A 115,343-nucleotide genomic window follows, 5' to 3' on the forward strand; every position below is an offset into this window, starting at 1 on the left:
TAGGCGCGGCTGGGCAGCTCGAAGTTGCCGATGCGCATAATGTCCTGACCACCGGAAACTTCTTCCCAGACGGTTTTGCTGTTGTCCATGTTGTCGCGGAACTGGTCGACGGAGGCCAACTGGACGGTTTCGCCCAAGCTGATTTCGCCGCTATCCGGCTGTTCCTGACTGGATAACATACGGAACAGCGTGGATTTACCCGCGCCGTTCGGGCCGATAATCCCCACAATCGCGCCTTTTGGCAGAGTGAAAGAGAGATTGTCGATCAGAACACGATCGCCGTAAGACTTGTGCAGGTTAGTCACTTCCAGGACTTTGTCGCCGAGGCGCTGACCGGCCGGGATAAACAGTTCGCTGGTTTCATTACGCTTCTGGTACTCAACGCTGTTGAGTTCTTCAAAGCGAGCCAGACGAGCCTTGCCTTTTGACTGACGGCCTTTAGCGCCTTGTCGCACCCACTCCAGCTCTTTCTCGATAGACTTGCGACGAGCCGCTTCGGCAGACGCTTCCTGCGCCAGACGCTGGTCTTTCTGCTCCAGCCAGGAAGAGTAGTTGCCTTCCCAGGGGATCCCTTCGCCACGGTCGAGTTCCAGAATCCAACCCGCCACGTTGTCGAGAAAGTAACGGTCATGGGTGATCGCCACGACTGTACCTTCATAATCGTGGAGGAAGCGCTCCAGCCACGCGACAGATTCGGCATCCAAGTGGTTGGTCGGTTCATCCAGCAGCAGCATGTCTGGTTTTTCCAGCAGCAGTCGACAAATGGCGACGCGGCGACGTTCCCCACCCGAGAGATTGCCCACTTTGGCATCCCACGGCGGCAGACGCAGCGCATCTGCCGCGCGCTCCAGCTGATTGTCGAGATTGTGGCCATCATGCGCCTGGATGATCGCCTCAAGCTCGCCCTGTTCTTTGGCGAGTTTATCGAAGTCCGCATCTGGCTCGGCATAGGCCGCGTAGACTTCGTCCAGACGAGTCAGCGCCTGTTTGACTTCACCGACCGCTTCTTCAATAGCTTCGCGTACGGTCTGCTCCAGATTTAACTGGGGTTCCTGCGGCAGATAGCCGATCTTGATGCCGGGCTGCGGGCGAGCCTCGCCTTCAATGTCTTTATCAATTCCGGCCATGATGCGCAGCAGCGTTGATTTACCGGCTCCGTTCAGACCAAGTACGCCGATCTTGGCGCCCGGGAAAAAGCTGAGGGAGATATCTTTCAGAATATGGCGTTTCGGCGGAACAATTTTGCCGACGCGGTGCATGGTATAAACGTATTGAGCCACGTTGCTCTGAGCCTCTCTCTATCAATGTTAGCGCGGCGGCAGACAGTTTCGCCGCACCGTAGGGGAATCGGTCGGATGCGGGCGTAGCACGCTAATCCGGCCGATGAGTTCACTGTGACGAAGTTTAGCTGTTTTCAGCCGGCGATCCCAGCCGTCAAGCGTTTTGGTCGTCTGCTTTGCGTAACGGATTCCAAGGGGATGCAACGACAGAGTAAAGTTTCATTGATAACTGGGAACCTGCTAGGAAATGGCATAAATACCGTTAATTTTCCGAGTGATGAATATTCCATGCTGGCGTATCGTTGTCTGACTGGATGTGCCACACTTAGCGGATGTGACAAGCATGACGGCGGTTAGGCAGGCTCATCGGTGCTGGGAGCATGGGCGCCTGCGGGCAGATAAACGATAACGAATGAGGTCAGCGTAGTATGTTCAAAGCGGTGTATTGGCGCTATGCCCTGGTGGCAGTCTCTCTGGCTGGAGTTTCGATTGCCGCGCAGGCTGATTCTCTTACCAGTCAACGTGAACGCTATCAGCAGGTGAAGACCGCCTGGGATGCGAACCAGATGGATACCGTGGCGCAATTAATGCCTACCCTGCGGGATTACCCGCTTTATCCTTATCTGGAATATCGTTCTCTGACGCAGGATTTAACCCAACTGACGAGCATTCAGGCGAAACAGTTTATCGCGTCGCATCCCACACTTCCCGTTACTCATAATTTGCAGACCAGCTTCATTAACGAGCTGGCGAGGCGTGAGGACTGGCGAGGACTGTTGGCGTTCAGCCCGTCAATGCCCAAGCCGATGGCCGCCCGCTGCAACTATCTCTATGCCAAGTGGGTCACAGGGCAGCGTCAGGGCTTATGGGAGCAGAACCGAGATATCTGGTTGAATGGTCGCTCGCTGCCTGCGAGCTGCGACAATTTGCTGACTTCCTGGCAGCAGTCGGGAATTTTGACGCCCTCGGTGGTTCTTGAGCGTATTCTCCTGGCGATGGAGTCGGGTAGCAGTAGTTTAGTGGCGCATCTGGCGCGGCAGTTGCCGCCGGACTATCAAACCATCGCCGATGCGTTAAGCGCGCTGCAGCGTGATCCTATGACGCTGGAACACTTCGCCCGTACCGTCGGGCCGACGGATTTCAGCCGTAAAGTTACGCTGACGGCGTTTACACGCGTTGCCCGTCAGGACCCTGATGAGGCGCGCTCCATGTTGCCCATTATCGTGCGTTTACAGGGGATGAGTAGCAGCGAGCGCAGCAAGATGGAAGAGGACGTGGTATGGCGTCTGATGGGGAAAGAGATCTCTGGCGAGCAGGCGGAATGGCGTGATGCGGTGATACAACGTAGTCAGTCAACCGCCTTGCTGGAACGTCGCGTGCGAATGGCGTTGGGAGAAGGCGACCAACGTGGACTGGCGGTGTGGTTGGCGCGCCTGCCTGCCGAGACATTGCAAAAGGACGAGTGGCGATACTGGCGAGCTCGGCTGGCAATCGAAAATGGGCAACGTGCAGAAGGCGAAGCGCAGCTGCGTGACCTGATGAAAGCCCGCGGTTTCTATCCGATGATCGCAGCGCAGCAGCTGAAAACCCAATATCCGCTGACGATCAAGGTGGCGGCCAAACCCGATCGCACGGTGGAGCAACTTGCTGAAGTCGCGCGTATTCGTGAGCTGATGTACTGGCACATGGATAATCTGGCGCGCTCCGAGTGGTCAGGGCTGGTGGCAAGTCGTGAGCGGTTACAGCAGGAGGCGCTGGCTCGTTTTTCCTTCGAGCAAGGCTGGTACGATCTTAGCGTTCAGGCTACGATTATCGCCAAAATGTGGGACAATCTGGAAGAGCGTTTCCCGCTTGCCTGGAATGATGAATTTCGTCGTGCGACGCAGGGCAAAGACATCTCTCAAAGCTATGCGATGGCGATAGCGCGACAGGAAAGCGCGTGGAATTCTCAGGCGAAATCCGCTGTGGGCGCGTCAGGTCTGATGCAGTTGATGCCGGCGACGGCGTTGCACACCGCCAAAAAATTTGATGTCGCGAGTTATTCCAACAGTACCCAGCTCATGGATCCCCAGACCAACATCGAACTGGGCACACTCTATTTAGAGTATGTCTACCAGTCGTTTGGTCAAAACCGCATTCTGGCGTCTGCCGCGTATAACGCCGGGCCCTCTCGGGTCAATACCTGGCTGAGAAACAGCAATGGGCGTATCGATGCTGTCGCGTTTGTGGAAAGTATCCCGTTTTCGGAAACGCGGAATTACGTCAAAAATGTGCTGGCTTATGACGCGTATTACCGCTATTTCTTAAAACATAACTCGCCCGTGTTAATGGACAGCGAGTGGCAGCGTCGCTACTAGACCGGCAGTGGGCCAGGTCGTCGGCAGTGGCGGCTTTGGCCTGATAACGCATGCAAAGGCGCTTTACGAGGTAAATTCGTTTCTTAAAACATGCTATGCTTGCGTACTAGTTTATTGGTATGGCAAAAGGCTATGACGACACCATCTCCTCACGATCCCGCACTGTCGGAAGAAGATAATGAAAACTGGTCTTATTTTCTGGATCTCTTACGACAGTCGGTGAAGGACGATCTGACGCTACCGCTGCTGCAGCTGCTGTTAACGGCGGATGAACGTACCGCGCTTGGAACACGGGTGCGTATTATTCAGGAATTGATGCGCGGTGATCTAAGTCAGCGAGAGCTGAAAAACGAATTAGGGGCTGGAATTGCAACCATCACGCGCGGGTCGAACAGTTTGAAAGCTGCGCCGCCCGACTTGAAGAATTGGCTTGAGACGCAGCTTCTGGGAAAAAAGTAGGGGAGTTCGATGAGAGACGGTTTACGCCTTGGAAACCGCTTGTTGAAACAACGTGTTTTGAAACGGTACCAGGGCCAGCAGTAAGGCCTGATGATAAACACTGGCTCGGGTCAGCTTACCGTTAGTGAACACGCCGATCGCGCCGCCTTTTTGTTTCACATTTTCAATACCGCTCAGGCGCGCCATTTCATCGCCTAGTTCTCGGCCTTCACGAATCCCTTGCAGGACCGCTTCAGGGAGCATCAGACTGGCAGAACGGGACTCTCCCCGAATTGTCGCGTTCTCGACAACCATCCAGGCGAAGGTCATGTTGTCTTCGATACCGGCCTCAACCCCGACCCAAAAATCGGCCTCGGGACGAACCTGACGGGCCATCATGACGCGGTTTCTCGCCCCCGTACGTGTTTCCGGGGAACCCAAGGGCTGATTTGGCACGCCGCTGTCTACGTCGACTCCCTCAATGCGGCAATTTTCCGCACCAAAAACATCAGCAAATGCTAAAGTTACGGCGTTAATTTTTGCCGGGTTAGTCGTAGACGCTACAACGTAATACATAATGTTCTCTACTCTAGTCGTTAATTTGACGCAGTATAACGGAAAACAATCATGTTACAGGTATATCTTGTTCGCCACGGAGAAACCGAATGGAACGTGGCGCGGCGCATCCAGGGTCAATCAGATAGCAAGCTGACGTCGGCGGGTGAGCAGCAGGCTCATCGCGTGGCGGAACGGGTAAAACATCTGGGAATTACCCACATCATCACCAGTGATCTGGGCCGAACGCGCCGTACGGCCGAAATCATTTCAGAGGGCTGCGGCGGTTGCCCCATTTTGCTCGAACCCAACCTGCGTGAGCTGAACATGGGGGTTCTGGAAGAGCGTCTGATCGACTCGCTTAATAGCGAAGAAGAAGGATGGCGCAAGCAAATTGTGGATGGCACACAGAATGGTCGTATTCCTGAAGGGGAGTCACTCTCCGAATTGGCCGAGCGGACGCACAAGGTGCTTGAGTTTTGCCTGACTCTGCCCCCCGGTAGCCGTCCTTTGCTGGTGAGCCACGGTATTGCATTGGGCTGTTTGCTCGGAACGCTACTGGGTTTACCTGCCTGGGCAGAGCGCCGACTTCGTTTGCGTAATTGTTCGCTGTCCCGTATCGACCATCAGCAGAGCCCGTGGCTGGCTTCTGGTTGGGTCGTTGAGACGGCCGGAGACGTATCCCATCTGGATGCCCCGGCACTGGACGAACTGCAGCGCTAGCGCCGCACCGGGATGAAGTATTCGCAGCAAATCACCGCAGGTGCTTCATCCGGTCTCACACCGCCGGACAGCTTGAAACGCTCGATGTCGGACCCTTTGCGCCGGGTCAGCTTGAAGGTCGGCAGGCAGGTGTCATACAGGCTGACAATAAAGTTCTGAAGATCATCTTTCGGGCCTTCATAGTCGAACTTCACATACTCGCCGCCCGGCAGGGTGATGGATTCTCCTGGGGCCGTGCCTTCCGGCACGTTATCGGGCTCCATCGCCGTGGTATAGAGCACTTCATGCTCGTCATCTTTTTCTTTGCTCGGCCGAGAGTGCGCCAATCCATATAACCGGTCTGGAATTTGCTTGGCCTCGCCGAGATACTGGCGCCAGTAATGTACCCTAAGCTCCATTCGGAAATGGCACAGCTGTTCCAAGGTGCCGCTGTAAATTTGCGTCAGGCCTACCAGTTTGAGTTCTGGCAGTGTGATGAACTCAGGCTGGGGCATAGTAAACGCGCCCAGTCGGATTGGGGCCTGAATGCCGTGAGTATTCCAGTCATCCGATCGACGGTATGACGCTGGCGTTTGGGAAAATTGTTTCTTAAACGCGCGGGTGAAGGTTTGCTGAGAATCAAAGCGATATTGTAGAGCAATATCCAGAATGGGCCGACTCGTCAGGCATAGCGCCACGGCGGCTTTGGTCAGGCGTCGGGCACGGATGTAAGAGCCGATGGCATGGCCCGTGACGTCCTTGAACATTCTCTGCAGATGCCATTTCGAATAACCCGCTTTTGCCGCAACTTTATCCAGCGACAAAGGCTGGTCCAGGTGACCTTCCAGCCAGTTAAGCAGGTCATGTATGATACTGGCTTGATCCATAGCTCGTCCTCATAGAACACTCAGAGCGATAAAGGTTATAAGACGTTGCATGATAGCAACTTTTTTCATCTACGACTGCCTGGAATTTCAGGTCAAGGCTGAAGGGTGCCCGTCGGCAAAGTGACTATTCGCAACAGGTGAAGAATAATGAGTTTTCTTCAGATACCTCTACACGCCATGAGTGATGGCCACATATCAGGAAAATTGCAGAATGTTTAAAAAGTCATTGTTGAGTCTCGGNCTCTTTCTAAGCGTTGCGGTTTCAGCGAGTGCTGAAGAAGTGGGTTCTGTAGATACGGTATTCAAGCTGTTCGGTCCCGACCATAAAATCGTGGTGGAGGCTTTTGACGACCCGGATGTCACCAACGTCACCTGCTATTTGAGCCGGGCGAAAACGGGGGGTATCAAGGGAGGATTGGGACTGGCCGAAGATACGGCTGACGCGGCAATTTCGTGTCAACAGGTGGGGCCGATCACGTTGAGTGAGAAAATCACGAAGAGCAAAGGGAAAGGCAACGTTGTTTTTCAACAGCGCACTTCGTTGATTTTCAAAAAATTGCAGGTAGTGAGATTTTACGATGAGAAACGCAATGCGTTGATCTATCTGACTTACTCTGACCGCGTTATCGACGGTTCGCCCAAAAATGCGCTCAGCGCGGTGCCAATTATGGCGTGGGGAAAAACGCAGTAATGCCGTAGAGAGGCAGACCGGAGGTTTTCGTTCCGGTCTGCCCATCCCATCACTCTTCGAGATCGCCACAGAAACGGTAACCTTCGCCATGAATGGTGGCGATGATTTCCGGCGTATCGGCGGTGGATTCAAAGTGTTTACGGATGCGGCGGATAGTGACGTCGACCGTGCGGTCGTGCGGCTTCAGCTCGCGGCCGGTCATTTTCTTCAACAGTTCCGCTCGGGACTGGATTTTTCCCGGGTTTTCGCAGAAGTGCAGCATGGCGCGGAATTCGCTGCGCGGCAGTTTGTACTGCTCGCCGTTCGGGCTGATCAGCGAGCGGCTGTTGATGTCCAGCTCCCAGCCGTTGAAGCGATAGCTTTCCACCAGACGGCGTTCTTCCGTGCCGCCGCCCAGATTCATGGTGCGAGACAGCAGGTTGCGCGCCCGGATGGTCAGTTCACGCGGGTTAAACGGCTTGGTGATGTAATCGTCAGCGCCAATTTCCAGGCCCAGAATCTTGTCGACTTCGTTGTCACGGCCTGTGAGGAACATCAGCGCCACGCTGGCTTGTTCACGCAGTTCGCGCGCCAGCAGCAGGCCATTTTTACCTGGCAGATTGATATCCATGATCACGAGGTTGATATCGTTCTCAGACAGGATCTGATGCATTTCAGCACCATCGGTGGCTTCGTGAACGATGTATCCCTCAGCCTCGAAAATGCTTTTGAGGGTATTGCGAGTGACTAACTCGTCTTCGACGATGAGAATGTGGGGGGTCTGCATGTTTGCTACCTAAAATTGCCAACTGATAATTTGAGAAGTACAAAAGTCTGGATTCTTCAGGCGCTCTAGAAATAATGTTCACCGTCTCACGCGCCAACTGACTCAAGTACGTAAATGCGTTTCGATGCACTTTTACTCACCCGCAAAGTGTTTTAATGGCTGGTGAGTGGAGGCGCTAAACCCGGCCTCAAGTTTTAAAAGTGGCGCACAGTTTAACCTTATTAACAGCAACATAACAGTAAGCACTGATTTCGCCAGCCAGCAAATTTACGGTTCTGTTGACATATATCAAATTTGATTGTAGCACGTTAAAAATTTTGTGAAAAACAGATATGAAAATGTCAATAGAAGTCACATTTTGGCGGCATGTTGAATCGTTTTGGCCTAAAAATCGTGTGGTTTTTCGGCCGAAAGAAGATAGAGAACGTTCGTAATAGGGTGATACCAATGGTTTTTTATTTTCGGCGCTTTATTTCAGTCAATTCATGGCGTCATCTTTGCGGTGGAAATTAATAAGCAAACTATTGTTGTTTTTGTGTTGCGTTAATGTTGAATCCCTAATTTTTGCCCTTTGTATTCCTTCGCTTCTGACGGCTTTTTTGTTGAGAGCACAATTTTCCCTACTTTTTACCGCGTTTGGCTGATGCCTTTCAGCGGGCCGTAAACCATGCCTTTGTCATCGCCATGCGGCTATCCGTGATAAATTGTGTCTCACCCTCGCGTTGCTCGCTTTAACGCGAAAGGGGAGAGCGTTTTGTTTTGGCGATGCAGTATCTGAAGAGGCAGTCATGCAGTTTTATATTATTTTAGTGGCGCCGGCGCGGGCTGAGAACGTAGGCGCGGCGGCAAGGGCAATGAAAACCATGGGGTTCACCCGGCTGCGCATTGTTGATAGCCGTGCGCATCTGGAACCCGCCGCCCGTTGGGTCGCTCATGGTTCAGGAGACATCCTGGATGGCGTCGAGACCTTCCCCTCGCTTTCGGCGGCATTGGCTGACGTCGATTTTACCGTCGCCACTACGGCGCGCAGCCGTGCGCGTTTTCACTACTACTGCACGCCAGCCGAATTGCAGGGCGTGATGGAAGAGAAGCGAAGCTGGGNTTCTTCCGCTGCGCTGGTGTTTGGTCGTGAAGATTCCGGACTGACCAACGAGGAGTTGGCGCTGGCCGATGTCCTGACCGGCGTGCCGATGCAGGCGGACTATCCTTCATTAAATCTGGGGCAGGCGGTCATGGTGTATTGCCACCAGCTCTCGTCGCTGATGAACGTGCAGTCGGAGAACGCGCCGATAGCGCAGTCGGGACAGCTGAACGCGCTGCGTCAGCGTATGGATCGCTTGCTGGTGGATATCGGGGCGGAACAGGATGCCAAACTCAAGGATTGGCTGCACCAGCGTTTAGGCATGCTCGAACAGCGGGATACCGCCATGCTGCATATGCTGCTTCACGACATTGAAAAAGCCCTCCCGAAAGAAAATCAGGGGAAATGAGTTTTTTGAAGTCAAATATAAGACTGGGTTATTTTTTATAAATCAATCTGTGGTCGTTGGATATTTTAGTGGTTTATCCGTCTGTCAGGTTATGTGCGCAGAATGGGCGAAAAATCAGAAATCCATTGACTTAGCGTTGTGATTGCCCTAACTAATAGGGCCAGCAAAAGTTGATTACGAACGAGATACGACTATTCCATGCGTCCATTTAGCCTGATTACCACGATTATTATTACTATCACCGATACGATGTATTGCGGTGCGGGCTGACGCGTAAAGAAGAATCCAAAAAGGCCCGCACTTCACAGTGCGGGTTTTTTTTTATGGCAGGCGAAATCCTGCCTGCCACAAGCGGCAATCAAGAATGCGGTGAGCGTTTTTGTTGACGGAAATTCAGGAGAACAGATAAAAATGCGAGTGTTGAAATTTGGCGGGACTTCGGTGGCAAATGCGGAACGGTTTGTTCGCGTTGCCGACATTATTGAAAGTAATGCACGGCAGGGACAGGTTGCCACCGTCTTGTCCGCCCCGGCAAAAATTACCAACCATCTGGTTGCGATGATCGAAAAAACCGTTGCCGGACACGACACTGAGACGCATTTTATCGAAGCACAGACAATTTTCTCTTCGCTGTTGTCCGGATTGGAAAAAGCGCAGCCGGGGTTTCCTTATGCACGTCTGAACACGCTGCTCGATCAGGAATTCGCGCTGATCAAACAGGTACTTCACGGAATTTCTCTGCTGGGCCAGTGCCCAGACAGCGTCAATGCCGCCATGATTTGTCGCGGCGAAAAATTGTCCATCGCTATCATGGAAGGCCTGTTCCAGGCGCGTGGCTATGAGGTCTCGGTCATTAATCCGGTCGAAAAGCTGCTGGCGCAGGGGCATTATCTGGAGTCCACCGTCGATATCGCCGAGTCGACCCGTCGCATCAACGAACAGGCGATACCCAAGGACAATGTGATCCTGATGGCGGGCTTTACCGCCGGTAACGAGAAGGGTGAACTGGTGGTGCTGGGCCGCAACGGCTCTGATTACTCCGCCGCGGTCCTGGCCGCCTGTCTGCGCGCAGAGTGTTGCGAAATCTGGACCGATGTCGACGGCGTATATACCTGTGACCCGCGACAGGTACCGGACGCGAGGTTACTGAAGTCCATGTCGTATCAGGAAGCCATGGAGCTCTCCTACTTCGGCGCCAAAGTTCTCCACCCTCGCACCATCGCCCCCATCGCTCAGTTCCAGATCCCCTGCCTCATCAAAAACACTGAAAACCCTAAAGCGCCCGGCACGTTGATCGGACTCGACAGTTCCGACAAACAGTATCCGGTGAAGGGCATCACCAACCTCAGCGATATGGCGATGATCAACGTCTCCGGCCCAGGAATGAAAGGCATGATCGGCATGGCGGCCCGCGTATTCGCCGCCATGTCCCGTTCAGGTATTTCCGTCGTGCTGATTACGCAATCCTCTTCTGAGTACAGCATCAGCTTCTGCGTTTCTCAGAATGAACTGCGCCATGCCTGCAAAACGCTGGAAAGTGAATTCTATCTGGAGTTGAAAGAGGGCGTGCTCGACCCGCTGGATGTGATCCAGCGTTTGGCTATTATCTCCGTCGTTGGCGACGGCATGCGCACGCTGCGCGGACTGTCGGCGCGTCTGTTCACCGCGCTGGCCAGCGCGAACATCAATATTGTCGCGATTGCGCAGGGGTCTTCCGAGCGCTCCATCTCTGTTGTGGTCAACAATGACGTCGCCACCACCGGCGTGCGCGTAGCCCATCAGATGTTGTTCAATACCGAGCAGGTCATTGATGTCTTCGTGATTGGCGTCGGCGGCGTCGGCGGGGCTCTGCTGGAGCAGATTCATCGCCAGCAGCCTTGGCTCAAGCAGAAACACATCGACCTGCGCGTGTGCGGCATCGCCAACTCGAAAGCGCTGCTGACGAATATCAACGGTATCTCGATGGACCACTGGCGCGACGATCTGGCGAAAGCTCGCGAGCCGTTCAATTTGGAAACGCTGAGCCGCCTGGTGAAAGAGTATCACCTGCTGAATCCTGTCATTGTGGACTGCACCTCCAACCAGGCCGTGGCCGATCAGTATGTGGATTTCCTGAAAGACGGTTTCCACGTCGTCACGCCTAACAAGAAAGCCAATACCGGCAGCCTGAACTATTACCACCAGCTGCGCGATGCGGCGGCCGCTTCTCGCCGTAAGTTCCTGTACGACACCAACGTGGGCGCCGGTCTGCCCGTCATCGAAAACATGCAGAACCTGCTTAACGCGGGTGACGAGCTGGTTCAATTCAACGGGATTCTGTCGGGTTCGCTATCCTTTATTTTCGGTAAGTTGGATGAAGGCATGACGCTGTCGCAGGCCACTCTGCTGGCGAAAGAAAAAGGGTATACCGAGCCGGACCCGCGCGACGACCTGTCCGGTATGGACGTCGCGCGTAAGTTGCTGATTTTGGCGCGCGAAGCGGGATACGAGCTGGAACTGGACGATATTCGGGTCGAATCCGTATTGCCGGACAGTTTCGATGCGTCTGGCGATGTAGCGACCTTTATGGCTCGCCTGCCGGAGCTGGACGGCGAGTTCGAACGCCGGGTGGAGAAGGCGCGCGACGAAGGGAAAGTACTGCGTTATATCGGTATGATTGAAGACGGGCAATGTAAAGTCGCCATCAGCGCGGTGGGTGGCAATGACCCGCTGTACAAAGTGAAAGACGGTGAAAACGCCCTGGCCTTCTACAGCCGCTACTATCAACCTCTGCCGCTGGTGCTGCGCGGCTACGGAGCAGGAAATGACGTGACGGCGGCGGGCGTGTTCGCCGACCTGTTACGTACCTTGTCATGGAAGGTGGGAGTCTAATCATGGTCAAAATTTATGCACCGGCCTCCATCGGGAATGTGAGCGTTGGGTTTGATGTGTTGGGCGCCGCTGTTTCGCCGGTAGACGGCTCTTTGCTGGGAGACTGCGTCTCCGTTAGCGCGGCTGATGAGTTCAGCCTGAAGAATGAAGGGCGCTTCGTCAGCAAACTGCCGACAGAGGCCCGCGAAAACATCGTTTATCAGTGCTGGGAGCGTTTCTGTCAGGAAATTGGCGAAACGGTGCCGGTCGCGATGACGCTGGAAAAAAATATGCCTATCGGCTCCGGTCTGGGTTCAAGCGCCTGTTCCGTGGTCGCCGGGCTGATGGCGATGAACGAGTTTTGCGGTAAACCGCTTGATGACAATCGCCTGCTGACGCTGATGGGCGAGCTGGAAGGCCGCATTTCGGGCAGCGTCCATTACGACAACGTCGCGCCGTGTTTTCTGGGCGGCATTCAGCTGATGGTGGAAGAGTGCGGGATTGTCAGTCAACCCGTCCCGGGATTCGACGACTGGTTGTGGGTGATGGCTTACCCTGGCATCAAAGTATCGACCGCCGAAGCGCGGGCGATTCTGCCGGATAGCTACAGCCGTCAGGACTGTATCCGACACGGTCGCTATCTGGCGGGCTTTATTCACGCGTGTCATACCGGTCAGTCTGAACTGGCGGCAACGCTGATACACGATGTGATTGCGGAACCTTACCGCACCCAGCTGCTGCCCGGTTTCGCCGAGGCACGGCAGGTTGCGAAGGAAATCGGCGCGCTCGCGACCGGGATTTCCGGTTCCGGTCCGACGCTTTTTTCCATCTGCAACGACATGGCGGTAGCGCAGCGTCTGGCGGACTGGCTGCGGGTAAACTATCTGCAAAATGACGAAGGTTTTGTTCATATTTGCCGTCTGGATACGTCCGGCGCGCGACAATTGGGATAACGCATGAAACTGTACAATCTAAAAGATCATAACGAACAGGTCGATTTTGCTCAGGCGATACGACAAGGATTGGGAAGCCAGCAAGGTCTGTTTTTCCCGCTGGATCTGCCGGAGTTTGATCTGACGGCGATCGACGAGCTGCTGGAGCAGGACTTCGTGACCCGCAGCAGCCGTATTCTGTCGGCCTTCATCGGCGACGAGCTGCCGCCTGAAACGGTTTACCAGCGGGTCAAGGCGGCGTTCGCTTTTCCTGCGCCGGTTGTACCGGTCAGCGAAGATATCGCGGCGCTGGAACTGTTCCACGGTCCGACGCTGGCCTTTAAGGACTTTGGCGGCCGCTTCATGGCGCAGATGCTGGCGGAAGTCGCCGGCGATCAGCAGATCACCATTCTGACCGCGACGTCCGGGGATACCGGCGCCGCGGTGGCGCATGCCTTCTACGGTCTGGAAAACGTGCGCGTCGTTATCCTGTATCCGCGCGGTAAAATCAGCCCGCTGCAGGAAAAACTGTTCTGTACGCTCGGCGGCAACATCCATACCGTTGCCATCGACAGTGACTTCGACGCCTGTCAGGCGTTGGTGAAACAGGCGTTCGACGATCAGGAACTGAAAGACACGATCGGTCTGAATTCGGCCAACNCCATCAACATCAGCCGCCTGCTGGCGCAGATTTGCTACTACTTCGAAGCCGTCGCGCAGCTGCCTCAGGAAGCGCGCAATCAGCTGGTGGTATCTGTCCCGAGCGGAAACTTCGGCGATCTGACCGCTGGCCTGCTCGCTAAATCGCTGGGCCTGCCGGTAAAACGTTTCATCGCCGCGACCAATGTGAACGACACCGTGCCGCGCTTCTTGCAGAACGGCGCGTGGCAACCGAAACAGACCATCGCCACCTTGTCGAACGCAATGGACGTCAGCCAGCCGAACAACTGGCCGCGCGTGGAAGAGCTATATCGCCGTAAAAACTGGCAGTTGAATACGCTGGGCTTCGGTGCGGTCAGCGACGACACCACCAAGGAGACGATGCACGAGCTGGAAGCGCTGGGCTACACCTCTGAGCCTCATGCGGCCATCGCCTATCGTCTGCTGCGCGATCAGCTGCAGCCGGGTGAGTACGGCCTGTTCCTGGGAACGGCGCATCCGGCGAAGTTCAAAGAGAGCGTGGAAGAGATTCTGGGCAAAACTCTGGAACTGCCTGCCGCGCTGGCTGAGCGCGCCGATCTGGAACTGTTGTCCCACCATTTCGCTCCCGACTTCGCCCAGCTGCGCAAGTTCCTGATGGAACTGCCGCGTTAAACCCTACCGCGATCCGTAAGGAGATCCTTCTCCTTACGAGGGTTGTGAAAGTCCGGCGGCGTTGCAGGCGTCAGGCCAGCAGGCCCGCGCCGTCGGATGGCTGACTGATATACAGCGTGGGTTGCAGGCCGGTCAGGCGCGGGTACTCCCGCTCAATCACTAAGCTGATATCGCGCGTCATTTCTGAAGGCACCAGCGCGACGACACACCCCCCGAAACCTCCTCCCGTCATCCTCGCGCCACCCTTATCGCCGACCTCGTCCTGAATCAATTTCGCCAACGTATCGACGGGCGGGACCGTGATTTCAAAATCATCCCGCATGGAATGATGCGACTGCATCATCAGCGAGGACAGACTCGGCATATCGCCTGCGGTCAGCGCTGTGGCGGCGGACAGCGTACGGGCGTTTTCCGTGATGACGTGGCGAGCGCGGCGCGCGGCGAGATCGTCCAGCCCCGTTTTTTCCTGCTCGAACTGATCGAGAGAAACATCTCGCAGCGCGGCGACGCCGAAGTGACGCGCGGCCGCTTCGCACTGCTGCCTGCGCAGGTTGTACTCGCTGTCCACCAGACCACGATGGACGTTGGAGTGCACAATCATGACGGCGATCCCAGCGGGCATTTTCACCGGCGAGTGATCCAGTGAACGGCAGTCGATCAACAGGGCATGACCGGCGCGTCCCTGAGCCGAAATATACTGGTCCATAATGCCGCAGCTGCAGCCGACGAATGCGTTCTCCGCCTGCTGGCCATTAAGCGCGAGCTCAAGCTGGCTGAGCGACAGCCCGTTCAACGCCTTAAAAGTCTGGCCGATGGCGACTTCCAGCGACGCCGAGGAGCTTAATCCTGCGCCTGTGGGAACGTTGCCGACGATCGCCATATCCATCCCGGTCAGGTTGACGCCGCGCATCAACAGGCATTTCACCGTACCGCGGACGTAATTAGCCCAGCCGAAGGTTGGATGCGGCACGATATCCTGCGTCAGTTCAAACTCATCCTGTTGTTGATCGTAATTGATGGCGACGACCCGGATGCGGCCATCATGGCGCGGGCGGGCGGCGATCACGGTCTGATAGTCAATTGCGCAAGGCAGGACAAAGCCCTCGTTGTAGTCGGTGTGTTCGCCGATAAGGTTGACGCGGCCCGGCGCCTGGACAAAGGCGGCCGGCGCAAACCCGAAGGTTTGTTGGAAAACCGCGTCTGCGGTCGTTTTCAAGTGGGTGATGCGAGTTGTCATCAGTCGGCCTCAGGCATGTTCGCGAAAGTGAATGTCGCTGACCGCGCGCAGGCGTTCCGCCGCCTGCTCTGCCGTCAGATCGCGCTGGGCTTCCGCCAGCATTTCATAGCCCACCATAAATTTTCGGATGCTGGCGGAGCGCAGTAGCGGCGGATAGAAATGCGCATGCAGCTGCCAGTGGTCGTGGCTTTCCGCGGTGAACGGCGCGCCGTGCCACCCCATCGAATAAGGGAATGAACACTGGAACAGATTATCGTAGCGGCTGGTCAGCTTTTTCAGGGCGAGCGCCAGATCGTCGCGCTGTCGCTCGTTCAACTGCGGCAATCGCCGAACGGCGAACTTCGGCAGCAGTAGCGTCTCAAACGGCCACGACGCCCAGTAAGGGACTACCGCCAGCCAGTACTCGGTTTCCACCACCGTGCGTGCGCCCGCCTGCTGTTCGCGTTGCATGTAGTCGAGCAACATCGGGGTGCCGTACCGCGTCAGATAGTCGCGTTGCTGCTGGTCTTCGATCAGCGCCTCGTTGGGCAGAAAATCATTGGCCCAGACCTGCCCATGCGGATGCGGGTTGGAACAGCCCATCATCGCGCCTTTATTTTCGAACACCTGCACCCACGGATACCGGGCTCCTAGTTCCGCGGTCTGATCGCTCCAGGTATCAATCACGGCCCGCAACGCGGGAAGGGGGAGCAGGGGGAGCGTCTTGCTGTGGTCGGGGGAGAAGCAGATCACGCGACTCAGCCCGCGCGCGTCACTCATCTGAAACAGTGGATCGTTGCCTGACGGGACATCCGGGGTATCCGGAAGCAGCGCCGAAAAATCATTGGCAAAGACAAACGTGCCGCTGTAGTTGGGGTTGGTCTCCCCGGAAATACGGGGGTTTCCGGCGCATAAATAGCAGCTCGGATCGTGCTCAGGCGGCGTCGTTAGATCGGGACTATCCTGCTGTCCTTGCCAGGGCCGTTTGGCCCGATGCGGCGAGACCAGCACCCAGTCGCCTCTGAGAGGATTGAAGCGTCTGTGTGGGTGTTCTGTAGGTTCAAACAACATCATGGACGACTCCTGTGTCATCACCGGGACCGACGCGCCGTAGCACAGTGCGTTGGGCCGCTTTTGGGCTGGATAAACCCATAAATTATGTAATCAGTTACACGTCGTTTTAAATAGGAAAAATCGAGCAATTTCGCGATTGTTAGGAATGATTTTTTGTTGTCTTTTTATCTTTAGTGTAACCGGTTACCCTATTTAAGCAGCGACGGGCCATTTTGTGAAGTGCTGTGAGAGAGAAGGACCGTGACGGCGATCGCGTAAACGCAGCGCTGCCGGTTGAGGTGCCCTAGAAGGTCGCAGGCTTAGGGCGAAAGCGGTATATTGAGCGGCATGGCGAGCGCTGTGTGCCGCCCCGTAATAGGCAATGACGTCAATGAGTGTGCCGCAGCACGCCGTTACGTATACAGGAATGTGATATGGCTACCATAAAGGATGTTGCCCGTTTGGCGGGTGTCTCAGTTGCGACAGTTTCCCGTGTGATTAATGACTCCCCCAAGGCCAGCGTGGCGTCGCGTGAGGCCGTGACTCAGGCGATGGTGGCGCTGCGGTATCATCCTAACGCCAACGCTCGCGCGCTGGCGCAGCAAAGCGCCGAGACGATGGGACTGGTGGTGGCGGATGTCTCCGACCCCTTTTTCGGCACGATGGTAAAAGCGGTTGAACAGGTGGCCCAGAGCGCCAGAAAGTTTCTGCTCATCGGCAATGGTTATCACAATGCCGAGCAGGAAAAACAGGCGATCGAACAGCTCATTCGCCACCGCTGCAGCGGTCTGGTGGTTCATGCGAAGATGATCGCTGACGATGAGCTGGCGATATTGATGGACCATATTCCGCATATGGTGCTGATCAATCGGGTGCTAAAAGGTTATGAACATCGTTGCATCGCGTTGGACGATCGTCAGGGCGCCTTTTTATCGACGCAGCATTTGATTCAGTCCGGCCATCGGCGCATCGGTTTTCTGTGTTCGAACCATCCTATTTCCGATTCCACCGACCGTTTGCAAGGGTACAAAGAGGCGTTGGCTAAACATCAAATTACCTACGATGAACGGCTGGTGGCGCGTTCCACGCCGGACGAAGCGGGCGGTGAGATGGCGATGACGATCCTGTTGAGCCGCGGCGGAGATATGACCGCGGTGGCGTGCTACAACGACTCTATGGCGGCTGGGGCGCTGTCGGTGCTGGACGATAACGGCATCGCGGTGCCGCAAGCGATGTCGCTGGTGGGATTCGACGACGTACTGATCGCCCGTTATTTGCGTCCGCGTCTGACGACAATCCACTACCCTGTATCGGCGATGGCGGTGCAGGCCGCGGAGCTGGCGTTAGCGCTGTTTGAGGGCAGGCAACCCACGGAGTCGACGCATCTGTTTCACCCTACGCTGGTGAGGCGTCAGTCGGTCACAGGGCCGTCCGAACCCCGATAATGCCGGGGTGGCAAACTCGCAACAACGGGGAGAGGGCTCTATCTCCCCGTCTATGAAAGGCGGCAGCAATGCGTCTTCATCCCACACGAGTCTTAATGCGCGGTATTTCTTATCGGATGTTTTGATCCAGGAATACCCGGATGGCGGGAATGATCTCTTGTCCGTGCGTTTCTAGTGCAAAATGGCCGGTATCGTAAAAACGGATATCGGCGTCCGGAATATCGCGCTTCCAGGCCTCCGCGCCCACAGGCAGAAAATAGGGATCGTGTTTACCCCACACGGCCAGCAGCGGCGGCTGCTTCTCACGGAAGTACGCCTGAAAACGTGGGTAGTTTTGTACGTTGGCGGCATAATCCAGCACCAGATCGAGCTGGATCTCGGCATTGCCCGGCCGTGATACGTGCAACCCTTCGAGCGTATATCCATCCGGCGATACAAGCTGGGTATCCGGCACGCCTTCCAGATACTGCCATTTGACGGAGGCGGGTGTTGGAAAATCGCTCAGCGCCGCGCGATTTTCTGGCGTCGGGGATGCCCAATACCTTTTGATGGCGTCCCAGCCCTGAGCCAGACCTTCTTCGTAAGCATTGCCGTTCTGAGAAACAATCGCCGTAATCCGCTCCGGATGGGCCGCTGCAAGGCGCCAGCCGACCGGTGCGCCATAGTCATGCACCATGATCGCGTAGCGTTCCAGCTTCAATTGCTCAGTGAACTGGTCGATCGTTTCCGCAATATTATCAAACGTATAAGCATATTCGCCGCGTGCCGGCGCTTCGGTGAAGCCGAAGGACGGTAGGTCCGGCGTGATCACATGATATTTATCCGCTAGCGCCGGGATCAGATCCCGGAACATGTATGACGATGCGGCGAATCCGTGCAGCAGGACCACGCAGGGTGATGACGGATTTCCCGCTTCGCGGTAGAACACATTGACCTGTCCCACTTGCTCGTAGCGGTAGTAGACCTGCGATAACGCTTTCTCGGTGCTGGCAGTGTTCATCATTTTTCCTCTGTAACCGTTAAAGGTGTTGTTTGAAGGTTACTGACATATCGTGTAACCTGTCAATTATTTTTTAAAGGTTACATCGATGACGACATCATCCACTTCGCAACCCCAATTTCTCGCGAACCACCTGGCCCTGGACTTCATTAACAGCGCCTATGGCGTCGGTGAGTCCTTTCAGGACTGCCTGACCGATGATGCCAGCGTTGTGTCCTGGCTTAAGGCCGCCGGACAACTCCCGGACGATTTTTCAGCTATTCCCGGAGGCCTTGCCGAAAGGGCCAAAGCACTAAGAGCGACGGCGGGTCAGATGATCGCGTCGAGCAGGACCGGTGTGGCCTGTTGTCCGGAGGGGGTGAATCAGGTATTGGATAAAGGGCAGCCGACAAGACGGTTGGAGTGGGACGAACAAACGGCGGCTTTTAAGCTGGTTGAGTGCCGCAAAGACGACCGTGTAGACAGCCTGCTTGAACCGATAGCGTCAGCGCTAGCGATGCTGCTGTCAGGTGATGAGTTGAAGTATGTTCGGCAGTGTGAAGCTCATGACTGTACGCTGCTGTTTTTGGATACCACCAAGTCGCACCGACGGCGCTGGTGCAGCATGGCGCTCTGTGGCAATAGAATGAAAGTCGCGGCGTTCCGTTCACGCAAGCAGGACGCAGGATAAGCCGCTTCAGAGCCGTCGGCCTAAACGCATTCAGGCGACGGCATCAAAGGCATTTCATATTGAAGGGGCTGAGTGAATCGGGAGGGAGCGCAAGACTGACATTCCTAATGCCTTCACTCGCGGCTAGGGGACGGCGAACCATGAGCTGCCGCTGTCCCCCTCCTGCCTATGCGCGCTCTGCGCGTTTGAAGACCAGCTCGTCCGCTGAAGACTCCTCGGCCGCAAAGCCGTATCCCTCAAGATCGAATCCTTTTAGCTGTTCCGGCGTCGTGAGCTGATTCTGAATGATGAAGCGGCTCATCAACCCGCGGGCTTTTTTGGCATAGAAACTGATCACTTTATATTTGCCGTTTTTCTCATCCAGAAAGACCGGTTTGATAATGCGTGCGTTGAGTTTCTTTGGCTTCACCGACTTGAAGTATTCGTCGGAGGCAAGGTTGACCAGAATGTCGTCGCCTTGCGCTTCCAGCGCCTGATTCAGCGTATCGGTAATGGTATCGCCCCAGAACTGATACAGATTATCTCCCGCCTGATTTTTGAGTTTGATACCCATTTCCAGCCGGTAAGGCTGCATTAAATCCAGCGGCCGCAGTACGCCGTACAGTCCTGAAAGGATACGCATGTGTTTTTGCGCGAATGAAAAATCACGATCGCTGAAGTCTTCAGCCGCCAGGCCGGTATAAACGTCGCCTTTGAACGCGAGCAGCGCCTGGCGTGCGTTATCCGGCGTGAAATGGGGCTGCCAGTCGTTGAAGCGCGCCGCGTTCAGTCCGGCCAGTTTGTCGCTGATGCCCATCAGCGAGGATATCTCCGTGGGAGTCAACGTCTTGCAGCGTTCGATGAGCTGGGAAGAGCGCTCCAGCAGTTCTGGCTGAGAATGACGCTTTGTCGGGAGCGGGCTGGTGTAGTCCAGCGTTTTAGCCGGAGAAATCGTGATAAGCATGAGCAGGTTCCCTGTGATGTCGATGCGCAATTTTAATAGCACTAATGTAGCAAAAAACGGGCTGACGCCGGGGAAGGAAAGGGCGATGGTTGCGACAGGGGAGGGTAATCGACACGTCTATCTGGGGACTTTTTTTCGCTTTTATATCCACATCAACGAAAATGTTATTCACTGTTATTTTCATTTTTCTTATTGATTTACAAGGTTAAAAATATAAAAAAACCTAAAAGAAAGCCGATTGTCGGGCCGTCTTGCGTGGGGTTTTGCGCATGCTATTATCAATTTCTGGCGACGGCACCCTGCCACCAGTTCATGTACTAACAATGAGAAAGGCCAACATGACGGATAAACTGACTTCCCTACGCCAATACACTACGGTGGTGGCTGATACCGGTGATATCGCGGCAATGAAACTGTACAAGCCGCAGGATGCCACCACGAATCCTTCTTTGATTCTGAATGCGGCCCAGATCCCTGAATATCGCAAACTGATTGATGACGCCGTGAACTGGGCGCGTCAGCAGAGCAACGACCCCGCTCAGCAGGTGACCGACGCCTCCGACAAACTGGCTGTAAACATCGGGCTGGAAATATTGAAGCTGGTTCCCGGCCGAGTTTCCACCGAAGTGGATGCTCGCCTGTCCTATGACACCGAAGCCAGCGTGGCGAAAGCGAAACGCCTGATCAAACTCTACAACGATGCTGGGATCGACAACGAACGTATCCTGATCAAACTGGCCTCTACTTGGCAGGGCATCCGAGCGGCGGCGCAGCTGGAAAAGGAAGGCATCAACTGTAACCTGACGCTGCTGTTCTCCTTCGCCCAGGCCCGCGCCTGTGCGGAAGCGGGCGTGTTCCTGATCTCACCGTTCGTGGGCCGTATTCTGGACTGGCACAAAGCCAACGGCGAACAGCAGACGTTTGAACCGCAGGAAGATCCGGGCGTTATCTCGGTGAGCGAAATCTATGATTACTATAAATCTCACGGCTATGAGACGGTGGTCATGGGCGCAAGCTTCCGTAACAGCGGTGAAATTCTGGCGCTGGCGGGCTGCGACCGCCTGACTATCGCGCCAGCCCTGCTGAAAGAGCTGACGGAAGCGGAAGGTAGCGTTGAACGTAAACTGGCTTATAGCGGCGAAATTCAGGCGCGTCCGACTCCGTTAACGGAATCCGAGTTCTATTGGGAACATAACCAGGACCCGATGGCCGTGGATAAATTGGCGGAGGGGATCCGCAAGTTTGCCGTTGACCAGGGCAAACTGGAAAAAATGATTGCCGATCTGCTGTAAGGGCGGCAAAGACAGGAAGCATCCCCTACGGCCAGCCATCGCTGGCCGTTTATTTTTCAACGCAGTTACGGTTGATTTTGGCGGTGTAGAGTTTGATGTCCGCCCGGTTGATCACCTGTTCCAACGTTTCTTCGCCGGCGGCGTATTCCACCAAACCAATGCTGACGGAAAGATGGCTTTTGGCGATCTTTCCGTAAGTCATCTCGTGAATTGCAAGGCGGATGCGTTCCGAGACTCTGTAGGCGTCATCCAACGTCGTATTCGGTAATATCACAGCGAATTCGTCGCCTCCCAAACGTCCTAAAATGTCGCCTCTGCGAAAGTAGTGTCGGGCTAGATCGGCAACATCTTTCAGCGTTTCATCCCCCGCTGCATGCCCCAGCGTATCATTAATTTTCTTGAAGTGATCGAGGTCGATCAGCAGGACGCACAGTGGTTGATGTTGTTGGGTAGCGTTGCGCATGACTTTGTTGGCGGCATGGTAAAAGGCGTCTCTACGCAGGCAACCGGTAAGATCGTCGTAACGGGCGATGGCAGGTAGCTCAATCAGATATTTTTTTATCAGCAGCGCTAGCAGGGTGCCAAGAAACGCGCCGAACAAGCTGATGCTCAGCAACGCCACCAACGAACTGAGAGAGGAAAATACGGAGCTGAAAACTGGCGGACCACTCAGTGTGGCGAACCGGATACGAATACCCATCAGGTCATCCGACGACGACAGAAGAGGAAGTACGGACGTTAACTGATCTTGCCTATTCAGCTCCCCTACGGTCGGGAGCTTGCTCTGGCAGACGCGGGCCATCGACTTTTCGCTCATCGTGATATCGAATGAAGAAAGTCGGTGCATACACTCTTTAACAACATCGTTGCTGTGGAAGGAAAGAATAATCACTCTAGAAAAAAGTGCTTCGCCGTTTTTATAGCTATGGTCGCTTTCAACGAGCGCATTACCATTATTGAATGATTCGTAGATCTGAATAATATTATCGAAATAACGCTTCTCTTCCCGCCAGTTATTCTGCTGTGTATTCAGTAGAATACAGGCAGTCACGACAAATGAGACTATACCAAACAGGACGAACGCGACCGGGGTATGGGATAGAGTTTTTAATACTTTGCGTTGGATTTTATTCATTCAGACATCTTATTCGAATTAAATCATTCACCTAGAATATTATGCAGGGCAATCATAAATAATATTGAAGAAAAACATTGTTTGCTATACCACTCGCCAGCGCAGTATAGCGAGACCGCTATTTTGGCGACTTTATTCTCAAGTGTCAGCAGTTGGGGATAATATATTATCGAATGCTTGAATTCATTTTTTGTTCGAGGGCGTTAACCCAAGCGCGCGCTCATTTATCGACAAAAAAATGAACAAGTAATGCAGTCCTGGCGGGTATTTTCATGATCGGCCACCAGGGGTATTTTCGAGGGTGCTATTGACGTCGGCCTGATAAAATAGGCCTTTCAAAGACAATAAAGTTAGGCACGAGGTCATTATGAACAGTCTGCGCATTGGGTTAGTGTCGATTTCCGACAGGGCGTCCAGCGGCGTTTATCAGGATAAAGGGATCCCGGCGTTGGAAACGTGGCTTTCAAAAGCGCTGACGACGCCGTTTGAAATACAGTCGCGCCTGGTGCCGGATGAACAAGCCCTGATCGAACAGACGCTGTGCGAGCTGGTGGATGAATCCGGCTGCCATCTGGTGCTGACCACCGGCGGGACGGGTCCGGCACGACGGGATGTGACTCCCGATGCCACGCTGGCGGTCGCTGACCGTGAGATGCCGGGATTTGGCGAACAGATGCGGCAGATCAGCCTGAAATTCGTGCCGACGGCCATATTGTCCCGTCAGGNGGGGGTGATTCGCAAACAGGCGTTGATTTTAAACCTGCCGGGCCAGCCTAAGTCGATTCAAGAGACGCTCACAGGCCTGAAGGATGATGCGGGTCATGTCATCGTCCCGGGGATTTTCGCGAGCGTTCCTTACTGTATTCAACTGCTGGAAGGTCCCTACGTTGAAACCGATCCTCAAGTCGTCGCCGCTTTCCGTCCTAAAAGCGCGCTTCGCGAGTGACCGTACTGAGGTTGGCGTTCATGCGTCATAAGATTTATATGGGGCTGGCTGGCAGGAATTTGTCGGTTATAGTCATGGTTTAGCAAGGAAACTACAGCGCCATTGACTCAATGGCGCATAGCGCGGTCATTATGGATAATGCATCTCATCAGCAGTTGAATCGACAAGACTACAAAACCCTTTCACTGGCGGCGCTGGGTGGCGCGCTGGAGTTCTACGATTTCATCGTGTTCGTCTTCTTCGCGCCGGTGATCAGCCAGCTTTTTTTCCCCACCGATATCCCGGAGTGGCTGCGCCAGCTGCAAACGTTCGGCATTTTCGCCGCAGGCTATCTGGCCCGGCCGCTGGGCGGCATCGTTATGGCCCACTTCGGCGATCTGGTGGGACGTAAAAAGATGTTCAGCCTGAGCATCCTGCTGATGGCGTTGCCGACGCTCGGCATGGGCCTGCTGCCGACCTACGCGACGATAGGCATTGCCGCTCCGGTGCTGCTGTTGCTGCTGCGTTTATTGCAGGGGGCGGCCATCGGCGGCGAGGTGCCCGGCGCCTGGGTCTTCGTTGCCGAACATGTGCCGGCCAAACGCCTCGGGATCGCCTGCGGTATTCTGACGTCGGGCCTTACGCTGGGCATTTTGGTGGGGTCGCTGCTGGCGTCAGTGCTGAATATGTGGATGTCTCAGGCGCAAATTCTGTCCGGCGGTTGGCGCATTCCGTTCTTTATCGGCGGCCTTTTCGGTTTCATTGCGATGTATCTGCGGCGTTGGCTCAAAGAAACCCCCGTGTTTGTCGCAATGCAGGCGCGCAAGCAGCTGGCGAAAGAGCTGCCGCTCAAATCGATCATGCAGGCGCACAAAAAGTCGGTCGTGTTATCGATGATGCTGACCTGGCTGTTGTCGGCGGGCGTGGTGGTCGTGGTGCTGATGTCGCCCTCCTATTTGCAGCAGGTTTACGGCATTGCCCCCGCGCTGACCCTGCAGGCCAACAGTCTTGCGACCGTGATGCTGATGTTGGGCTGTATTGTCGCAGGCGGTATTGCAGATCGGTTGGGCCTCGGCAAAACGTTCATCGGCGGCAGTCTACTGCTGGCCGCCTGCTGCGGGTTGTTTTATACCCATGCGGCGGATAGCACCGTCATCCTGTTCGCCAGCTATGCGCTGGCCGGATTCAGCGTCGGCGTGACGGGGTTGGTGCCGTGCGTGATGGTGCGCGCTTTTCCCCCTGCCGTGCGATTTTCCGGCATTTCATTGTCCTACAATATCGCCTACGCGATTTTTGGCGGGCTGACGCCGATTTTGGTGACGTCCTTAATGAAACTGACGCCGCTGGCGCCCGCGCTGTACGTCCTGTTCCTGTCGATGGGCGGGGTGCTGATGGGCGGCTATCTCCTGCGTTATCTGCGCGGAAAAGAACAGAGCGAAGATCTTTCCGCAAGCGAAGCGCCATCTTCTTTATCCGAGCGCGGGTAAATCGTCTCGCACGTCGTCACTCAACGCATCGGCGTTCACAGGTCCTATCTCTGACGGAGACATTGTTCTCCGTCGGCGACAAAACCGCGGGAGAAGCGCTTGGGCGCGGCGGCAGAGGGCGGCTTGGCGCCTTTCTTCTGTACACAGAAAAAGCAAAATAGCAAAAGAATGGTTTTTTTTACCAACTAGCCCTTGATGCTGGCATTGTCGTCCCCATCTATGAGTCATCGAGAACAGTTTGACCGAATACGGCATGGTATTGCGGGGAGTTGAAAACTCATCCGCGGCCCACATAGTAGGTTGAACTACCACAACCGAATATGACTTTTAGTGGAGATGTTTAGATGGGTAAGATCATTGGTATCGACTTGGGAACAACCAACTCTTGTGTTGCGATTATGGATGGTACGAAGGTTAAGGTACTGGAAAACAGCGAGGGCGATCGCACCACGCCTTCCATCATTGCTTATACGCAAGACGGTGAAACTCTGGTTGGCCAACCGGCTAAACGTCAGGCGGTGACCAACCCTAAAAACACGCTGTTTGCAATCAAGCGTCTGATTGGCCGTCGTTTCCAGGACGAAGAAGTCCAGCGTGACACCAACATCATGCCGTACAAAATTATCGGCGCTGACAACGGCGACGCCTGGCTGGAAGTGAAAGACCAGAAACTGGCTCCGCCGCAGATTTCCGCCGAAGTTCTGAAGAAAATGAAGAAGACGGCAGAAGATTACCTGGGCGAAGCCGTGACTGAAGCGGTTATCACCGTGCCAGCTTACTTCAACGATGCTCAGCGTCAGGCGACCAAAGACGCCGGCCGTATTGCAGGTCTGGAAGTAAAACGTATCATCAACGAACCGACCGCTGCCGCTCTGGCCTACGGTCTGGATAAAGAAGTTGGCAACCGTACTATCGCGGTTTACGACCTGGGTGGTGGTACGTTCGATATCTCCATCATCGAAATCGATGAAGTGGAAGGCGAAAAAACCTTCGAAGTACTGGCGACCAACGGTGACACCCACCTGGGTGGTGAAGACTTCGACAGCCGTCTGATCAACTACCTGGTTGACGAGTTCAAGAAAGAGCAGAACTTCGACCTGCGTAATGACCCGCTGGCCATGCAGCGTCTGAAAGAAGCGGCAGAAAAAGCGAAAATCGAACTGTCTTCCGCACAGCAGACCGACGTTAACCTGCCGTACATCACGGCTGATGCTTCTGGCCCGAAACACCTGAACATCAAAGTGACTCGCGCCAAACTGGAATCGCTGGTAGAAGATCTGGTCACGCGTTCTCTGGAGCCGCTGAAAGTGGCGCTGCAGGATGCCAAACTGTCTGTTTCTGAAATCAACGACGTGATCCTGGTCGGCGGTCAGACCCGTATGCCGATGGTACAGAAGAAAGTGGCTGACTTCTTCGGCAAAGAGCCGCGTAAAGATGTGAACCCGGATGAAGCCGTGGCTATCGGTGCTGCTGTACAGGGCGGCGTGCTGTCTGGTGATGTGAAAGACGTACTGCTGCTGGACGTTACCCCGTTGTCTCTGGGTATCGAAACCATGGGCGGCGTGATGACTTCGCTGATTGCCAAGAACACCACGATCCCGACCAAACACAGCCAGGTGTTCTCTACGGCGGAAGACAACCAGTCTGCTGTGACGATCCACGTACTGCAGGGTGAACGTAAACGCGCTCAGGACAACAAATCCCTGGGTCAGTTTAACCTGGACGGCATCCAGCCGGCGCAGCGCGGCATGCCGCAGATTGAAGTGACCTTCGACATCGATGCCGATGGTATCTTGCACGTGTCCGCGAAAGACAAAAACAGCGGTCGCGAACAGAACATCACCATCAAAGCGTCTTCCGGCCTGAACGAAGACGAAATCCAGAAGATGGTGAGTGAAGCTGAAGCCAACGCGGAATCCGACCGTAAGTTCGAAGAACTGGTTCAGACCCGCAACCAGGGCGACCACCTGCTGCACAGCACGCGTAAGCAGCTGGAAGAACTGGGCGACAAACTGGCTGCTAGCGACAAAACGGCTATCGAAGACGCGCTGAAAGCGCTGGAAGCCGCGCTGAAGTCTGAAGATAAAGCAGACATCGAAGCGAAAATCCAGGCGCTGGCCGAAGCCTCCACCAAACTGCTGGAAGCATCTCAGCAGCAGGCTCAGCCGGAAGCGGGTGCCGCTGGCGGCGAAAGCGCGGACCGTAAAGACGACGATGTCGTTGATGCGGAATTCGAAGAAGTCAAAGACAAAAAATAATCGCCCTTGAGCGGGCGCGGCAGCGGTAAATGTTACTGCTGTCGGCAAGGCAATCAGCACGGGCGTCGGGGAAACTCTGCGCCCGTGCACGCATGTTGAGGGCAGATAACAAACATGGCTAAGCAAGACTACTACGAAACGTTAGGCGTTGCGAAAAGCGCGGATGAACGTGAAATCAAGAAGGCGTATAAGCGCCTGGCGATGAAGTTTCACCCGGACCGTAACCCCGGTGACAGCAGTGCTGAAGCCAAATTTAAAGAAGTCAAAGAAGCCTACGAAGTGCTGAGCGATTCGCAGAAACGTGCTGCATACGATCAGTACGGCCATGCTGCGTTTGAACAAGGCGGCATGGGCGGTGGCGGCGGCGGTGGTTTTGGCGGCGGCGCAGACTTCAGCGATATCTTTGGCGACGTTTTCGGCGACATCTTCGGTGGCGGACGCCGTCAACGCGCGAGCCGTGGCTCAGACCTACGTTACAACATGGATCTGACTCTGGAAGAAGCCGTGCGTGGCGTCACCAAAGAGATCCGTATTCCAACGCTGGAAGAGTGTGATGTTTGTCATGGCAACGGCTCCCGTCCGGGCAGCTCGCCGGCGACCTGTCCAACCTGTCATGGTAATGGACAGGTGCAGATGCGTCAGGGCTTCTTCACCGTGCAGCAGGCGTGTCCGCACTGTCACGGTCGCGGCAAGATCATCAAAGACCCGTGCGTGAAATGTCACGGCCACGGTCGTATGGAAAAAAGCAAAACGCTGTCGGTTAAAATTCCGGCGGGCGTGGACACGGGCGACCGCATCCGTCTTTCCGGTGAAGGCGAAGCCGGTGAAATGGGCGCGCCAGCGGGCGATCTGTACGTCCAGGTCCAGGTGAAACAGCACCCGATTTTCCAGCGTGAAGAGAATAACCTGTACTGCGAAGTGCCGATCAACTTTGCCATGGCGGCGTTGGGCGGCGAAATCGAAGTGCCGACGCTGGATGGCCGCGTGAAGCTGAAAGTCCCCGCGGAAACGCAGACCGGCAAGCTGTTCAGAATGCGCGGCAGGGGTGTGAAGTCCGTCCGCGGCGGCGCTCAGGGCGACCTGCTGTGTCGCGTTGTGGTGGAAACACCGGTCAGCCTGAACGAGCGTCAGAAAGAGCTGCTGCAGGAGCTGGAGCAGAGCTTTGGCGGACCTTCCGGCGAGCGCAACAGTCCGCGTTCGAAAAGCTTCTTCGACGGTGTGAAGAAGTTCTTTGACGACTTGACCCGTTAAGTCCATTCTCGCGTCGATTCCATCAACGGCCCGCTTTGCGGGCCGTTTTTTATGGCGCCACGTTACGCCGCTTTCTTTACCCTCGCGGACGGTTCGCGTGATGGTGGCTTTCCTGAGCGCCTTGGCGCGTTGTGACAAAAACGTCATATCGCGACGATATGCTTAGGCACCTCCTCTTTTGCTCAAACGGGTGCTTATCATGCAACGATTTTTCCGCCGCTTCTGTGCGTTTCTGTATTTGGCGATGGCGTCTGCCGCGGCCTATCCCGCCACCGCGCCTCAGGTGATCGCTCATCGGGGTGGGACGAGCGACGCGCCGGAAAATACGAGGGTTGCGGTTGATTCCGCTTTAAAGAACGGCGCGGATGCAATCTGGGTCACGCTGCAGGAGGCGAAAGATGGCGTGATTGTGCTTTATCGCCCGACGGATCTTAAGGCGCTGACCGATAAACAGGGCCCGGTTTCTGCGTATACCAGCGCTGAATTGGCCAATGTGGATGCGGGATGGGCTTTCGGCGATACCACACATCACCCCTTCCGTGGCAAAGGTATCGGCATCCCCCGACTGGATGCGATTTTGCGCGCTTATCCTCAGGTGTCGTTCTATCTGGACATCAAATCGCCTGACGCCGATCCGGCGCGTTTCGGCCAGACTCTGTTGAAAACGCTGCAGGAAACCGGAAGTCTGGCGCGCACGCGCGTTTACTCCACGGATGCTCGTTATCTTGAGGCGTTGCCGCCGCAGATTGCTCGCTTCGAAACCCGAGACCGTACCCGAACCTTGCTGGCGAATGTTTCCATGGCACATCAATGTGACCCGCTTCCGGCCGCGCGCGTACCGCATTGGTATGGGTTGGAGTTGCGTCGCGAGGTCGAGGTCGTCGAGCGATTCNCCTTGGGAGAAGGGCGTTCCAAAGCTGTACTGACCTGGGATAAAGAAGCGATGGACTGCTTTCGGTCCGCCGGAGTGGCGCAGGTAATTCTGTTCGGCGTCAATACGGCCGCCGACTACCGGCGCGCGCGGGAGTTGGGGGCGGATGGCGTGCTGGTGGATTCTCCGCGCGGCGCACGGGCGTTTCGTCAGGAAAGCGCGAAATAGCGTTGTCGCTCGTCATGGGGAGTGGCTGTTGGTGCGTAGGTGACACGCTTTTGCCGTCCTGATAACGCTCATCATTTTGTTGTGATTCGTTTCTGCCGAAGGTTATCCGGTTTTTGTTGAATATTGAGGCATTTTCAACGAGTGTATGGGCTGATTTCCGACTTCCTGACATCACTAGAAGACGGTGTGCTGATTTCGTTTGAGAGAGAATGTCCTGATGATGAGGCTATTGCGCCGGTTTGCCCGGCTGGATGCGGCGGCGGGAATAACGCTGATTGCGGCAACGTTGTTGGCGTTGCTGATGGCGAATATTCCGCTGACGGCAATGGGATATGACAAGGTGCTGACTACGCCGCTCGACGTCACGGTGGGTGGGATGAATATTCATGCCTCGCTGCTGCACGCGATTAACGATGGCCTGATGACGCTGTTTTTTTTGATGGTGGGGCTTGAGGTAAAACGCGAGCTGATGGTTGGCGCATTGGCCAGCCGTCGTCAGGCGCTGTTACCCGTAGCGGCCGCTCTGGGAGGCATGGTGGTCCCCGCGCTGATCTATCTGGCGATCAATGCCACCGAGACGCATACCCGGGTGGGGTGGGCCATTCCGACGGCGACGGACATCGCCTTCGCCGTCGGGATTCTGGTATTGCTGGGCAAACGGGTGCCGCTGGGGCTGAAAGTGTTCCTGCTGGCGCTGGCGATCATTGACGATCTGGGGGCGATTCTGGTGATCGCGCTGTTCTACACACAGCAACTGCATGGGGTGGCGTTGTTGGGGGCGGCGTTATCGGCGACGATTCTGGCGTATATGAATTGGCGGCAGGTGATGAATACGCCTGCGTATTTACTGGTGGGCGCCGTTATGTGGCTTTGCGTTCTGCTGTCGGGCGTGCATGCCACGCTGGCGGGAGTTGTGGTTGGATTCCTGATCCCGCTGCGCGCGCCGGCCGGGCGGCCGTCGCCTGCGACCGCGCTGGAACACCGGCTGAGCGGCTGGGTCGCATTTCTGATTATCCCGCTATTCGCATTCGCCAACGCGGGTATCGCGCTACAAGGCGTTGATGCCGGACAGATGCTTTCGCCGCTCACGGTGGGCATCGCCGCCGGTTTGCTGATAGGAAAACCGCTGGGGATTATGTTGTTTAGCGGAGGGGTAATCGCTCTGCGGCTGGCGACGTTACCGGCGGGCGTGAACTTTCGTCAGCTCAGCGCGGTATCGGTGCTGTGCGGCATCGGCTTCACGATGTCCATTTTCATCACGCTGCTCTCTTTCGGCGGCAAAGCGGATGCGGCGACGGTACTGTATGCCAAGCTCGCGATCCTGATGAGCTCATTGGCGGCCGGCGCGTTTGGTTTTATCGCTTTGCGTATTGTGCTGCCTGCCGTGCCGGTTCATACGCCGGTGCCGAGAGAAGAGTGATGTGTCGCCAGGCGCTGTAGGCATCGGATGAGGGAAGACGATCGCGGTGATTAACGGCGCTGGCGAACCCTTAGGGGTTCATGTTAACTATCTGTAAAATAATATAAAAGTTTAAATTTTCAGGATTTTTAGACATAAAAAAACCGGCCTAAGCCGGTTTTTTCTAGCAATGTTCGCGAGAACGCGATTATTGCAAAGCGTTGATCTGTGCGATCAGGTTTGACTTATGACGTGCAGCCTTGTTCTTGTGAATCAGGCCTTTGCTAGCCTGACGATCCACGATCGGTTGCATTTCATTAAACGCTTTCAGTGCTGCTTCTTTATCGCCAGTGGCGATCGCCGCGTATACTTTCTTGATGAAAGTGCGCATCATGGAGCGACGGCTTGCGTTATGCTTGCGACGCTTTTCAGACTGTACGGCGCGTTTCTTAGCTGATTTGATATTAGCCAAGGTCCAACTCCCAAATATATTCTATCGAGGACAATTCAAAGGCCGAGGAATATGCCCGGTTAGCCTTCTTTTGTCAATGGATTTGTGCAAATAAGCGCCGTTTGTACGTCAGCGCTTGTTACGTTGTGATGGCGCAGGATTTTAACAGCTTCACGTCGGGGAATACAGCCTTTCACGCCATAAATCGGTATTAAAACGCGCAACTCGTGTTAACCGACTGATCTTGACAACCACATGCCTTATTGGCCGTGAGATGCCGTCATCCCAGGCGGCGTTTTTGCGCTTTTTTGACTCTCGACCAGCGCGAAAATCAGCAGGGCTGGCGATAAAAGGCACGCATCTCGGGTTAACCTTACTCGTTGTACAAGGTATAATCCGCCGATTTCCACTGTTTTGAGCCAGTTATGCAGCTAATACGCGGTATACACAATCTTCAGGCACACCATCATGGCTGTGTGCTTACTATTGGTAACTTTGACGGTGTCCACCGCGGGCATCATGTGCTGCTCGAACGCCTGAAACAGGAAGGGCAGAAGCGCGGACTGCCTGTGATGGTCATGATTTTTGAACCCCAGCCGCAAGAGCTGTTCGGCGGCGAAAACGCGCCCGCCCGACTGACCCGGTTGCGCGATAAGGTGAAATATCTGTCGCAGGCTGGCGTCGATTACCTGCTGTGCGTGAAGTTCGACGCGGCCTTCGCCGCCCACGATGCCCATGCCTTTATTTCCGATCTGCTGGTGAACAAGCTGGGCGTTAAATTCCTGGTGGTGGGGGATGACTTCCGCTTTGGCGCTGGTCGCAAAGGGGATTTCCTGTTATTACAGAAAGCGGGCGTTGAGCTGGACTTTGAGGTCATCAGCACCGATTCGTTCTGCAACGGTGGAAAGCGAGTGAGCAGCACCGCGGTGCGGGAAGCGCTCAGCCAAGACGATTTGGCACAGGCCGAAGCGCTATTAGGTCACCCGTTCAGTATTTCTGGGCGCGTGGTGCATGGTAATGCGCTCGGTCGCACGATAGGTTTCCCGACGGCGAATGTGCCGTTGAAACGCAAGGTATCGCCGGTCAGCGGCGTGTACGCCGTAAGCGTCTATGGGCTGGGCGATGAGCCTATTCCCGGCGTGGCCAACATCGGAACGCGCCCGACAATCACCGGCGACAAACGTCAGCAGTTGGAAGTGCATTTGTTTGACGTCACGCTGGATCTGTATGGCCGCCATATAGAAGTGGTCATGCGCAAAAAACTACGTAATGAACAGCGGTTTGCTTCGCTTGATGCGCTGAAGCAGCAGATCGCTAATGATGAGGTGGCAGCCCGTGAATTCTTTGGGCTAAAGGCACCGGTTTAATTTTTCTAGCCGAAAACGAAATCGAGAATCTAATGAGTGACTATAAAACTACCCTGAATTTGCCGGAAACAGGGTTCCCGATGCGTGGCGATCTCGCCAAGCGCGAACCCGATATGCTGAAACGTTGGTACGATCAGGATCTGTACGGGATTATTCGTAGCGCCAAGCAAGGTAAGAAAACCTTTATCCTGCACGATGGCCCCCCGTACGCCAACGGCAACATTCACATTGGTCACTCGGTTAACAAGATTCTTAAAGACATTATTATCAAGTCCAAAGGGCTTTCCGGCTACGACTCTCCCTATGTTCCGGGCTGGGATTGCCACGGCCTGCCTATCGAACTGAAAGTTGAGCAATTGGTCGGCAAGCCGGGCGAAAAAGTCAGCGCGGCAGAGTTCCGTCAGGAGTGCCGTAAGTACGCGGCAGAGCAGGTCGCCGGCCAGAAAAAAGACTTCATTCGACTGGGCGTGCTGGGCGAGTGGGATCATCCTTATCTGACGATGGACTTCGACACCGAAGCCAACATCATCCGCGCGCTGGGCAAGATCATCGCCAACGGGCACCTGCACAAGGGCGCCAAGCCGGTTCACTGGTGTGCCGACTGCGGTTCCGCACTGGCGGAAGCGGAAGTCGAATACTATGACAAAACCTCTCCTTCTATTGATGTCGCTTTCAGCGCGGTCGACCGTTCCGCCGTAGCGGCGAAGTTCGGCGTCTCTGCCGATGCGGTAGAGGGCGCCATCTCCCTGGTGATTTGGACCACGACCCCGTGGACCCTGCCGGCTAACCGCGCTATCTCTCTGAATGCGGAATTTATTTACCAACTGGTGCAGGTGGACGGTCAGGCGCTGATTTTGGCGGCGGATTTGGTCGAAAGCGTCATGCAGCGTCTGGGCGTTGCCGGATGGAAAGTGCTGGGCGAATGCCAGGGTAACGCGCTCGAACTGCTGCGCTTCAATCACCCGTTCATGGGCTTCGATGTCCCGGCTATTCTGGGCGAACACGTCACGCTGGATGCCGGTACGGGTGCCGTCCATACCGCGGGCGGACACGGTCCAGACGACTATGTCATCAGTCAGAAATATCAGTTGGAAATCGCCAACCCCGTGGGACCGGATGGCTGCTATCTGCCGGGCACGTTCCCGGGGCTGGACGGCCTGTTCGTCTTCAAAGCTAACGACACCGTCGTTGAGATGCTGCGCGAGCGCGGCGTGCTGCTGCACGTTGAAAAACTGCTGCACAGCTATCCTTGCTGCTGGCGTCACAAAACGCCGATTATCTTCCGCGCGACCCCGCAGTGGTTCATCAGCATGGATCAGAAAGGGCTGCGTCAGCAGTCGCTGTCAGAAATCAAAGACGTGCAGTGGATCCCAGACTGGGGCCAGGCGCGTATCGAAACCATGGTCGCGAATCGCCCAGATTGGTGTATTTCCCGTCAGCGCACCTGGGGTGTGCCGATGTCGCTGTTCGTGCACAAAGAGACCGAAGAGCTGCACCCGCGTACCGTGGAACTGATGGAAGCCGTCGCTAAACGCGTTGAGCAGGATGGCATTCAGGCATGGTGGGATCTGGACCCGGCGGAGCTGCTGGGCGAAGACGCCGCCAACTACGTCAAAGTGCCTGATACGCTGGACGTGTGGTTTGACTCCGGTTCCACCCATGCGTCAGTCGTCGACGTGCGCCCGGAATTTGGCGGCCACGCGGCAGACATGTATCTGGAAGGCTCCGACCAGCATCGCGGCTGGTTCATGTCTTCGCTGATGATCTCGACTGCCATCAAGGGTAAAGCGCCGTATCGTCAGGTACTGACGCACGGCTTCACCGTGGATGGACAGGGTCGCAAAATGTCCAAGTCCATCGGCAACACGGTCAGCCCGCAGGACGTGATGGACAAACTGGGCGCCGACATTCTGCGCCTGTGGATCGGCTCCACCGACTACTCCGGTGAAATCGCGGTGTCCGATGAAATCCTGAAACGTTCCGCCGACGCCTACCGCCGTATTCGTAACACCGCGCGCTTCCTGCTGGCCAACCTGAACGGTTTCGATCCGGCGCAGCACAGCGTGGCGCCTCAGGATATGGTCGTGCTCGATCGCTGGGCGGTCGGTTGCGCGAAAGCCGCGCAGGAAGAGATTCTGGACGCGTACGAAAACTACGACTTCCACCGCGTAGTTCAGCGTCTGATGCAGTTCTGCTCGATCGAAATGGGATCGTTCTATCTCGATATCATCAAAGATCGTCAGTACACCGCCAAGAGCGACAGCGTCGCGCGCCGCAGCTGTCAGACGGCCCTGTTCCACATCGCCGAAGCGCTGGTGCGCTGGATGGCGCCGATCCTCTCCTTTACGGCTGATGAGATCTGGGCTTACCTGCCAGGCGAACGCGCGCAGTACGTCTTTACCGAAGAGTGGTATGACGGCCTGTTCGGGCTTGACGGTGAAGAAAGCATGAATGAGGCTTTCTGGGCCGACATGCTGCAAATCCGCAGCGAAGTGAACAAGGTGATCGAGCAGGCGCGTAACGACAAACACATCCGTGGTTCTCTGGAAGCCGCCGTCACCCTGTATGCGGATAGCGCACTGACTGAGAAGCTGAATCAGCTGCAGCCGGAGCTGCATTTCGCGCTGCTGACCTCGAAGGCCACCATCGCGTCATACGACGATGCGCCTGCGGATGCGCAGCAGACGGAATTATCAGGGCTGAAAATTGTCCTTGATAAGGCTGACGGCGAGAAATGCCCGCGCTGCTGGCATTTTGAAACGGATATCGGCACGGACTCCGAGCATCCTGAAGTGTGCGGTCGCTGTGCTACCAACGTCGGTGGTGCGGGCGAAGTGCGTAAATTCGTCTAATGAGACACTCTATGAAATCAACGGGACTGCGCTGGCTTTGGCTGGCGCTGGTAGTGCTGGTAGTCGATCTGGGTAGCAAGCAGTGGGTCATGTCCCACTTTCAGTTGGGCGAGTCGCTGCCGCTGATCCCATTCTTTAATCTGACCTATGCCCATAATCCTGGCGCGGCGTTCAGCTTCCTGGCCGATAAAGATGGCTGGCAACGTTGGTTCTTTGCGGTGATCGCGCTGGCGATTACCGCAGCTCTGCTGGTCATGATGTACCGCTCCAGCGCCAGCCAGAAGCTGAACAACATCGCTTACGCCATGATTATCGGCGGCGCGGTGGGTAACCTGACCGATCGGTTGGTTCATGGCTATGTTATTGACTTTGTTGATTTCTATATCAATGACTGGCATTACCCCATCTTTAATATCGCCGATGCGGGCATCTGTATCGGAGCATTGCTGATTGTGTTGGAAGGCTTTTTCGTGTCCTCTGAGAAGAAAAAAGCCGAAGGTAAATAACGCATGTCTGACCGTGTTCAGAACCACAGTGCCGTATGGGTGCATTTCACGTTGACGCTGGAAGACGGCTCTGTGGCGGAAAGCACTCAGCGCAGCGGAAAACCGGCGCTGTTCCAGCTGGGTAACGGCAGTTTGTCACCCGAGCTGGAGCAGCATCTACTGGGGCTACAGGCGGGCGATAAACGTCGTTTCAGCCTGCCGCCCGAGTCTGCTTTCGGCGACGCCAATCCCGATTTGATACAGTTCTTCCTGCGACGCGACTTCGCCGAAACCGGCGTGCCCGACGTAGGAACGATCATGTTGTTCAGCGGCATTGGCGGTCAGGATATGCCGGGCATTATTCAGGAAGTGGCGGAAGAGTCCGTCACCGTCGATTTCAACCATCCGCTGGCCGGACATACCATCACGTTCGACATCGACGTGCAGGCTATCGATCCCCCGTTACAGGAGGAGAAGCATGAAAATCTTGCTGGCTAACCCCCGCGGGTTCTGCGCAGGCGTCGACCGCGCCATCAGCATCGTGGAACGGGCGCTGGAGATCTACGGCGCGCCGATTTACGTTCGTCACGAGGTGGTGCATAACCGTTTCGTCGTTAACGGCCTGCGTGAGCGCGGCGCTATTTTTATCGAGCAGATCGATGAAGTGCCGGACGGCGCGATCCTGATTTTCTCAGCGCACGGCGTTTCACAGGCGGTACGGGCAGAAGCCAAAAGCCGCGACTTGAGCGTGTTCGACGCCACCTGTCCGTTGGTCACCAAGGTGCATATGGAAGTCGCGCGCGCCAGCCGGAAAGGGATGGAGGCGATTCTGATCGGCCACGCGGGGCATCCCGAAGTGGAAGGCACCATGGGGCAGTACAACAACCCTGAGGGTGGGATGTATCTGGTCGAAAGCCCGGAAGACGTGTTCGCGCTGCAGGTGAAGCATGAAGACAAGCTATGCTTCATGACGCAAACCACCTTGTCCGTGGACGACACCTATGCGGTGATTGATGCCCTGAGGGAGCGTTTTCCGAAGATTATCGGGCCGCGTAAGGACGACATCTGCTATGCGACAACCAACCGACAGGAAGCCGTGCGACATTTGTCAGGCGAAGCGGACGTCGTGCTGGTGGTCGGCTCGAAAAACTCCTCCAACTCAAACCGTCTGGCGGAGCTGGCGCAGCGCGTCGGCAAACGCTCTTATCTTATTGACTCGGCGGACGATATTCAGGAAGCCTGGTTCAAGAATACGGCCTGCGTAGGCGTCACCGCCGGCGCATCGGCGCCCGACGTGCTGGTGCAGGAAGTCGTACAGCGTCTCCGGTCGCTGGGCGGCGAAGTGGCGCATGAGATGGTTGGACGCGAGGAAAACATCGTTTTCGAAGTGCCGAAAGAGCTGCGCGTTGAAGTTAAACAGGTCGACTAACGATCTGACAGAACGACAGCCCGTTCGGCGCTGTCGTTTCCTCCTTCCCAAAAATATTTCCCTGCGTTGAAACTGCATGTTTATGCGTTATAGTGATGAGCCTGCATGACACCTTTATCACCGCGAAAATGGCGTCTTAGTCCCCCCAGCGAGCGGTGGCGCGGGTCACAGAGACGGGATGCGTGCTTATTTTTACCGGTCGGCAAATCTATTCACTTTCTTCCGCCCGGTTTCGTTACCCTGAATGCATTTTTTATGCATGACATGAATAAGAGAGAGAAGACATGAAGGATTCATCAATCCGTATTGCGATTGCCGGTGCTGGCGGACGCATGGGGCGTCAGCTAATACAGGCGGTTGATCACGTCGACGGCGCGGAACTGGGTGCAGCGCTGGAGCGAGCAGGGTCTACGCTGGTCGGCAGCGATGCCGGAGAACTGGCTGGGCTGGGAAAACGGAATGTGGTTGTTTCTGACTCCCTCGATGCCGTGAAGGACGACTTCGACGTTTTAATCGATTTCACACGTCCCGAAGGCACATTGGCGCATCTGGCGTTCTGTCGCCAGCACGCTAAATCCATGATTATCGGCACGACGGGCTTCGATGATGCGGGCAAAGCCGCAATATCCGAGGCGTCCGATGAGATAGGGATCGTTTTCGCCGCCAACTTCAGCGTAGGCGTGAATGTGATGCTGAAGCTGCTGGAGAAGGCGGCGAAGGTCATGGGCGATTACACGGACATTGAAATTATCGAAGCGCATCATCGCCATAAAGTGGACGCGCCTTCGGGTACGGCGCTGGCTATGGGCGAGTCTATCGCTGGTGCTTTGGGGCGCGATCTCAAAAGCTGTGCGGTCTATGCGCGTGAAGGCTACACCGGCGAGCGAGACCCGAAAAGCATCGGTTTCGCGACCGTTCGAGCGGGCGATATCGTCGGTGAGCACACCGCCATGTTTGCAGATATCGGTGAGCGTGTAGAGATAACCCACAAGGCTTCAAGTCGGATGACCTTTGCAAATGGCGCAGTGAGAGCAGCAATATGGTTAAGTGCTCATAAATCTGGTCTTTATGATATGAAAGATGTGCTGGGTCTCGATGATTTATGATTTTTTTGAATTGAGTTATTTTGCAAGTGAATGATTTAAATGACACCTTTGGGTGTCATTTTTAATTTTAGTGTGAAAATAAAGGTTTTTTATCTGTTTTCGTTTTAGATTGATCTAATTTCTATTTTTTATTCCCCTTGAGGCCCTTTTTAGACTTTGGGTTGCCCCGTTTGACGCGATTGATGCTATCTCAATCACCTTTTCGGTCATCTCGATTGGCAACCGTTTTCTTATGCCATTTTATGTGTGTTTTTATGGCTGTCGACCAGGATTATTGACTGGATACGTATAAATACAAGAAAAAACCCTGTTTTGGATGGACAATTGACCGGGCCGTCATTAAAATGCGCCCAATTTGCCGAAAATTTACCTTACAGGTGGTTTTTGCATTGATTTAGATCGGCGAATCTGAATTAATATGCAAATAACGTGATTGTTTATTCCTTGGAGGGTGTTTTGATTAAGTCAGCGCTATTGGTTCTGGAAGACGGAACCCAATTCCACGGTCGGGCCATTGGGGCAGAGGGATCGGCCGTGGGGGAAGTGGTCTTCAATACGTCGATGACCGGTTATCAAGAAATCCTCACTGATCCTTCCTATTCCCGCCAGATTGTCACTCTTACGTATCCCCACATTGGTAATGTCGGCGTTAACGCCAGCGACGAAGAATCCTCATCCATTCAGGCACAAGGCCTGATTATTCGCGACCTCCCCCTCATTGCCAGTAACTACCGCAGCCAGGAAACTCTCTCAAACTACCTCCAGCGCAACAATATTGTGGCGATTGCGGATATCGATACCCGCAAGTTGACGCGTCTGCTGAGGGAGAAAGGCGCGCAGAACGGCTGCATTATTGTGGGCGATGCGCCGGATGGCGCGCTGGCGTTGGAAAAAGCGCAGTCATTCCCGGGCCTGAAAGGTATGGATTTGGCGAAAGAGGTGACGACCACCGCCAGCTACGAATGGCGTCAGGGGAGCTGGACGCTGCAGGGCGATCTGCCGACGGCGAAAGACGAAAGCGAGCTGCCTTATCACGTGGTGGCCTACGACTACGGCGCCAAGCGCAACATCCTGCGCATGCTGGTCGACCGCGGCTGCCGTCTGACCGTCGTGCCAGCTCAGACTTCGGCTGAAGACGTGTTGAAACTTCGTCCGGACGGCGTGTTTCTGTCCAACGGTCCCGGCGACCCGGCACCCTGCGACTATGCCATCGACGCCATCAAAACCCTGCTGGACACCGAGATCCCGATCTTCGGCATTTGCTTAGGCCACCAGCTGCTGGCCTTGGCCAGCGGCGCCGACACCATCAAAATGAAATTCGGCCACCACGGCGGCAACCATCCGGTGAAAGATCTGGACGCGGACCGCGTGATGATCACCGCTCAGAACCACGGCTTTGCGGTAGACGAAGCCACGCTGCCGGCGAATTTGCGCGTCACGCACAAATCGTTGTTCGACGGTTCCCTGCAAGGCATTCACCGAACCGATAAACCGGCTTTCAGCTTCCAGGGACACCCGGAAGCCAGCCCGGGTCCGCACGACGCCGCGCCGCTGTTTGACCACTTTATCGAGCTGATTGAGTCTTACCGTAATACCCAATAATCAGAAGACGCTTAGTCGCGCCGCGCCGGGGCATCTTCCTCGGACGGCGGCGAGTAAGCGGGTTCTCAGGAGCGAGAAATGCCAAAACGTACCGACATAAAAAGTATCCTCATTCTGGGCGCCGGCCCGATCGTCATCGGTCAGGCGTGCGAGTTCGACTACTCTGGCGCGCAGGCATGCAAGGCGCTGCGCGAAGAGGGCTACCGCGTCATTCTGGTGAACTCCAACCCGGCGACGATCATGACCGACCCGGAGATGGCGGACGCCACCTATATCGAGCCGATTCACTGGGAAGTCGTGCGCAAAATCATCGATAAGGAGCGGCCGGATGCGGTGCTGCCGACGATGGGCGGCCAGACGGCGCTGAACTGCGCGCTGGAGCTGGAGCGCCGTGGCGTGCTGGAAGAGTTCGGCGTCACGATGATCGGCGCGACCGCCGATGCCATCGACAAAGCCGAAGACCGCCGTCGTTTCGATATCGCCATGAAGAAAATCGGGCTGGATACCGCCCGTTCCGGCATTGCGCACTCGATGGAAGAAGCGCTGGCCGTCGCCGCCGATGTCGGCTTTCCCTGCATTATCCGCCCCTCCTTTACAATGGGCGGCACCGGCGGCGGCATTGCCTACAACCGTGAAGAGTTCGAAGAGATTTGTACCCGCGGTCTGGACCTCTCGCCGACCAACGAGCTGCTAATCGATGAGTCGCTGATTGGCTGGAAAGAGTATGAGATGGAAGTGGTGCGGGACAAAAACGATAACTGCATCATCGTCTGCTCTATCGAAAACCTGGACGCGATGGGGATCCATACCGGCGACTCCATCACCGTTGCCCCGGCGCAAACGCTGACGGACAAGGAGTACCAGATCATGCGTAACGCCTCGATGGCGGTGTTGCGTGAAATCGGCGTTGAGACCGGCGGTTCCAACGTCCAGTTCTCGGTAAACCCGAAAAACGGTCGTCTCATCGTCATCGAGATGAACCCGCGCGTCTCCCGTTCCTCGGCGCTGGCCTCCAAGGCAACCGGCTTCCCGATTGCGAAGATCGCCGCGAAGCTGGCGGTGGGCTACACGCTGGACGAACTGATGAACGATATCACCGGCGGACGCACGCCCGCGTCTTTCGAGCCGTCTATCGACTATGTCGTCACCAAGATCCCGCGCTTCAACTTTGAAAAATTCGCGGGCTCCAACGACCGCCTGACGACGCAGATGAAGTCGGTGGGCGAAGTGATGGCGATCGGCCGCACACAGCAGGAGTCGTTGCAGAAAGCGCTGCGCGGACTTGAAGTGGGCGCGACCGGTTTTGATCCGAAAGTGGATCTGGACGATCCCGAGGCGCTGACCACCATTCGCCGGGAGCTGAAAGACGCGGGCGGCGATCGCATCTGGTATCTGGCCGATGCTTTCCGCGCCGGAATGTCGGTAGACGGCGTTTTCAACCTGACGAATATCGACCGCTGGTTCCTGGTGCAGATTGAAGAGCTGGTGCGTCTGGAAGAGCAGGTGGCGGAAGAGGGCGCAAACAGCCTGACGCCGGACTTCTTACGCATGCTGAAGCGCAAAGGGTTTGCCGATGCGCGTCTGGCGACCTTGGCGGGCGTTTCCGAAGGGGAAATCCGCAAGCTGCGCGACAAGTACAACCTGCACCCGGTTTACAAACGCGTGGATACCTGCGCCGCCGAATTCTCGACCGATACTGCCTACCTCTACTCCACGTATGAAGACGAGTGCGAGGCCAACCCAAATGCCGACCGCGATAAAATCATGGTGCTGGGCGGCGGGCCGAACCGTATCGGCCAGGGTATCGAGTTCGACTACTGCTGCGTACATGCTTCGCTGGCGCTGCGGGAAGACGGCTACGAAACCATTATGGTCAACTGCAACCCGGAAACCGTCTCCACGGACTACGACACGTCCGACCGCCTCTATTTCGAGCCGGTTACGCTGGAAGACGTGCTGGAAATCGTCCGTATCGAAAAACCGAAAGGCGTGATCGTCCAGTACGGCGGTCAGACGCCGCTGAAACTGGCGCGGGAACTGGAAGCAGCCGGTGTACCGGTGATTGGTACCAGCCCGGATGCCATTGACCGCGCGGAAGACCGCGAACGTTTCCAGCAGGCGGTCGAACGTCTGGGTCTGAAACAGCCGGCGAACGCCACGGTCGTCGCCATCGAACAGGCGGTGGAAAAAGCCGCGGGCCTCGGCTATCCGCTGGTGGTGCGTCCTTCTTATGTTCTGGGCGGTCGTGCGATGGAAATCGTCTACGACGAAACGGACCTGCGCCGTTACTTTCAGACGGCGGTGAGCGTCTCCAACGACGCGCCGGTGCTGCTGGACCGCTTCCTGGATGATGCGGTGGAAGTGGACGTGGACGCCATCTGTGACGGTGAACAGGTGCTGATCGGCGGCATTATGGAACATATCGAACAGGCCGGCGTGCACTCCGGTGACTCCGCGTGTTCGCTGCCGGCTTACACCCTGAGCCAAGAGATTCAGAATGTGATGCGTCAGCAGGTGGAAAAACTGGCGTTCGAACTGGCGGTACGCGGACTGATGAACGTGCAGTTCGCGGTGAAGAACAACGAAGTGTACCTGATTGAGGTAAACCCGCGTGCGGCGCGTACCGTGCCGTTTGTCTCCAAGGCCACCGGTGTGCCGCTGGCAAAAGTGGCGGCCCGCGTGATGGCCGGCAAATCGCTGGCTGAGCAGGGCGTGACCAAAGAAGTGATCCCGCCGTACTACTCGGTGAAAGAAGTGGTGCTGCCGTTCAATAAATTCCCGGGCGTCGACCCTATTTTGGGGCCGGAAATGCGTTCGACCGGCGAAGTCATGGGCGTGGGCCGCACGTTTGCGGAGGCGTTCGCCAAAGCCATGCTGGGCAGTAGCTCCGCGATGAAGAAAAACGGCCGCGCGCTGCTGTCGGTCCGCGAGGGCGACAAAGGCCGCGTCGTGGACCTGGCGGCCAAGCTGCTGAAGCACGGGTTTGAGCTGGATGCGACTCACGGCACCGCGGTGGTGCTGGGCGAGGCGGGCATCAATCCGCGTCTGGTTAACAAGGTGCACGAAGGGCGTCCGCACATTCAGGATCGCATCAAGAACGGCGAGTACGCCTATATCGTGAATACCACGGCCGGTCGTCAGGCGATTGAGGACTCCAAGCTGATCCGCCGCAGCGCGCTGCAATACAAAGTGCACTACGACACTACCATGAACGGGGGATTCGCCACGGCGATGTCGCTGAATGCCGACCCGACCGAGCAGGTGACGTCGGTGCAGGAAATGCACGCTAAAATCAGCCAATAACTCCCTTTCATTTAGAAAGGCGATAAGCGGGCCGATCGGTTATGCCGATTGGCCCGTTTTTTATTGATATTTCATTGTGTTGAACCTGTATTCGGTAGCATAAACGACTACCTTTCCTGAAAAAGACGCATTTAGCGTCTACGCTTAAAGGGTGACCCCAACGTGTGCGGGTGAGTGTTTTTTATCCGTCCGAACATCCTTTATCAGGAGATAAGTATGGCTTCGCATGAGAAAGAAGGTCAGTCTTCACGTCCCGCTTTAACCGGCAAAAATCCGGTCGATGCCTACCCCAAGCCCCCGTTTCCCAGCCAGCCGCAAACCCCGCCGGGGCTAGCGAGTAAAATGCAGCCGCTGCCGGATCACGGTGAGAAAAGTTACCGCGGCTCGGGCCGACTTGAGGGTCGAAAAGCGCTGGTGACCGGCGGAGACTCCGGTATTGGCCGCGCGGTAGCGATCGCCTATGCGCGTGAAGGGGCGGATGTGGCGATCAACTATCTGCCCGAAGAAGAGTCTGATGCAAAAGAGGTCATTGACCTTATTCGCGCCGAAGGCCGCACGGCCGTGGCGATACCGGGCGATATTCGCGACGAAGCGTTCTGCCGCAAACTGGTGGACGAGGCGGTGCATAAGCTGGGCGGGCTGGACATTCTGGTTAATAACGCAGGGCGCCAGCAGTACGTGGAGTCTATTGCGCAGCTGACGACCGAAGCGTTCGACGCCACGTTCAAAACCAATGTCTACGCGCCGTTCTGGATCAGCAAAGCGGCGTTGCAGCATATGAAACCCGGCTCGGCGATTATCAATACGACCTCGGTACAGGCCTTCAACCCCAGCGCGATCCTGTTGGATTATGCGCAGACCAAGGCTTGCAATGTGGCGTTCACCAAGGCGCTGGCGAAACAGATCACCGGCAAAGGGATCCGTGTCAACGCGGTCGCGCCAGGACCCTACTGGACGGCGCTGCAGTCGAGCGGCGGTCAGCCGATGGAGATGGTGCAGCAGTTTGCCGCCAGTTCGCCGATGGGGCGTCCGGGGCAGCCGGTGGAAATTGCGCCGCTGTATGTCACGCTGGCTTCGGCGGAAGCCAGCTACACCTCTGGTCAGGTATGGTGTGCGGACGGCGGCACAGGCACATTGTAGTCATCGTCCTCTCTCATGGCGGGGAGCGGCGATGGCCGTTCCTCGCGGTTCTACGACCACGCCGCCCCTTTGTTTGTCTCGCGCTGTTTAAATCAATCCGGCTGTCATCTCGCCCCGTTTCATCTCCCTGATTAGCTGCCATAATCCCTATCGTCATCAAATTCATTGTGGAAAATTCGTGCATAATGTTTGCCAACAACGCTGTGGCTGGCCTTTTCGGGCCGTTCGCCATAAGCGACGGCGCGGCGGAGCTGCGACGGTCTGCATCAGCGTTAATTCTCGGGACTTTTGAGTCGGGGCGGAGCATCAAGATGATCAGTTCAGGTATCGCTCAACGGGACATCACCCGGTTGTGTATTCAATGTGCGCTGATGCTGCTACAGCACGGTGCGGAAAGTACGGTCGTGGAGCAGTTGTCCTCCCGCCTGGGGAAGGCGCTGGGCGCCGACAGCGTGGAGAGTTCCATTTCCGCGAACGCCGTGGTGCTGAGCACGATCGTCAACGGACATTGTCTGACCACCACGCGCAGGAATGAGGACCGCGGCATCAACATGCACGTGGTGACGGAGGTGCAGCATGTCGTGATTTTGGCCGAGCATGGCCTGTTAGGCGTTCATGAGGTCGCGAAGCGCTTCGACCACATCAAACCGCTGCGTTACCCGCGTTGGATTGTCGTGAGCATCGTCGCACTCTCTTGCGGCTGTTTCAGCCGGTTGAACGGCGGCGGCTGGGATGCATTTCTCATCGCGCTGCTCGCCAGCGGACTTGCGATGTATGTGCGCCAACTGCTGACGGTCCGCAGCTTTAATCCGCTGATCAATTTCTGCATTACCGCCTTCGTCGCTACTTCGGCCTCCGGACTGCTGATGCGGGTGCCGGGGCTGGAGAATTCCGCCACGGTGGCGATGGCGGCCAGCGTACTGTTGCTGGTTCCCGGTTTCCCGTTGATTAACGCGGTGGCTGATATGTTCAAAGGACACGTCAACACCGGGCTGGCGCGCTGGGCGATCGCCAGTCTGTTGACGCTCTCCACTTGTATTGGCGTGGTATCGGCAATGGCGATATGGGGGCTGCGTGGATGGGCCTAGAACTTCTCTGGATGTTATTGCAGGACATGGCGCTGGCCGCGGTGCCGGCGCTCGGTTTCGCTATCGTGTTCAATGTGCCGGTGAGGGCGCTGCACTATTGCGCCGCGCTCGGCGCGCTGGGACATGGTTCCCGCTTTCTGATGATCCATTTCGGCCTGCACATTGAATGGGCTTCCATGCTGGCCGCTATCCTGATCGGCGCGTTGGGGATTCACTGGTCGCGCTGGCTGCTGGCGCACCCCAAGGTGTTTACCGTCGCGGCGGTGATCCCGATGTTCCCCGGCATTTCCGCCTATACTGCGATGATCTCGGTCGTGGAGCTGTCGCACCAGGGTTACAGCGAAGCGTTGATGCAGCAGTTGATCACCCAATTCCTCAAGGCCAGCTTCATCGTCGGGGCGCTCTCCATCGGACTGTCGCTACCCGGATTGTGGGTTTATCACCGGCGTCCGGGAGTGTGACCCATCAGAGACCTCTGAGAACAAATTTGTATACCGTTCATTTATCGACGCCTGAACCGGCTTTCCGTATAGTGGCAACAATTTTTTTGCCTACAGGGTTCTACCATGGTTATTAGTTTGATTGCTGCGATGGCGGTGGATCGGGTTATTGGGATGGAAAATGCCATGCCCTGGCATCTCCCCGCTGACCTGGCGTGGTTCAAGCGTAATACGCTCGATAAGCCCATCGTGATGGGACGCAACACGTTCCGCTCTATCGGTCAGCCGCTGCCGGGGCGGCGCAATATCGTGATCAGCAGTCAGCCGGGCGACGATGACCGCGTGATTTGGGTGACGTCACCGGAGGCTGCGCTGGCGGAGGCCGGCGATGTCGAAGAGGTCATGGTCATCGGCGGCGGCAGTATCTACCGGCAGATGTTGCCCCTGGCGCAACGGCTTTATTTGACGCACATTGATGCCGAAGTTGAGGGCGACACCCACTTCCCTGATTATGAGCCGGACGAATGGCGCTCTACGTTCAGCGAGTTTCACGAAGCGGATGAACGTAATTCTCACCACTACTGCTTCGAAATATTGGAACGCCGCTAACCCTCTTTTCTCAAACCCGCCTATCGGCGGGTTTTCTTTATTCCGCTCAAATTACGCCCGTTGCGCTGTCGGGTGTCAGATTTCTTACACTCAGATGAATGTAACCTTTCGGTAATATTATTCCCCTATCATTAGCCGCTATCGCGAGTCTGTTTTCATGCCGTACGTTCGCCGTGCGGCTAGCCTATCCGAAATGAGGAAATAGAACGATGACGAGCAATGTGGATAACGTAAAAGCTGGCGATCAGGTCGATGCCAGCCGCCGTCGACTGGTGTTTGGCAGTGCAGGGGCATTGGGCATGGCCAGTTTTCTGGGCGGCGGCGTCTTGTCGTTCAGCGCCCGGGCGCAGAGCGCGGCACCGGGCAGTGCATTGCTGGGTTTTAAAGGCATAGCGGCGTCTGCCGCGGATGAGGTGATCGTACCGCCGGGGTATCGCGCCGAGGTGCTGATTTCGTGGGGCGATCCGCTGGTGGACGGCGCGGCGCCTTTCGACCCCAATGGGCGTAACAGCGCGGCGGAACAGGCCCTGCAATTCGGGGACAACAACGATGGCATGAGCTTTTTCCCGATAGACGAACGCCACGGCGTCATGGCGATCAATAACGAATACGTCAATGAACCCTACCTGTTCGCCCACGGCGGCAAGAAGGCGGCCAGCCTTGAGGATGTGCGCAAATCTCAGGCCGCGCACGGCGTGTCTATCGTCGCGGTGCAGCGCGTTGGCGACTCCGTGAGCTGGCAGGTGATGCGCCCGTCGCGTTACAACCGCCGGATTACCGCGACCACGCCCATGACTTTCAGCGGCCCGGCCGCGGGTCACGCCTTGCTGCAAACCGCAGCTGATCCGACCGGCACCCGGGTGTTGGGTACGTTCGGCAACTGTGCCAACGGCAAAACGCCGTGGGGCACCTACCTCACCTGCGAAGAAAACTTTGATACCTACTTCGGCACGCGCGACGCCGACTATCGCTCCACGCCCGATCAGGAGCGCTATACGCTGGATGTGAAAGAGCCGGAGCGCAATTGGGTCGATTTCGACGAGCGCTTCGATGTGAGTCGTCATCCGAATGAGTTCAACCGTCACGGCTGGATAGTGGAGATAGATCCGTTAGATCCGAATTCGACGCCCATTAAGCGTACGGCGCTGGGGCGTTTCAAACACGAAAATGCGGCGGTCACTGTCGCGCAGGATGGGCGTCTGGTGGTCTACATGGGTGACGATGAGCGCGGGGAATTCATCTACAAATATGTTTCTCACGCAAAGGTGGATCACGTCAATCCGGCGCACAACCACCGCCTGCTGGATGAAGGCACGCTGTATGTGGCCCAGTTTGACGGCGATGCGGCAGGCACGCCGCTGAAAGGCAAAGGACGCTGGATTGCGCTGACGTTCGGGGAAAATGGACTGACGCCGGAAAAGGGTTTTCACAGTCAGGCGGAAGTCGTGACCTTCGCCCGTAAGGCGGCGTCGCAGGTGGGCGCAACCCGTATGGATCGCCCCGAGTGGATCGCCGTGAATCCGCATGATGGCCGCGCCTACTGCACGCTAACCAACAACAGCAAGCGCGGTGAGACGGGCATGCCGTTGAACCCCGCCAATCCGCGCCCGAAAAACGTCTACGGCCAGATCATTCGCTGGGACGAGCATGGCGATGCCACCGCTCAAGCGTTTGCGTGGGATATGTATGCGCTGTGTGGCAACCCGATTGCGCACCCGGAAGGCGTCAACCGCGGTACGCCCAACATCACGGCGGAGAATACTTTTAACAGCCCGGATGGTTTGGGATTCGACCGGGAAGGGCGGCTGTGGATCCTAACGGACGGTAATTACAGCAACACCGGTGACTTCGTTGGGCAGGGCAATAACCAGATGTTGGCAGGCGATCCTGTCAGCGGCGAAATCAAACGTTTTATGGTAGGGCCGAAGTCCTGTGAATTGACCGGAATCACCTTCACCCAGGACTACCGGACGATGTTCGTCAACGTGCAGCATCCGGGTGAAGAGGGCGATTCGCACTTCCCGCACAGCAGCGTGCGCCCTCGTTCATCGGTGGTGATGGTGACGCGGCAGGACGGCGGCGTCATCGGCGCGTAGGTCAGTCATCCAAGCGTCGGGGTAAACGTCATTCCGCCTAGTCACTTGACGCTGTCTTCGGGAAGCGCTCAGGCACGAACAAAAAAGAGATGCCCTGCGGCATCTCTTTTTCACGTTCATATCTTCTCGCTTTCTTGCGAACGGGGCGGCGATGCCCGTCCGATTCCGATGCGGTTACCCGGCGTTTTGCGCACTGTCATCCTGCCGGACAAACTGAGACGGCTGGTGGTAATACCGCTGCGTTTCCCAGTGAAGCAACGTCAGCGAGCCTCCCCAGCAGCAGCCGGTATCCAACGCGAAAATGCCTTCCGGCGTGCCTTTGCCTTCCAGCGATGCCCAATGCCCGAAGGCGATGGCGTATTCGCTCGGCACCGGACCGGGTAAATTGAACCAGGGCTTCAGCATGGACGGCGCCTGCGCGGGCGGCGTTTTGCACATCATATCCAGCTGTCCGCCGCCAAAGCAGTAGCGCATGCGGGTGAAGACGTTGGTGCTGAAGCGCAGTCGCGGCAGGCCGCTCAGTTCCGGCAACCAGTTGTTCGGCATGTCGCCATACATCGCATCCAGAAATAGCGGATAGCTGTCGCTGCTCAAGATGGATTCGACTTCGCGGGCGCACATCTGCGCGGTGTCCAGATCCCACTGCGGCGTAATCCCCGCATGGGCCATCACCAGCTTAAGCTCTTCATCGACCTGCAGCACCGGCTGGCGACGCAGCCAGTTGATGAGATCGTCGATATCCGGCGCGGCGAGCAACGCGTCCAGCCGGTCTTTGCTTTTCTGACGGCTGATGCCGGCGTAGACCGCCAGCAGATGCAGGTCGTGGTTGCCGAGCACCATGCGTACCGACGAACCCAGCGAGCGCACGAAGCGCAGTACCTGCAATGAATCGGGACCGCGAGCGACGAGGTCGCCGGTCAGCCATAGCGTATCCCGCGCGGGATCGAAAGAAACTTGCGCCAATAGCGCTTCCAGTTCAACGAAACAACCGTGAACGTCGCCAACAAGATAGGTAGCCATAATTAGTGTATCAATGAAGGGATTGCCAGGCGGAATACCGGGATAGATTCCTGGAAAGTCTCACCCTGATGGTCGAGCATCTGGTAATGGCCTTCCATCGTGCCCAACGGCGTTTCAAGAATGGCGCCGCTGGTGTATTGGAATTCACTGCCGGGATGAATGACGGGCTGAACGCCGATGACGCCTTCGCCCTGAACTTCAGTCTGACGCCCGTTGCTGTTGGTGATGAGCCAGTAACGGCTCATCAGTTTGACGTCGTGGCGCCCCAGATTGCGGATAGTAATGGTGTAAGCAAAGACGTAGCGATCTTCTTCCGGCGCAGACTGTGCTTCTACGTAGAAACTCTGAACCTGTATGCAAACTCGGGGCGCGTTGATCATGACGACAACTCCAGTTTATTCCTGCGCCGTAGGGTGATTGCTAAGCCAGTCGGCGAGCTTGCAATACTGCTCTACGGTCACGTTTTCTGCGCGATCGTTGGCATTGATGCCCTGTTCCGCCAACTGCTCTTGCGTAAACAGGTTGCCCAGACTGTTGCGCAATGTTTTACGGCGCTGATTGAAAGCTTCAGTGGTGATTCTGCTCAGCACCCGGGTATCGACCTGTGGATAAGGCGACGTCGTGTGAGGCACCAGCCGCACGACCGCAGAGTCGACTTTTGGCGCCGGCCTAAATGCGGTGGGCGGAACTTCGAGTACCGGGATGACCTGGCAGTAATACTGCGCCATGACGCTCAAACGGCCGTAGGCTTTACTGTTCGGACCCGCAACCAGCCGATTGACCACCTCTTTCTGCAACATAAAGTGCATGTCGCGAATAGCCTGAGTATAGCTGAACAGATGGAACATCAGCGGTGTGGAAATATTATAGGGCAGGTTGCCGAAAACCCGCAGCGGCTGGCCGATTTGCTGCGCCAACTCGGCGAAGTCCACTTTCATGGCATCCTGCTGAATGATGGTGAGTTTATCCTTCAACGTGGGATGGACTTCCAGCCGTGCGGCCAGATCGCGGTCCAGCTCGACGACGGTAAAGTGGTTCAGTCGTTCTCCCACAGGCGCAGTCAAAGCNCCCAGACCAGGGCCGATTTCCACCAGCGCCTGATCCGGCAGCGGGTGAATGGCGGAGACAATGCTGTCGATCACAAAATGATCGTGTAAAAAGTTTTGCCCGAAACGTTTACGGGCGAAGTGGCCTTGGTGTACTCGATTATTCATTACGATTAGCAATCATTTTAATAGCAAGATTTAGGGCGGTACTGAAGCTGCCGGGATCGGCCTGGCCGGTGGCGGCCAGCTCCAGCGCCGTGCCGTGGTCGACCGATGTACGGATAAACGGCAGACCCAGCGTGATGTTGACTGCCCGGCCGAAGCCCTGATACTTCAGAACCGGCAATCCCTGGTCGTGATACATCGCCAGCACGGCATCCGCCGGCTGTAAATATTTAGGTTGGAACAAGGTGTCTGCCGGCAGCGGGCCGACCAGCTGAATGCCTTTCTCCCGCAGCTCATCAAGCGCCGGAATGATGACGTCCAGCTCTTCCCGCCCCATATGACCGCCTTCGCCCGCATGGGGATTCAGGCCGCAAACGTAGATCGACGGGTTTGCAATACCGAATTTGGTCCGCAAATCGTGATCGAGAATGGTGACGACTTCGTGCAAACACTGGCGGTCGACCGCGTCCGCCACGTCTCTCAGCGGCAGATGCGTCGTTGCCAGCGCGACGCGCAGCTCCTCGGTCGCCAGCATCATGACGACCCGCTCGCAATGGCTGCGTTCGGCAAAGAATTCGGTGTGCCCGGTAAACGGCACGCCAGCCTCGTTGATGATGCCTTTATGCACCGGGCCGGTAACCAGGGCGGCAAATTCGCCACGCAGGCAGCCGTCGCAGGCCTGAGCCAGCGTCTCGACGACGTAACGGCTGTTCTCCACGTTCAACTGGCTGGGAACGACGGTCCCCGCGAGTTCGACCGGCAGTACGGTCAGCGTACCGGATTGCTGAGGATGCGCGGGTTGCGCGGGAAGATACTCCCGCACCGACAGCGGGACATTCAGCGTCTGTGCCCGGCTAAACAGCAGCGCGGGATCGGCGCAGACCACCAGTTCGACCGGCCATGCCTGTTGGGCCAGCGAGACGATCAGATCAGGACCAATCCCGGCGGGGTCGCCGGGGGTGATCACGATGCGTGGCGTGCTGCGTTCAGTCGACATTAGTTGCTTTGTCCATCCAGCACTTTGACGTAGGCGGCAGCGCGTTTTTCCTGCATCCAGGTCTGGGCTTCTTCCGCAAACTTGCGGTTGAACAGCATGCGGTAGGCGCGCTCTTTTTGCGCCGCGTCGGTCTTATCGACCTGACGGGTGTCCATCAACTGAATGAGATGCCAGCCAAAGGACGAGTGGACCGGCGGGCTGATTTCGCCTTTGCGCAGTTTCAGCAGCGCGTCGCGGAATACCGGATCGTAAACGTCAGGTGAGGACCAGCCCAGATCGCCGCCCTGATTGGCGGAACCCGGATCTTGCGATAGCTGGCGCGCCTGCGCAGCGAAGGTGGTGCCGCCGCTCTTGATCTGCTGCGCGACTTCCAGCAGTTTGGCGCGGGCCTGATCGTCCGTCATGACGACGGAAGGCCTGAGCAGAATGTGTCGGGCGTGCATTTCCGTGACGGAGACGGTTTTGTCTTCGCCGCGGATGTCGTTGACGCGCAGAATGTGGAAGCCGACGCCGGAACGGATCGGGCCGACTATCTGGCCTTTCTGCGCCTGCACTAGGCTTTCGGCGAACAGCGTCGGCAGTTCTTGCAGTTTACCCCAGCCCATCTGTCCCCCTTTCAGCGCTTGCTGATCGGCGGAGTAGGTGATGGCGAGCTTGCCAAAGTCGGCGCCTTCGTTCGCTTCTTTCACCAGGCGCTTAGCCAGATCTTCGGCCTGATCGACTTCCTGCTGCGTCGGGTTTTCCGACAGCGGCAGCAGGATATGGCTCAGATTGACCTCGGTATCGCCGGTGTTCTGATTAGAGACCTGCTTGGCCAGCGCGTCGACTTCCTGCGGGAGGATGGTGATGCGGCGGCGCACTTCGTTATTGCGCACTTCGGCGATGGTCATGTCTTTGCGGATCTGGCTGCGGTAGGTATCGTAGCTGATGCCTTCCTGCGCCAGGCGGTCGCGCATCTGAGCGACCGTCATGCGGTTCTGAGCCGCAATGCCGCTGATGGCGCTATCCAACTGCTCGTCGGTGATCTGAACGCCCATCTTTTGGGCCATTTGCAGCACGATGCTGTCGACAATCAGGCGATCGAGGATCTGATGGCGCAGCGTGGCGTCATCGGGCAACTGCTGGCCGGCACCCTGTGCGTTCAGCTTGACCGACTGCAGTAAGCCATTGACATCACTTTCCAGCACGACGCCGTTATCCACCACCGCGGCAACCCTATCAACGACCTGTGGCGCGGCAAACGCTGTCGAGACGCTCAGCGTCAGTCCCAGAATCAGTGCTTTCCAGTTGTTCATACCTTTCCCATTAAATGTCATCCGCCCGGAGGCGGGTTAAATGTTGAATTGCTACCGGTATTAGACGCTTATTGCGGCCAGAGTTCCCGGCGGTACACCATTAGAAAGAGCGTTGGTACGGCAAAATGCCGTTCGCCAGCATTTTGTCTGTGCCCAAACTGTAGTTGCTGCTCAGACCGCGCAGTTCAAACGACACGCCCACTTTGTTGTCGTAGACGCTGCTGTTGGAGGCGGTATTCCAGGTGGTGATCTTCCTTTCGTAACCGACATTGACCGCCCAGCAACAGGTGGAATACTGCAGACCAATCAGCTGATCGGCCGGCTGGTTCATCTTGGTGTCGTAGTAATACGCGCCGACGACGGCCCAGCGCTCGGACAGCGGCCAGCTGCCGGTCATCCCCACCTGAGAAATGCCCTGCTGATAGGCCGGAAGAGTGCTGCTGTTCAGCATGGATTGAATGTATTCCGCGCTGGCGTAGCGGTAGTTCAACTGCAGCATGCGTTCGCCGCCACCGCGGTATTCCACCACGGCGTCGCCGACCGTGAAGTTATCCACGCGAGCATCGTACTGCGCGCCGCCGCGGACCGCCCAGTTATCGGCGATCTTCCAGTAGGTATCGCCCGCCCAGGTCAGGCTGCCGTTGTGGTAGTTATTGTCGAGCGACGAGTCGGTATTGCCGGTACGCGGACGTTCGAAGTAGTAAATCTGACCGAGCGAGGCGTTGAAACGTTCCACCAGCGCGTCGTCGTACAGGCGGGTGGTGACCCCGCTCGCGACCTGGTTGGCGGAAGCGATACGGTCCAGGCCGCCATAGGTGCGGTCGCGGAACAAGCCCGCATAGTCGCTCTGCAGCAGAGTTGAGTCATAGCTCTTGATACGACTTTGATCGCGGTACGGTACGTAGAGGTACATCGCGCGCGGTTCCAGCGTCTGGGTGTATCCCTTCGCCCAATCCATATCTCGTTCAAAGACCAGTTTGCCGTCGACTTTGTACTGCGGCATCACGCGATTGACCGACTCATCCAATGGGGTGTTCTCGGTGTTGCTATTGTAATTAGTCAGGTTGGTCTGCTGATAGTGGGTCGCCATCAGCTTGGCTTCGGTATTCAGGCTCGCCCAGCCATTGGACAGCGGCAGGTTGAAGGTCGGTTCGGCGTGCAGACGGGTCGCCGTCGGCATATCCGGGTTCACGTTGGTAAATTTCACCGCCTGCCCGTAAAGGTGCATGTCGACAGGACCCAGATCGTTAAGGTAGTAGTTCATATCGAGCTGCGGCTGTGCGCGATAGACATCCGAGGTATTGCTGAATATCTGATAGCTGCGCGTCGACAGCGTGGCGTCGAAGTTGCGGTCGGCGTAAGCGGCGCTGAACTTCTGGGTGGCATAGCCGTCGGTGGTGGAGCCGTATTTGGACTCCAGATCGGTAAAGTAGTACGGGTCGCTGACTTTGGTGTAGTCGATGTTAAAACGCCAGACCTGGTTCAGCACGCCGCTGTGTTGCCAGTAAGTCAGCCAGCGGGTGGTATTGCTGTCGGCCTCGTAGGTGCCAGCTTTGATCTCTTTATCGTACTGCTTATCGTTCGGCAGCCAGTCCAGCTCGAACACGCCGGCGCCCGCACGGGTCAGGTAGCGGAATTCGTTCTCCCACTGCAGTCCACGTTTTGTCTGTACGTGCGGCGTAATGGTAGCGTCGAAGTTCGGGGCGATGTTCCAGTAGTACGGCGTCATCAGCTCGAAGCCGTTGTTCTTGCCATATTTGGCGTTCGGGATCAAGAAACCGGAACGTCGGCGATCGCCCACGGGGAGCTGAAGATACGGGCTGTAGAAAATCGGGACACCGGCGATGCGGAATCGCGCGTTCCAGATTTCAGCCACTTCTTCTTCCCTGTCGTGGATGACTTCCGAACCCACGACGCTCCAGCTATCGTCACCTGGCAGGCAGGACGTAAAGGTGCCGTTTTCCAGAATGGTGTATCGGTTGTCGTCGCGCAGCTTCATCTTGTTGGCATCGCCGCGGCCCTGACGTCCGACCATCTGGTAGTCGCCTTGGTACACGTCAGTGTCTTTGGTATTCAGGTTCGACCAGGCTTTCGGCCCTTTCAGGATCACCTGATTGTCATCGTAATGAACATCGCCGGTGGCGGTGACCGTGCGGGTCGGGTCGGTTTTACCCGCCTGCTGAATCTGATTCAGCTCGACCTCCTTGGCGGTCATCACCCGGTTGCCTTGCTCAATATTCACATTTCCGGTGAATACGGCGTTGTCGGGATAGTTCGCCTGGGAGTGATCTGCCTGGATGTGGACGGGCAGCTGACCGGTGTCGCCGGTCACCAGCGGACGGTTATACGTCGGTACGCCGAGCATACACTGAGAGGCGAGGTCCGCCATGGCTTGCTGGCTGTAGAGCGCTGACCACACTAACGAGGCCAGCAGAGTTGGGAAACTTTTTTTCATACGCGGTATTAGGTGTTCCGTCATCAGGGGCATCATGCCGGCAAACCGTCAGAGACTATATCACGCGCTGGCGCAGTGCCAGTGCTAAATCCCCGCCGTTTTCTACGCGCTGCCGTTAGGAGCAAAGATAAATGACGGGTATGATAAAGCAATTTTTAGCCGACGGCATGAGGATTTGAGGAGTATATGCGCTATTGGGGAAAGTTGCTGGGGCTAGCGATGGGCGTAGCGTCCAGCGGTGGCGTCAGTGCGCTGATTATCGGGCTACTGGTGGGTCATTTATTTGACAAAGCCCGCTCGTCGCGTCGACGCAGCGCTTTTTCCGCACACTCCTCCCGCCAGGCGCTGTTCTACATCACCACGTTCCAGGCGATGGGTCATCTCACCAAGTCGAAAGGGCGAGTGACCGAGGCGGATATTCTCGCCGCGACCCATGTCATGGATCGGCTGGAGCTGCGTGGAGCAGCGCGCAATGCGGCCCAACAGGCGTTTCGTGAAGGCAAGTCTCGTCAGTTCCCGGTGCGTGGCAAGCTGCGTAAACTGCGTGATGTCTGCATCGGTCGTTTCGATATGGTTCGCCTGTTTCTGGAAATTCAGCTGCAGGTCGCCTTCATCGACGGCGCGCTGCATCCCAATGAACGCCGGCTGTTGTACGTTTTTGCCGATGAACTGGGGGTGACGCGGGCGCAGTTCGAGCTCTTCCTGCGCACCATGGAACGCGCGACGCAGCAATCACATACTCAGTCTCAGCATGGCAATGGTGGGTGGTCCCAGCAGGGCGGGAATGCGCATCAACGTCGGGGGCAGTCGCATAACGGACGCTCTCAGCATCAGCGGCCGCCAATACCTCCGCGTGGGCCGACCGTGGAAAGCGCCTGCCGGACGCTGGGCGTGCGTTCCAACGATGATGCGGTGACGGTGAAGCGCGCTTATCGCAAGCTGATGAGCGAACACCATCCGGACAAGGTGGTGGGGAAGGGGCTGTCGCCGCGTATGATCGAACTCTCCAAGCGCAAAGCGCAGGATATTCAGGCGGCCTACGAATTCCTCAAGATTCACAAGTTCTCGCGTTAACGATTCCTCGCGCTTTCGTCCTTATCGACGTCCCCTCTCTTCAGTTGTTACCTGGCGTTCCGTCAAAAATTAGGCTCACAGCGAAAATGCATCGGCTCATGGGTTGCCGGATGGGTGATAGACAGCTCCTGCGCGTGCAACTGCAGGCGAGGCGCCATCGCCCGTGCGGCGGGCGGCGCGTAGAAGCCATCTCCCAAAATCGGATGATCGATAGCTAGCATGTGCACCCTCAGCTGATGGGAGCGGCCGGTAATCGGCATCAGTTTCACCCGGGTTGTTCCGTCATCGTCGCGAGACAGCACTTCCCACAACGTTTGCGCGGATTTTCCCTCGGTGAAACAGACTTTCTGTTTAGGGCGGTTGGGCCAGTCGCAAATCAGCGGTAAGTCGACCAGCCCTTCGTCCTGCGCCATATGCCCCCAGACTCGGGCGATATAGGTCTTTTTCGGTTCGCGTTCGCGGAACTGGCGCTTAAGCTCACGTTCAGCCGCTTTGGTCAGCGCAACGGCAATGACGCCGCTGGTCGCCATATCCAACCGGTGAACGGACTCGGCGGATGGGTGTTCCGCCTGAATCCGGCTCATGATGCTATCGCGGTTTTCCGGCGCGCGGCCGGGAACGGACAACAGGCCGCTGGGTTTGTTGACCACCATGAGATGCGCATCCTGATAGAGCACCTGCAGCCAGGGATCTTGCGGCGGGTTATAGGGTTCCATGACCGACTCCGAGCGTGCGGCAAGGGGTTCTCCTCGCCGCGTGAGTGATAAGCGCCATCGTGCCGCTGTTATTGATGAGACACCACGACCAGACGGATGGCGTCCAGACGCCAGTTTGCCTGTTCGAGATTCAGCAGCACCTGTTCCCGCTGTGTTTCCAGTGCCTTTAACTCATCGTCGCGGATGTTCGGGTTTACCGCTTTGAGCGCCGTGAGGCGTTCCAGCTCGTGCCGCAGCGCTTTGTCGGCAAACTGTGTGGCCGTTGCAATCACCTTCTGCGCTTGTTCTGCGACCAGCGGCTCCGCTTTTTGCAGCATGTCATGCACATCAGGCTGCACAGCGTTCACCAGTTTGCTGGCGGTATGGCGGTTGACCGCGGCCAGCTGGCGGTTGAAGCTCTCGAACTCCACCTGCGCGGCCAGATCGGTCCCCTTGCGATCCAGTAAAATACGTACCGGCGTCGGCGGCAGGAAGCGGGTGAGCTGCAGTTTTTTCGGCGCCTGCGCCTCTACCACATACACCAGCTCCGCTAGCAGTGTGCCGACCGGGAGCGCTTTGTTTTTCAGCAGCGATACGGCGCAGCTGCCGGTATCGCCGGACAGGATCAGATCTAGTCCGTTGCGGATCAGCGGGTGCTCCCAACTGATGAACTGCGCATCCTCGCGAGACAACGCCTGCTCGCGATCGAAGGTGATCGTACAGCCGTCCTGGGACAGGCCGGGGAAGTCCGGCACCAGCATGTGTTCGGACGGACGCAGCACGATCAGGTTGTCGCTGCGATCTTCCTGATGGATGCCGATGATATCGAACAGGTTAAGCGCGAAGTTGACCAGCGTGACATCATCGTCCTGCGCGGCAATATCGGCAGACAATTTTTTCGCCTGTTCCCCGCCGTTCGAGTGCATTTCCAGCAGGCGGTCGCGACCCTGCTCCAACTGGGCTTTCAGCGCATCGTGCTGCGCGCGGCATTCACGAATAAAGTCGTCGACGCCGTCTTGCTCTTCCGGATGGGCAAGCAGGCCGATCAGGCGATCGTAGTGGCTGTCGTAGATGGAACGACCGGTCGGGCAGGTATGTTCGAACGCGTCCAGGCCTTCGTGATACCAGCGGACCAGCAGCGCCTGCGCGGTATTTTCCAGATAAGGCACCAGAATCTGGATGTCATTCTCCTGACCGATGCGGTCCAGACGCCCGATGCGCTGCTCCAGCAGGTCGGGGTTGAACGGCAGGTCGAACATCACCAAATGGCTGGCGAACTGGAAGTTGCGGCCTTCGGAGCCGATCTCGGAACAAATCAGCACCTGAGCGCCTTCCTCTTCCGAGGCAAAGTAGGCGGCGGCGCGGTCGCGTTCCAGAATCGACAGACCCTCGTGGAATACCGCGGCGCGGATGGCTTCACGCGTGCGCAGCGCCTGTTCCAACTGTAGCGCGGAGGCGGCTTTGGCGCAGATCACCAGCACTTTCTCGTCGCGATGGCTGGTCAGGTAGTCGAGTAGCCACTCTACTCGCGGGTCGAAGCTCCACCAGGTGGCGTTTTCATCTTCGAACTGCTGATAGATTTGCTCTGGATACAGCATATCCTGAGCACGCTTCTCGGAGGTCTTGGAGCCGGACATGATGCCGGACACCTTGATCGCGGTCTGATACTGGGAAGGCAGCGGCAGCGGGATCGTCTGTAGCTGACGTTCCGGGAAGCCCTGCACGCCCTGACGGGTGTTGCGGAACAGCACGCGGCTGGTGCCGTGGCGGTCCATCAGCATAGCGATCAGCTCTTCCCGCGCCGTGCGAGCGGCGTCCTCGTCGTCGGCGTTGACGCCCTTCAGCAGGCCGGTGATGTCCTGTCCGCCCAGCAGCGACGTCAGCGCCTGGAGATCGTCCGGGCTGGCCTCGTCGCCGGTCAATAACTGCGTCACGGCATCGGCTACCGGCTGATAGCGTTGCTGTTCGGCCACAAATTCGGCGTAGTCGTGGAAGCGATTCGGGTCCAGCAGACGCAGGCGGGCGAAGTGGCTTTCCTGCCCCAGTTGCTCTGGGGTCGCGGTCAACAGCAGCACCGCCGGGGTGACGCTCGCCAGTCGTTCGATAGCCTGATATTGCGGGCTGGGCTCGGCTTCGCTCCACGTCAAGTGATGCGCTTCGTCCACCACCAGCAGATCCCAGTCGGCGTTGGCCAGCTGTTCAAAACGTTTCGGGTTGCGCTGAACAAAGCTCAGCGAACAGATGATCAGCTGCTCGGTTTCAAACGGGTTGCTGCTATCCAGCAACGCTTCAGCGTAGCGTTCGTCGTCGAACAGAGAGAACAGCAGATTGAAGCGGCGCAGCATTTCCACCAGCCACTGGTGCTGCAGGGTTTCCGGCACCACGATCAACACACGCTCGGCGCGGCCTGACAGCAGCTGTTGATGGATGATCATCCCGGCTTCGATGGTTTTCCCGAGACCGACCTCGTCCGCCAGCAGAACGCGCGGCGCATGGCGCTGGCCGACTTCGTGCGCGACATAGAGCTGGTGAGGGATCAGGCTGGCGCGCATGCCGCGCAGACCGCTCCACGGCTGCTGGGCCTGAGCATGCAGGTGCTGGCGGGCGCGATAGCGCAGCGCAAAGCGATCCATCCGGTCGAGCTGGCCGGCGAACAGGCGATCCTGCGGCTTGTTGAAGGTCAGCTTGCTGTCGAGGAAGACTTCTCGCAGCAGGGCGGGCGTCTCATCGTCAAGCCGCTGGCCGATATAAGTGCGCAGACCGTTTTCGTCGCTGACCTCGTCGACCTGCATCTGCCAGCCTTCGTGGCTGGTGACGGTATCGCCCGGGTTAAACATGACTCGGGTGATGGGGGCATCATTGCGTGAATAGAGGCGATTCTCGCCGCTGGCGGGGAACAGCAGGGTAACCATTCTGGCATCAACCGCCACTACTGTTCCTAATCCCAATTCGCTTTCTGTGTCGCTGATCCAGCGTTGACCAAGTGTAAAAGGCATATGTGCTTAGCTCGATACTCGTCGTTGTCGAAAATTGTCTGAATGACAGTCATTGTCGGCCAACCTGCCGGGAAAAAGGCGTAAATGCTGCATTGCCCGTCGTGGTGTGGCAGGCGCCTGGTCGGCATGACCCGTGTTGTTATGTGTGAGTTAGCGATGTTCTGCCGTCATTTGCGAGCGCGCTGACGGCCTGTCGGCGCGATAGGCGAATGCCGCCCCGCTACGTGTGCGCCGTTCGCGCATACAAAGACGATGGTCTGAAAGACCCACGCTATGCGCCGTCCTGCGCGGATGCGGCCCGAATCTAAATGCATGGGCTGACGACAGCGCAAGGTCTTATCGAAAATACCGCCGGATTCGGAAAGGGCGTTATGGTACTGGATGGACGCGCGTTCGTCACCTGCCAAACCGCCGTCTGTGGATCAAAACAGCCCCATTTGTCCGGTGACCAGCATCGTGAAATCGTCTTGCAGGAAAGGCAGAATCGCATCCGCCACCGGCTGCAGCTGTTTTTCGACGTAGTGTTGATAATCCAGCGGCGAATGGCGAGTTTCCAGCGGTTCTGGGCCGTTGACGGTCATAACGTAGCTGATCCAGCCGCCGTTTTGATACTGGAGTGGACGCCCGTGCTCACGGTTGTATTCGTCAGCCATTCTGGCGGCCCGCACCTGCGGCGGGACATTGCGCTGGTACTCACTTAGCTTGTGGCGCAGCCGCTTACGGTAGACCAACTGGTCGTCCCACTCGCCGTTCTGGGTTTTGCGCACATAGTCGCGCACCCACTCCTGATAGGCCTCACGCCGGAAAATGCGCGCGTAGAGCTGCTGCTGAAACCGTTGCGCCAGCGGCGTCCAGTCGCTGCGTACGGTCTCCAGCCCTTTAAACACCATCTGCGGCTCGCCGCCGGCGTTCAACGTCAGCCCGGCGTAGCGCTTTTTACTGCCCTGTTCCGCGCCGCGGATCGTCGGCATCAGGAAGCGCTGATAATGGGTTTCGTACTCAAGTTCCAGGGCGCACTCCAGCCCCTGGGTCCGCGCCAGATGCTCGCGCCACCACGCGTTCACGTACTGCACCAGTTCCCGGCCGATGGCGTCTGCTTCCTGCTCGTTATGGGCGTGATTGAGCCAGACGAACGTCGAGTCGGTATCGCCGTAAATGACCTGATAGCCGCGGGCTTCAATCAGCGCCTGCGTTTGCTGCATGATGTCGTGCCCGCGCAGGGTGATGGAGGAGGCCAGTCGCGGATCGAAGAAGCGGCAGCCGCTTGAGCCCAGTACGCCGTAGAAGGCGTTCATGATGATTTTCAGCGCCTGCGACAGCGGTTTGTTGCCGCTGCGCTTCGCCGCCTCGCGCTCCTGCCAAATGCTGCCGACAATCGCGGGCAGACAGTGCTGCTCGCGGGAAAACCACGCGCCGCGATAGCCCTCAACCGAATGTTGTTCGTCCGGGTGCCGCATGCCGACGGTCAGTCCGACGGGGTCGATCAGAAAGGTGCGAATGATGGAGGGGTAGAGGCTTTTATAATCCAGGACCAACACGGAGTCATATAAACCCGGACGGGAGTTCATGACGAAGCCGCCGGGGCTGGCTTCCGGCGGTATTTCGCCAAGGTTGGGGGCGACGAAGCCCGCCCGGTGCATCCGGGGGAAATAAAGGTGGGTAAACGCCGCTACAGAGCCGCCGCTGCGGTCTGCCGCCAGACCGGTGAGGCTGGCGCGCTCCAGCAAAAACGGCAGCAGTTCGGTCTTGTCGAAGATGCGCGTCACCAGCTCGCAGTCTTTCAGGTTGTAGTGGGCGAGGGCCGGTTTGTCTTCGGCGAAGCGGCGGTCGATCTCGTCCATCCGCTGGTAAGGGTTATCCATCGCTTTCCCTTCTCCCAACAGCGTTTGCGAGACGAACTCCAGGCTAAAGGAGGCGAAGTTCCAGGTGGCGGACTTGAGCGCTTCAATGCCGTCGACAATCAGTCGGCCGGGGGCGCTGGCGAAAAAGTGCCCCTGCTTGTAGCCGTGTTCCCGCCACTCCAGCTCCGCCTGCTGACGCCCAAGACGCAGCGGGATGCCGTAACGTTCGGCGTGCTTTTGCAGCACGCGCAGGTCGAACTGGACCAGATTCCAGCCGACGATCAGGTCAGGATCGTACTGCTGGATCCAGTGATTAAGCTGTTCCAGCAGCTGCGGCCGGCTGGAGACATACTCGAGCGTGAGGTCGCCCGCGTCAGCCGGGTCGCCGTTGGGCGGACCCAGCATAAACACCTGCCGCTGGCCGCAGCCTTCCAGGCCGATGCAGTACAGCTCGCCGTGGCGGTTGGTTTCGATATCCAGCGACACCATGCTGAGCGGCGGACGATAGTGCGGCTCCGGTTTCATTCTGGCGTTGAGGATACGCGCTTCCGGTCCGGCGTCGCCGTCGAACCAGACCGGCGCGGTAATGAAACGCTCCATCAGAAAACGTTCAGGCGGGCGAATATCGGCTTCATAAATGGGGACGCCGGCTTCCTGCAACCGTTTTTCGATACGCTGCAACTGGCGATATTGCGGGCAGTAAAGGCCCAGCAGATCTTCGTGGTGAAAACTTTTCATTCCCAGCGGGCGGAGCTCGGCCTTTTTCTCGCCGTTCAGCGCGGCGCGGACTTCCGCTTCATGGCGGGCGGGAACAAAAGCCACGGCCTGTTGCAGAGGAAGACGCACCTGTTGCGGGCCGTCGTCGGTGGCGAGCCAGAACTCGACCTGTATGCCGGCCGGCGTATCTTGCCAATGGCGGGTGAGCACAAAGCCCTGACGCGGGGAGGAAGCAGTCATAACCTCAGGCCGTATGAAGAAGAAAGACGTCATTAAGTGTGGTTATCTATACAGTGGTTGTCCAGCCTTTTTCGCCTGCCACCTGGTGAGGCAGCGCTTGCAATCGCGGTGCGTCCGAAGTCCGAATGATTGATTTGTCTTATGAAAGACGCGGAAAAATCCGCACCATACGAACGCAACGCGGGGGGCTCATGGTGCAACAGACGCCCATCGCGGGCATTTAAGGCAATCACTTCCTGTTATGTCTGATTTATTAATTGATTAATAACGCGTTTATCCGCCCCGGCTAATTGGCATGGTAATTGCTGATTTTCCCATTGTGGTGCGGGTTATGCCCGTGCGCATTTTTGCTGGCGATAGCCCTATACACAGCTTCATTTCACGATGGGAACGTAAACCACTATTCATTGACGAGGCGGAACATGAAGAGAAGAGTTTTCAACACAACGATAGCGGCGGTCTGTGTGTCCTCAGCGCTGGCGGCCGCGAATGTCATGGCGGACGAAGTGAAAATCGGTGTTGTACTGCCCTTGAGCGGCGCGTTGAGCGGTTATGGCCAGCCGTCACAGAAAGGGGTGACGCTGATTAACGGCATGGAGCCGAAATTAGCCAATGGCGATACCGTCAAGCTGATCATCATCGACGACAAGAGCGACAAGGTTGAAGCCGCCAACGCCATGCAGCGTCTGGTTTCCAGCGACAAGGTGGATGCGGTGATCGGCGAGGTGACCTCGACCAATACGCTGGCGATGACCAAGATGGCGGAAGACACCAAAACGCCGCTGATTTCTCCCACGGCGACCAATGACCGCGTGACGCGCAACCGCGAGTACGTCAGCCGGGTGTGCTTCTCCGACAGCTTCCAGGGCGTGGTAGGCGCGAACCTGGCCAGCCGCGATTTGAAAGCCAAGAAAGCGGCCATCATGTTTGACAGCAGCAACGACTACTCGGTCGGTCTGGCGCGCGCCTTTCGCAATCAGTTTGTGAAAAACGGCGGCACCATCGCGGTGGAAGTGCAGGCCCCCGGCGGCAGCAAGGATTTCAAAGCGCAGCTCTCCACCGTTAAATCCCACAACGTCGATATGATTTACATGCCGATTTACTACACCGAGGGCGCGCTGATTGCCGTACAGGCCAAGCAATTGGGGCTGAAAGTGCCGGTCGTGGGCGGCGACGGTCTGGCGGCCGATCCGATCTTCTTCAAACTCGGTCAGGACGCGGTGGAAGGCTACATGACCACCGACTACTACTCGCCGAATGCAAAAGAGCAGACGCCGGACGGCGAGAAATTCATTCAGGCCTGGACCGCCAAATATAATGAGCCGACTCACACCTGGGGCGCAATGACGGCGGATGCTTACAAAATGATCGTCGCCGCCATGAATAAGTGCAGCGATCCGCACGATCGCGTTTGCGTGAACAAGAACCTGCGCGCAACCACCAACTTTACCGGTATTACAGGGACGTTGACCCTGAAAGGCGGCGACGCCATTCGTCCTGCGGTCATCAACGAAGTCAAGAACGGACAGCTGGCGTTTAAAACGGTGGTCAATCCTTAATCGGCGGGAAGTAGTAAGGAGCGCACAATGGATTTTGCCGTTTTTTTACAGCAGGTGGTCAATGGCATGAGCCTTGGCAGTATGTATGCGCTGATCGCGATTGGTTACACCATGGTGTATGGCGTACTACGGCTGATTAACTTCGCCCATGCGGATATCATGATGGTCGGCGCCTTTGTGGCGCTGATCAGCTTTACCTCCTTCGGGCTGCCTTTCGGGGCAGCTATTTTGTTTTCGGTACTGGTCTCGGCTTTGCTTGGGGTTGCTATCGATCGCATCGCCTATCGCCCCCTGCGGCAGGCGTCCAAAATCTCCATGCTGATCACCGCCATCGGCGTCAGCTTCTTTCTGGAGAACCTCTTTAACGTTGTGTTCGGCGGCAGCCCGCGTTTCTTCGAATCGCCGCCGTTTTTCAATCAGACGATGACGCTCGGTCAAATCGTGATTACCCAGGTGGCGTGGATGGTGCCGCTGATCACGCTGGTGCTGCTGGCGATCATTCTGTTCATTCTCTACCGCACCCGACAGGGGATGGCGATCCGCGCGGTGGCGTTCGACGTCAATACCGTTCGCCTGATGGGCATTGATGCTAACCACATCATTTCGCTGGTGTTTGCGCTGGGGAGCGCGCTGGCCTCGCTGGGCGGCGTGTTCTATGCCATCAGTTACCCAACCATCGATCCTCTGATGGGGGTCTTGATCGGCCTAAAAGCCTTCGCCGCGGCGGTGCTGGGCGGGATCGGCAGCGTGACCGGGGCGGTCATCGGCGGCTTTATCCTGGGCTTCACCGAAGTGGTGGCGGTCGCCGTATTTCCTGAGCTTGGGGGGTACAAAGATGCTTTCGCCTTCCTGTTTTTAATTTTGGTGCTGCTGTTCAGACCGGTGGGCATCATGGGTGATGAACGACTGGAAAGGAGCCGCTTCTGATGAGAATGCCGCAGACCTCCTCTTCGCTGCTGTTGTGCTATATCGTTCTGTTCGCACTGGCTTTTTTAGGGCTATTTACCCTGCAGAGCGCGTTCGATGATTATGTACTTCGGATTATCTGCAACATCTTTATCTTTATGATCCTGGCGGTCAGCTACAACCTGATCAATGGGGTCACCGGTCAGCTGTCGCTGGAGCCGAACGGCTTCGTCGCCATCGGCGCGTATGTCACGGCGCTATTACTGCTGACCGCAGACAACAAAACAGAGATGTTCGAAATGGCGTCGCCCAGCCCCTTCATTCTGGCTTTGCACACCACGTTCCTGCCCGCGCTGATCATCAGTGGTATCTGCGCGGCGGTGGTCGCCGTCTGTCTGTCGTTCCCGGTCTTTCGCGTACGCGGCGACTATTTGGCGATCGTCACTCTGGGATTCGGCTTCATTATCAAGATCCTGGCGATCAACAACCCGCAGATCACCAACGGCGCTATCGGACTGAATGAGATCCCGCAGGCGGAACACATTTTGTACTGGTGCGGGTTTATCGCGTTGATCGCCGTACTGTTCGTCCTGCAACTGGTGTATTCCAAATACGGGCGGGCGATGAAGGCGGTGCGCGATGATGAGGACGCCGCAATCGCCATGGGGATCAACACCTTCCGCATTAAAACCTGCGCGTTTGCGACCAGCGCCTTTTTCGAAGGCATCGGCGGCGGCCTGTTAGCCTCCCTGCTGACCATCATCTCGCCGGATCTGTTCGACTTTATGCTGACGTTCCAGCTGCTGATCATCATCGTGCTGGGCGGATTGGGCAGCACCACCGGCGCGATCCTGGGGACGATCATCGTGGTGGGCAGCGGCGAGTGGCTGCGCTTCCTCGACCAGCCATTGACGCTATTCGGCCAGGATTTGGGCGCGCACCCCGGCCTGCGGATGGTGGTGTTCTCGCTGGTGCTGTTGATCATCATGCTGTTCGCGCGCGAAGGGCTGCTGGGCAAACAGGAAATCTGGGAAATACGCAGGAGGCGCCAGAATGGCAAATGAGACATTACTTCGCGTGGCGGACGTCACCATGCAGTTTGGTGGGCTGCGCGCTATCGACGGCGTCAGTTTTCAGATAGCGCCCGCGGAGATCTTCGGTTTGATCGGGCCGAACGGCGCCGGAAAAACCACGCTGTTTAACGTGATTACGGCCAACTACAAGCCGACCGGCGGCACGGTGGAGCTGGAGTCTCAGGCGCTGACCGGGCTGAAACCGAATCAGGTGGTTAACCGGGGGATCGCCAGAACGTTCCAAAATATCCGGCTGTTTCCGTCCATGACGGTGCTCGACAATGTATTGATCGGACTCGATCGTTTTATTCATTACTCCTTCCTTGAAGCCGCTTTGCGCTGCGGGCGCTTCTTCACGGCGGAAAAACGCGCGCGGGAAAAAGCGATGCAGCTGCTCGAGTACATCGGCATCGCCGAACACGCGCATTCGCTGGCGACCAATCTGAGTTACGGCAATCAGCGTAAGGTGGAGATTGCGCGGGCGCTGGCGACATCGCCCAAACTGTTGTTGCTGGACGAGCCCGCGGCAGGGATGAACCCACGCGAGACGGCCGAACTGGCGCAGCTTATTTTTAAGATGCGGAAGGACTTCGGACTGACGGTGCTGTTGATCGAACATGATATGTCGTTTGTGAACTCCCTGTGCGAGCGGGTGATGGTGCTGGATTACGGCAAAGCGCTGTTCAGCGGCACGCCGAATGAGGCCATCAATCATCCTGACGTCATCGCCGCGTATCTGGGGGACATCGATTATGCTTAAAGCGACCGATCTACGGGTTTTTTACGGCCTGATTCAGGGGCTGAAGGGGATCGACATTGAGGTCAACAACAGCGAGATCGTGACGTTAATCGGCAGTAACGGGGCCGGGAAAACGTCGACGCTGAACGGCATCATCAATCTGGTGAAGTCGACGGGCGTGGTCAATTTTCTCAACGAGGATATCTCCCACCGACAAACGCACCAGATTGTTCGTCAGGGGCTGGCGCTGGTGCCGGAAGGGCGCAAGGTGTTCACCAACCTGACCATCGAAGAAAACTTACGGATGGGGGCGTACAACAACCCGGTCAGATTCAGCTATCTGCGCGACAAGATGTATGCCATGTTCCCTCGCCTGAAAGAGCGGCGCGCGCAGCTGGCGGGCACCATGAGCGGNGGCGAGCAGCAGATGCTGGCGATCGCCCGCGCGCTGATGAGCGAACCGGCCTTGTTGATGCTGGATGAGCCCAGCCTGGGACTGGCGCCGAAGGTGGTGGGCGAGCTGTTCAACATCATCCGCCAGCTGCGTGAGGAGAAGATCACGATCCTGCTGGTCGAGCAGAACGCGACGGCGGCGTTGAAAATCGCCGATCGGGCCTACGTGCTGGAGAACGGCAAAATTGTGCTGCAAGGGCCCGCGCAGGCGATTCTGGCCAATCCGGAGGTAAAGGCGATGTATCTCGGCGGTTGAGGCTTGGGGGGAGTTGCCGNCGCCGTCATCCTCCGTCTTAGGGGGGGCCTCTTGCGTCCGTGGCCTGCACGATGGGTTCATCCAGCAAGCCTACGGGCCAGCGGCGAGCGAGGGGCTGCCGTCCGGCGGTTTTCTGCTATTATCCCGAAGTCCTGATTTTTAGCGCAGATAAGTAGGGATTTATGCAAGCCTGGCTTGAGCACTTGGTTACTCAATCGTTGGCCTATTCACTGCTGGCCGTTTTGCTGGTGGCTTTTCTTGAGTCGCTGGCGTTGGTGGGGCTGCTGCTACCGGGCACCTTGATGATGGCGTCGCTGGGCACGTTGATCGGCAGCGGACACGTGGGACTGTATCCGGCCTGGGGGGTAGGCATTATCGGCTGCCTGCTGGGGGATTGGATTTCCTATTACATCGGCTGGCGCTTCAAGGATCGGCTACACGGCTGGTCGTTCGTACAGAAGCACAGCGCCTATCTTTACCGCATCGAAAAAATGCTCCATCAGCATCATCTCGCGACCATTCTGGTCGGGCGCTTTATCGGCCCGACACGGCCGCTGATCCCGATGGTTGCGGGGATGCTGGAACTGCCTCCGAAACGATTTTTGGTCCCGAACATCATCGGCTGCCTTACCTGGCCGCCGGTGTATCTGATGCCGGGCATTCTGGCGGGGGTGGCGATTGATATTCCCCACGCGGCGGACAGCGGCAGCTTCCGCTGGCTGTTGCTGATTGCCGCGGTGCTGAGCTGGAGTGCCGGATGGCTGCTGTGGCGCGCATGGCGTGCTCGTCGTGCGCCGTCGGAAGGGTGGCTGACGCCAGCGCGTTTACGCTGGCTGGCGCCGATAGCGATGATAGCCGCGGTGATCAGCCTGGTGCTGCTGTGGCGGCACCCGCTGATGTCGGTCTACCTGCACCTGTTGCTGCAAATCTTTCGCGGCTAATTAGCGATAAAATTCCGCCACCTGCTCGAAAATGCGGGTGTCGTCGCCATGGCGACGCACCTGCAGCACATCTTCCAGTTTTTCCACCTGACTGATCATCTGCGCCAGACGGTCGTCGTCGTTCACCAGCAGCCAGATGCGGCTTTGTTCACCGCCTGGCAGCGGCATACACATAATACCTTCCACGTTGAACGCCCGGCGGGCGAACAGCCCGCAGACATGAGACATGACGCCGGGATGGTTGCGTACGGATAGCTCAAGCGTGACCTGGGTTGAAGAGGATGCGGTCTGCATAGGGTTAATCTCCAATCATCTCAATGTTGGCGGCGCCTGGCGGCACCATCGGATAAACTTTTTCGTTCACATCGATCAGCGCATGAATCAGCGCCGGTCCCGGCTGGTTCAGGATGTTGCGCAGGGCCGCTTGCGGATCTTCCTCCGCATTTAAGTCACAGGTCGCCAGTCCGAACCCGGCGGCAATTGCCAGGAAATTGGCCTGATAGCTGTAGTCGGACGCCACGTAACGCTGCTGATAGAACAGCTCCTGCTGCTGGTGGACCATCCCCAGCGCCTGATTGTTCATCAGCACGATTTTGACGTTGAGGCGCTGTTCAGCCAGCGTCGCCAGCTCCTGAATATTCATCATCAGGCTGCCGTCGCCGGAGAAGCACACCACCGTGCGATCCGGTTCCGCCAGCGCGGCGCCGATGGCGGCCGGCACGCCGAAGCCCATCGTCCCTAAACCGCCAGAGGTCAGCCATTGACGCGTGCGACGCAGCGGATATGACTGGGCCACCCACATCTGATGCTGACCGACATCGGTCGAAATAATGGCGCTGTCGTCCAGCGATTCGGCCACGGCATGGATCAGACCGTAGTGGCTCAGCGGATCGTCCTGCTGCAGATTGGCAGGGAATTCCTGCTGCAGCGCACTTACCTGACGGCGCCACTCGGCGCGCGTCTGCGGCTCGATCAACGGCAGTAACTGCGTCAGCCCCTTGGCGACATCGGCATGCAGCGCTACGTGGGGCTGGCGGATTTTGCCCAGTTCGGCGGCGTCAATATCCATGTGGATAATGCTGGCGTTCGGGCAGAACTGTTCGGCTTTGCCAATTGCGCGATCGTCAAAGCGCGCGCCCAGAACGATCAACAGATCGGATTGTTGCAGGATCATGTTGGTGGATCGTGCGCCGTGCATCCCCAGCATCCCCAGCGACAGGGGATGATCGGCAGGCATGGCGCCGAGCGCCATCAATGTCATGGTGGTGGGAATACCGGCGGACTCCGCCAGTTGGATCGCCTGCGTGTGCGCTCCGGCGCTGACGATCCCGCCGCCAAGATACAGTACGGGACGGCTGGCGGCGTTGATCATCGCGGCTGCTTTCTCGAGGGCCTGGGGTTCGGCGGCGACCGGCGCGTCGTTCGGCGTGGGCGCAGGCAGGGCGTCCAGCTCAATGGTGGAGGTTTGGACATCTTTCGGCACGTCGATCCACACCGGTCCGGGGCGGCCGGATTGCGCGATGCGGAATGCCTCGTTCATGACGTGCGCCAGCTCGTTGATGTCACGCACCAGATAGTTGTGTTTGGTGACGGGGATGGAAATGCCGTAGGTGTCTACTTCCTGAAATGCATCGCTGCCGATCATGTTGGAGGAGACCTGTGCGGTGATACAGACCAGCGGGATGGAGTCGAGTTTCGCGTCCGCAATCGCGGTCAGCAGGTTGGTGGCGCCGGGACCGCTGGAGGCCATGCAGACCGCCGCTTTGCCGCTGGCGCGCGCCATGCCCTGCGCGATGAAGCCCGCGCCCTGCTCGTGTCGCGCCAGTACGTGGCGAATGGTTCGGCTTTGTCCCAACGCATCGTACAACGGCAGGGCGGCCCCGCCGGGAATGCCCGTAACGGTCGTGATGCCTTGCTGCTCCAGCATGTGGACGATCAGCTCAGCTCCGGTATAACGCATAGTCATATCCTTTATCAGAGCCGGTGCAGTTTGGGAGCGGGGGGCAGAAAGAACAAACCCCGCTCGGCTGGCGCCGGCGGGGTTTGAGAATCTCTTCTGGATTCGGACCCGTTACGGCGCGTTGCCGACCACGACGACGACCACTAGGCGCACGACGACGACCGCATCGACGAGTGCGGTGTTGGATAGTGCTAGCGTGGAGGACGTGTGTTTCACGGAGAATCCTGTAATTGGTTTTTTTAAACCATGTGCATGGACAGGCCATATTCACATGGGCTGTGGCAGACAATAACCCACAACCGTGAAAAGGTCAAAACCTGTTCGCCATCAGTTTTTATTTTGTTCAGCGGGGGCGATCCCGAGGATCTGAGCGGCGGCAACGCGCCCCTGTTGCAGGTCGCGGGTTGAGCCGTCGTAAGCCACGCGGCCATCGACCACCAGCGCGGTGCGATCGGCGATACGGGCGGCGTCCTCAAGGTGGTGCGAGACCATCAGCAGCGTCAGTTGGCGATCGCGGCATACGTCGTCGACCAGCGTCAGCATCTCTGCGCGCAACGCCGGGTCGAGCGCGGAGAACGGCTCATCCAGCAGCAAAATCGGCTGCTGGCGCAGCAGGCAACGCGCCAGCGCCGCCCGTTGCCGCTGGCCGCCCGACACCTGCGACGGGAGCCGATCCAACAGGGCGGTCAACCCGACACGTTCAGCGATGTGATTCAACGCTACGCGCTGCGGCTGTGTCAGCTTCAGACCGGGATGCAGTCCCAGCGCGATATTCTGCGACAGCGTCAGGTGGGGGAAGAGATTGTTTTCCTGAAACAGAATCGACACCGGCCTTTTGGCCGGCGGCGTCCGGCGGTGATCCGCGCCGTTCAGCAGAAGCTGGCCGCTATCCGCGAGAAGAAAACCGGCGATAAGGCTGAGCAGCGAGCTTTTGCCTGCGCCGCTTGGACCGAGCACGGCGACGCGTTCACCGGCTTCCACGCGCAGATCGAACTGCATCGGCTGGTGCTGGTAGAGATAAGTCAGTTTATCGAGAACGATCATAATCGCCTGCCCGTTTTTCAATCAGGGTGAACAGAACAAAACATAGCAGCAGCAAAAGCAGAGCGGTCACGGCGCCGTCGGCGCTGCGGTAAGCGCCGATTTGCTGGTACAGATAAAACGGCAGCGTCCGGAACTGTTCGTTGCCGAACAGCGCGATGATGCCGAAATCGCCAAGCGAGAGAATCGAGGAAAACGCCAGCGCCTGAGCGATCGGCGCCCGCAGCGCCCGGAGTTCGATGGTTTGCAGTCGCCGCCAGCCGCGGATATCCAGCGACTGACACAGCAGGTTGTAACGCTCGGCGATGTCATACATCGGATTTTCCAGCACTTTCAGCGCGTAGGGGATTGCCATCAGCGCGTTCGTCGCCGCCACCAGCCACAGGGGCGACGTCGGCAGCCCGATGGTGCCGTTCAGCAGCAGGAAAAAGCCGCTCGCCAGCACGATGCCGGGCATCGCCAAAATCAGCATGCCGCTGAGATCCAACAGCTGGGCGGAGAGCGGGCGGCGACGCAGTTTAAGTTCCCGGCTGCTCCACAGCAGCATCAGCGTTAGCAATACGCACAGCAGGCCGGAGATAAGCGCGACCTTTAGCGAGGTCCACAGCGCATCCCACAGTGCGGGCTGACGCAACACGACGGGCAGGGAGGCGTTCAGTCCGTCCGTCACCACGGCCAGCAGCGGCGGCAGAAGCAGCACGAGCGCGGCCACGATCAACAGCGCGTCCGTTATGCGGTTGAACCGGGTATCCTGAGGATTTCGCCAGCGCGTCTGCTGGCTGTACCCGACCGGCAGCAGTTTGGCCAGCCGCTGGCTGAGCAGAACCAGACCGAGGCAGCATCCCATCTGGATTAGCGCCAACAGCGAGGCGCGCGCCGGATCGTAGTCGAAGCTCAACGCCTGATAGATCGCCAGCTCGATGGTGGTGGCTTTGGGTCCGCCGCCTAGCGAGAGCACGACGGCGAAACTGGCGAAACAGAGCATAAAGATCAGCGCGGCTGCAGGCAGAAGCTGTCGGCGCAGCCACGGCCACTCCACGATGCGAAAATGTTGCCACTCCCCCATTCCGAGCTGCGCGGCCACCTGCCGCTGTTCGGTGGCGATGCCTTCCAGCGCCTGCAGCATCAGTCGCGTCGCCAGCGGCAGATTGAAGAAAACGTGCGCCAGCAGTATGCCGCCGAGTCCATAGGGGGAAAACGAGTAAGACATCCCGAACGCCGCCGTCAACTGCGAGAGCCATCCGTGCCGCCCGTAGACGCTCAGCAGGCCGAACACGGTCACCAGAACCGGTAGCACCAGCGTCATGGCGTATAGTCTAAGCAGCCAGCGATGCCCCGGAAAACGGCGGCGATAGAGCGCGCGCGCCAGAAAAATCGCCGGGATGGTCGACAGCAGCGTCGAGAGCGACGCCTGCCAAAACGTGAAGCGGATGACGTGCCACAGATAGTCGTCCTGCCATAGCGCGCGCCACGGATTCTGAGGCGCCTGAAGCCACAGCGCGCCGAAGGCCAGCGCGGCGACCACGACCAGCAGCAGCGCGGCGACGGCNCCGGGCCAGAGCCAGCCGGGGATTAGCGGCTGACGGCGCGTTGCCATGCCTGAATCCAGTCGTTACGCTGCGCGGCGACTTGCTGCGGCGTATATGACAGCGTCGTCGCCGGTTTGTCCAGTCGCTGGAAGCCCGCGGGCAGCGGCGTGTCGATGACCGGATACATCCAGTTGGTGGTCGGGATGAGCTGCTGGAAGGCCGGGCTGACCATGAACTTCAGGAAGCGCTCGGCCAGCTGTGGCTGTTGGCTGCTTGCCAGACGACCGGCGACCTCCACCTGGAGATAGTGTCCCTCGCTAAAGGGCGCCGCGACATAGTTCTCTTTCTTCTCTTCGATGATGTGATAGGCGGGCGAGGTGGTGTAGCTCAGCACCAGATCGGCTTCGCCCTTTAGAAACAGCCCATAGGCTTCGCTCCAGCCTTTGGTGACGGTGACCGTCTTGGCGGCCAGCTTCTGCCAGGCTTGCGGGGCGTCGTCGCCATAGACCTTCTGCATCCAGAGCAGCAGACCGAGGCCCGGCGTGCTGGTGCGCGGATCCTGATAAATGACTTTCCACGGCTCTGGGCTGTCGACGAGTTCATGCAGGCTGCGCGGTGGGTTTTTCAGTTTGTCGCGGTTATAGATAAAGGCGAAGTAGCCGTAGTCATAGGGCACGAAAGTGTCATTATGCCAGCCGCCCGGCAGAGAGAGCGCGTCGGTATCGACGGTCCGCTGGCTGAAGAGGCCGGTGTGTTCCGCGGCTTGAAGCAGGTTATTGTCCAGCCCCAGCACGATATCGGCCTGCGTGCGCTTTCCTTCCATCCGCAGACGGNTAAGCAACGCCACGCCGTCGGCCAGCGCCACAAATTTCAGCTCGCAGTCGCACTCTTTTTCGAATGCGGTTTTAACGCGAGGACCGGGGCCCCATTCCGAGGAGAACGAGTCGTAGGTATAAACGGTTAGCGTGGGTTTCGCCAACGCCGGGGCAGAAAGCATCAACAGGCAGGACAGTAATTTTTTTAACACTTTGCACTCCTGAGAAAAGGGTGGCAAAGGTCTTTGAGCAAGCGGCAAAGCACTCCCAAATCCCTTCGCCGGTATTAACCGGATCAGGTTCGACGGGTATTTTCTCAGCGTAAAGCGGACGGTATGACAGCGCCGGACTTTATCGCACCCCGTTGAGAACTCACGCATTGTAGAGACTTCGTGCCTGGAGTCAAAGCGCGCGTCAGTTTTCCGGCGGCGCGAACCAGGCGGATTTGAAATCAAACCACCCCAGCGTATTCATACGAATCCCGCGCATGCTGCGCTGCCCTTGCAACTGCAGCCAGTGGTGAAAAAGCGGGTGGATCTGCTGCTGAGTCACGAGCGCTTGGCTCCAGTCCGCCAGCGACCAGACGCCCCGACGCCACTGGCTGGCGTCTTCGGCCAGATCCCGATCCAGACAATGCTGCATCAGCGGCAGTTCGTAGAGCAGGGCGAACAGGGAGAACTCGAGCGGTAGATAGAAATTGGCGCTGCCGAGCCAGATATCGCTCGCTTCGGCGCCCTGATACCACTCAGCATAGTCGATGCGTTGGATCGACAGCGTCACGCCGTGGGCCGACAGCAGCCGACGGATGATGTCGCTGATGTCATGATATTCGGCGTGCTCATGATAGAAGGTGAGGTTCAGGTGCGTGAGATCGTCGGGTTTGTCCTGCGTCAGGCGAGGCTGGGCGTGGTGCCAGCGCGGCAGCAGGCCGTAGGCCGGGGACCAGTTGCACTGGNAAGTCTCGTCGGCGAGTCCGAGCAGGGCGACAGGACTCAGAACCTGACACAGCCAGTCTCTGATGTCCGGGCGCGAGGTCAGCGGCGAGCGCCGGTCGAATAGCAAAAAGTAACAGCCTTCCTCCAGTCGATTCTCCAGTTCATTGTTCGGCGAGTTGTCATTTTGTAGTTGAAGCGAGCAGGAGGGCGCGTCCGGCGCGTCCGGCAATACCCAGACGCTGACTTCGTCGATGAGCGCGCGATATCCGAAATAGTCGTCGAAGGCGTTAATTTTCAACTGCGTGTTGCTGTTACGCAGCACAGCGTAAGGGCCGGTGCCCACCGGGTGACGGATGAAGTCGGGAAGCGTTTTCCACTCCTGCGGCAAAATCATCGCGGACACGCTGCCGAGCAGCCAGGGAAACCAGACATCCGGCGTCGTCAGGTGCACGTCCAGCACGGACGGAATGGGCGACTCGATGGCGAAAATATGTGAAAACAGCGGCATGGCGGTGATGCGTTGCAAAGACGCGATCACATCTTCCATCGTCAGCTCCCGACCGTGATGAAAACGAACCGCCGGGCGCAGGTAAAAACGCCAGTGCTGGGGTGTGACCTGCTGCCAGTGATGGGCTAAATCCGGCAGGAGTTCCCCATTTTCCTCATTTATGGTGGTTAACCCGCTAAATATCTGGCGGGCCAGATGCGTCTCCGAACGTCGCAGCGCCGAGCCGGGCAGCAGATTACGCATCGGCCGATAGTAGGCGATGCGCAGCAGATGTTTACCTTGCCGGAAACTGCGCCCGATGTGGGAGAGCAGCATCTGCCGCACCTGTGATTTGTCCCCCACCAACTGCACCAGCTGGTCGATCCGATCCTGCTCCAGCAGGTCTTCCGCCCGCTGTTGCTGCAGCGTCAGACCGGTATAGAGGAAGCTAAGCCGTGAGCGTTTCCCTCGCCCCGCTTCTGCTTCCCAGGTCAGCCAACCCTCTTCCTGCATGGCTCGCAGGAGCGAGCGAATATGCCGCCGCGAGCAGTTGAGGACGCCGGTCAGCTCCTGCAACGTGGTGTCGGTAGGCTGTCCTTGCAGGTGTTGCCAGAGCCGGATGAACTGTTGTTGCAGTCGGGATGAGGACATAAAGGGGAACTCCGCAGCCAAAAGTCATCAATATATTTTCCCCTATCTTACGTTGATACTTTGTCACAACGAAAGCGCAAATAATGAACGGTCGGAGGGCATGACGATGGCACTATCACGATTGTATCGGAGTTATCGCAATATCCTGTCCCTGGGACACTCGGCGTGGGGGCGCTGGTTGTCGGCTTCTCAGCGGCTGGCGCTGCTGATGCAGGTGACGCAGTGGCAGACGGAGAATATGTCTGATGAGGAATACCGTCACTGGATTTGATGGTGACGACGTTTCGGTTTTCTGAGTGATGGTGAAGATTTCACCGGCCGGCGGTCATCCCGCCGGCTTTTTTTTGGACCGAAATAAGTGACAAGATCTTATGCTAATATGGGCTATAGAAGTGAGTAAAGGAACGTCAAAGTCGATATAAACATTCAACCTATGGTAACATGCTAGTAAATGAAACTGGGTTAATCGGTTATAGCGAAATAAAAAACTATCTTGATGTGACCATCCTTCAGTGAGACGTTTCAATTCAGTCTATTACATTAAAACAGGTAAAATAATTCACTATGAAGTTACGCAGAAAAAAGGCACGACCCATCGTTCTGGGCGATGTCACCATTATTGACGACACGCGTTTACGTAAAGCCATTACCGCCGCTGCGCTCGGCAATGCCATGGAATGGTTTGATTTCGGTGTGTACGGCTTCGTTGCCTATGCATTGGGCCAAGTCTTCTTCCCCGGCGCTAACCCCAGCGTCCAGATGATCGCCGCACTGGCGACCTTCTCCGTTCCCTTCCTGATTCGTCCGCTGGGCGGGCTGTTCTTCGGCTCCCTGGGCGACAAATACGGCCGTCAGAAAATATTGGCCATCACCATTATCATCATGTCGGTCAGTACCTTCTGTATCGGCTTGATACCGTCCTATAACTCCATTGGGATCTGGGCGCCGATACTGCTGCTGCTGGCTAAAATGGCCCAGGGCTTCTCCGTGGGCGGCGAATATACCGGCGCATCCATCTTCGTCGCCGAATACTCCCCAGACCGGAAGCGTGGCTTCATGGGTAGCTGGCTGGACTTTGGCTCCATTGCCGGGTTTGTGCTGGGCGCGGGCGTTGTGGTGCTGATCTCCGCCATCATCGGCGAAGCCGCGTTCCTGGAATGGGGCTGGCGTATCCCGTTCTTCCTGGCGTTGCCGCTCGGGATCATCGGTCTCTACCTGCGTCATGCGCTGGAAGAAACACCGGCGTTCCAGCAGCACGTTGAGAAGATGGAAAAAGACGACCGCGACGGTTTGAACACCGGACCTCGTGTCTCTTTCAAAGAGATCGCCACCAAACACTGGAAAAGTCTGCTGTCTTGTACGGGGCTGGTCATTGCCACCAACGTCACTTACTACATGCTGCTGACTTACATGCCGAGCTACCTGTCGCATAACCTGCACTACTCCGAGAACCACGGTGTGCTGATTATCATCGCCATCATGATCGGGATGCTGTTTGTCCAGCCGGTGATGGGGCTGCTCAGCGACCGCTTCGGACGTAAACCGTTCGTCGTGATCGGTAGTGTGGCGATGTTCCTGCTGGCTATCCCTTGCTTCATGATGATCAACAGCGGCGCAATCGGCTTGATCTTCCTGGGTCTGCTGATATTGGCGGTGATTCTGAACGCCTTTACCGGTGTCATGGCCTCTTCGTTGCCGGCGATGTTCCCGACTCACATTCGCTACAGTGCGTTGGCCAGCGCCTTTAACATCTCTATCCTGATTGCAGGTCTGACGCCGACGGCGACAGCGTGGCTGGTTGAAGCCAGCAACAATCTGTTTATGCCCGCCTACTACCTGATGGTGATTGCCGTCATCGGTCTGATTACCGGTATCTTCATGAAGGAAACGGCCAACAAGCCGCTGAAAGGCGCGACGCCTGCGGCTTCTGACCTGAGTGAGGCCAAAGAGCTGCTGCGCGAGCATCACGATAATATCGAGCATAAAATCGACGATATTAACGGGCAGATCACCGAGCTGGAGAAGAAACGCCAGTCGCTGATCGATCAGCATCCTCGCATCAACGAGTAATCGTTAGCCGCTTTCAGTGAGGCACTCCGCCTTCCTGACGCTAAAACAGGCAGAAGCCCGCTGGGCCTCTGCCTGTTTTTTTCTGGTCGCTTTCCACGGATTTTCCTGTCACACCGCGAAGCTGTTCATCGACGCGCCCACCCCGCGAAAGGTTAATTAAGTTAAATAATTGCGTGATCATAGTGTCTATACAAAATAGTTGAAGCTTGAATGGAGCTCGTTGTACTGTCCGTCGCGTTATATTTTGTCCTATTTTGAAAGGAAAACTCACACATGGCCGAATATGGAAAAGCAGTACCAAGAGAAATAAAAGGATGGAACTGGGGCGCATTTATGTTCAACATCGTTTGGGGAGTGGGCAACAAAACTTACCTGCCGCTGTTGTGTTTTATTCCTGTGTTGAACATTGTCTGGATATTTGTGTGCGGCTTCAAAGGCAACGAATGGGCCTGGCAGAACGCCGACTATGATGATGTCGAAACGTTTAAACGCGTACAGAATAGTTGGAATAGAGCCGGTCTGTTCGCCTTCGTTCTGGCGCTGGTTTCGGTGTTTTTCTCCATTTTTATTCTGTCCACCATGATGGTGTCCATCGCGGGTGCGCTGATGCATTAATCGCATCAAATCAATGGCATTTGTTACTGCGTGACGAATGCCATTTCTTCGGTTATTTCCCCCCTTCTGAACCGTTTCAATCGCTTGAATGTTCACTCTTCGTCTCACTTTGCGAGGCGGCTTCCACACTCTGTAAATGCTTGTATCAATAATTGTTCTCATTATCAGTTGAATGCTAACATTCCTGGCTCGAACACGGTGGAAACCCAGGGGAATGAGTATGGCGGGAGCGAAAGAGTACAAGATTTTCGAGGTCGCGCTGGCGCGTAAACAGCGGCTGAGCCCGTCCATGATGCGCTGTGTTTTTAGCGGCGAGTCGGTGCGCGAGATGACGACCGGCGCGCCCGATCAGCGCATCAAACTCCTGTTCCCGGCAATCGATGGCACGCCGTCTCAATTGCCGGATGTCGCGAATTGGTATGCCGAGCTGCTGGCGTTGCCGAAACGCCAACGTCCGATTGCGCGAACCTACACCCTTCGCCGTTTGAATGCGGCAGCGGGGGAGGTGGAAGTGGAGTTCGTCATTCACGGCACGGAAGGCCCGGCGTCATCATGGGCGATGCGCGCTGAGCCGGGTGATCGTCTGCAGATGGTGGCGCCCTGCGCCGACTCGCGGGGCCGCCAAGGCGGCTATGAGTGGTTGCCCACTGAACAGACCCGCCGGGCGTTGCTGATCGCTGACGAAACCGCGTTTCCCGCCGTGAAAGGGATTCTGGAACAACTGGCCGGTCAGGCGTCTCCGCCTCAGGTTCAGGCTTTTATCGAATTGCCGCTTCGTGCCGACTGTCAGGACTTCAGCCATTTCACCTTCGCTGATATTCATTGGTTGCCGCGGGAGGAGTGCGGGGCAAAACACGGCGAGCGGCTGCTGGATGCGGTCCGCGATGCGCTTATCTTGCCGCAGGCCCAAAGCATGCCTTCCGTCGTGTCGTTAACGGAAGTCCCGGACGACGAACTGTTGTGGGAAAGGGCGGAGAGTCAGCACGGGCAGTTTTTCGGCTGGGTAGCGGCCGAATCATCGGTGGTTAAAGCTTTGCGGCGCTATCTGGTAGGCGAGCGAGGTGTGGCGAGAGAGTCGATGGCGTTTATGGCGTATTGGTGTCAGGGGCCGCGCCGGGAGGGATAAGAGCAGGCCCGCCTAAGCGGGCCTGGGACAGGATGATACGATAAGGCTTAACGCAGGAATGTCGGCTGCGTTTCCTCATAGCGGGCAATCGCCGCTTCGTGTTGCAGCGTCAGGCCGATGTTATCCAGACCGTTGATCATGCAGTGGCGACGGAAGCTATCGATTTCAAACGGATAGCTCTTGTCGCCCGCTTTCACACCCTGAGCTTCCAGGTCGACGGTGAAAGTGATGCCTTCGTTGTTTTCCACCAGGGTGAACAGTTCGTCGACGTCGGCGTCGCTCAGTCGAACCGGCAGCAGCTGGTTGTTCAAGGCGTTGCCGTAGAAAATATCGGCGAAGCTCGGCGCAATCACCACGCTGAAGCCGTAGTCGGTCAGCGCCCATGGGGCATGTTCGCGAGATGAACCGCAGCCGAAGTTTTCACGGGTCAGCAGGATACTGGCGCCTTTGTAACGAGGCTGGTTCAGCACGAACTCGGGATTCGGCTGCTGGCCCGCATCATCCAGAAAACGCCAGTCGTTGAACAGGTGCTGGCCGAAACCGGTACGGGTCACCTTCTGCAGAAACTGCTTGGGAATGATGGCATCGGTATCGACGTTGGCGTTGTCCAGCGGGACGACCAGACCAGTATGTTGAGTAAATTTAGTCATGGGTTATCCCTCTCAGTTCAGTTCACGAATGTCGGCGAAACGACCGGTCACCGCGGCTGCGGCGGCCATTGCGGGGCTGACCAGATGAGTCCGTCCGGCACGGCCCTGACGACCTTCGAAGTTGCGGTTGCTGGTGGAAGCACAGCGCTCGCCCGGATTCAGACGGTCGTTGTTCATCGCCAGACACATCGAGCAGCCAGGCAGGCGCCATTCAAAGCCGGCCTCGATGAAGATCTTGTCCAGACCTTCCTCTTCCGCCTGCGCTTTTACCGGGCCTGAGCCGGGAACGACCATCGCCTGTACGCCCGCGGCGACTTTACGGCCTTTGGCGATAGCGGCGGCGGCGCGCAGATCTTCGATCCGCGAGTTAGTGCAGGAGCCGATGAAGACTTTGTCGATGGCAACGTCGGTCAGTTTGATCCCCGCTTTCAGCCCCATGTAATTCAACGCTTTTTCGGCGGAGGCGCGCTCAACCGGATCGTTGAAGGATTCCGGTGCCGGAATCGCCTGATTCACGCCGATCACCTGACCGGGGTTGGTGCCCCAAGTGACCTGCGGCGCGATGTCGGCGGCGTTCAGCGTGACGACGCTGTCGAACTGCGCATCCGCGTCCGATTTCATCGTTTTCCAGTAAGCCACGGCTTCTTCCCATTCGCCGCCCTTTGGCGAGAACTGGCGCCCTTTCAGGTAGGCGAAAGTCGTTTCATCCGGAGCGACCAGGCCGGCTTTGGCGCCCATTTCAATCGCCATGTTGCACAGGGTCATACGGCCTTCCATGCTCAGCGCTTCGATGGCCTTGCCGCAGAACTCGACCACATGACCGGTGCCGCCGGCGCTGCCGGTTTTACCGATGATCGCCAATACGATGTCTTTGGCGGTGATGCCGGGGGCCGCATCGCCGGTGACTTCAATCTTCATGGTTTTCGCGCGGCCCTGTTTCAGGGTCTGCGTCGCCATCACGTGTTCAACTTCAGAAGTCCCGATGCCGAACGCCAGCGAACCGAACGCGCCGTGTGTGGCCGTGTGGGAGTCGCCGCAGACGATGGTCATGCCCGGCAGCGTCATGCCTTGCTCAGGACCGATCACGTGAACGATGCCCTGATAGGGGTGGTTCAGATCGTACAGCTGTACGCCGAACGCTTTGCAGTTCTTGATCAGTTCCTGCATCTGGATGCGGGCCATCTCACCGCTGGCGTTAATATCGCGCGTCTGGGTGGAGACGTTGTGATCCATCGTGGCGAAGGTTTTGCTGGGCTGACGCAGCTGGCGGCCCTTGGCGCGCAAGCCGTCGAACGCTTGGGGCGATGTTACTTCATGCACCAGATGACGGTCGATATACAGCAGCGGCGTTTCGTTTTCCGCTTCGTACACGACGTGCGCATCAAATAATTTCTGATATAACGTTTTACCCATGATCACACCCCTTCCGCGACATAGCGGGCAATCACGTCGCCCATTTCACTGGTGCCGATGGCTTTACCGTCACGAGCCAGATCGCCCGTGCGGTATCCGGCCTCCAGCGCATGATTCACCGCTTGCTCAATGGCGGAAGCGGCGGCATCTTCNCCCAGGCTGTAACGCAGCAGCAGGGCCGCAGACAGGATTTGTGCAATCGGGTTGGCGATGTCTTTGCCAGCGATATCAGGCGCGGAACCGCCTGCGGGTTCATACAGACCGAAGCCGGATTCGTTCAGGCTGGCGGAAGGCAGCATGCCCATCGAGCCGGTGATCATGGCGCATTCGTCGGAAAGAATGTCGCCGAAAATGTTGGAGCACAGCACCACGTCGAACTGGGCCGGATCTTTGATCATCTGCATCGTGGCGTTGTCGATGTACATGTGATTCAGCTTCACATCCGGGTAATCTTTGGCGATTTCGGTAACGACCTCGCGCCACAGGATGCTGCTCTGCAGCACGTTCGCTTTGTCGATAGACGTCACGATATGGCGGCGTTTACGTGCGGATTCGAAGGCGATGCGTGCGATGCGTTCAATTTCGAAACGGTGGTAGACCTCAGTATCGAAAGCGCGTTCATCTTTACCGCTGCCTTCGCGGCCTTTCGGCTGGCCGAAATAGATCCCGCCGGTCAGTTCGCGGACGCACAGGATGTCGAAACCTTTCGCCGCGATGTCTTCGCGCAGCGGGCAGAACGCTTCCAGCCCCTGATACAGACGAGCCGGACGCAGGTTGCTAAACAGGCTGAAGTGTTTACGCAGCGGCAGCAACGCGCCGCGCTCAGGCTGCTCTGCCGGGGGCAAATGTTCCCATTTCGGACCGCCCACGGAACCGAACAGAATGGCGCTCGCCTGTTCGCAGCCGGTGATGGTGTCTTTCGGCAGCGGTGTGCCCTGACGATCGATGGCGGCGCCGCCGATATCGTACTCGCTGGTTGTTATGTTTAAACCAAAACGCTGGCGTACGGCTTCCAACACTTTATATGCCTGCGCCATGACTTCCGGACCGATGCCGTCACCAGGCAGTACGGCGATATGGTAACTTTTGTTCATCACACTGTTTCCTGACTATTTTGTTTGTTGTTCTGCTGCTGCAAACGCAGTAATTCCTTTTCAACCATCTGCGCGCGCTGAATATTGTTCAATACGTTCACCATGGCGTTCGCGGAGGATTCGACGATATCCGTCGCCAGACCCACGCCGTGGAAGCGGCGGTTCTGATATTCGACCACGATGTCTACCTGACCCAGCGCTTCTTTGCCGTGACCTTTGGCGGACAGCTGATACTGCACCAGATTGATATCGAAACCGGTGATACGGTTGATGGCTTTGTAGACGGCGTCGACCGGGCCGTTGCCGGTGGCGGCTTCTGATTTGATTTCGTCGCCGCAGGCCAGTTTGACCGACGCTGTGGCCATGACGCTGGAGCCTGATTGTACGCTGAAATAATCCAGGCGGTAGAGGGCGGCGTCTTCTTGTTTATTGTTGATGAACGCCAGCGCTTCCAAGTCGTAATCAAACACTTGGCCTTTCTTGTCCGCCAGTTTCAGGAAGGCGGAGTACAAATCATCCAGGTTGTAGTCGCACTCTTTATAGCCCATCTCTTCCATGCGGTGTTTTACGGCGGCGCGGCCTGAGCGTGACGTCAGGTTCAGCTGCNCTTCTTTCAGACCGATGGATTCCGGCGTCATGATTTCGTAGTTTTCGCGATTCTTCAGCACGCCGTCCTGATGGATGCCGGAAGAGTGGGCGAAGGCGTTGGCGCCGACGACGGCTTTGTTGGCCGGAATCGGCATATTGCAGATCTGACTGACCATCTGGCTGGTGCGATAAATTTCCTGATGGTTGATGTTGGTGTGCAGATTCATCAGCTTTTGACGCACTTTGATCGCCATGATGACTTCTTCCAGCGCACAGTTACCGGCGCGTTCGCCGATGCCGTTCAGCGTTCCTTCGACCTGACGGGCGCCCGCGTTGACCGCCGCCATGGCGTTGCCGACCGCCAGACCCAGATCGTCGTGGGTGTGGACGGAGATAATGGCTTTATCGATATTGGGAACGCGCTGGTACAGCGAAGCGATGATATTGCCGAATTCATGAGGCAGGGTATAGCCGACGGTATCTGGAATGTTGATAGTGCGGGCGCCGGCATTAATAGCGGCTTCCACGACGCGACTCAGATCGTCAATCGGCGTCCGTCCCGCATCTTCACAGGAGAACTCGACGTCGTCGGTGTAGTTGCGCGCGTGTTTGATCATATAGATGGCGCGTTCAATCACGTCATCCAGCGTACTGCGCAGCTTGGTGGCGATATGCATCGGCGAGGTGGCGATAAAGGTATGAATACGGAATGCGTCAGCCACTTTCAGGGCTTCGGCCGCAACATCGATATCCTTCTCTACACAGCGGGCCAGTGCACAGACGCGGCTGTTTTTGATCTGCCGGGCGATGGACTGTACTGAATCGAAATCACCAGGCGATGAGACCGGGAAGCCCACTTCCATCACATCGACCCCCATACGTTCTAATGCCATGGCGATCTGAATCTTTTCCTTAACGCTCAGACTGGCCTGCAGCGCCTGCTCACCATCACGCAATGTGGTATCGAAAATAATCACTTCTTGGCTCATCGCTCTGGTTCCTTTGTCTTGTAAATTCTGACGCCCGGCGAGTAAAAAAAAACCCGCGCAATGGCGCGGGCTTTTTGAAGGTGTGGCGTGAAAATCAGCTGTAAATTTCGCCCACCGGCATACCGCGCATGTTAGATGCGATTAGTAGTAGGCCTAGTAGTTTTGCGAAGTGAGACATGCTGATTGTCTTCCAATGTTTGTTAGTAAATTGCTTCTCTATTATTGGTACTTGAATACTGTGGGTATGTCAACGTTTGATTTTTACGGCAACGAGGGGGTTTTTACCCGGATTTCGGCGACAAATTCGGCTTGAGTTGTTCTAAAAATAGCCAGGTTGCGCGGTGGATAAGTTGAGTCCTTGGGCAGGTTATGTCGGCATACAGGCACCCATATCGCGCTTTTTCGGGCAGAAAAGAGGATAAGCGCCGATAATATTTTTTGCTGAGCTCGCTGAAGCTCATGGGATATTTTCAGACCAACGCCGATTCTTTTGGAGTTTTAACGTAGTAAAAGTGCTTTTGGCAGCAATTTCCCCGATCGCATGCAAGAGCGTGAAGTCCGCGGAATTTGCCTGCCGTAAAGACTGCCATTATGTTGATGCGTCCTCCTTTGAGGAGGGCGAAATCACCCGGCTTTTATCCCTCGAAAATCCGCCGTAAAACGGCTGTTTATGCGGATAAAAAAATTTACCGGCAGGGTTAATGTTAAGAAAAAACGCGTTCGAAAGGTTTTTCGAGCCCGCGAGGCTGTTTTCATCTAGGGAGAGGAGGACGGTTCTCTAGGTGCTGGCGGACACGTGGTCAGCGGGCACTGAAGCGTGTCATCACTTAATCCGAAGGGGAGTCTGCTCACCGTTATAACTCGGCGCGGCTCCCGGAGGGCAATGGCAATGCCCAAACGGTCTATGAGTGTCATCATACTGTGATAAAAGCAGTTGCTGTCCGGAAGGTTATGCGGTTAGATCGAGCGGATATCCCTGGTTAGTTTATGGCTATCACTCCATTCATTCTTCATTATCTGACTTATTAAGGGGTTACCAGTGAAACTGGATGAAATTGCGCGTCTTGCGGGGGTTTCGCGTACGACGGCCAGTTATGTCATCAACGGAAAGGCGAAACAGTATCGCGTGAGCGATAAGACCGTTGAAAAGGTCATGGCTGTGGTTCGTGAACACAATTATCATCCAAATGCCGTGGCTGCCGGGCTGCGTGCCGGGCGAACGCGTTCTATCGGCCTNGTCATCCCCGATCTGGAAAATACCAGCTATACCCGCATTGCTAACTATCTTGAGCGTCAGGCGCGCCAGCGTGGCTATCAGCTGCTGATCGCCTGCTCGGAAGATCAGCCCGATAACGAAATGCGTTGTATTGAGCATCTTTTGCAGCGTCAGGTTGATGCCATTATCGTGTCTACGTCGTTGCCCCCGGAACATCCTTTCTATCAGCGCTGGGTTAAAGATCCTCTGCCGATTATCGCGTTGGACCGCGCGTTAGATCGCGAGCACTTCACCAGCGTGGTGGGTGCGGATATGGAAGATGCCGAAATGCTGGCGCGGGAGCTGCGTAACATTCCGGCTGAACGGGTGCTCTATCTGGGCGCCTTGCCGGAGTTATCCGTCAGTTTCCTGCGCGAACAAGGTTTTCGGCAGGCCTGGGAGAGCGACCCCCGGCAGGTGGAATATCTCTACGCGAACAGCTACGAACGCAGCGCGGCGGCAGCGATATTCGCGGACTATTTGCAACACAACCCGATGCCGGAAGCTTTGTTCACGACCTCTTTCCCTCTATTGCAGGGCGTGATGGACGTCACATTAAAACAGAGCGGGCGTTTACCGAATAATCTCGCTATCGCCACGTTTGGCGACAACGAACTGCTGGATTTCCTGGAATGTCAGGTGTTATCCGTCGCGCAGCGTCATCGGGAGGTGGCTGAGCGGGTGCTGGAACTGGTACTGGCGAGCTTGGATGAACCGCGTAGACCCAAGGCGGGACTTTATCGTATTCGTCGCAGTCTTTATCGCCGGGGTTCATTAAGTCGTCGTTAAGGCGATAGGGAATTGCCGGGCCGATCTCTTCCCGGCAATTCCTGTTATTCCGGCCGTTATCATCACCATTTATTGCTCGCCATCTGGATGCCTCTCTCCGAATTCTTACTCAGAGCGTGTTATTTCTGAGTATTCGCCTAAGAAAAGTCCCGTTTTATAAAAAAGTTTTTCACCTTTCTACGCCATATCCTAATGGCAAATTAATGGCTAACGAGGCGTTCCCGGCTTCTGACGGATACGCGAAACAGCTGACGACAATATTCCAGGAAATAACCGTAGGCCACGCCCATGACCATCAATATCACGGCATTACTGCTGATGGCCGTAACCATTTGCGAGGCGTTGGCGCCAATGATGAGCAAAATAACCCTATATACCGGCGACTGAAAACTGACATAAGCAATAAGGTCAGCGACGTTTTTGGTCCTGCGGTATTGGGGCGCCAGATTTTGAGCTAAACCGACGATGCGATCGCAGTAGATCCCTTAAGGCCAGGCAATCACGATGTTGAGCGGGATAGAGCGCAGGCGGGAGCAGAGCGACTGCTGGAATGACATGCCTGAAATCAGTATTTCGATCGCCATGCCCGTCACGAAACAGTAAATCACCATGGCGAAGGTGTCAGCCAGCGCGCTGCGCGAGCGTGAGGAGGGGGTGAACATGCTGGTCGGCTCTCGTGTGTCGAAGATAAAACAGAAACACATCAGTCCCGTGGTGTTATGTTTTGTTATTTTGCTTTTTAATCAGCCTAAAATACTGGAATAATTCCATTTATCAGAGATAAGTTTTTATTTTTAATTATTTTTTAGATGATGATTTTACTGTTGAGGGGGGGGTTGCCGTTGGCATCTTATTATCGCGAGAAAGAGATAAATACTTATTTAAAACAACAAATTGTCTTTATCGCCGGAGAGAGAGATGTGCGGATCGCTATTCGTCTCTCTTTTATATAGAATCCGCTCTGCGTCAGACTCTACAGATTATTATTAGTCAGACATGACACATTTACACTGTAAATATAAACAGTCTTTTGGCGTCGGATAAATTCCTTCAAAGCGTTGAAGGCGCCGTTGATAAAATATTCTTGATGAAAAACATTCTGTTTTTCTCAGCGGAAAATGAATTTTTACAATTCAAAACCGTATAGGAGATTTAAGACTTCAGTCTTTTGACAAAAAAGATTGTCAAAAAATACTGATAAATCAGGGGTTGTTGACTAAGTTAGCTTTTGTCGAAAATAAAAAATACGTAACGATATGTGGCTGTGAAAATAATATTGCATAGGTAGTTAAAGCGTATATCTTTCACGCATTCGATGAGGCCTGGTTAATTTCTCTTAATTAATCACAGCCTTAATACTCATTATTTTTTACTGGTGTTTTTTTAACAGTTTTCCCCCCGCCAAAAGTTGCCGAAAATAATGCCTGCCCGCCTCCGTACTTGCTTGACAAGGTTTTCCTCCCCTCCGTAAACTCTGGATCGTGGGAATTTGTGGGACAAAGTGGTAGAAAATGGCATGAAGGGCTAAATACAACCATGTTTCGTGGGGCAAGTCTGGTCAATCTCGACAGTAAAGGACGGCTCGCCGTTCCGACCCGATACCGGGACGTACTGAACGAGGAAGCGAAGGGGCAAATGGTTTGCACCATTGACCTCCACCAGCCATGCCTGCTGCTTTATCTCTTGCCTGAGTGGGAAATCATCGAACAGAAGCTCTCTCGCCTGTCGAGCATGAATCCCGCCGAACGTCGCGTTCAGCGTTTGCTGCTGGGACACGCCAGTGAGTGCCAAATGGATGGTGCCGGGCGTTTATTAATCGCGTCCACGCTGCGGCAACATGCAAAGCTTACAAAAGAAGTGATGCTGGTCGGGCAGTTCAACAAGTTTGAACTGTGGGATGAACAGACCTGGTATCGACAAGTCAAGGAAGACATCGAAGCTGAACAATCGACTCAGGAACCGCTATCTGATCGATTGCAGGACTTATCTCTATAGTCATGACAGAAACTTTTAAACACACGACCGTGCTGTTGGATGAGGCCGTCAACGGCCTGAACATTCGCGGCGACGGTATTTACATTGACGGTACGTTTGGCCGCGGCGGTCACTCCCGTCTGATTCTGTCCCATTTGGGGCCGGAGGGTCGCCTGCTGGCAATCGATCGCGATCCTCAAGCAATCGCCGCCGCCAGCGACATTGACGATGCGCGCTTTTCTATTATTCACGGCCCTTTTTCTTCAATCGCTGAATACGTTGAAGAACGCGGACTGAAAGGAAAAATCAACGGCGTACTGCTGGATCTGGGCGTTTCTTCGCCGCAGCTCGACGATCCGGAACGCGGTTTTTCCTTCATGCGCGACGGCCCGCTCGACATGCGTATGGATCCTACCCGCGGCGTCTCTGCTGCTGAATGGTTGATGAAAGCGGAAGCGGAAGATATCGCCTGGGTGCTCAAAACCTTTGGCGAAGAGCGTTTCGCCCGCCGTATTGCGCGCGCCATTGTTGAGCGCAATCAGACCGAACCGATGACGCGTACGAAAGAGCTGGCCGAGCTGATTGCCGCCGCCAGTCCGATCCGCGAGAAACATAAACATCCGGCAACGCGCTCTTTCCAGGCTATTCGTATTTATATCAACAGCGAACTCGAAGAGATCGAACGTGCGCTCAACGGCGCGCTGGATGTGCTGGCTCCTGAAGGCCGGCTGTCTGTGATCAGTTTCCATTCCCTGGAAGACCGCATCGTGAAGCGTTTTATCCGCCACAACAGCCGTGGGCCGCAGGTGCCAGCCGGTTTGCCGCTGACGGAAGAACAGCTCCGGGAGCAGGGGGGAAGAACCCTGAAAATCGCAGGAAAAATGAAGCCGTCCGACGCTGAAGTCGCGGAGAACCCGCGCGCGCGCAGCTCCGTACTGCGTTTCGCCGAGAGACTGTCTTCATGATCGGGCACGAGCGTCACTCGCTGGCTGGCGTCATCGCAGAAGATTTGCTGCGGCACGGCAAACTGCCGTTGCTGCTGCTGGTCGCGGTTTTGATTTCGGCCGTACTGGTGGTGACGACGGCGCATCGCACTCGTCTGCTGACCGCGGAGCGCGAGCGCCTGCTGCTGGAACGTGATGCGCTGGATATCGAATGGCGCAACCTGATTCTGGAAGAGAATGCGCTGGGCGACCACAGCCGTGTCGAGCAGAACGCGATAGAAAAACTCTACATGGGCCATGTCGATCCTTCGCAGGAAAATATTGTGGTTAAACAATGAACTGACAGGTTATGACTTAACACATGAAACCCGCACGCATCGGAAGGTTGAAACGTCAGGAAGAACATGCCAGCTTCGTCAGCTGGCGTTTTGCGTTGCTTTGCGGGGGGATTCTGATCTGTCTGGTCGGCCTGATGCTGCGCACCGCCTATCTCCAGGTCATTGCGCCGGATAAGCTGGTGCGCGAAGGCGACATGCGCTCCCTGCGTGTGCAGGAAGTGCCGACCGCGCGTGGGATGATTAGCGATCGCGCGGGCCGTCCGTTGGCGGTCAGCGTCCCGGTTAACGCTATCTGGGCCGATCCCAAGGAAGTGAACGACCACGGCGGCATCACGCTTGATACACGCTGGAAAGCGCTGGCCGATGCGTTGGAAATGCCGCTCGACCAAATCGCCACCAAGGTCAACGCCAACCCTAACGGCCGCTTCGTTTATCTGGCGCGTCAGATAAACCCCGCCATCGGCGAATACATTCACAAACTAAAACTGCCGGGCATCAATCTGCGTCAGGAGTCACGTCGCTACTACCCGTCAGGACCAGTAACCTCTCATCTCATTGGCTTCACCAACATCGACGGACAGGGAATCGAGGGGGTCGAGAAGAGCTTCGACCGCTGGCTGACCGGCCAACCGGGCGAGCGCACTGTGCGTAAAGACCGGTTTGGGCGCGTTATCGAGGATATCTCCTCCGTAGACAGTCAGGCCGCTCACAACCTGATGCTAAGCATTGATGAACGCCTGCAGGCGCTGGTGTACCGTGAGCTGAGTAACGCCGTCGCCTTTAACAAGGCGGAGTCCGGCACCGCCGTGTTGGTCGACGTAAACACCGGCGAAGTGCTGGCGATGGCCAACAGCCCGTCTTACAACCCGAACAATCTCTCCGGCACCTCCAACGATGTCATCCGTAACCGCGCCATCACCGATATTTTCGAACCGGGGTCTACGGTTAAGCCCATGGTGGTCATGTCCGCGCTACAGCGCAATGTGGTGAAAGAAAACAGCGTCTTGAACACGCTGCCTTATTACATCAACGGACACGAAATCAAAGATGTGGCGCGTTACAACGAACTGACGTTGACGGGCGTGCTGCAAAAATCGAGTAACGTCGGCGTATCCCGACTGTCGCTGGCGATGCCATCTTCTGTGTTAGTGGATACTTACTCTCGTTTTGGCTTGGGTAAACCCACCAACCTCGGGTTGATCGGTGAAAGCTCAGGGCTATTTCCGCATCGCCAGCGCTGGGCGGATATCGAACGCGCCACCTTCTCGTTTGGCTACGGTCTGATGGTCACGCCGCTGCAACTGGCAAGGATGTACGCCACTATCGGCAGCTTCGGCATCTATCGTCCTCTTTCCATTACNAAAGTCGACCCGCCGGTGCCGGGAGAACGCATCTTCCCTGACAGCATCGTACGCACCGTGGTGCACATGATGGAAAGCGTAGCGCTGCCGGGCGGCGGCGGCTCAAAGGCGGCGATTAAAGGCTATCGCATCGCGATCAAGACCGGTACGGCGAAAAAAGTCGGGCCGGACGGCAAGTACGTCAACAAATATATCGCTTACACCGCCGGTGTTGCCCCGGCCAGTAATCCCCGCTTCGCGCTGGTCGTGGTCATCAATGACCCGCAGGCCGGGAAATACTACGGCGGTGCGGTCTCCGCGCCGGTATTCGGCGCCATCATGGGTGGGGTGCTTCGCACCATGAACATCGAGCCGGATGCCCTGGCGACGGGGGAGAAAAATGAATTCGTTATTAACCGAAAAGAGGGCTCAGGTGACAGATCGTAATTTGCACGATTTGCTGGCGCCGTGGGTTGCCAACGCTCCCGAGCGCGCGCTGCGGGAAATGACGCTGGACAGTCGCATTGCCGCGGCGGGAGACGTCTTTGTCGCCATCGTCGGACACCAGACCGACGGGCGACGCTACATTGCGCAGGCCATCGCTCAAGGCGTGGCTGCGGTGATCGCCCAGGCGGACGAGGAAAATCCGGAAGGCACTGTGTGTGAAAAGCACGGCGTACCGGTGATTTATCTGGATGCGCTCAATCAACGGCTTTCGGCGCTGGCGGGACGTTTCTACCATCAGCCAGCGGAGAGACTTCGCCTGGTCGGCGTAACCGGCACCAACGGCAAAACGACCACCAGCCAGCTGTTAGCGCAGTGGAGTCAGGCGCTGGGGGAAACCAGCGCGGTGATGGGCACCATCGGTAACGGCTTGCTGGGACGAGAAGCCCCGGCGGAAAACACCACGGGATCGGCCATCGGCGTACAACAGACGCTCAGCCAATTGGCTGATGCGGGCGCAACGTTCGCCGCGATGGAAGTCTCTTCCCACGGACTGGTTCAGCATCGCGTTGCCGCGCTGCCCTTCGCCGCCGCCGTGTTTACCAACCTGAGCCGCGACCATCTCGACTATCACGGCGACATGGCGCATTACGAAGAAGCCAAATGGGCGCTCTTCGCGGAACATCAGGTCGGTGAAGCCATCATCAACGCGGACGACGAAGTGGGTCGACACTGGCTGAGCCGGCTTCCTGACGCGGTGGCCGTGACGCTGGGAGCATCGCGGCCAGAGGGCCGCAGCCGTTGGCTGCAAGCGAAAAGNGTGGAGTATCACGACAGCGGTTTTACCGCGCAGGTGGATTCCAGCTGGGGGCAAACCACGATTCACAGCCGCCTGATGGGCGAGTTCAACGTCAGCAATATGATGCTGGCGCTGGCGACACTGCTGGCGCTGGGCTATCCGCTGGAACAGTTGGCCGAAACATCCGTGGCGATCCAACCCGTGTGCGGCAGGATGGAAGTCTTCCATGCCGAAGGCAAACCGACCGTCGTGGTGGATTATGCGCACACGCCCGACGCTCTGGAAAAGGCGCTGGAAGCCGCGAGACTGCACTGTCAGGGGCAGCTCTGGTGCGTGTTTGGCTGCGGCGGCGATCGCGACAAAGGTAAGCGCCCACTCATGGGCGCGGTAGCGGAACAGCTGGCCGACCGGGTCATCGTGACGGACGACAATCCGCGCAGCGAAGCGCCGCAGGCTATCGTCAAAGACATCCTCAGCGGCCTGATGGACGCCGGCCGTGTTCAGACGATTGAAGGTCGGGCGGCGGCGGTCAGCAGCGCGGTGATGCACGCCGGGCCGGATGACGTGGTGCTGGTGGCCGGTAAAGGTCACGAAGATTATCAGATCGTGGGCAATCAACGGCTGGATTACTCCGACCGTCTGACGGTCGCGCGTCTGTTGGGAGTGGTGGCATGATTCGCGTAACGCTTAGCCAATTGGCGAACGTCTTAAACGCCCGTCTGGAAGGGGACGATCTGGCGATCGACGCCGTCTCGACGGATACCCGCCATCTGGCCGACGGCTGCCTGTTCGTGGCGCTGCAGGGTGAGAAATTCGATGCCCACGACTACGCCGAGAATGCGATCAGCCAGGGCGCGGCAGCACTGTTGGTGAGTAAGCGCTTACCTGTTTCGGCGCCGCAACTCATCGTGAAAGATACGCGGCTGGCGCTGGGCGCGCTGGCTGCCTGGGTTCGGCAGCAATCATCGGCTCGCGTCGTCGCCCTGACCGGTTCGTCCGGCAAGACGTCGGTCAAAGAGATGACCGCGGCAATCTTGAGGCAGTGCGGCAACGTTCTTTATACCGCCGGGAATCTGAACAACGACATCGGCGTGCCGCTGACGCTGCTGCGACTGACGCCGGAACACGATTTCGCCGTCATCGAGCTTGGCGCGAACCACATCGGCGAGATCGCCTACACCGCTGACCTCACGCGGCCGGAAACGGCGCTGGTCAACAATATTGCGGCCGCGCATCTGGAAGGGTTCGGGTCGCTGGCCGGTGTCGCGCAGGCCAAAGGCGAGATCTTCAACGGTCTTCCCGCCGACGGCGTCGCTATTCTGAACGCTGACAGTAACGACTGGCCGCACTGGCAAACAACGCTGACGCAGAAAACCGTCTGGCGCTTTTCGCCGGAAGCCGCAGAGGACGTGGATTTCTACGCCAGCGACGTCGTCGTGACGGCGCAGGGCACGACGTTCACCTTGCACAGCCCGTTCGGCGAGGTTGCGGTGATGCTGCCGCTGCCGGGCAAACATAATGTCGCCAACGCGCTGGCGGCCGCGGCGCTGGCGATGTCCGTCGGTGCATCTCTGGAGGACGTGAAGTCTGGACTGGCGCAGCTTGAGGCGGTGCCGGGACGCTTGTTCCCGCTCTCTCTGGGCGGTGAGCAGCGGGTGCTGGATGACAGTTACAACGCTAACGTCGGCTCCCTGACGGCGGCGGTACAGGTGCTGGCGGATATGCCGGGGTATCGGGTACTGGTCGTCGGTGACATGGCGGAGTTGGGGCGGGAAGCCGAAGCGTGCCACCGTCAGGTCGGCGAGGCCGCGCGGATCGCCGGTATCGACCGTGTGCTGAGCGTCGGCACGTTGAGCGAATTGATTAGCCAGGCCAGCGGTCAGGGCGAACATTTTCAGGATAAAGCCGCGGTGGTCGCCCGTCTTCGGGCGCTATTGGCGGAACACACAGTGATAACCATTTTAATAAAAGGCTCACGCAGCGCTGCGATGGAGCAGGTAGTACGGGCATTACAGGAGAAGGCAACATGTTAGTGTGGCTGGCCGAGCAACTGGTCAAATTTTATTCCGGCTTCAACGTCTTTTCCTACCTGACGTTTCGAGCCATCGTCAGCCTGCTGACTGCGTTGGTGATCTCGCTCTGGATGGGGCCTCATTTGATCGCCTGGCTGCAGCGTTTACAGATTGGACAGATCGTTCGTAGCGAAGGGCCGGAGTCGCACTTCAGCAAACGCGGTACCCCGACGATGGGCGGCGTGATGATACTGGCGTCGATCACGATTTCCGTTCTGTTATGGGTGAACCTGTCGAACCCGTACGTCTGGTGCGTGCTGCTGGTACTGCTGGGGTACGGCATCGTCGGATTCGTGGACGACTACCGCAAGGTCGTACGCAAAGATACCAAAGGGCTGATCGCGCGCTGGAAGTATTTCTGGCAGTCGCTGTTGGCGTTGATCGTCGCTTTTTCCATGTACGCGATTGGAAAAGACACGCCGGCGACGCAGCTGGTCGTGCCTTTCTTTAAAGACATCATGCCGCAACTGGGGTTGATGTACGTGGTTTTGGCTTACTTCGTCATTGTCGGCACCAGCAACGCCGTCAACCTGACCGATGGTCTGGATGGCTTGGCGATTATGCCGACGGTGTTTGTCGCCGCAGGCTTCGGGCTGGTGGCGTGGGCGACCGGGAATATGAACTTCGCCAACTATCTGCATATTCCGTACATCCGTCATGCCAGCGAACTGGTGGTGGTGTGTACGGCGATAGTCGGCGCGGGGCTTGGGTTTCTGTGGTTCAACACCTATCCGGCGCAGGTCTTTATGGGCGACGTCGGTTCGCTGGCGCTGGGCGGCGCGCTCGGGACGATAGCCGTGCTGCTGCGTCAGGAATTTTTACTGGTGATCATGGGGGGCGTATTCGTGGTCGAAACGCTGTCGGTGATCCTGCAGGTTGGCTCCTTTAAGCTGCGCGGCCAGCGGATTTTCCGCATGGCGCCGATACATCACCACTATGAGCTTAAAGGGTGGCCGGAACCGCGCGTGATTGTGCGGTTCTGGATTATTTCTCTGATGCTGGTGCTCATTGGACTGGTCACACTGAAGGTACGGTAACGACATGGACTATCAGGGTAAAAAAGTCGTCATTATCGGGTTGGGCCTCACCGGGCTCTCCTGTGTTGATTTCTTCCTCACGCGCGGGGTGACGCCTCGCGTGGTGGATACCCGTGTCAGTCCGCCCGGTCTGGATCAACTACCTGAACAGGTCGAACGCTATGTGGGCGGATTGCAGGAAGCGTGGCTGATGGACGCCGACCTAATCGTGGCCAGCCCCGGTATTGCTCTGGCGACGCCCGCATTATGCGACGCCGCAGACGCGGGCATTGAGATTGTCGGCGATATCGAGCTGTTTTGCCGTGAGGCGCAGGCGCCAATCGTTGCCATTACGGGGTCGAACGGTAAAAGCACCGTCACTACGTTGGTGGGGGAAATGGCGCGTGCGGCCGGTTGGTCAGTGGGAGTCGGCGGCAACATCGGCGTTCCTGCGCTGGAACTGCTCAAGCAGGAGTGCCAGCTCTACGTACTGGAGCTCTCCAGCTTCCAACTGGAAACAACCCACAGCCTGCACGCGGCGGCGGCCACCATTCTGAACGTGACGGAAGATCACTCCAATCGTTATCCGCTGGGTTTGCAGCAGTACCGCGCCGCCAAACTGCGTATCTACGAAAACGCCGCCGTCTGCGTGGTGAATGCCGATGATGCGCTGACCATGCCGGTGCGCGGCGCCGACGACCGCTGTCTGAGCTTCGGCGTCGACGTGGGCAACTATCACCTGAATCGGCAGCAGGGCGAAACCTGGCTGCGGGTTAACGGGGAGCGCGTGATCAATACGCGCGAACTCAAATTGGTCGGTCAGCACAACTATACCAATGCGCTTGCCGCGCTGGCGCTGGCCGATACGGTGGGTATCCCACGCGCTTCCGCACTGGCGGCGCTCACCGACTTCACCGGTTTGGCGCATCGTTTCCAACTGGTGCTGGAACGCAACGATGTGCGTTGGATCAACGACTCGAAAGCGACCAACGTCGGCAGCGCCGAGGCGGCGCTGAGCGGGCTGCACATCGACGGCACGCTGCATCTGCTGCTGGGCGGAGACGGCAAGTCCGCCGACTTCTCCCCGCTGAAGCCTTATCTTCAGGGCGATAACGTGCGGCTGTACTGTTTCGGTCGCGATGGCGATCTGTTGGCGGCGCTGCGCCCGGACATCGCCCAGCGTACCGAGACGATGGCGCAGGCAATGACGCTGATTTCCCAGCAGGTCAGCCCGGGAGACGTGGTGTTGCTGTCTCCGGCCTGTGCGAGTCTGGATCAGTTCCGCAATTTTGAGCAGCGCGGCGATGAATTTGCACGCTTGGCGGAGGAACTGGGCTGATGCAAATAGCGGCGATAGTGGAACGATTAAGACGCTGGGTCATGGGGACGCGCGAAAGCGATAACCTCAGCGCCGTGCTGTACGATCGTACGCTGCTGTGGTTGACGCTCGGACTGGCGGTCATCGGTTTCGTGATGGTGACGTCCGCCTCCATGCCGGTGGGTCAGCGTCTGGCTGGCGACCCGTTCTTATTCGCCAAGCGCGACGGGCTCTATCTGGCGCTGGCCTTTGGCTTGTCGCTGATTACCATGCGAGTACCGATGGAAGTGTGGCAGCGCTACAGCCCTGTTTTGCTGCTATTGGCGATGGTTCTGTTGTTGGTTGTGCTGGTGGTGGGGAGTTCGGTCAACGGGGCTTCTCGTTGGATATCGCTGGGGCCACTGCGCATCCAGCCCGCCGAATTGTCGAAGCTGGCGCTGTTCTGCTACCTCTCCAGCTATATGGTGCGCAAAGTGGAAGAGGTGCGAAACAATTTCTGGGGCTTCTGCAAACCGATGGGCGTAATGGTGGTACTGGCGGTGCTGCTGCTGGCGCAGCCTGACCTCGGCACGGTGGTGGTCTTGTTTATCACGACGCTGGCCATGCTGTTTCTGGCGGGCGCTAAACTCTGGCAGTTTCTGGCGATTATCGGCAGCGGCATCTTCGCGGTCTGTCTGCTGATTATTGCGGAACCGTACCGTATCCGCCGCGTGACGTCGTTCTGGAATCCCTGGGATGATCCGTTCGGCAGCGGCTATCAGTTGACGCAGTCGCTGATGGCGTTCGGACGAGGTGAGGTATGGGGGCAGGGACTGGGGAATTCGATTCAGAAACTGGAATATCTGCCGGAAGCGCACACTGACTTTATTTTCTCCATTTTAGGCGAAGAACTGGGCTATATCGGTGTGGTTTTGGCGTTGTTAATGATATTCTTCGTCGCCTTTCGGGCGATGTCGATTGGACGCCGCGCGCTGCAGATCGATCAGCGTTTTTCCGGGTTCCTGGCGTGTTCCATCGGCATCTGGTTCAGTTTCCAAACATTGGTCAATGTAGGCGCCGCGGCGGGCATGCTGCCGACCAAAGGGTTGACCCTGCCGCTGGTCAGTTACGGGGGGTCCAGTTTGTTGATTATGTCGACCGCCATCGTACTGCTGTTACGCATAGATTATGAGACGCGCCTGACGAAAGCGCAGGCGTTTACGAGGAGTGCCCGATGAGTGGCGAAGGCAAGCGTTTGATGGTGATGGCGGGCGGGACCGGGGGCCATGTGTTCCCTGGACTGGCCGTGGCGCATCATCTGATGGCGCAGGGATGGCAGGTGCGCTGGCTGGGCACCGCCGACCGTATGGAAGCCGATTTGGTGCCCAGGCACGGTATTGAAATTGATTTTATCCGTATTTCCGGCCTGCGCGGCAAAGGGATTAAAGCCTTGATTTGCGCGCCGCTGCGCATTTTCCGCGCGGTGCGTCAGGCGCAGGCGATCATGCGCGAGTACCGGCCGGACGTCGTGCTGGGCATGGGCGGCTATGTTTCCGGTCCCGGCGGCTTGGCGGCATGGCTGTGCGGTATCCCGGTCGTGTTACATGAACAGAACGGTATTGCCGGACTGACTAATCGCTGGTTATCGCGTATTGCCAAAACGGTCTTGCAGGCGTTTCCGGGCGCATTCCCCAACGCGCCTGTAGTCGGAAACCCGGTGCGGACCGACGTGTTGGCGCTGCCGTCGCCGGCGGAACGTCTGGCGGACCGCAGCGGACCTATCCGCGTGCTGGTTATCGGCGGCAGTCAGGGGGCTCGGATTTTGAACCAGACGCTGCCGGACGTGGCCGCTACATTGGGCGACAGAATCACCATCTGGCATCAGACCGGCAAAGGCGCGCAGGCTGACGTACAGGCGGCGTACGCGAAAGCCGGACAGCCGCAGCACAGGGTCGTCGAGTTCATTGATGATATGGCGGCGGCTTATGCCTGGGCCGACGTCGTCGTTTGCCGCTCTGGGGCGCTGACGGTCAGTGAGATCGCCGCCGCCGGATTGCCGGCGCTTTTCGTGCCGTTCCAGCATAAGGATCGGCAGCAGTACTGGAACGCGTTGCCGCTGGAACAGGCGGGCGCGGCCAAAATTATCGAGCAGGCCCATATCAGCGTTGACGCCGTCAGCGATGTCTTGGGCGGCTGGGACCGCGCCACGCTGCGCGACATGGCTGAAAAGGCCCAATCAGTCGCTATTCCGGATGCGACCGAGCGTGTTGCGGCTGAAGTCGTGGCGGCGGCGGACTTACCCGACGTGGCAGCGGTTCAACATTAATCATGATATCGCCGGACACAGGACGGCGATCAAATAGGTAGCGATAGGTAAAAGTGAATACACAACAACTGGCGAAACTGCGTTCAATCGTGCCCGAGATGCACCGTGTCCGGCACATCCACTTTGTTGGCATCGGTGGTGCCGGCATGGGCGGTATCGCCGAAGTTCTGGTTAATGAAGGCTACGAGATTAGCGGCTCCGATTTGGCGCCGAATGCGGTCACGCAGCAGTTGAGCGACCTGGGCGCGCAGATCTATTTTCACCATCGTCCGGAAAATGTGAACGGTGCGAGCGTGGTGGTTGTATCCACCGCCATTTCCGGCGACAACCCGGAAATCATCGCCGCGAAGGAAGCGCGTATCCCGGTGATTCGCCGGGCGGAAATGCTGGCGGAACTGATGCGCTTTCGTCACGGCATCGCGGTTGCGGGCACGCACGGCAAGACGACGACAACGGCGATTGTCACCAGTATTTACGCGGAAGCCGGACTGGATCCTACGTTCGTCAACGGCGGACTGGTCAAAGCGGCAGGTACGCATGCGCGGCTGGGATCCAGTCGCTACCTGATCGCAGAAGCGGATGAAAGCGATGCGTCTTTCCTGCATCTGCAGCCGATGGCGGCGATTGTGACCAATATTGAAGCCGACCATATGGACACCTATCAGGGCGACTTTGAGAACCTGAAGCAGACGTTCATCAACTTTCTGCACAATCTGCCGTTTTATGGACACGCGGTGATGTGTCTGGACGATCAGGTTGTCCGCGAGCTGCTGCCGCGCGTGGGGCGCCACGTGACAACCTACGGATTCTGCGACGATGCCGACGTGCGTATCGCCAGCTATCGTCAGGTGGGGGCGCAGGGCCACTTTACGTTGGAGCGTCAGGGGAAACCTCTGCTGCACGTAACCCTGAATGCGCCAGGTCGCCACAACGCGTTGAACGCGGCGGCGGCGGTCGCTATCGCATCCGAAGAAGGTATTGAAGACGACGCGATCCTGCGCGCGCTCGAACGTTTCGAAGGCACCGGTCGCCGCTTTGATTTCCTGGGCGAATATCCTCTGGAGCCGGTGAACGGTAAAAGCGGTGCGGTCATGCTGGTGGATGACTACGGCCACCATCCCACTGAAGTGGACGCCACGATTAAAGCGGCGCGGGCGGGCTGGCCGGAAAAACGGCTAGTGATGATTTTCCAGCCTCACCGCTATACGCGCACGCGTGATTTGTACGACGACTTTGCGCACGTGCTGTCTCAGGTGGACGTTTTGCTGATGTTGGACGTTTATTCAGCAGGAGAAACGCCTATTCCGGGGGCAGATAGCCGCTCTTTATGCCGTACAATTCGCGGAAGAGGTAAGATTGATCCGATTTTAGTGCCAGATATAGAGACTTTACCTGAATTGTTGGCACCGGCGCTGCAAGATGGGGACCTCGTGATGGTTCAGGGCGCGGGTAATATCGGCAAACTGGCCCGCAGGCTGGCGGATTCTCGCTTACAGCCGCAGGTCAAAGGGTGAAAGGTAATGACTGAGAAAGTGGCTGTATTGCTGGGTGGTTCATCCGCAGAACGCGATATCTCTTTGCTTTCGGGGCGGGCCGTCTTAGCCGGTTTGCGGGAAGCCGGAGTGGATGCGCGCGCGATAGACCCCCGCGATTTCCCAGTCAGTCAGCTTAAAGAACAAGGGTTTAGCCGGATATTCATTGCGCTGCATGGGCGTGGCGGCGAAGACGGCTCGATGCAAGGCGCGCTGGAGCAACTGGGCCTGCCTTATACCGGTAGCGGCGTCATGGCGTCGGCGCTGACGATGGATAAATGTCGCACCAAGCAGATTTGGCAGGCGTCAAATTTACCGGTAGCGCCTTATATCGTGCTGAATCGGCATCAGTTTCAGCGCAGTAATCCATCTGGTTTGCTAAAGTTAGTAGAACCTCTCGGTATGCCATTGATTGTCAAGCCGAGTCGGGAAGGTTCCAGCGTTGGAATGAGCAAAGTCGAGCAGGCTGAAGCATTACCTGCGGCGTTGGAAGCGGCCTTCCATCATGACGAAAACGTGATGGTGGAAAAGTGGTTGAGCGGTCCGGAGTTTACGGTGGCTATTCTCGGTAACGAAACATTGCCGTCGATCCGCATTGAGACGACGGGCACGTTTTACGATTATCAGGCGAAGTACGCGTCGGAAGACACTCGCTACTTCTGTCCAAGCGGTCTGACGGCGGAGCAGGAAAGCGAACTGGCTTCCCTCTCTCTGGCGGCCTACAGCGCGCTGGATTGCAGCGGCTGGGGGCGGGTTGATGTGATGATGGACGATGACGGCGGATTTTACCTGTTAGAGGTTAATACCTCGCCGGGCATGACCGAGCACAGCCTGGTGCCGATGGCCGCTAAACAGCATGGCCTGACGTTTCCACAATTGGTGACACGCATTTTGGAGCTGGCGAGCTGATATGTCGCAAGCGGCGCTTAATACACGCGGACGCGAGCCCGAATCCAACGGCGCGCGTCGCAGCAACGGCGGCCAACTGGCGGGCATGATTTTCCTGCTAATGGTGGTGGGCACTATCGCCTGGGGCAGTTGGATGGTGGTGGGTTGGATGAAAGATGCCAGCCGACTGCCGCTGTCCCGCCTGGTGGTGACGGGAGAAAGAACCTACACCACCAACGACGACATTCGTCAGGCGATACTGTCGCTCGGAGCGCCGGGCACGTTTATGACGCAGGACGTTAACGTCATTCAGCAGCAGATTGAACGGCTGCCGTGGATTAAACAGGCCAGCGTGCGCAAGCAGTGGCCGGACGAATTAAAGATTCATCTGGTTGAATACGTGCCTTTCGCACGTTGGAATGACCAGCTGATGGTTGACAGCGATGGAAACGCATTCAGCGTTCCGGCGGAACGTATCGGTAATAAAAAGATGCCGATGCTGTACGGACCGGAAGGCAGCGAAGCCGACGTGCTGGAAGGGTATCGAAACATTAACCAGATACTGAGCGCCGGCAAGTTTCAGCTGAAAATGGTTGCGATGACCGCGCGCCATTCCTGGCAGGTCGGTCTCGAAGACGATATCCGCCTGCAGTTGGGACGCGACGATCAGGCTCGCCGTCTGGCGCGATTTATTGAGTTGTATCCGCTTCTTCAACAGCAGGCGAAGGACGGAAACAAGCGGATCAACTATGTGGATCTGCGTTATGACTCAGGCGCGGCGGTAGGTTGGGGTCCGGCGTTTATCGATCAGCAAGAAGACATTGATCGTCACCAAAACGGTAATCAGCAACAGAATCAGGCACAGGCTAAACAGCAATGATCAAGTCGACGGACAGAAAACTGGTAGTTGGGCTGGAAATCGGTACAGCAAAAGTGGCTGCGCTGGTAGGGGAAGTTCTGCCCGATGGCATGGTCAATATTATCGGTGTGGGTAGCTGCCCGTCACGGGGCATGGATAAAGGCGGCGTGAACGACTTGGAGTCGGTGGTGAAATGCGTACAGCGCGCCATCGACCAGGCCGAGTTGATGGCAGACTGCCAGATCTCATCGGTTTATCTGGCGCTGTCCGGCAAACATATCAGCTGCCAGAACGAGATTGGCATGGTGCCGATCTCCGAAGAAGAAGTGACGATGGACGACGTGGAAAGCGTCGTCCACACGGCGAAATCCGTTCGCGTACGCGATGAACATCGCATCCTGCACGTTATCCCGCAGGAGTACGCGATCGACTACCAGGAAGGCATCAAGAATCCGGTAGGGTTGTCCGGCGTGCGCATGCAGGCAAAGGTGCATTTGATCACCTGCCACAACGATATGGCGAAGAACATCGTCAAAGCGGTTGAGCGTTGCGGACTGAAAGTCGACCAGCTGATTTTCGCCGGACTGGCATCCAGCTATGCGGTGCTGACTGAAGACGAACGTGAACTGGGCGTCTGTGTCGTCGATATCGGCGGCGGCACCATGGACATGGCGGTCTATACCGGCGGCGCGCTGCGTCACACCAAGGTGATTCCGTACGCAGGGAACGTGGTCACCAGCGATATTGCTTACGCTTTCGGCACCCCGCCTACGGACGCCGAGGCGATCAAAGTCCGCTACGGCTGCGCGTTGGGTTCCATCGTGAGCAAAGACGAAGCGGTTGAAGTTCCCAGCGTGGGCGGGCGTCCGCCGCGCAGTCTTCAGCGCCAGACGCTGGCTGAAGTCATCGAGCCGCGTTACACCGAGCTGCTGAATCTGGTGAACGACGAGCTATTGCAGTTACAGGAGCAGTTGCGTCAGCAGGGCGTCAAGCATCATTTGGCGGCTGGTATTGTGCTGACGGGGGGAGCCGCACAGATTGATGGCCTGGCCGCATGCGCCCAGCGTGTGTTCCATACGCAGGTGCGTATCGGACAACCGCTGAACATCACGGGCCTGACGGATTATGCGCAGGAGCCTTACTACTCCACGGCGGTAGGGTTGCTGCACTACGGTAAAGAATCTCACCTGAATGGTGAGCATGAAGTTGAAAAACGCGCCTCAGTGAGCCATTGGTTTAAACGCCTGAACAGCTGGCTGAGAAAAGAATTTTAACGGTTATCAAAAGAGATCCTGGCACAGCTTTTTTGATCTCGAAGTAACACAGGCACAAGACGGAGAGAAACTATGTTTGAACCTATGGAATTAACCAACGACGCGGTGATTAAAGTCATCGGCGTCGGTGGCGGCGGCGGTAACGCGGTCGAGCATATGGTGCGTGAACGCATTGAAGGCGTTGAGTTCTTTGCGGTCAACACTGATGCGCAGGCACTGCGCAAAACGGCGGTTGGGCAGACTATCCAGATCGGTAGCGGCATTACCAAAGGTCTGGGCGCAGGGGCTAACCCGGAAGTCGGCCGTAACTCTGCTGAAGAAGACCGCGAAGCGTTGCGCGCGTCTCTCGAAGGCGCTGATATGGTATTTATCGCAGCCGGTATGGGCGGTGGTACAGGTACGGGCGCTGCCCCGGTCGTGGCCGAAGTGGCTAAAGATCTCGGCATTCTTACCGTTGCTGTCGTGACCAAGCCGTTTAACTTCGAAGGCAAAAAACGCATGGCGTTTGCGGAACAAGGCATCGCGGAGCTGTCTAAGCACGTAGATTCCCTGATCACCATCCCGAACGACAAACTGCTGAAAGTATTGGGACGCGGTATCTCCCTGCTGGATGCGTTCGGCGCAGCCAACGACGTGCTGAAAGGCGCGGTTCAGGGCATCGCTGAACTGATTACCCGTCCGGGGTTGATGAACGTCGACTTCGCGGACGTTCGCACCGTGATGTCCGAAATGGGCTATGCCATGATGGGTTCCGGCGTGGCGCGTGGCGAAGACCGTGCGGAAGAAGCGGCCGAAATGGCGATCTCCAGTCCGCTGCTGGAAGATATCGACCTGTCCGGCGCTCGTGGCGTTCTGGTCAACATCACGGCGGGCTTCGNCCTGCGTCTGGATGAGTTTGAAACGGTGGGTAATACTATCCGTGCTTTCGCTTCCGACAACGCGACCGTGGTTATCGGTACGTCTCTTGACCCGGAAATGAACGACGAACTGCGCGTCACCGTGGTGGCGACCGGCATCGGCATGGACAAACGTCCGGAAATTACGCTGGTGACCAACAAGCAGAGCAGCCAGCCGGTAATGGACCATCGTTACCAGCAGCATGGCATGTCGCCTCTGCCGCAGGAAAAACCGGCTGCCGCCAAGGTCGTCAACGACCAGAACGCGCAGCCTAATAAAGAGCCGGATTATCTGGATATCCCGGCGTTCCTGCGCAAGCAGGCCGATTAACCGGCCGCTTGGTTGGAATCTCCGCTCTTTGTGCTAAACTGTGCCGCCGGCCTTGGTATAGACTGAGGCCGTTGGTTCGGATTAAATGCGAGATAATACGATGATCAAACAACGTACATTAAAACGTATCGTACAGGCGACAGGGGTCGGTTTGCATACCGGCAAAAAAGTCACCCTGACAATGCGTCCTGCACCGGCAAATACCGGGGTCATCTATCGTCGCACTGACTTGAATCCACCGGTTGATTTTCCGGCTGATGCCAAATCCGTGCGTGATACCATGCTCTGTACTTGCCTGGTCAATGAGCATGACGTGCGAATTTCTACCGTGGAGCATCTGAACGCCGCGCTGGCGGGTCTGGGCATCGATAACGTGATGATCGAAGTCGATTCTCCCGAAATTCCGATTATGGACGGCAGCGCCAGTCCATTCGTTTACCTGTTGCTTGATGCCGGTATTGAAGAGCTGAACTGTGCTAAGAAGTTCGTTCGCATCAAAGATACCGTGCGTGTAGAAGATGGCGACAAATGGGCGGAACTGAAGCCTTATAACGGTTTCAATCTGGACTTCACCATCGACTTCAACCACCCGGCGATCGACTCTGGCGCACAGCGCTACAAGCTAGAGTTCTCCGCGGACTCTTTCGTCCGTCAGATCAGCCGCGCGCGGACCTTCGGCTTCATGCGAGATATTGAATATCTCCAGTCCCGCGGCCTGTGCCTGGGCGGCAGCTTTGACTGCGCAATTGTCGTTGATGACTACCGTGTGCTGAACGATGACGGTCTGCGTTTTGAGGATGAATTTGTTCGTCACAAAATGCTGGATGCCATCGGCGACCTGTTTATGTGCGGCCATAACATCATTGGTGCCTTCACGGCATTCAAGTCTGGTCATGCGCTGAACAACAAACTGCTGCAGGCAGTGCTGGCACAACAGGAAGCGTGGGAATACGTGACCTTTGAAGATGAGGCGGAAATGCCGCTGGCGTTCAAAGCGCCTTCGACGGTACTCGCCTGACGAGTCAGAACAACAAATTGTCGTTTTTATGACTGGTTATCACTGGTTTTCTCTCCGGCCAGTGAAGCCAGTCTTTTTAATATCCGCTGTAACCTTTCCGGGCTGTTTTCCGCTAATCCATTCAATATTTCTGCACTCTGCGGACTCAGTGAACGTCGCTTCGGCGCATCAATAGAACCGACGCCGGTTGTGGTTTCCGATGGCTTATTATTTTGGTGCGCTTTAGCGGCAAGCGAGGGATTAATCCGGATGTCGATCGCTGCTAATGATGGTAGTATTTGAGCACGCAAAGCGGAGAGTAGCGCTGGCTGTTCATAACGTAGCCGCATCATCCAGCTGGCGTTCGCGGTTTCCAGCACCAGCAGATTCCGCCGGTAGTTCGCCACGCGGCACCAAGGGTGCATTTGCGCCGGCAATATCGCGCAGACGGCGCGATTAAGCTTTACCAGCGCGGCAGCGCGCTGCTGAATATCCCGTAGCGGACCGCTTCCGGTTTCCGATGCGCTATCAAAAAAAGATTCTAGTGATTGTGGACGACTATCACGCATAACGCAGGCTCCGACGGACAGTAAACTTGTGATTGGTATTCTAAATCGTTGGCGACAATTTGGCAGACGTTATTTTTGGCCGCATCTCCTGCTGGGGATGGTCGCGGCTGGTTTTGGTCTGCCCGTCAGTCTGTGCGAATCCCAAAATGCGCCCTCCCTGTCGACTTCGGCTATCAGTCGCCATAATGTTTCTGCCTTTAGCCTGACCGATCTGGTGGCATTGAAAGATGCTCATCGACGTTCATCCGTCGGCATTGATTATTGGCATCAGCATGCCATTCGCACCGTCATCCGCCACCTGTCGTTTGCACTCACTGCGCCGCAGCCTTCTACGGTGGCTGAAGCGGTCGTCGCCTCGCCTGCACAGCACCAAATCCTGATTGAAACACTTCACGCGTTGCTGACCCAGGAAAACAGGGCGCCTGCGCTGGATGTAACCACCTACTTCTCCGCAGTATCCACGCTATTCCATCATTCCGGGATCTGGCTCGCCCAGACGCTGGGCATACGCGCCGGACCGCTCAGTTAAACCACTTTTCTGTCAACACGCGCAATAGCCGGGTGAGTTCGCCTGGTTTTCTGATGTTATGCCACGGTAGAGACGGTGGCATTGTAGAGATTAAAATTATTATGTTAGTAAAACTATTGACCAAAGTTTTCGGTAGCCGTAACGACCGTACCTTACGCCGTATGCGTAAAACTGTAGATGTAATTGCTCAGCTTGAACCGGCGATGGAAAAGCTGTCTGATGACGAGCTAAAAGCCAAAACGCAGGAGTTCCGCGAACGTCTCAAGAAAGGGGAAACGCTGGAAGCGCTGTTGCCTGAAGCCTTTGCCGTCGTACGTGAAGCGAGTAAACGAGTTTTCGGCATGCGCCACTTCGACGTTCAGATGCTGGGCGGGATGGTTCTTAATGAACGTTGCATCGCTGAAATGCGTACTGGTGAAGGTAAAACGCTGACCGCGACGCTGCCTGCTTATCTGAACGGCCTGACTGGTCGCGGCGTGCATGTTGTTACAGTGAACGACTATCTGGCGCAGCGCGATGCCGAGAACAACCGTCCGCTGTTCGAGTTTCTCGGCCTGACGGTGGGGATCAACCTGCCAGGCATGCCAGCGCCGGCAAAGCGTGAAGCGTATGCAGCCGATATCACTTACGGTACCAACAACGAGTACGGATTTGACTACCTGCGCGACAATATGGCGTTCAGCCCGGAAGAGCGCGTTCAGCGTCCGCTGTTCTACGCTTTGGTGGATGAAGTCGACTCCATCCTGATCGATGAAGCGCGTACCCCGCTGATCATTTCTGGACCTGCCGAAGACAGCTCCGAGATGTACATCCGCGTCAATAAAATCATCCCGTCGCTGATCCGTCAGGAAAAAGAAGATTCCGACACGTTCCAGGGCGAAGGCCACTTCTCCGTGGATGAGAAATCCCGCCAGGTCAACCTGACCGAACGTGGTCTGGTGAAAATCGAAGAACTGCTGGTGAAAGAAGGCATTATGGAAGAAGGAGAATCCCTGTACTCGCCTTCCAACATTATGCTGATGCATCATGTGACCGCAGGGCTGCGGGCGCACGTCTTGTTCACGCGCGACGTCGATTACATCGTTAAAGACGGCGAAGTTATCATTGTCGACGAACATACCGGTCGTACCATGCAGGGTCGTCGCTGGTCTGACGGTCTGCATCAGGCCGTTGAGGCGAAAGAACACGTCACGATCAACAACGAAAACCAGACCCTGGCCTCCATCACCTTCCAGAACTACTTCCGTCTGTACGAAAAACTGGCTGGGATGACCGGGACTGCGGATACCGAAGCTTTCGAATTCAGTTCTATCTATAAGCTGGATACCATTGTCGTCCCGACAAACCGCCCGATGATCCGTAAAGACCTGCCCGATCTGGTGTACATGACAGAGCGGGAGAAGATCGACGCCATTATCGAAGATATCAGGGATCGTACGGCGAATGGTCAGCCGGTGCTGGTGGGGACCATCTCGATTGAGAAATCGGAAGTGGTCTCCGACGCGTTGACTCGCGCAGGAATCAAACACAACGTTCTGAACGCCAAGTTCCATGCCATGGAAGCGGATATTGTCGCGCAGGCCGGTCGCCCGGGCGCCGTGACTATCGCCACCAACATGGCCGGTCGTGGTACAGATATCGTGCTGGGCGGCAGCTGGCAGACGGAGATCGCCCAGTTGGAAGCCCCGACGGAAGAGCAGATTGCCGCCATCAAAGCAGACTGGCAGCTGCGTCACGACGCGGTGCTGGCTTCGGGCGGTTTGCACATCATCGGCACCGAGCGCCATGAATCGCGTCGTATCGACAACCAGCTGCGAGGCCGTTCCGGTCGTCAGGGGGATGCCGGTTCTTCTCGTTTCTATCTTTCAATGGAAGATGCTCTGATGCGTATCTTCGCCTCTGACCGTGTGTCCAACATGATGCGCAAGTTGGGGATGAAAGAAGGCGAAGCCATCGAACATCCTTGGGTGACCAAAGCGATTGCCAATGCACAGCGTAAGGTGGAAAACCGTAACTTCGATATCCGTAAGCAGCTGCTGGAATATGATGATGTCGCGAACGACCAGCGCCGTGCTATCTACACGCAGCGTAATGAACTGCTGAACTCCGTTGATATCAGCGAAACAATCAACAGTATTCGTGACGATGTGTTTAAAGCGACGATCGATAACCATATTCCGCCGCAGTCTCTGGAGGAAATGTGGGATATCGAAGGCCTGGAACAGCGTCTGAAAAACGATTTCGATCTGGAAATGCCGATTGCAGAGTGGCTGGAAAAAGAGCCTCAGCTGCATGAAGAAACGCTGCGTGAACGTATCCACGAGCAGGCGATGGAAGTTTACGCCCGCAAAGAAGAGGTCGTGGGCGTCGATGTCATGCGCAACTTCGAAAAAGGCGTGATGCTGCAGACGCTGGACTCCCTGTGGAAAGAACATCTGGCAGCGATGGACTATCTGCGCCAGGGCATCCATCTGCGCGGCTATGCGCAGAAAGATCCGAAACAGGAGTACAAACGTGAGTCGTTCTCCATGTTTGCAGCGATGTTGGAAGCGCTGAAATATGAAGTCATCAGCACGCTGAGCAAAGTTCAGGTTCGCATGCCGGAAGAGATCGAAGCGCTGGAACAACAGCGTCGTGAGGAAGCTGAACGACTGGCGAGCCAGCAGCAGCTGAGCCATCAAAGCGAAGCCGCTGCCGCGCCGTCTGCGGGTGGTTCATCCGAGCGTAAAATCGGCCGTAACGATCCTTGCCCTTGCGGTTCGGGCAAGAAATACAAACAGTGCCACGGACGTATCCAGAACTAGTCTTCATCACGGTTGGATAACATTATAGGTATCAATAAAGGCGGTCATTGACCGCCTTTTACTTGGGGAAAGGCTTATGACGCAGAAACCTTTGTCAGTCGCGGTAGGCATTATTCGTAACGCCCAGCGACAGTTTTTTATCGCCTGCCGCCAGGCTGGCTCGCACATGGCCGGTAAATGGGAGTTCCCGGGAGGGAAAGTGGAGGCGGGGGAGACGCCCGAACAGGCGTTGATTCGTGAACTGCGTGAGGAAACAGGGATAGAGGCGCACGCCCCTCAGGCGCTGACGGATAAAACATTCTCCACGGGCGATCGGCTCATCACGCTGCATTTTTTCCTGGTGGAACATTGGCAAGGAGAACCCTACGGCCGAGAGGGGCAGCCATCGCGCTGGCTGACCGTCGACGAACTGAAAGAAGAGGAATTTCCGCCAGCGAATGCGGAGATGATCCGCTGGCTAAAGCAGTCGGCGTAATACCGCAGGTTAATACTTGGTTTCGCTCCAGTTTTCGCTGTCAGTAATCGCTTCATTACTGGGAATGCGTTTCTCTTCTTCGGCCCATTCCCCTAGATCGATCAGCTGACAGCGTTTGCTGCAGAAAGGGCGGTAAGGGCTTTGTTCTCCCCACACCACAGGTTTGGCGCAGGTCGGACATTTTACGGTGGTGATATCGTTGCTCATCTTATTCACTCCTAACAGCAAGCCAGTTCGAACGTCAGGCGGTCGGGCACTTGCCCATGCTCGCTGTCCAGCGGCATAAAGCGAATCGCATAACGGCTCTTGTGGCCAGAAATTTGTGGGTATAGCTGATGCTCCTGCGCGATCTGTATGCGCAGGAGGTCGGCGTCGGCTGCATTGTCCTGATAGAAGCCTTTCAGGCTGATTTGTGGACGGAAGATTGCTGAGTTGCGGATGAGGTCCAGAATCATCCCCAGCGTTTGTTCGAATGGGGCGACGCTGTCGAGCCAGACGCTGACCTGGCGGTTTCTGTGCTCGACAGGCTGATGCAGCCAGCTATGCAGCGTCGGCAAGTCGAAGTTACAGCATCCCCCGGGGATGCTCAGTCGTTGGCGCACCATGCCAATAAGGCGATCTTCTCGCAGGCTCTGGCCCATCCGCGGGGCGGCCATCAGTTGGCTGGCCTGTTGGCGTAACTGCTGGCGAAAGGCGTCAATACGCGCCTGATCGACGCCGGGCACGTCCTGCCACTGCGTCAGCTTCTGCTGCTGGCGTTCCAGCTCTTTCATCAAATCGGGGCGAACGTCGCCGCGTTCGAGTATATCCAACAGGTCGGTAGCGGCGCGGAAAAAGCTCAGCGCGTCCCCCATGTGTTCCAGCGTCTGGTTGTCATGCATTTGTTGAAGCAGAAACTCGAGACGTAGCCAGGTCCGCGTTTTCTCATTCAGCGGATATTCAAATAATAGGGTTGAGGAAGCATCACTCATTATTTTGTCATCCTGTCTTTTGCGGTTGCCGCCAGCTCAAGATAGCGCTGATGCAGCATGGCAATTTGTGGGGCAAGTTCGCTCTGGCTACGGCTATTGTCGATGATGTCGTCGGCATAAGCCAGACGCTGTTCTCGCGTGGCTTGTGCCGACAGAATTTTTTCCGCCTGTTGGAGGGAAACCCCATCTCGCGCCAGCGTACGCTGTAGCTGAATTTCCGGGGTGACATCCACAACCAGAACACGTTGCGCCTGCGATTGCAGGCCGTTTTCAATCAGCAGGGGGATCACCCACATCACGTATGGACCGGGGGCGGCAAGCAACTGGCGTTGGGTTTCCGCGTGGATTAGCGGATGCAGCAGTTGGTTGAGCCATTCTTTTTCACGTTCACTGGAAAAAATTTTTGCCCGTAGGGCGGAGCGGTTGAGCGTATCGTCGGCGTTCAGTATCTCGGGGCCGAAGCGTTTTGCGATAGCGGACAACGCTGACGTTCCGGGCTCAACGACCTGACGGGCGATGATGTCCGCATCGATGATAGTGATGCCTTGCCGGGCGAAACCTTCAGCGACGGTGCTTTTGCCGCTGCCGATACCGCCTGTAAGCGCTACGATGTATGCCATGGTATCGATCTGCAAAATTACCGGGTAGATTTACGGGATTCTAGCCTAAATAAAGGTAAATTCGCAGTCTTGCCGCAGGATTATTCGCGCGTATGATTAGGCTACTGGATAGGTTTCAAAGCATACCGACTATCTCCCCGATGGTCTTCGCCACTGACCAGGACACCTCCTTATGCGTATTGAAGAAGATTTAAAGTTAGGCTTTAAAGACGTTCTCATTCGTCCCAAACGCTCCACCCTCAAGAGTCGATCGGAAGTTGAATTGGCGCGCGATTTCACCTTTATGCATGCAGGCTGCCATTGGTCGGGCGTGCCGGTCATTGCGGCCAATATGGATACGGTCGGCACTTTTCGCATGGCTCAGGCGCTATCCACCTTTGGCGTGCTGACCGCCGTGCATAAACATTACTCCTTTGAGCAGTGGCAGCAGTTTGTTACACAGTCGTCGGAAGACGTGTTGCGCCACGTCTTAGTCTCTACGGGGACATCAAGCGACGATTTTACCAAGCTGAAGCAAATTCTGGCTCTCTCGCCGGAGCTGAAGTTTATCTGTATCGATGTCGCAAATGGCTACTCCGAGCACTTTGTCTCTTTTGTGCAGAAAGCGCGCGAGGCGTGTCCTGACAAGATCATTTGCGCCGGGAATGTGGTGACCGGCGAAATGGTCGAAGAGCTGATTCTTTCCGGTGCGGATATCGTCAAAGTTGGGATTGGTCCCGGTTCTGTTTGCACCACCCGGTTGAAAACGGGCGTGGGCTATCCGCAGCTATCGGCGGTGATCGAATGTGCCGATGCAGCGCATGGACTTGGCGGACAGATCGTCAGCGATGGCGGTTGCTCCGTGCCTGGTGACGTCGCCAAAGCTTTCGGCGGCGGCGCTGATTTTGTCATGCTGGGCGGGATGCTGGCGGCGCACGATGAGTGCGAAGGCACCATCGCCGAAGAAAACGGCCAGAAAATGATGCTGTTTTACGGCATGAGNTCGGCGTCAGCGATGGAGCGCCACGTTGGCGGCGTAGCCGGCTATCGGGCTGCGGAAGGTAAAACCGTCAAGCTTCCGTTGCGAGGTCCGGTGGAATACACTATTCGCGACATCCTCGGCGGCTTGCGTTCCGCCTGCACTTACGTTGGTGCTTCACGCCTGAAAGAGCTGACCAAACGCACGACGTTCATTCGCGTCGCCGAGCAGGAAAACCGTATTTTCAACGTTTAGCTTTCCGCTTCCTCAACTGACGGGATCAGGCTCCCGTCAGGACATGTCCCAACTGGAAAATGGGCAGATACATGGCTATCACCAGCGTACCGACAATAATGCCCACTGTGCCCATCAGTAGCGGCTCCAATGTATGAGGCAGCTTTTCCGCAAACTGCTGCGTCTTTTTTTCATGCCATTCAGCTAACTGTGCGAATAGGTGCTCTAGTGTGCCGGTCTCTTCTCCGACTCTGATTAACTGTGGGCAGGGCGCAGGGAACAGCGGTGAGCGTTCTACCGCCTGACTCAGCGGGATGCCGCGTTCGACGAGGCTTTGTATCTCTTGTAATTCCTTCTGGTAAAGAGGATGTCCAAGCGTCGCGGCGGCGCTCAGCCCGGCTGGCAGCGGCAGTCCTGCACCGTGAGTCATCGCCAGCGTATGGAATATCTGGCTGAGACACCGCCCGCGAATAAGTGTGGCAATGCCGGGCACTTTGAGCCACAGACGTTGCTCTCTGTGTCGCCAGCTCGGATAGGTTCTGCGCACCCAGCCGTAGGCTGCCGCGAGCACGATGTTTATTGTGACGAGAGCACCTCCATCGCGTATACACCGTTCCGAAAAGGTCAGTAAAGTCTGAGTCAGCAGGGGTAGCGGGGCATTAAACGAGGCGTAAAGCCGGCCAAACTCAGGCAGGACCAAGGTGATCATCAAAGCGCTCACCACTAGCACGGCGGCGGAAACGAAAAGGGGATAGCGTAGTGCCTTGGCGACTTTGTACGCCAATTGCTGGCGCGCCTCCTGATAAGCGGCGAGCTGCTGGCAGCAGTCGCCGAGCTTACCGGTCAGTTCGCCTGCGGCAATCAACGAGCAATACATTGGCGGAAATATATGGGGGTAGTGCCGAAGCGCTTCTGCCAGCGTCATGCCTTGTGCGACCCGTCGGCCGACTGTGTGTAAGACACATCGCCATGCCGGTT

97 protein-coding genes, 1 pseudogene, 1 riboswitch and 1 other annotated feature (2 of these 100 cut by a window edge) are annotated in these 115,343 nt (G+C 56.9%); of the genes and pseudogenes, 63 read left to right on the forward strand and 35 right to left on the reverse strand.

The window, feature by feature from the left end; genetic code table 11:
- On the reverse strand, positions 1–1,280 hold the 5' portion of the coding sequence (gene ettA, locus SB13_RS03605) for an energy-dependent translational throttle protein EttA (protein ID WP_036150797.1). The gene continues 385 nt to the left of window position 1, outside the view; only the first 1,280 of its 1,665 coding nucleotides appear in the window; it begins with the start codon at positions 1,278–1,280; its stop codon lies off the left edge, out of view.
- A 428-nt stretch (positions 1,281–1,708) separates the two neighbouring features.
- Between ettA and sltY the strand changes: the two genes are divergently transcribed.
- The gene (gene sltY / locus SB13_RS03610; RefSeq protein ID WP_026739035.1) at positions 1,709–3,637 is read left to right on the forward strand and encodes a murein transglycosylase; all 1,929 of its coding nucleotides are present in this window, start codon (positions 1,709–1,711) and stop codon (positions 3,635–3,637) included.
- Positions 3,638–3,769: 132 nt separating this feature from the next.
- Positions 3,770–4,096, forward strand: a complete 327-nt coding sequence (gene trpR / locus SB13_RS03615) for a trp operon repressor (protein ID WP_026739036.1) — start codon at positions 3,770–3,772, stop codon at positions 4,094–4,096.
- Between the two features lie 21 nt (positions 4,097–4,117).
- On the opposite strand, the gene yjjX is transcribed toward trpR, so the two are convergent.
- Entirely contained in the window at positions 4,118–4,651 is a 534-nt protein-coding gene (yjjX, locus tag SB13_RS03620) for an inosine/xanthosine triphosphatase (RefSeq protein WP_026739037.1), read from the reverse strand.
- Positions 4,652–4,702: 51 nt separating this feature from the next.
- Between yjjX and gpmB the strand changes: the two genes are divergently transcribed.
- Complete coding sequence (gpmB, locus tag SB13_RS03625) at positions 4,703–5,353, forward strand: 2,3-diphosphoglycerate-dependent phosphoglycerate mutase GpmB (protein WP_026739038.1); 651 nt, start codon at positions 4,703–4,705, stop codon at positions 5,351–5,353.
- On the opposite strand, the gene robA is transcribed toward gpmB, so the two are convergent.
- Positions 5,350–6,219, reverse strand: coding sequence for an MDR efflux pump AcrAB transcriptional activator RobA (robA, locus tag SB13_RS03630; RefSeq protein WP_026739039.1), 870 nt, complete (start codon positions 6,217–6,219; stop codon positions 5,350–5,352). The genes gpmB and robA overlap by 4 nt on opposite strands.
- Positions 6,220–6,430: 211 nt before the next feature.
- Here robA and creA point away from each other — a divergent pair, with 211 nt between their 5' ends.
- The gene (gene creA, locus SB13_RS03635) at positions 6,431–6,910 is read left to right on the forward strand and encodes a protein CreA (RefSeq protein ID WP_026739040.1); all 480 of its coding nucleotides are present in this window, start codon (positions 6,431–6,433) and stop codon (positions 6,908–6,910) included.
- Positions 6,911–6,959: 49 nt separating this feature from the next.
- Here creA and arcA read toward each other — a convergent pair whose 3' ends face one another.
- On the reverse strand, positions 6,960–7,676 hold the full coding sequence (arcA, locus tag SB13_RS03640; RefSeq protein WP_026739041.1) for a two-component system response regulator ArcA: 717 nt from the start codon (positions 7,674–7,676) through the stop codon (positions 6,960–6,962).
- Positions 7,677–8,464: 788 nt separating this feature from the next.
- Here arcA and SB13_RS03645 point away from each other — a divergent pair.
- The 5 genes from SB13_RS03645 (at position 8,465) to thrC (ending at position 14,262) form a co-directional block, all read left to right on the forward strand.
- Positions 8,465–9,166, forward strand: coding sequence for a tRNA/rRNA methyltransferase (locus tag SB13_RS03645; RefSeq protein WP_026739042.1), 702 nt, complete (start codon positions 8,465–8,467; stop codon positions 9,164–9,166).
- 198 nt (positions 9,167–9,364) lie between these two features.
- Positions 9,365–9,436, forward strand: coding sequence for a thr operon leader peptide (gene thrL, locus SB13_RS18145; protein ID WP_072000207.1), 72 nt, complete (start codon positions 9,365–9,367; stop codon positions 9,434–9,436).
- Positions 9,372–9,490 (forward strand) — a sequence feature (Thr leader region). Its footprint overlaps the gene before it by 65 nt.
- An 87-nt stretch (positions 9,491–9,577) precedes the next feature.
- Positions 9,578–12,037 (forward strand): bifunctional aspartate kinase/homoserine dehydrogenase I, encoded by a 2,460-nt coding sequence (gene thrA, locus SB13_RS03650; RefSeq protein WP_026739043.1) that lies wholly within the window; start codon positions 9,578–9,580, stop codon positions 12,035–12,037.
- A 2-nt stretch (positions 12,038–12,039) separates the two neighbouring features.
- Positions 12,040–12,969 carry a homoserine kinase gene (gene thrB / locus SB13_RS03655; protein WP_026739044.1) on the forward strand — a complete coding sequence of 310 codons (930 nt, stop codon included), beginning with the start codon at positions 12,040–12,042 and terminating at the stop codon, positions 12,967–12,969.
- Between the two features lie 3 nt (positions 12,970–12,972).
- On the forward strand, positions 12,973–14,262 hold the full coding sequence (thrC, locus tag SB13_RS03660; protein ID WP_026739045.1) for a threonine synthase: 1,290 nt from the start codon (positions 12,973–12,975) through the stop codon (positions 14,260–14,262).
- A 70-nt stretch (positions 14,263–14,332) separates the two neighbouring features.
- On the opposite strand, the gene galK is transcribed toward thrC, so the two are convergent.
- Together galK and SB13_RS03670 are read right to left on the reverse strand one after the other, a co-directional pair.
- Positions 14,333–15,499, reverse strand: coding sequence for a galactokinase (gene galK / locus SB13_RS03665; RefSeq protein ID WP_051616548.1), 1,167 nt, complete (start codon positions 15,497–15,499; stop codon positions 14,333–14,335).
- A 9-nt stretch (positions 15,500–15,508) separates the two neighbouring features.
- Positions 15,509–16,552: a UDP-glucose--hexose-1-phosphate uridylyltransferase gene (locus SB13_RS03670; RefSeq protein WP_026739047.1), complete on the reverse strand. Its 1,044-nt coding sequence runs from the start codon at positions 16,550–16,552 to the stop codon at positions 15,509–15,511.
- Between the two features lie 413 nt (positions 16,553–16,965).
- On the opposite strand from SB13_RS03670, the gene galR reads away from it, so the two are divergent.
- Positions 16,966–17,976: an HTH-type transcriptional regulator GalR gene (galR, locus tag SB13_RS03675; RefSeq protein ID WP_026739048.1), complete on the forward strand. Its 1,011-nt coding sequence runs from the start codon at positions 16,966–16,968 to the stop codon at positions 17,974–17,976.
- 109 nt (positions 17,977–18,085) lie between these two features.
- Here galR and SB13_RS03680 read toward each other — a convergent pair whose 3' ends face one another.
- Positions 18,086–18,976 (reverse strand): alpha/beta fold hydrolase, encoded by an 891-nt coding sequence (locus tag SB13_RS03680; protein ID WP_026739049.1) that lies wholly within the window; start codon positions 18,974–18,976, stop codon positions 18,086–18,088.
- Positions 18,977–19,064: 88 nt separating this feature from the next.
- Between SB13_RS03680 and SB13_RS03685 the strand changes: the two genes are divergently transcribed.
- Positions 19,065–19,646: a CGNR zinc finger domain-containing protein gene (locus SB13_RS03685; RefSeq protein WP_026739050.1), complete on the forward strand. Its 582-nt coding sequence runs from the start codon at positions 19,065–19,067 to the stop codon at positions 19,644–19,646.
- 166 nt (positions 19,647–19,812) lie between these two features.
- Here SB13_RS03685 and yaaA read toward each other — a convergent pair whose 3' ends face one another.
- Positions 19,813–20,589 (reverse strand): peroxide stress protein YaaA, encoded by a 777-nt coding sequence (yaaA, locus tag SB13_RS03690; protein ID WP_026739051.1) that lies wholly within the window; start codon positions 20,587–20,589, stop codon positions 19,813–19,815.
- A 338-nt stretch (positions 20,590–20,927) separates the two neighbouring features.
- Here yaaA and tal point away from each other — a divergent pair, with 338 nt between their 5' ends.
- Entirely contained in the window at positions 20,928–21,881 is a 954-nt protein-coding gene (tal, locus tag SB13_RS03695) for a transaldolase (RefSeq protein WP_026739052.1), read from the forward strand.
- A gap of 49 nt (positions 21,882–21,930) precedes the next feature.
- Here the strand turns inward: tal and SB13_RS03700 are convergent, their stop codons facing one another.
- Positions 21,931–23,016 (reverse strand): GGDEF domain-containing protein, encoded by a 1,086-nt coding sequence (locus SB13_RS03700; protein WP_026739053.1) that lies wholly within the window; start codon positions 23,014–23,016, stop codon positions 21,931–21,933.
- 367 nt (positions 23,017–23,383) lie between these two features.
- On the opposite strand from SB13_RS03700, the gene mog reads away from it, so the two are divergent.
- The 6 genes from mog to nhaA all read left to right on the forward strand — a co-directional run bounded on the left by mog (position 23,384) and on the right by nhaA (position 31,456).
- Complete coding sequence (gene mog / locus SB13_RS03705) at positions 23,384–23,962, forward strand: molybdopterin adenylyltransferase (protein ID WP_026739054.1); 579 nt, start codon at positions 23,384–23,386, stop codon at positions 23,960–23,962.
- 131 nt (positions 23,963–24,093) lie between these two features.
- Positions 24,094–25,428 carry an MFS transporter gene (locus SB13_RS03710; protein WP_026739055.1) on the forward strand — a complete coding sequence of 445 codons (1,335 nt, stop codon included), beginning with the start codon at positions 24,094–24,096 and terminating at the stop codon, positions 25,426–25,428.
- A 344-nt stretch (positions 25,429–25,772) separates the two neighbouring features.
- Entirely contained in the window at positions 25,773–27,686 is a 1,914-nt protein-coding gene (gene dnaK, locus SB13_RS03715; RefSeq protein ID WP_026739056.1) for a molecular chaperone DnaK, read from the forward strand.
- 114 nt (positions 27,687–27,800) lie between these two features.
- Entirely contained in the window at positions 27,801–28,937 is a 1,137-nt protein-coding gene (gene dnaJ / locus SB13_RS03720; RefSeq protein WP_026739057.1) for a molecular chaperone DnaJ, read from the forward strand.
- 199 nt (positions 28,938–29,136) lie between these two features.
- Entirely contained in the window at positions 29,137–30,036 is a 900-nt protein-coding gene (locus tag SB13_RS03725; RefSeq protein ID WP_081821819.1) for a glycerophosphodiester phosphodiesterase family protein, read from the forward strand.
- Between the two features lie 217 nt (positions 30,037–30,253).
- Positions 30,254–31,456 (forward strand): Na+/H+ antiporter NhaA, encoded by a 1,203-nt coding sequence (nhaA, locus tag SB13_RS03730; RefSeq protein ID WP_026739059.1) that lies wholly within the window; start codon positions 30,254–30,256, stop codon positions 31,454–31,456.
- 187 nt (positions 31,457–31,643) lie between these two features.
- Here the strand turns inward: nhaA and rpsT are convergent, their stop codons facing one another.
- The gene (gene rpsT / locus SB13_RS03735; protein WP_026739060.1) at positions 31,644–31,907 is read right to left on the reverse strand and encodes a 30S ribosomal protein S20; all 264 of its coding nucleotides are present in this window, start codon (positions 31,905–31,907) and stop codon (positions 31,644–31,646) included.
- Positions 31,908–32,311: 404 nt separating this feature from the next.
- Here rpsT and ribF point away from each other — a divergent pair, with 404 nt between their 5' ends.
- The 13 genes from ribF (at position 32,312) to SB13_RS03800 (ending at position 49,403) form a co-directional block, all read left to right on the forward strand.
- On the forward strand, positions 32,312–33,253 hold the full coding sequence (gene ribF / locus SB13_RS03740; RefSeq protein WP_026739061.1) for a bifunctional riboflavin kinase/FAD synthetase: 942 nt from the start codon (positions 32,312–32,314) through the stop codon (positions 33,251–33,253).
- Between the two features lie 32 nt (positions 33,254–33,285).
- On the forward strand, positions 33,286–36,105 hold the full coding sequence (gene ileS, locus SB13_RS03745; RefSeq protein WP_026739062.1) for an isoleucine--tRNA ligase: 2,820 nt from the start codon (positions 33,286–33,288) through the stop codon (positions 36,103–36,105).
- An 11-nt stretch (positions 36,106–36,116) separates the two neighbouring features.
- Positions 36,117–36,611, forward strand: a complete 495-nt coding sequence (gene lspA / locus SB13_RS03750) for a signal peptidase II (protein ID WP_394296361.1) — start codon at positions 36,117–36,119, stop codon at positions 36,609–36,611.
- Positions 36,612–36,614: 3 nt separating this feature from the next.
- The gene (gene fkpB, locus SB13_RS03755) at positions 36,615–37,088 is read left to right on the forward strand and encodes an FKBP-type peptidyl-prolyl cis-trans isomerase (protein WP_026739064.1); all 474 of its coding nucleotides are present in this window, start codon (positions 36,615–36,617) and stop codon (positions 37,086–37,088) included.
- The gene (gene ispH / locus SB13_RS03760; protein ID WP_026739065.1) at positions 37,069–38,019 is read left to right on the forward strand and encodes a 4-hydroxy-3-methylbut-2-enyl diphosphate reductase; all 951 of its coding nucleotides are present in this window, start codon (positions 37,069–37,071) and stop codon (positions 38,017–38,019) included. Before fkpB ends, ispH begins: the two co-directional genes overlap by 20 nt.
- Before the next feature lie 284 nt (positions 38,020–38,303).
- Positions 38,304–39,125, forward strand: a complete 822-nt coding sequence (dapB, locus tag SB13_RS03765) for a 4-hydroxy-tetrahydrodipicolinate reductase (protein ID WP_026739066.1) — start codon at positions 38,304–38,306, stop codon at positions 39,123–39,125.
- A 456-nt stretch (positions 39,126–39,581) separates the two neighbouring features.
- On the forward strand, positions 39,582–40,727 hold the full coding sequence (gene carA, locus SB13_RS03770; protein WP_026739067.1) for a glutamine-hydrolyzing carbamoyl-phosphate synthase small subunit: 1,146 nt from the start codon (positions 39,582–39,584) through the stop codon (positions 40,725–40,727).
- Positions 40,728–40,805: 78 nt separating this feature from the next.
- The gene (gene carB, locus SB13_RS03775) at positions 40,806–44,030 is read left to right on the forward strand and encodes a carbamoyl-phosphate synthase large subunit (protein WP_026739068.1); all 3,225 of its coding nucleotides are present in this window, start codon (positions 40,806–40,808) and stop codon (positions 44,028–44,030) included.
- A 216-nt stretch (positions 44,031–44,246) separates the two neighbouring features.
- Positions 44,247–45,170: an SDR family oxidoreductase gene (locus SB13_RS03780; RefSeq protein WP_026739069.1), complete on the forward strand. Its 924-nt coding sequence runs from the start codon at positions 44,247–44,249 to the stop codon at positions 45,168–45,170.
- Between the two features lie 311 nt (positions 45,171–45,481).
- Complete coding sequence (locus tag SB13_RS03785; protein WP_026739070.1) at positions 45,482–46,258, forward strand: threonine/serine exporter family protein; 777 nt, start codon at positions 45,482–45,484, stop codon at positions 46,256–46,258.
- Positions 46,249–46,719 (forward strand): threonine/serine exporter, encoded by a 471-nt coding sequence (locus tag SB13_RS03790; RefSeq protein WP_026739071.1) that lies wholly within the window; start codon positions 46,249–46,251, stop codon positions 46,717–46,719. Before SB13_RS03785 ends, SB13_RS03790 begins: the two co-directional genes overlap by 10 nt.
- A 105-nt stretch (positions 46,720–46,824) precedes the next feature.
- A complete protein-coding gene (folA, locus tag SB13_RS03795; RefSeq protein ID WP_026739072.1) occupies positions 46,825–47,307 on the forward strand; it encodes a type 3 dihydrofolate reductase in 483 nt (160 codons plus the stop codon).
- A gap of 209 nt (positions 47,308–47,516) precedes the next feature.
- Positions 47,517–49,403, forward strand: a complete 1,887-nt coding sequence (locus tag SB13_RS03800; protein ID WP_026739073.1) for a PhoX family protein — start codon at positions 47,517–47,519, stop codon at positions 49,401–49,403.
- Between the two features lie 174 nt (positions 49,404–49,577).
- Here SB13_RS03800 and apaH read toward each other — a convergent pair whose 3' ends face one another.
- The 6 genes from apaH to lptD all read right to left on the reverse strand — a co-directional run bounded on the left by apaH (position 49,578) and on the right by lptD (position 56,417).
- Complete coding sequence (apaH, locus tag SB13_RS03805; RefSeq protein ID WP_026739074.1) at positions 49,578–50,423, reverse strand: bis(5'-nucleosyl)-tetraphosphatase (symmetrical) ApaH; 846 nt, start codon at positions 50,421–50,423, stop codon at positions 49,578–49,580.
- Between the two features lie 2 nt (positions 50,424–50,425).
- The gene (gene apaG / locus SB13_RS03810) at positions 50,426–50,803 is read right to left on the reverse strand and encodes a Co2+/Mg2+ efflux protein ApaG (protein WP_026739075.1); all 378 of its coding nucleotides are present in this window, start codon (positions 50,801–50,803) and stop codon (positions 50,426–50,428) included.
- A 15-nt stretch (positions 50,804–50,818) separates the two neighbouring features.
- Positions 50,819–51,637: a 16S rRNA (adenine(1518)-N(6)/adenine(1519)-N(6))-dimethyltransferase RsmA gene (gene rsmA / locus SB13_RS03815; RefSeq protein ID WP_026739076.1), complete on the reverse strand. Its 819-nt coding sequence runs from the start codon at positions 51,635–51,637 to the stop codon at positions 50,819–50,821.
- Positions 51,630–52,631 carry a 4-hydroxythreonine-4-phosphate dehydrogenase PdxA gene (gene pdxA / locus SB13_RS03820; protein WP_026739077.1) on the reverse strand — a complete coding sequence of 334 codons (1,002 nt, stop codon included), beginning with the start codon at positions 52,629–52,631 and terminating at the stop codon, positions 51,630–51,632. The genes rsmA and pdxA overlap by 8 nt, the downstream gene beginning before the upstream one ends.
- Positions 52,631–53,926, reverse strand: a complete 1,296-nt coding sequence (gene surA, locus SB13_RS03825; protein ID WP_026739078.1) for a peptidylprolyl isomerase SurA — start codon at positions 53,924–53,926, stop codon at positions 52,631–52,633. The genes pdxA and surA overlap by 1 nt, the downstream gene beginning before the upstream one ends.
- 100 nt (positions 53,927–54,026) lie before the next feature.
- Positions 54,027–56,417: an LPS assembly protein LptD gene (lptD, locus tag SB13_RS03830; protein ID WP_200872305.1), complete on the reverse strand. Its 2,391-nt coding sequence runs from the start codon at positions 56,415–56,417 to the stop codon at positions 54,027–54,029.
- 150 nt (positions 56,418–56,567) lie between these two features.
- Between lptD and djlA the strand changes: the two genes are divergently transcribed.
- Positions 56,568–57,455 carry a co-chaperone DjlA gene (gene djlA, locus SB13_RS03835; RefSeq protein ID WP_026739080.1) on the forward strand — a complete coding sequence of 296 codons (888 nt, stop codon included), beginning with the start codon at positions 56,568–56,570 and terminating at the stop codon, positions 57,453–57,455.
- Positions 57,456–57,517: 62 nt separating this feature from the next.
- On the opposite strand, the gene rluA is transcribed toward djlA, so the two are convergent.
- From rluA to SB13_RS03850, 3 genes are all read right to left on the reverse strand, one after another.
- Complete coding sequence (gene rluA, locus SB13_RS03840; protein ID WP_026739081.1) at positions 57,518–58,171, reverse strand: bifunctional tRNA pseudouridine(32) synthase/23S rRNA pseudouridine(746) synthase RluA; 654 nt, start codon at positions 58,169–58,171, stop codon at positions 57,518–57,520.
- 68 nt (positions 58,172–58,239) lie between these two features.
- Positions 58,240–61,146, reverse strand: a complete 2,907-nt coding sequence (gene rapA, locus SB13_RS03845; RefSeq protein ID WP_026739082.1) for an RNA polymerase-associated protein RapA — start codon at positions 61,144–61,146, stop codon at positions 58,240–58,242.
- A 422-nt stretch (positions 61,147–61,568) separates the two neighbouring features.
- Entirely contained in the window at positions 61,569–63,944 is a 2,376-nt protein-coding gene (locus SB13_RS03850) for a DNA polymerase II (RefSeq protein WP_026739083.1), read from the reverse strand.
- Between the two features lie 494 nt (positions 63,945–64,438).
- On the opposite strand from SB13_RS03850, the gene SB13_RS03855 reads away from it, so the two are divergent.
- From SB13_RS03855 to SB13_RS03880, 6 genes are all read left to right on the forward strand, one after another.
- Positions 64,439–65,503 carry an ABC transporter substrate-binding protein gene (locus tag SB13_RS03855; protein WP_394296362.1) on the forward strand — a complete coding sequence of 355 codons (1,065 nt, stop codon included), beginning with the start codon at positions 64,439–64,441 and terminating at the stop codon, positions 65,501–65,503.
- 27 nt (positions 65,504–65,530) lie between these two features.
- On the forward strand, positions 65,531–66,430 hold the full coding sequence (locus SB13_RS03860; protein WP_026739085.1) for a branched-chain amino acid ABC transporter permease: 900 nt from the start codon (positions 65,531–65,533) through the stop codon (positions 66,428–66,430).
- A complete protein-coding gene (locus SB13_RS03865; protein ID WP_026739086.1) occupies positions 66,430–67,473 on the forward strand; it encodes a branched-chain amino acid ABC transporter permease in 1,044 nt (347 codons plus the stop codon). The genes SB13_RS03860 and SB13_RS03865 overlap by 1 nt, the downstream gene beginning before the upstream one ends.
- A complete protein-coding gene (locus SB13_RS03870; RefSeq protein ID WP_026739087.1) occupies positions 67,463–68,242 on the forward strand; it encodes an ABC transporter ATP-binding protein in 780 nt (259 codons plus the stop codon). Before SB13_RS03865 ends, SB13_RS03870 begins: the two co-directional genes overlap by 11 nt.
- Entirely contained in the window at positions 68,235–68,930 is a 696-nt protein-coding gene (locus tag SB13_RS03875; protein ID WP_026739088.1) for an ABC transporter ATP-binding protein, read from the forward strand. Before SB13_RS03870 ends, SB13_RS03875 begins: the two co-directional genes overlap by 8 nt.
- A 182-nt stretch (positions 68,931–69,112) precedes the next feature.
- The gene (locus SB13_RS03880; protein WP_026739089.1) at positions 69,113–69,871 is read left to right on the forward strand and encodes a DedA family protein; all 759 of its coding nucleotides are present in this window, start codon (positions 69,113–69,115) and stop codon (positions 69,869–69,871) included.
- Here the strand turns inward: SB13_RS03880 and ilvN are convergent, their stop codons facing one another.
- From ilvN to sgrR, 6 genes are all read right to left on the reverse strand, one after another.
- Positions 69,872–70,165, reverse strand: coding sequence for an acetolactate synthase small subunit (gene ilvN / locus SB13_RS03885; protein ID WP_026739090.1), 294 nt, complete (start codon positions 70,163–70,165; stop codon positions 69,872–69,874). It lies immediately after the preceding gene.
- A 4-nt stretch (positions 70,166–70,169) separates the two neighbouring features.
- Positions 70,170–71,831: an acetolactate synthase large subunit gene (gene ilvB, locus SB13_RS03890; protein WP_026739091.1), complete on the reverse strand. Its 1,662-nt coding sequence runs from the start codon at positions 71,829–71,831 to the stop codon at positions 70,170–70,172.
- A gap of 327 nt (positions 71,832–72,158) precedes the next feature.
- Complete coding sequence (gene thiQ / locus SB13_RS03895; RefSeq protein ID WP_026739092.1) at positions 72,159–72,875, reverse strand: thiamine ABC transporter ATP-binding protein ThiQ; 717 nt, start codon at positions 72,873–72,875, stop codon at positions 72,159–72,161.
- Entirely contained in the window at positions 72,859–74,469 is a 1,611-nt protein-coding gene (gene thiP, locus SB13_RS03900; RefSeq protein WP_026739093.1) for a thiamine/thiamine pyrophosphate ABC transporter permease ThiP, read from the reverse strand. Before thiP ends, thiQ begins: the two co-directional genes overlap by 17 nt.
- Positions 74,445–75,428, reverse strand: coding sequence for a thiamine ABC transporter substrate binding subunit (gene thiB, locus SB13_RS03905; RefSeq protein ID WP_026739094.1), 984 nt, complete (start codon positions 75,426–75,428; stop codon positions 74,445–74,447). The genes thiP and thiB overlap by 25 nt, the downstream gene beginning before the upstream one ends.
- Positions 75,429–75,470: 42 nt before the next feature.
- A riboswitch (TPP riboswitch) is annotated at positions 75,471–75,590 on the reverse strand.
- 40 nt (positions 75,591–75,630) lie between these two features.
- Entirely contained in the window at positions 75,631–77,289 is a 1,659-nt protein-coding gene (sgrR, locus tag SB13_RS03910; RefSeq protein ID WP_026739095.1) for an HTH-type transcriptional regulator SgrR, read from the reverse strand.
- A 106-nt stretch (positions 77,290–77,395) separates the two neighbouring features.
- Between sgrR and sgrT the strand changes: the two genes are divergently transcribed.
- The 4 genes from sgrT to SB13_RS03930 all read left to right on the forward strand — a co-directional run bounded on the left by sgrT (position 77,396) and on the right by SB13_RS03930 (position 81,100).
- Positions 77,396–77,560, forward strand: a complete 165-nt coding sequence (sgrT, locus tag SB13_RS03915) for a glucose uptake inhibitor SgrT (RefSeq protein WP_026739096.1) — start codon at positions 77,396–77,398, stop codon at positions 77,558–77,560.
- Positions 77,561–77,853: 293 nt separating this feature from the next.
- Entirely contained in the window at positions 77,854–79,359 is a 1,506-nt protein-coding gene (proP, locus tag SB13_RS03920) for a glycine betaine/L-proline transporter ProP (protein WP_026739097.1), read from the forward strand.
- A gap of 333 nt (positions 79,360–79,692) precedes the next feature.
- Entirely contained in the window at positions 79,693–79,974 is a 282-nt protein-coding gene (locus tag SB13_RS03925; protein ID WP_235202359.1) for a ribonuclease G, read from the forward strand.
- A gap of 220 nt (positions 79,975–80,194) precedes the next feature.
- Positions 80,195–81,100 (forward strand): siderophore-interacting protein, encoded by a 906-nt coding sequence (locus SB13_RS03930; RefSeq protein ID WP_026739099.1) that lies wholly within the window; start codon positions 80,195–80,197, stop codon positions 81,098–81,100.
- Between the two features lie 47 nt (positions 81,101–81,147).
- Here SB13_RS03930 and leuD read toward each other — a convergent pair whose 3' ends face one another.
- The 4 genes from leuD to leuA all read right to left on the reverse strand — a co-directional run bounded on the left by leuD (position 81,148) and on the right by leuA (position 85,834).
- Entirely contained in the window at positions 81,148–81,750 is a 603-nt protein-coding gene (gene leuD, locus SB13_RS03935; RefSeq protein WP_026739100.1) for a 3-isopropylmalate dehydratase small subunit, read from the reverse strand.
- Between the two features lie 12 nt (positions 81,751–81,762).
- Positions 81,763–83,163, reverse strand: a complete 1,401-nt coding sequence (gene leuC / locus SB13_RS03940; RefSeq protein WP_026739101.1) for a 3-isopropylmalate dehydratase large subunit — start codon at positions 83,161–83,163, stop codon at positions 81,763–81,765.
- A gap of 2 nt (positions 83,164–83,165) precedes the next feature.
- The gene (gene leuB, locus SB13_RS03945) at positions 83,166–84,257 is read right to left on the reverse strand and encodes a 3-isopropylmalate dehydrogenase (RefSeq protein ID WP_026739102.1); all 1,092 of its coding nucleotides are present in this window, start codon (positions 84,255–84,257) and stop codon (positions 83,166–83,168) included.
- Positions 84,257–85,834, reverse strand: coding sequence for a 2-isopropylmalate synthase (gene leuA, locus SB13_RS03950; RefSeq protein ID WP_026739103.1), 1,578 nt, complete (start codon positions 85,832–85,834; stop codon positions 84,257–84,259). Before leuA ends, leuB begins: the two co-directional genes overlap by 1 nt.
- Before the next feature lie 1,039 nt (positions 85,835–86,873).
- Here leuA and cra point away from each other — a divergent pair.
- Positions 86,874–87,878, forward strand: a complete 1,005-nt coding sequence (gene cra, locus SB13_RS03955) for a catabolite repressor/activator (protein ID WP_026739104.1) — start codon at positions 86,874–86,876, stop codon at positions 87,876–87,878.
- Positions 87,879–88,078: 200 nt separating this feature from the next.
- Here the strand turns inward: cra and SB13_RS03960 are convergent.
- Positions 88,079–88,540 (reverse strand): annotated as a pseudogene (locus SB13_RS03960) (L-alanine exporter AlaE).
- An 874-nt stretch (positions 88,541–89,414) separates the two neighbouring features.
- On the opposite strand from SB13_RS03960, the gene mraZ reads away from it, so the two are divergent.
- The 16 genes from mraZ (at position 89,415) to lpxC (ending at position 107,226) form a co-directional block, all read left to right on the forward strand.
- Entirely contained in the window at positions 89,415–89,873 is a 459-nt protein-coding gene (mraZ, locus tag SB13_RS03965; protein ID WP_026739105.1) for a division/cell wall cluster transcriptional repressor MraZ, read from the forward strand.
- A 2-nt stretch (positions 89,874–89,875) separates the two neighbouring features.
- Positions 89,876–90,817 carry a 16S rRNA (cytosine(1402)-N(4))-methyltransferase RsmH gene (gene rsmH, locus SB13_RS03970; protein ID WP_026739106.1) on the forward strand — a complete coding sequence of 314 codons (942 nt, stop codon included), beginning with the start codon at positions 89,876–89,878 and terminating at the stop codon, positions 90,815–90,817.
- Positions 90,814–91,134 carry a cell division protein FtsL gene (gene ftsL / locus SB13_RS03975; protein ID WP_026739107.1) on the forward strand — a complete coding sequence of 107 codons (321 nt, stop codon included), beginning with the start codon at positions 90,814–90,816 and terminating at the stop codon, positions 91,132–91,134. Before rsmH ends, ftsL begins: the two co-directional genes overlap by 4 nt.
- Before the next feature lie 23 nt (positions 91,135–91,157).
- Positions 91,158–92,921 (forward strand): peptidoglycan glycosyltransferase FtsI, encoded by a 1,764-nt coding sequence (locus SB13_RS03980; protein ID WP_026739108.1) that lies wholly within the window; start codon positions 91,158–91,160, stop codon positions 92,919–92,921.
- Entirely contained in the window at positions 92,908–94,392 is a 1,485-nt protein-coding gene (gene murE / locus SB13_RS03985; RefSeq protein WP_026739109.1) for a UDP-N-acetylmuramoyl-L-alanyl-D-glutamate--2,6-diaminopimelate ligase, read from the forward strand. Before SB13_RS03980 ends, murE begins: the two co-directional genes overlap by 14 nt.
- Positions 94,389–95,750: a UDP-N-acetylmuramoyl-tripeptide--D-alanyl-D-alanine ligase gene (gene murF, locus SB13_RS03990; protein ID WP_026739110.1), complete on the forward strand. Its 1,362-nt coding sequence runs from the start codon at positions 94,389–94,391 to the stop codon at positions 95,748–95,750. Before murE ends, murF begins: the two co-directional genes overlap by 4 nt.
- The gene (gene mraY, locus SB13_RS03995; protein ID WP_026739111.1) at positions 95,744–96,826 is read left to right on the forward strand and encodes a phospho-N-acetylmuramoyl-pentapeptide-transferase; all 1,083 of its coding nucleotides are present in this window, start codon (positions 95,744–95,746) and stop codon (positions 96,824–96,826) included. The genes murF and mraY overlap by 7 nt, the downstream gene beginning before the upstream one ends.
- Before the next feature lie 4 nt (positions 96,827–96,830).
- A complete protein-coding gene (gene murD, locus SB13_RS04000) occupies positions 96,831–98,144 on the forward strand; it encodes a UDP-N-acetylmuramoyl-L-alanine--D-glutamate ligase (RefSeq protein WP_026739112.1) in 1,314 nt (437 codons plus the stop codon).
- Positions 98,144–99,340, forward strand: a complete 1,197-nt coding sequence (gene ftsW, locus SB13_RS04005) for a cell division protein FtsW (protein ID WP_026739113.1) — start codon at positions 98,144–98,146, stop codon at positions 99,338–99,340. Before murD ends, ftsW begins: the two co-directional genes overlap by 1 nt.
- Positions 99,337–100,428, forward strand: a complete 1,092-nt coding sequence (gene murG, locus SB13_RS04010) for an undecaprenyldiphospho-muramoylpentapeptide beta-N-acetylglucosaminyltransferase (RefSeq protein WP_026739114.1) — start codon at positions 99,337–99,339, stop codon at positions 100,426–100,428. The genes ftsW and murG overlap by 4 nt, the downstream gene beginning before the upstream one ends.
- A 53-nt stretch (positions 100,429–100,481) precedes the next feature.
- A complete protein-coding gene (gene murC, locus SB13_RS04015) occupies positions 100,482–101,942 on the forward strand; it encodes a UDP-N-acetylmuramate--L-alanine ligase (RefSeq protein ID WP_026739115.1) in 1,461 nt (486 codons plus the stop codon).
- Between the two features lie 6 nt (positions 101,943–101,948).
- On the forward strand, positions 101,949–102,869 hold the full coding sequence (locus tag SB13_RS04020) for a D-alanine--D-alanine ligase (protein ID WP_026739116.1): 921 nt from the start codon (positions 101,949–101,951) through the stop codon (positions 102,867–102,869).
- A gap of 1 nt (position 102,870) precedes the next feature.
- On the forward strand, positions 102,871–103,728 hold the full coding sequence (gene ftsQ / locus SB13_RS04025) for a cell division protein FtsQ (RefSeq protein WP_026739117.1): 858 nt from the start codon (positions 102,871–102,873) through the stop codon (positions 103,726–103,728).
- On the forward strand, positions 103,725–104,981 hold the full coding sequence (ftsA, locus tag SB13_RS04030; protein WP_026739118.1) for a cell division protein FtsA: 1,257 nt from the start codon (positions 103,725–103,727) through the stop codon (positions 104,979–104,981). The genes ftsQ and ftsA overlap by 4 nt, the downstream gene beginning before the upstream one ends.
- A 72-nt stretch (positions 104,982–105,053) precedes the next feature.
- Positions 105,054–106,208: a cell division protein FtsZ gene (gene ftsZ, locus SB13_RS04035; protein ID WP_026739119.1), complete on the forward strand. Its 1,155-nt coding sequence runs from the start codon at positions 105,054–105,056 to the stop codon at positions 106,206–106,208.
- A gap of 100 nt (positions 106,209–106,308) precedes the next feature.
- Positions 106,309–107,226 carry a UDP-3-O-acyl-N-acetylglucosamine deacetylase gene (lpxC, locus tag SB13_RS04040; RefSeq protein WP_026739120.1) on the forward strand — a complete coding sequence of 306 codons (918 nt, stop codon included), beginning with the start codon at positions 106,309–106,311 and terminating at the stop codon, positions 107,224–107,226.
- Positions 107,227–107,252: 26 nt separating this feature from the next.
- Here lpxC and SB13_RS04045 read toward each other — a convergent pair whose 3' ends face one another.
- Complete coding sequence (locus SB13_RS04045) at positions 107,253–107,774, reverse strand: DUF721 domain-containing protein (RefSeq protein ID WP_026739121.1); 522 nt, start codon at positions 107,772–107,774, stop codon at positions 107,253–107,255.
- 28 nt (positions 107,775–107,802) lie between these two features.
- On the opposite strand from SB13_RS04045, the gene secM reads away from it, so the two are divergent.
- The 3 genes from secM (at position 107,803) to mutT (ending at position 111,582) form a co-directional block, all read left to right on the forward strand.
- Positions 107,803–108,303 (forward strand): secA translation cis-regulator SecM, encoded by a 501-nt coding sequence (gene secM, locus SB13_RS04050; protein ID WP_026739122.1) that lies wholly within the window; start codon positions 107,803–107,805, stop codon positions 108,301–108,303.
- A 101-nt stretch (positions 108,304–108,404) separates the two neighbouring features.
- On the forward strand, positions 108,405–111,107 hold the full coding sequence (gene secA, locus SB13_RS04055; RefSeq protein WP_026739123.1) for a preprotein translocase subunit SecA: 2,703 nt from the start codon (positions 108,405–108,407) through the stop codon (positions 111,105–111,107).
- Positions 111,108–111,183: 76 nt separating this feature from the next.
- Positions 111,184–111,582 carry an 8-oxo-dGTP diphosphatase MutT gene (gene mutT / locus SB13_RS04060; protein WP_026739124.1) on the forward strand — a complete coding sequence of 133 codons (399 nt, stop codon included), beginning with the start codon at positions 111,184–111,186 and terminating at the stop codon, positions 111,580–111,582.
- A 9-nt stretch (positions 111,583–111,591) separates the two neighbouring features.
- Here the strand turns inward: mutT and yacG are convergent, their stop codons facing one another.
- Genes yacG through coaE form a run of 3 tightly spaced genes read right to left on the reverse strand, consistent with a single transcriptional unit; the run spans position 111,592 to position 113,173 of the window.
- Complete coding sequence (gene yacG / locus SB13_RS04065; protein ID WP_026739125.1) at positions 111,592–111,789, reverse strand: DNA gyrase inhibitor YacG; 198 nt, start codon at positions 111,787–111,789, stop codon at positions 111,592–111,594.
- A gap of 11 nt (positions 111,790–111,800) precedes the next feature.
- The gene (zapD, locus tag SB13_RS04070; protein ID WP_026739126.1) at positions 111,801–112,553 is read right to left on the reverse strand and encodes a cell division protein ZapD; all 753 of its coding nucleotides are present in this window, start codon (positions 112,551–112,553) and stop codon (positions 111,801–111,803) included.
- Complete coding sequence (gene coaE, locus SB13_RS04075) at positions 112,553–113,173, reverse strand: dephospho-CoA kinase (protein WP_026739127.1); 621 nt, start codon at positions 113,171–113,173, stop codon at positions 112,553–112,555. Before coaE ends, zapD begins: the two co-directional genes overlap by 1 nt.
- Positions 113,174–113,345: 172 nt before the next feature.
- Between coaE and SB13_RS04080 the strand changes: the two genes are divergently transcribed.
- A complete protein-coding gene (locus SB13_RS04080) occupies positions 113,346–114,386 on the forward strand; it encodes a GMP reductase (protein ID WP_026739128.1) in 1,041 nt (346 codons plus the stop codon).
- Positions 114,387–114,411: 25 nt separating this feature from the next.
- Here the strand turns inward: SB13_RS04080 and hofC are convergent, their stop codons facing one another.
- On the reverse strand, positions 114,412–115,343 hold the 3' portion of the coding sequence (hofC, locus tag SB13_RS04085; protein ID WP_026739129.1) for a protein transport protein HofC. It continues 271 nt past the right edge of the window; the window shows 932 of its 1,203 coding nt (coding positions 272–1,203); its start codon lies off the right edge, out of view; its stop codon occupies positions 114,412–114,414.

The sequence above is a fragment of the Lonsdalea quercina subsp. quercina genome, assembly GCF_000688695.1.
GTDB classification, from domain to species: domain Bacteria; phylum Pseudomonadota; class Gammaproteobacteria; order Enterobacterales; family Enterobacteriaceae; genus Lonsdalea; species Lonsdalea quercina_D.

Bases quoted from the DNA above. Each gene is read 5' to 3' on its own strand.
- apaG (WP_026739075.1), bottom strand. From the start codon at position 50,803: ATGATCAACGCGCCCCGAGTTTGCATACAGGTTCAGAGTTTCTACGTA.
- SB13_RS04045 (WP_026739121.1), bottom strand. From the start codon at position 107,774: ATGCGTGATAGTCGTCCACAATCACTAGAATCTTTTTTTGATAGCGCA.
- SB13_RS03680 (WP_026739049.1), bottom strand. From the start codon at position 18,976: ATGAACACTGCCAGCACCGAGAAAGCGTTATCGCAGGTCTACTACCGC.
- leuD (WP_026739100.1), bottom strand. From the start codon at position 81,750: ATGACTAAATTTACTCAACATACTGGTCTGGTCGTCCCGCTGGACAAC.
- galK (WP_051616548.1), bottom strand. From the start codon at position 15,499: ATGACAACTCGCATCACCCACTTGAAAACGACCGCAGACGCGGTTTTC.
- proP (WP_026739097.1), top strand. From the start codon at position 77,854: ATGAAGTTACGCAGAAAAAAGGCACGACCCATCGTTCTGGGCGATGTC.
- rapA (WP_026739082.1), bottom strand. From the start codon at position 61,146: ATGCCTTTTACACTTGGTCAACGCTGGATCAGCGACACAGAAAGCGAA.
- mutT (WP_026739124.1), top strand. From the start codon at position 111,184: ATGACGCAGAAACCTTTGTCAGTCGCGGTAGGCATTATTCGTAACGCC.
- murG (WP_026739114.1), top strand. From the start codon at position 99,337: ATGAGTGGCGAAGGCAAGCGTTTGATGGTGATGGCGGGCGGGACCGGG.
- ilvB (WP_026739091.1), bottom strand. From the start codon at position 71,831: ATGCGTTATACCGGAGCTGAGCTGATCGTCCACATGCTGGAGCAGCAA.
- SB13_RS03860 (WP_026739085.1), top strand. From the start codon at position 65,531: ATGGATTTTGCCGTTTTTTTACAGCAGGTGGTCAATGGCATGAGCCTT.
- sltY (WP_026739035.1), top strand. From the start codon at position 1,709: ATGTTCAAAGCGGTGTATTGGCGCTATGCCCTGGTGGCAGTCTCTCTG.
- dapB (WP_026739066.1), top strand. From the start codon at position 38,304: ATGAAGGATTCATCAATCCGTATTGCGATTGCCGGTGCTGGCGGACGC.
- yaaA (WP_026739051.1), bottom strand. From the start codon at position 20,589: ATGCTTATCACGATTTCTCCGGCTAAAACGCTGGACTACACCAGCCCG.
- mraY (WP_026739111.1), top strand. From the start codon at position 95,744: ATGTTAGTGTGGCTGGCCGAGCAACTGGTCAAATTTTATTCCGGCTTC.
- folA (WP_026739072.1), top strand. From the start codon at position 46,825: ATGGTTATTAGTTTGATTGCTGCGATGGCGGTGGATCGGGTTATTGGG.
- SB13_RS03670 (WP_026739047.1), bottom strand. From the start codon at position 16,552: ATGATGTTGTTTGAACCTACAGAACACCCACACAGACGCTTCAATCCT.
- SB13_RS03790 (WP_026739071.1), top strand. From the start codon at position 46,249: ATGGGCCTAGAACTTCTCTGGATGTTATTGCAGGACATGGCGCTGGCC.
- ilvN (WP_026739090.1), bottom strand. From the start codon at position 70,165: ATGCAGACCGCATCCTCTTCAACCCAGGTCACGCTTGAGCTATCCGTA.
- SB13_RS03855 (WP_394296362.1), top strand. From the start codon at position 64,439: ATGGCGGACGAAGTGAAAATCGGTGTTGTACTGCCCTTGAGCGGCGCG.
- ftsA (WP_026739118.1), top strand. From the start codon at position 103,725: ATGATCAAGTCGACGGACAGAAAACTGGTAGTTGGGCTGGAAATCGGT.
- ribF (WP_026739061.1), top strand. From the start codon at position 32,312: ATGCAGCTAATACGCGGTATACACAATCTTCAGGCACACCATCATGGC.
- ftsW (WP_026739113.1), top strand. From the start codon at position 98,144: ATGCAAATAGCGGCGATAGTGGAACGATTAAGACGCTGGGTCATGGGG.
- galR (WP_026739048.1), top strand. From the start codon at position 16,966: ATGGCTACCATAAAGGATGTTGCCCGTTTGGCGGGTGTCTCAGTTGCG.
- yacG (WP_026739125.1), bottom strand. From the start codon at position 111,789: ATGAGCAACGATATCACCACCGTAAAATGTCCGACCTGCGCCAAACCT.
- gpmB (WP_026739038.1), top strand. From the start codon at position 4,703: ATGTTACAGGTATATCTTGTTCGCCACGGAGAAACCGAATGGAACGTG.
- yjjX (WP_026739037.1), bottom strand. From the start codon at position 4,651: ATGTATTACGTTGTAGCGTCTACGACTAACCCGGCAAAAATTAACGCC.
- rsmH (WP_026739106.1), top strand. From the start codon at position 89,876: ATGACAGAAACTTTTAAACACACGACCGTGCTGTTGGATGAGGCCGTC.
- murD (WP_026739112.1), top strand. From the start codon at position 96,831: ATGGACTATCAGGGTAAAAAAGTCGTCATTATCGGGTTGGGCCTCACC.
- sgrT (WP_026739096.1), top strand. From the start codon at position 77,396: ATGGCACTATCACGATTGTATCGGAGTTATCGCAATATCCTGTCCCTG.
- coaE (WP_026739127.1), bottom strand. From the start codon at position 113,173: ATGGCATACATCGTAGCGCTTACAGGCGGTATCGGCAGCGGCAAAAGC.
- SB13_RS04020 (WP_026739116.1), top strand. From the start codon at position 101,949: ATGACTGAGAAAGTGGCTGTATTGCTGGGTGGTTCATCCGCAGAACGC.
- dnaK (WP_026739056.1), top strand. From the start codon at position 25,773: ATGGGTAAGATCATTGGTATCGACTTGGGAACAACCAACTCTTGTGTT.
- secA (WP_026739123.1), top strand. From the start codon at position 108,405: ATGTTAGTAAAACTATTGACCAAAGTTTTCGGTAGCCGTAACGACCGT.
- SB13_RS03930 (WP_026739099.1), top strand. From the start codon at position 80,195: ATGGCGGGAGCGAAAGAGTACAAGATTTTCGAGGTCGCGCTGGCGCGT.
- nhaA (WP_026739059.1), top strand. From the start codon at position 30,254: ATGATGAGGCTATTGCGCCGGTTTGCCCGGCTGGATGCGGCGGCGGGA.
- SB13_RS03870 (WP_026739087.1), top strand. From the start codon at position 67,463: ATGGCAAATGAGACATTACTTCGCGTGGCGGACGTCACCATGCAGTTT.
- ileS (WP_026739062.1), top strand. From the start codon at position 33,286: ATGAGTGACTATAAAACTACCCTGAATTTGCCGGAAACAGGGTTCCCG.
- thrB (WP_026739044.1), top strand. From the start codon at position 12,040: ATGGTCAAAATTTATGCACCGGCCTCCATCGGGAATGTGAGCGTTGGG.
- ispH (WP_026739065.1), top strand. From the start codon at position 37,069: ATGAAAATCTTGCTGGCTAACCCCCGCGGGTTCTGCGCAGGCGTCGAC.
- SB13_RS03925 (WP_235202359.1), top strand. From the start codon at position 79,693: ATGTTCAACATCGTTTGGGGAGTGGGCAACAAAACTTACCTGCCGCTG.
- mraZ (WP_026739105.1), top strand. From the start codon at position 89,415: ATGTTTCGTGGGGCAAGTCTGGTCAATCTCGACAGTAAAGGACGGCTC.
- ftsQ (WP_026739117.1), top strand. From the start codon at position 102,871: ATGTCGCAAGCGGCGCTTAATACACGCGGACGCGAGCCCGAATCCAAC.
- thrA (WP_026739043.1), top strand. From the start codon at position 9,578: ATGCGAGTGTTGAAATTTGGCGGGACTTCGGTGGCAAATGCGGAACGG.
- surA (WP_026739078.1), bottom strand. From the start codon at position 53,926: ATGAACAACTGGAAAGCACTGATTCTGGGACTGACGCTGAGCGTCTCG.
- SB13_RS03700 (WP_026739053.1), bottom strand. From the start codon at position 23,016: ATGAATAAAATCCAACGCAAAGTATTAAAAACTCTATCCCATACCCCG.
- arcA (WP_026739041.1), bottom strand. From the start codon at position 7,676: ATGCAGACCCCCCACATTCTCATCGTCGAAGACGAGTTAGTCACTCGC.
- robA (WP_026739039.1), bottom strand. From the start codon at position 6,219: ATGGATCAAGCCAGTATCATACATGACCTGCTTAACTGGCTGGAAGGT.
- fkpB (WP_026739064.1), top strand. From the start codon at position 36,615: ATGTCTGACCGTGTTCAGAACCACAGTGCCGTATGGGTGCATTTCACG.
- SB13_RS03685 (WP_026739050.1), top strand. From the start codon at position 19,065: ATGACGACATCATCCACTTCGCAACCCCAATTTCTCGCGAACCACCTG.
- SB13_RS03800 (WP_026739073.1), top strand. From the start codon at position 47,517: ATGACGAGCAATGTGGATAACGTAAAAGCTGGCGATCAGGTCGATGCC.
- SB13_RS03710 (WP_026739055.1), top strand. From the start codon at position 24,094: ATGGATAATGCATCTCATCAGCAGTTGAATCGACAAGACTACAAAACC.
- lptD (WP_200872305.1), bottom strand. From the start codon at position 56,417: ATGATGCCCCTGATGACGGAACACCTAATACCGCGTATGAAAAAAAGT.
- SB13_RS03880 (WP_026739089.1), top strand. From the start codon at position 69,113: ATGCAAGCCTGGCTTGAGCACTTGGTTACTCAATCGTTGGCCTATTCA.
- SB13_RS03785 (WP_026739070.1), top strand. From the start codon at position 45,482: ATGATCAGTTCAGGTATCGCTCAACGGGACATCACCCGGTTGTGTATT.
- carB (WP_026739068.1), top strand. From the start codon at position 40,806: ATGCCAAAACGTACCGACATAAAAAGTATCCTCATTCTGGGCGCCGGC.
- zapD (WP_026739126.1), bottom strand. From the start codon at position 112,553: ATGAGTGATGCTTCCTCAACCCTATTATTTGAATATCCGCTGAATGAG.
- lpxC (WP_026739120.1), top strand. From the start codon at position 106,309: ATGATCAAACAACGTACATTAAAACGTATCGTACAGGCGACAGGGGTC.
- rluA (WP_026739081.1), bottom strand. From the start codon at position 58,171: ATGGAACCCTATAACCCGCCGCAAGATCCCTGGCTGCAGGTGCTCTAT.
- tal (WP_026739052.1), top strand. From the start codon at position 20,928: ATGACGGATAAACTGACTTCCCTACGCCAATACACTACGGTGGTGGCT.
- pdxA (WP_026739077.1), bottom strand. From the start codon at position 52,631: ATGTCGACTGAACGCAGCACGCCACGCATCGTGATCACCCCCGGCGAC.
- SB13_RS03850 (WP_026739083.1), bottom strand. From the start codon at position 63,944: ATGACTGCTTCCTCCCCGCGTCAGGGCTTTGTGCTCACCCGCCATTGG.
- ftsL (WP_026739107.1), top strand. From the start codon at position 90,814: ATGATCGGGCACGAGCGTCACTCGCTGGCTGGCGTCATCGCAGAAGAT.
- SB13_RS03865 (WP_026739086.1), top strand. From the start codon at position 66,430: ATGAGAATGCCGCAGACCTCCTCTTCGCTGCTGTTGTGCTATATCGTT.
- murF (WP_026739110.1), top strand. From the start codon at position 94,389: ATGATTCGCGTAACGCTTAGCCAATTGGCGAACGTCTTAAACGCCCGT.
- djlA (WP_026739080.1), top strand. From the start codon at position 56,568: ATGCGCTATTGGGGAAAGTTGCTGGGGCTAGCGATGGGCGTAGCGTCC.
- SB13_RS03780 (WP_026739069.1), top strand. From the start codon at position 44,247: ATGGCTTCGCATGAGAAAGAAGGTCAGTCTTCACGTCCCGCTTTAACC.
- trpR (WP_026739036.1), top strand. From the start codon at position 3,770: ATGACGACACCATCTCCTCACGATCCCGCACTGTCGGAAGAAGATAAT.
- apaH (WP_026739074.1), bottom strand. From the start codon at position 50,423: ATGGCTACCTATCTTGTTGGCGACGTTCACGGTTGTTTCGTTGAACTG.
- lspA (WP_394296361.1), top strand. From the start codon at position 36,117: ATGAAATCAACGGGACTGCGCTGGCTTTGGCTGGCGCTGGTAGTGCTG.
- dnaJ (WP_026739057.1), top strand. From the start codon at position 27,801: ATGGCTAAGCAAGACTACTACGAAACGTTAGGCGTTGCGAAAAGCGCG.
- thiQ (WP_026739092.1), bottom strand. From the start codon at position 72,875: ATGATCGTTCTCGATAAACTGACTTATCTCTACCAGCACCAGCCGATG.
- leuC (WP_026739101.1), bottom strand. From the start codon at position 83,163: ATGGGTAAAACGTTATATCAGAAATTATTTGATGCGCACGTCGTGTAC.